Annotated in this window: 102 protein-coding genes (2 of these 102 cut by a window edge); 47 read left to right on the top strand and 55 right to left on the bottom strand. The window is 70.6% G+C overall.

All coding sequences use genetic code 11. The annotated features are described in order from the left end of the window. On the top strand, positions 1-332 hold the 3' portion of the coding sequence (gene cas5e / locus ABZ470_RS22845) for a type I-E CRISPR-associated protein Cas5/CasD (RefSeq protein ID WP_362778440.1). 400 nt of this gene lie to the left of the window's left edge; 332 of the gene's 732 nt are visible here — the last part of the coding sequence; its start codon lies off the left edge, out of view; its stop codon occupies positions 330-332. Then, positions 323-979 (top strand): type I-E CRISPR-associated protein Cas6/Cse3/CasE, encoded by a 657-nt coding sequence (cas6e, locus tag ABZ470_RS22840; RefSeq protein ID WP_362913625.1) that lies wholly within the window; start codon positions 323-325, stop codon positions 977-979. The genes cas5e and cas6e overlap by 10 nt, the downstream gene beginning before the upstream one ends. Positions 980-1060: 81 nt before the next feature. On the opposite strand, the gene ABZ470_RS22835 is transcribed toward cas6e, so the two are convergent. Genes ABZ470_RS22835 through ABZ470_RS22810 form a run of 6 tightly spaced genes read right to left on the bottom strand, consistent with a single transcriptional unit; the run spans position 1061 to position 6532 of the window. Then, positions 1061-1819: an enoyl-CoA hydratase-related protein gene (locus tag ABZ470_RS22835; protein WP_352014379.1), complete on the bottom strand. Its 759-nt coding sequence runs from the start codon at positions 1817-1819 to the stop codon at positions 1061-1063. A gap of 37 nt (positions 1820-1856) precedes the next feature. Then, a complete protein-coding gene (locus ABZ470_RS22830) occupies positions 1857-2351 on the bottom strand; it encodes a hypothetical protein (RefSeq protein WP_362778446.1) in 495 nt (164 codons plus the stop codon). After that, a complete protein-coding gene (locus tag ABZ470_RS22825; protein ID WP_362913623.1) occupies positions 2348-3640 on the bottom strand; it encodes an FAD-dependent oxidoreductase in 1293 nt (430 codons plus the stop codon). Before ABZ470_RS22825 ends, ABZ470_RS22830 begins: the two co-directional genes overlap by 4 nt. Positions 3641-3649: 9 nt before the next feature. Then, positions 3650-3844, bottom strand: a complete 195-nt coding sequence (locus tag ABZ470_RS22820) for a ferredoxin (protein ID WP_352014382.1) — start codon at positions 3842-3844, stop codon at positions 3650-3652. Positions 3845-3865: 21 nt separating this feature from the next. After that, a complete protein-coding gene (locus tag ABZ470_RS22815) occupies positions 3866-5083 on the bottom strand; it encodes an aromatic ring-hydroxylating dioxygenase subunit alpha (RefSeq protein ID WP_352014383.1) in 1218 nt (405 codons plus the stop codon). Between the two features lie 48 nt (positions 5084-5131). Further along, entirely contained in the window at positions 5132-6532 is a 1401-nt protein-coding gene (locus ABZ470_RS22810) for a nucleobase:cation symporter-2 family protein (RefSeq protein WP_352014384.1), read from the bottom strand. A gap of 316 nt (positions 6533-6848) precedes the next feature. Between ABZ470_RS22810 and ABZ470_RS22805 the strand changes: the two genes are divergently transcribed. The 7 genes from ABZ470_RS22805 (at position 6849) to ABZ470_RS22775 (ending at position 13674) form a co-directional block, all read left to right on the top strand. Next, positions 6849-7550: a hypothetical protein gene (locus ABZ470_RS22805; RefSeq protein WP_362913621.1), complete on the top strand. Its 702-nt coding sequence runs from the start codon at positions 6849-6851 to the stop codon at positions 7548-7550. 8 nt (positions 7551-7558) lie between these two features. Next, positions 7559-8506, top strand: coding sequence for a polysaccharide deacetylase (locus ABZ470_RS22800; RefSeq protein ID WP_362913619.1), 948 nt, complete (start codon positions 7559-7561; stop codon positions 8504-8506). Further along, positions 8503-9195, top strand: coding sequence for a GntR family transcriptional regulator (locus ABZ470_RS22795; protein WP_352014387.1), 693 nt, complete (start codon positions 8503-8505; stop codon positions 9193-9195). Before ABZ470_RS22800 ends, ABZ470_RS22795 begins: the two co-directional genes overlap by 4 nt. 87 nt (positions 9196-9282) lie before the next feature. Then, complete coding sequence (locus ABZ470_RS22790) at positions 9283-10521, top strand: DUF1116 domain-containing protein (protein ID WP_352014388.1); 1239 nt, start codon at positions 9283-9285, stop codon at positions 10519-10521. After that, positions 10518-12044, top strand: a complete 1527-nt coding sequence (locus ABZ470_RS22785) for an amidase family protein (protein WP_362913617.1) — start codon at positions 10518-10520, stop codon at positions 12042-12044. Before ABZ470_RS22790 ends, ABZ470_RS22785 begins: the two co-directional genes overlap by 4 nt. Next, the gene (locus ABZ470_RS22780) at positions 12041-12445 is read left to right on the top strand and encodes a DUF2237 domain-containing protein (RefSeq protein ID WP_352014390.1); all 405 of its coding nucleotides are present in this window, start codon (positions 12041-12043) and stop codon (positions 12443-12445) included. The genes ABZ470_RS22785 and ABZ470_RS22780 overlap by 4 nt, the downstream gene beginning before the upstream one ends. Then, positions 12442-13674 (top strand): MFS transporter, encoded by a 1233-nt coding sequence (locus ABZ470_RS22775; protein ID WP_362913615.1) that lies wholly within the window; start codon positions 12442-12444, stop codon positions 13672-13674. The genes ABZ470_RS22780 and ABZ470_RS22775 overlap by 4 nt, the downstream gene beginning before the upstream one ends. 20 nt (positions 13675-13694) lie before the next feature. Here the strand turns inward: ABZ470_RS22775 and ABZ470_RS22770 are convergent, their stop codons facing one another. After that, the gene (locus ABZ470_RS22770; RefSeq protein WP_362913613.1) at positions 13695-14618 is read right to left on the bottom strand and encodes a helix-turn-helix transcriptional regulator; all 924 of its coding nucleotides are present in this window, start codon (positions 14616-14618) and stop codon (positions 13695-13697) included. A 103-nt stretch (positions 14619-14721) separates the two neighbouring features. Here ABZ470_RS22770 and ABZ470_RS22765 point away from each other — a divergent pair, with 103 nt between their 5' ends. From ABZ470_RS22765 to ABZ470_RS22745, 5 genes are all read left to right on the top strand, one after another. Next, positions 14722-16116 carry an MFS transporter gene (locus tag ABZ470_RS22765; RefSeq protein WP_362913611.1) on the top strand — a complete coding sequence of 465 codons (1395 nt, stop codon included), beginning with the start codon at positions 14722-14724 and terminating at the stop codon, positions 16114-16116. Positions 16117-16198: 82 nt separating this feature from the next. Next, positions 16199-16795, top strand: coding sequence for a hypothetical protein (locus tag ABZ470_RS22760; RefSeq protein WP_362913609.1), 597 nt, complete (start codon positions 16199-16201; stop codon positions 16793-16795). A 186-nt stretch (positions 16796-16981) separates the two neighbouring features. Further along, a complete protein-coding gene (locus tag ABZ470_RS22755; protein WP_362913607.1) occupies positions 16982-18061 on the top strand; it encodes an ABC transporter substrate-binding protein in 1080 nt (359 codons plus the stop codon). Continuing rightward, positions 18054-19139, top strand: coding sequence for an iron ABC transporter permease (locus ABZ470_RS22750; RefSeq protein ID WP_362913605.1), 1086 nt, complete (start codon positions 18054-18056; stop codon positions 19137-19139). Before ABZ470_RS22755 ends, ABZ470_RS22750 begins: the two co-directional genes overlap by 8 nt. Beyond that, a complete protein-coding gene (locus tag ABZ470_RS22745; RefSeq protein ID WP_352014395.1) occupies positions 19129-19899 on the top strand; it encodes an ABC transporter ATP-binding protein in 771 nt (256 codons plus the stop codon). The genes ABZ470_RS22750 and ABZ470_RS22745 overlap by 11 nt, the downstream gene beginning before the upstream one ends. 189 nt (positions 19900-20088) lie before the next feature. Here the strand turns inward: ABZ470_RS22745 and ABZ470_RS22740 are convergent, their stop codons facing one another. The 5 genes from ABZ470_RS22740 to ABZ470_RS22720 form a co-directional block, all read right to left on the bottom strand. Beyond that, positions 20089-21918 (bottom strand): caspase family protein, encoded by a 1830-nt coding sequence (locus tag ABZ470_RS22740; RefSeq protein WP_362913603.1) that lies wholly within the window; start codon positions 21916-21918, stop codon positions 20089-20091. Then, entirely contained in the window at positions 21908-22312 is a 405-nt protein-coding gene (locus tag ABZ470_RS22735; protein WP_362913601.1) for a hypothetical protein, read from the bottom strand. The genes ABZ470_RS22740 and ABZ470_RS22735 overlap by 11 nt, the downstream gene beginning before the upstream one ends. A 372-nt stretch (positions 22313-22684) precedes the next feature. Further along, complete coding sequence (locus ABZ470_RS22730) at positions 22685-23143, bottom strand: GNAT family N-acetyltransferase (protein ID WP_352014398.1); 459 nt, start codon at positions 23141-23143, stop codon at positions 22685-22687. A gap of 188 nt (positions 23144-23331) precedes the next feature. Beyond that, positions 23332-23517: a 4-oxalocrotonate tautomerase DmpI gene (gene dmpI / locus ABZ470_RS22725; RefSeq protein ID WP_362913599.1), complete on the bottom strand. Its 186-nt coding sequence runs from the start codon at positions 23515-23517 to the stop codon at positions 23332-23334. Between the two features lie 259 nt (positions 23518-23776). Then, a complete protein-coding gene (locus ABZ470_RS22720; RefSeq protein WP_352014400.1) occupies positions 23777-24172 on the bottom strand; it encodes a helix-turn-helix domain-containing protein in 396 nt (131 codons plus the stop codon). 159 nt (positions 24173-24331) lie between these two features. On the opposite strand from ABZ470_RS22720, the gene ABZ470_RS22715 reads away from it, so the two are divergent. Further along, the gene (locus ABZ470_RS22715; protein ID WP_362913597.1) at positions 24332-25297 is read left to right on the top strand and encodes a zinc-binding dehydrogenase; all 966 of its coding nucleotides are present in this window, start codon (positions 24332-24334) and stop codon (positions 25295-25297) included. Here ABZ470_RS22715 and ABZ470_RS22710 read toward each other — a convergent pair. Then, a complete protein-coding gene (locus ABZ470_RS22710) occupies positions 25281-25484 on the bottom strand; it encodes a hypothetical protein (RefSeq protein WP_362913595.1) in 204 nt (67 codons plus the stop codon). The two genes, ABZ470_RS22715 and ABZ470_RS22710, sit on opposite strands and share 17 nt — an antisense overlap. Before the next feature lie 316 nt (positions 25485-25800). Continuing rightward, entirely contained in the window at positions 25801-26454 is a 654-nt protein-coding gene (locus ABZ470_RS22705; protein WP_362913593.1) for a type 1 glutamine amidotransferase domain-containing protein, read from the bottom strand. Positions 26455-26523: 69 nt separating this feature from the next. Between ABZ470_RS22705 and ABZ470_RS22700 the strand changes: the two genes are divergently transcribed. Continuing rightward, positions 26524-27369, top strand: a complete 846-nt coding sequence (locus ABZ470_RS22700; protein ID WP_362913964.1) for a LysR family transcriptional regulator — start codon at positions 26524-26526, stop codon at positions 27367-27369. A 4-nt stretch (positions 27370-27373) separates the two neighbouring features. Here the strand turns inward: ABZ470_RS22700 and ABZ470_RS22695 are convergent, their stop codons facing one another. Next, a complete protein-coding gene (locus tag ABZ470_RS22695) occupies positions 27374-28573 on the bottom strand; it encodes a hypothetical protein (RefSeq protein ID WP_362913591.1) in 1200 nt (399 codons plus the stop codon). Further along, positions 28573-29094 (bottom strand): SigE family RNA polymerase sigma factor, encoded by a 522-nt coding sequence (locus ABZ470_RS22690; RefSeq protein ID WP_362913589.1) that lies wholly within the window; start codon positions 29092-29094, stop codon positions 28573-28575. Before ABZ470_RS22690 ends, ABZ470_RS22695 begins: the two co-directional genes overlap by 1 nt. Before the next feature lie 827 nt (positions 29095-29921). Here ABZ470_RS22690 and ABZ470_RS22685 point away from each other — a divergent pair. Then, entirely contained in the window at positions 29922-32048 is a 2127-nt protein-coding gene (locus ABZ470_RS22685) for a tetratricopeptide repeat protein (RefSeq protein ID WP_362913587.1), read from the top strand. Positions 32049-32124: 76 nt separating this feature from the next. Here ABZ470_RS22685 and ABZ470_RS22680 read toward each other — a convergent pair whose 3' ends face one another. The 3 genes from ABZ470_RS22680 to ABZ470_RS22670 are packed head-to-tail and all read right to left on the bottom strand — an operon-like array spanning position 32125 to position 34753. Then, a complete protein-coding gene (locus ABZ470_RS22680; protein WP_362913585.1) occupies positions 32125-33057 on the bottom strand; it encodes a carbohydrate kinase family protein in 933 nt (310 codons plus the stop codon). Further along, positions 33054-33614 carry a hypothetical protein gene (locus ABZ470_RS22675; RefSeq protein ID WP_362913583.1) on the bottom strand — a complete coding sequence of 187 codons (561 nt, stop codon included), beginning with the start codon at positions 33612-33614 and terminating at the stop codon, positions 33054-33056. The genes ABZ470_RS22680 and ABZ470_RS22675 overlap by 4 nt, the downstream gene beginning before the upstream one ends. A gap of 11 nt (positions 33615-33625) precedes the next feature. Continuing rightward, positions 33626-34753 (bottom strand): hypothetical protein, encoded by a 1128-nt coding sequence (locus ABZ470_RS22670; RefSeq protein ID WP_362913581.1) that lies wholly within the window; start codon positions 34751-34753, stop codon positions 33626-33628. A 319-nt stretch (positions 34754-35072) separates the two neighbouring features. Here ABZ470_RS22670 and ABZ470_RS22665 point away from each other — a divergent pair, with 319 nt between their 5' ends. Both ABZ470_RS22665 and ABZ470_RS22660 read left to right on the top strand, forming a co-directional pair. Continuing rightward, complete coding sequence (locus tag ABZ470_RS22665; RefSeq protein ID WP_362913579.1) at positions 35073-38159, top strand: tetratricopeptide repeat protein; 3087 nt, start codon at positions 35073-35075, stop codon at positions 38157-38159. 212 nt (positions 38160-38371) lie between these two features. Further along, positions 38372-38641, top strand: a complete 270-nt coding sequence (locus tag ABZ470_RS22660) for a hypothetical protein (protein WP_362913577.1) — start codon at positions 38372-38374, stop codon at positions 38639-38641. Positions 38642-39154: 513 nt separating this feature from the next. Here ABZ470_RS22660 and ABZ470_RS22655 read toward each other — a convergent pair. Next, a complete protein-coding gene (locus tag ABZ470_RS22655) occupies positions 39155-40624 on the bottom strand; it encodes an MFS transporter (RefSeq protein WP_362913575.1) in 1470 nt (489 codons plus the stop codon). 122 nt (positions 40625-40746) lie between these two features. Here ABZ470_RS22655 and ABZ470_RS22650 point away from each other — a divergent pair, with 122 nt between their 5' ends. From ABZ470_RS22650 to ABZ470_RS22640, 3 genes are all read left to right on the top strand, one after another. Further along, complete coding sequence (locus ABZ470_RS22650; protein ID WP_362780192.1) at positions 40747-41322, top strand: helix-turn-helix transcriptional regulator; 576 nt, start codon at positions 40747-40749, stop codon at positions 41320-41322. A gap of 855 nt (positions 41323-42177) precedes the next feature. Next, positions 42178-44223, top strand: coding sequence for an elongation factor G (gene fusA, locus ABZ470_RS22645; protein ID WP_362913573.1), 2046 nt, complete (start codon positions 42178-42180; stop codon positions 44221-44223). A gap of 406 nt (positions 44224-44629) precedes the next feature. Next, positions 44630-47521, top strand: coding sequence for a DUF6493 family protein (locus ABZ470_RS22640; RefSeq protein ID WP_362913571.1), 2892 nt, complete (start codon positions 44630-44632; stop codon positions 47519-47521). A gap of 146 nt (positions 47522-47667) precedes the next feature. On the opposite strand, the gene ABZ470_RS22635 is transcribed toward ABZ470_RS22640, so the two are convergent. Together ABZ470_RS22635 and ABZ470_RS22630 are read right to left on the bottom strand one after the other, a co-directional pair. Next, positions 47668-48909, bottom strand: coding sequence for an MFS transporter (locus tag ABZ470_RS22635; protein WP_362913569.1), 1242 nt, complete (start codon positions 48907-48909; stop codon positions 47668-47670). Beyond that, a complete protein-coding gene (locus ABZ470_RS22630; protein ID WP_362913567.1) occupies positions 48906-49385 on the bottom strand; it encodes a GNAT family N-acetyltransferase in 480 nt (159 codons plus the stop codon). The genes ABZ470_RS22635 and ABZ470_RS22630 overlap by 4 nt, the downstream gene beginning before the upstream one ends. Positions 49386-49411: 26 nt before the next feature. Here ABZ470_RS22630 and ABZ470_RS22625 point away from each other — a divergent pair, with 26 nt between their 5' ends. Further along, entirely contained in the window at positions 49412-50125 is a 714-nt protein-coding gene (locus ABZ470_RS22625) for a CGNR zinc finger domain-containing protein (protein ID WP_362913565.1), read from the top strand. Here ABZ470_RS22625 and ABZ470_RS22620 read toward each other — a convergent pair. The 7 genes from ABZ470_RS22620 to ABZ470_RS22590 form a co-directional block, all read right to left on the bottom strand. Further along, a complete protein-coding gene (locus ABZ470_RS22620) occupies positions 50086-51108 on the bottom strand; it encodes a ParB N-terminal domain-containing protein (protein WP_362913563.1) in 1023 nt (340 codons plus the stop codon). The genes ABZ470_RS22625 and ABZ470_RS22620 overlap by 40 nt on opposite strands. A 919-nt stretch (positions 51109-52027) precedes the next feature. Next, on the bottom strand, positions 52028-54685 hold the full coding sequence (locus ABZ470_RS22615; RefSeq protein WP_362913561.1) for a fumarate reductase/succinate dehydrogenase flavoprotein subunit: 2658 nt from the start codon (positions 54683-54685) through the stop codon (positions 52028-52030). After that, on the bottom strand, positions 54685-55422 hold the full coding sequence (locus ABZ470_RS22610; protein WP_362913559.1) for an ABC transporter ATP-binding protein: 738 nt from the start codon (positions 55420-55422) through the stop codon (positions 54685-54687). The genes ABZ470_RS22615 and ABZ470_RS22610 overlap by 1 nt, the downstream gene beginning before the upstream one ends. Then, on the bottom strand, positions 55419-56276 hold the full coding sequence (locus ABZ470_RS22605; RefSeq protein WP_362913557.1) for an ABC transporter permease: 858 nt from the start codon (positions 56274-56276) through the stop codon (positions 55419-55421). Before ABZ470_RS22605 ends, ABZ470_RS22610 begins: the two co-directional genes overlap by 4 nt. Further along, on the bottom strand, positions 56273-57709 hold the full coding sequence (locus ABZ470_RS22600; RefSeq protein WP_362913555.1) for an ABC transporter substrate-binding protein: 1437 nt from the start codon (positions 57707-57709) through the stop codon (positions 56273-56275). The genes ABZ470_RS22605 and ABZ470_RS22600 overlap by 4 nt, the downstream gene beginning before the upstream one ends. Before the next feature lie 16 nt (positions 57710-57725). Further along, positions 57726-57953: a 4Fe-4S dicluster domain-containing protein gene (locus ABZ470_RS22595; protein WP_352014431.1), complete on the bottom strand. Its 228-nt coding sequence runs from the start codon at positions 57951-57953 to the stop codon at positions 57726-57728. Then, positions 57944-58699, bottom strand: coding sequence for a GntR family transcriptional regulator (locus ABZ470_RS22590; protein WP_352014432.1), 756 nt, complete (start codon positions 58697-58699; stop codon positions 57944-57946). Before ABZ470_RS22590 ends, ABZ470_RS22595 begins: the two co-directional genes overlap by 10 nt. Before the next feature lie 164 nt (positions 58700-58863). Here ABZ470_RS22590 and ABZ470_RS22585 point away from each other — a divergent pair, with 164 nt between their 5' ends. After that, positions 58864-59739 (top strand): class II glutamine amidotransferase, encoded by an 876-nt coding sequence (locus ABZ470_RS22585; RefSeq protein WP_362913553.1) that lies wholly within the window; start codon positions 58864-58866, stop codon positions 59737-59739. A gap of 4 nt (positions 59740-59743) precedes the next feature. Here ABZ470_RS22585 and ABZ470_RS22580 read toward each other — a convergent pair whose 3' ends face one another. After that, positions 59744-60979, bottom strand: a complete 1236-nt coding sequence (locus tag ABZ470_RS22580) for a beta-ketoacyl-ACP synthase II (RefSeq protein ID WP_352014434.1) — start codon at positions 60977-60979, stop codon at positions 59744-59746. Positions 60980-61038: 59 nt separating this feature from the next. Here ABZ470_RS22580 and ABZ470_RS22575 point away from each other — a divergent pair, with 59 nt between their 5' ends. The 3 genes from ABZ470_RS22575 to ABZ470_RS22565 all read left to right on the top strand — a co-directional run bounded on the left by ABZ470_RS22575 (position 61039) and on the right by ABZ470_RS22565 (position 65499). Continuing rightward, a complete protein-coding gene (locus ABZ470_RS22575; RefSeq protein WP_352014435.1) occupies positions 61039-61620 on the top strand; it encodes a TetR/AcrR family transcriptional regulator C-terminal domain-containing protein in 582 nt (193 codons plus the stop codon). 372 nt (positions 61621-61992) lie between these two features. Beyond that, positions 61993-64224, top strand: coding sequence for an NACHT domain-containing protein (locus ABZ470_RS22570; protein ID WP_362913551.1), 2232 nt, complete (start codon positions 61993-61995; stop codon positions 64222-64224). An 18-nt stretch (positions 64225-64242) separates the two neighbouring features. Next, positions 64243-65499, top strand: coding sequence for a M28 family peptidase (locus ABZ470_RS22565; RefSeq protein WP_362913549.1), 1257 nt, complete (start codon positions 64243-64245; stop codon positions 65497-65499). Here the strand turns inward: ABZ470_RS22565 and ABZ470_RS22560 are convergent. Further along, positions 65385-66152, bottom strand: a complete 768-nt coding sequence (locus tag ABZ470_RS22560) for a DUF2306 domain-containing protein (RefSeq protein WP_362913547.1) — start codon at positions 66150-66152, stop codon at positions 65385-65387. The genes ABZ470_RS22565 and ABZ470_RS22560 overlap by 115 nt on opposite strands. Positions 66153-66317: 165 nt before the next feature. Here ABZ470_RS22560 and ABZ470_RS22555 point away from each other — a divergent pair, with 165 nt between their 5' ends. Both ABZ470_RS22555 and ABZ470_RS22550 read left to right on the top strand, forming a co-directional pair. Further along, complete coding sequence (locus ABZ470_RS22555; RefSeq protein WP_362913545.1) at positions 66318-67469, top strand: histidine kinase; 1152 nt, start codon at positions 66318-66320, stop codon at positions 67467-67469. Then, positions 67466-68122: a response regulator transcription factor gene (locus tag ABZ470_RS22550; protein ID WP_362913543.1), complete on the top strand. Its 657-nt coding sequence runs from the start codon at positions 67466-67468 to the stop codon at positions 68120-68122. The genes ABZ470_RS22555 and ABZ470_RS22550 overlap by 4 nt, the downstream gene beginning before the upstream one ends. A gap of 51 nt (positions 68123-68173) precedes the next feature. On the opposite strand, the gene ABZ470_RS22545 is transcribed toward ABZ470_RS22550, so the two are convergent. The 3 genes from ABZ470_RS22545 to ABZ470_RS22535 form a co-directional block, all read right to left on the bottom strand. After that, on the bottom strand, positions 68174-68545 hold the full coding sequence (locus ABZ470_RS22545; RefSeq protein ID WP_362913541.1) for a YciI family protein: 372 nt from the start codon (positions 68543-68545) through the stop codon (positions 68174-68176). Between the two features lie 98 nt (positions 68546-68643). Further along, the gene (locus ABZ470_RS22540; RefSeq protein ID WP_352014442.1) at positions 68644-69432 is read right to left on the bottom strand and encodes an SDR family oxidoreductase; all 789 of its coding nucleotides are present in this window, start codon (positions 69430-69432) and stop codon (positions 68644-68646) included. A 185-nt stretch (positions 69433-69617) separates the two neighbouring features. Beyond that, the gene (locus tag ABZ470_RS22535) at positions 69618-69986 is read right to left on the bottom strand and encodes a YciI family protein (protein ID WP_362913538.1); all 369 of its coding nucleotides are present in this window, start codon (positions 69984-69986) and stop codon (positions 69618-69620) included. 202 nt (positions 69987-70188) lie between these two features. Here ABZ470_RS22535 and ABZ470_RS22530 point away from each other — a divergent pair, with 202 nt between their 5' ends. Both ABZ470_RS22530 and ABZ470_RS22525 read left to right on the top strand, forming a co-directional pair. Further along, the gene (locus ABZ470_RS22530; RefSeq protein WP_362913536.1) at positions 70189-71721 is read left to right on the top strand and encodes an MFS transporter; all 1533 of its coding nucleotides are present in this window, start codon (positions 70189-70191) and stop codon (positions 71719-71721) included. A gap of 223 nt (positions 71722-71944) precedes the next feature. Continuing rightward, positions 71945-72721, top strand: a complete 777-nt coding sequence (locus ABZ470_RS22525) for a DUF2306 domain-containing protein (protein ID WP_362913534.1) — start codon at positions 71945-71947, stop codon at positions 72719-72721. 98 nt (positions 72722-72819) lie between these two features. On the opposite strand, the gene ABZ470_RS22520 is transcribed toward ABZ470_RS22525, so the two are convergent. The 3 genes from ABZ470_RS22520 to ABZ470_RS22510 form a co-directional block, all read right to left on the bottom strand. Continuing rightward, entirely contained in the window at positions 72820-73161 is a 342-nt protein-coding gene (locus ABZ470_RS22520; protein WP_352014446.1) for a VOC family protein, read from the bottom strand. A 132-nt stretch (positions 73162-73293) separates the two neighbouring features. Further along, entirely contained in the window at positions 73294-74214 is a 921-nt protein-coding gene (locus ABZ470_RS22515; RefSeq protein WP_352014447.1) for a TIGR03619 family F420-dependent LLM class oxidoreductase, read from the bottom strand. A gap of 24 nt (positions 74215-74238) precedes the next feature. Continuing rightward, complete coding sequence (locus tag ABZ470_RS22510; RefSeq protein WP_352014448.1) at positions 74239-75555, bottom strand: extracellular solute-binding protein; 1317 nt, start codon at positions 75553-75555, stop codon at positions 74239-74241. A 277-nt stretch (positions 75556-75832) separates the two neighbouring features. On the opposite strand from ABZ470_RS22510, the gene ABZ470_RS22505 reads away from it, so the two are divergent. Then, the gene (locus ABZ470_RS22505) at positions 75833-77014 is read left to right on the top strand and encodes an acyl-CoA dehydrogenase family protein (RefSeq protein WP_362913531.1); all 1182 of its coding nucleotides are present in this window, start codon (positions 75833-75835) and stop codon (positions 77012-77014) included. Positions 77015-77071: 57 nt separating this feature from the next. On the opposite strand, the gene ABZ470_RS22500 is transcribed toward ABZ470_RS22505, so the two are convergent. Then, on the bottom strand, positions 77072-77776 hold the full coding sequence (locus tag ABZ470_RS22500; protein WP_362913529.1) for a DUF2306 domain-containing protein: 705 nt from the start codon (positions 77774-77776) through the stop codon (positions 77072-77074). 323 nt (positions 77777-78099) lie between these two features. On the opposite strand from ABZ470_RS22500, the gene ABZ470_RS22495 reads away from it, so the two are divergent. The 8 genes from ABZ470_RS22495 (at position 78100) to ABZ470_RS22460 (ending at position 87898) form a co-directional block, all read left to right on the top strand. Then, complete coding sequence (locus ABZ470_RS22495) at positions 78100-79575, top strand: FAD-binding monooxygenase (RefSeq protein WP_362913527.1); 1476 nt, start codon at positions 78100-78102, stop codon at positions 79573-79575. Continuing rightward, complete coding sequence (locus tag ABZ470_RS22490; RefSeq protein WP_362913525.1) at positions 79493-80650, top strand: epoxide hydrolase family protein; 1158 nt, start codon at positions 79493-79495, stop codon at positions 80648-80650. Before ABZ470_RS22495 ends, ABZ470_RS22490 begins: the two co-directional genes overlap by 83 nt. Positions 80651-80657: 7 nt before the next feature. Further along, positions 80658-82028, top strand: coding sequence for a condensation domain-containing protein (locus tag ABZ470_RS22485; RefSeq protein ID WP_362913523.1), 1371 nt, complete (start codon positions 80658-80660; stop codon positions 82026-82028). 139 nt (positions 82029-82167) lie between these two features. After that, entirely contained in the window at positions 82168-83406 is a 1239-nt protein-coding gene (locus tag ABZ470_RS22480; protein ID WP_352014454.1) for an acyl-CoA dehydrogenase family protein, read from the top strand. Beyond that, entirely contained in the window at positions 83403-84764 is a 1362-nt protein-coding gene (locus ABZ470_RS22475) for an FAD-dependent oxidoreductase (protein ID WP_362913521.1), read from the top strand. The genes ABZ470_RS22480 and ABZ470_RS22475 overlap by 4 nt, the downstream gene beginning before the upstream one ends. 40 nt (positions 84765-84804) lie before the next feature. Beyond that, on the top strand, positions 84805-86286 hold the full coding sequence (locus ABZ470_RS22470; protein ID WP_362913519.1) for a multicopper oxidase family protein: 1482 nt from the start codon (positions 84805-84807) through the stop codon (positions 86284-86286). A 164-nt stretch (positions 86287-86450) separates the two neighbouring features. Further along, positions 86451-87200: a maleylpyruvate isomerase family mycothiol-dependent enzyme gene (locus ABZ470_RS22465; protein ID WP_362913517.1), complete on the top strand. Its 750-nt coding sequence runs from the start codon at positions 86451-86453 to the stop codon at positions 87198-87200. A gap of 161 nt (positions 87201-87361) precedes the next feature. After that, the gene (locus ABZ470_RS22460) at positions 87362-87898 is read left to right on the top strand and encodes an NUDIX hydrolase family protein (protein ID WP_352014458.1); all 537 of its coding nucleotides are present in this window, start codon (positions 87362-87364) and stop codon (positions 87896-87898) included. A gap of 249 nt (positions 87899-88147) precedes the next feature. Here the strand turns inward: ABZ470_RS22460 and ABZ470_RS22455 are convergent, their stop codons facing one another. Continuing rightward, complete coding sequence (locus ABZ470_RS22455) at positions 88148-88990, bottom strand: M55 family metallopeptidase (RefSeq protein ID WP_352014469.1); 843 nt, start codon at positions 88988-88990, stop codon at positions 88148-88150. Between the two features lie 140 nt (positions 88991-89130). On the opposite strand from ABZ470_RS22455, the gene ABZ470_RS22450 reads away from it, so the two are divergent. After that, entirely contained in the window at positions 89131-90717 is a 1587-nt protein-coding gene (locus tag ABZ470_RS22450) for an FAD-dependent oxidoreductase (RefSeq protein ID WP_362913515.1), read from the top strand. 205 nt (positions 90718-90922) lie between these two features. Here the strand turns inward: ABZ470_RS22450 and ABZ470_RS22445 are convergent, their stop codons facing one another. The 4 genes from ABZ470_RS22445 to ABZ470_RS22430 all read right to left on the bottom strand — a co-directional run bounded on the left by ABZ470_RS22445 (position 90923) and on the right by ABZ470_RS22430 (position 96256). Then, positions 90923-91183 carry a hypothetical protein gene (locus ABZ470_RS22445; RefSeq protein ID WP_362913513.1) on the bottom strand — a complete coding sequence of 87 codons (261 nt, stop codon included), beginning with the start codon at positions 91181-91183 and terminating at the stop codon, positions 90923-90925. A 65-nt stretch (positions 91184-91248) separates the two neighbouring features. Continuing rightward, positions 91249-93393: a hypothetical protein gene (locus ABZ470_RS22440; protein ID WP_362913511.1), complete on the bottom strand. Its 2145-nt coding sequence runs from the start codon at positions 93391-93393 to the stop codon at positions 91249-91251. Further along, a complete protein-coding gene (locus ABZ470_RS22435; protein ID WP_362913509.1) occupies positions 93390-94961 on the bottom strand; it encodes a peroxidase family protein in 1572 nt (523 codons plus the stop codon). The genes ABZ470_RS22440 and ABZ470_RS22435 overlap by 4 nt, the downstream gene beginning before the upstream one ends. After that, a complete protein-coding gene (locus tag ABZ470_RS22430) occupies positions 94958-96256 on the bottom strand; it encodes a cytochrome P450 (protein WP_362913507.1) in 1299 nt (432 codons plus the stop codon). Before ABZ470_RS22430 ends, ABZ470_RS22435 begins: the two co-directional genes overlap by 4 nt. A 261-nt stretch (positions 96257-96517) precedes the next feature. Here ABZ470_RS22430 and ABZ470_RS22425 point away from each other — a divergent pair, with 261 nt between their 5' ends. After that, positions 96518-97471 (top strand): acyl-CoA desaturase, encoded by a 954-nt coding sequence (locus ABZ470_RS22425; RefSeq protein ID WP_362913505.1) that lies wholly within the window; start codon positions 96518-96520, stop codon positions 97469-97471. A gap of 260 nt (positions 97472-97731) precedes the next feature. Next, on the top strand, positions 97732-98775 hold the full coding sequence (gene trpS, locus ABZ470_RS22420) for a tryptophan--tRNA ligase (RefSeq protein ID WP_362913962.1): 1044 nt from the start codon (positions 97732-97734) through the stop codon (positions 98773-98775). A 38-nt stretch (positions 98776-98813) separates the two neighbouring features. On the opposite strand, the gene ABZ470_RS22415 is transcribed toward trpS, so the two are convergent. From ABZ470_RS22415 to ABZ470_RS22400, 4 genes are all read right to left on the bottom strand, one after another. After that, positions 98814-100016, bottom strand: coding sequence for a methyltransferase domain-containing protein (locus ABZ470_RS22415; protein WP_352014476.1), 1203 nt, complete (start codon positions 100014-100016; stop codon positions 98814-98816). Positions 100017-100448: 432 nt separating this feature from the next. Continuing rightward, the gene (locus tag ABZ470_RS22410) at positions 100449-101585 is read right to left on the bottom strand and encodes a hypothetical protein (protein WP_362913502.1); all 1137 of its coding nucleotides are present in this window, start codon (positions 101583-101585) and stop codon (positions 100449-100451) included. Next, entirely contained in the window at positions 101582-102082 is a 501-nt protein-coding gene (locus tag ABZ470_RS22405; protein WP_352014478.1) for a SigE family RNA polymerase sigma factor, read from the bottom strand. Before ABZ470_RS22405 ends, ABZ470_RS22410 begins: the two co-directional genes overlap by 4 nt. Before the next feature lie 61 nt (positions 102083-102143). Next, positions 102144-102626 carry a MarR family transcriptional regulator gene (locus ABZ470_RS22400; RefSeq protein ID WP_362913500.1) on the bottom strand — a complete coding sequence of 161 codons (483 nt, stop codon included), beginning with the start codon at positions 102624-102626 and terminating at the stop codon, positions 102144-102146. Positions 102627-102707: 81 nt separating this feature from the next. On the opposite strand from ABZ470_RS22400, the gene ABZ470_RS22395 reads away from it, so the two are divergent. Beyond that, on the top strand, positions 102708-103124 hold the full coding sequence (locus tag ABZ470_RS22395) for an SRPBCC domain-containing protein (RefSeq protein ID WP_362913498.1): 417 nt from the start codon (positions 102708-102710) through the stop codon (positions 103122-103124). Positions 103125-103223: 99 nt separating this feature from the next. Here ABZ470_RS22395 and ABZ470_RS22390 read toward each other — a convergent pair whose 3' ends face one another. Then, the gene (locus ABZ470_RS22390; protein ID WP_362913496.1) at positions 103224-103910 is read right to left on the bottom strand and encodes a hypothetical protein; all 687 of its coding nucleotides are present in this window, start codon (positions 103908-103910) and stop codon (positions 103224-103226) included. 205 nt (positions 103911-104115) lie between these two features. Between ABZ470_RS22390 and ABZ470_RS22385 the strand changes: the two genes are divergently transcribed. From ABZ470_RS22385 to ABZ470_RS22375, 3 genes are all read left to right on the top strand, one after another. Next, complete coding sequence (locus tag ABZ470_RS22385) at positions 104116-105318, top strand: histidine kinase (RefSeq protein ID WP_362913494.1); 1203 nt, start codon at positions 104116-104118, stop codon at positions 105316-105318. Between the two features lie 13 nt (positions 105319-105331). Continuing rightward, positions 105332-106006 carry a response regulator transcription factor gene (locus ABZ470_RS22380; RefSeq protein ID WP_362913492.1) on the top strand — a complete coding sequence of 225 codons (675 nt, stop codon included), beginning with the start codon at positions 105332-105334 and terminating at the stop codon, positions 106004-106006. Positions 106007-107120: 1114 nt separating this feature from the next. Continuing rightward, the gene (locus ABZ470_RS22375; RefSeq protein ID WP_352014484.1) at positions 107121-107408 is read left to right on the top strand and encodes a carbohydrate-binding protein; all 288 of its coding nucleotides are present in this window, start codon (positions 107121-107123) and stop codon (positions 107406-107408) included. 278 nt (positions 107409-107686) lie between these two features. On the opposite strand, the gene ABZ470_RS22370 is transcribed toward ABZ470_RS22375, so the two are convergent. The 7 genes from ABZ470_RS22370 to ABZ470_RS22340 all read right to left on the bottom strand — a co-directional run. Further along, a complete protein-coding gene (locus tag ABZ470_RS22370; RefSeq protein WP_362913490.1) occupies positions 107687-108562 on the bottom strand; it encodes a hypothetical protein in 876 nt (291 codons plus the stop codon). Further along, entirely contained in the window at positions 108559-109065 is a 507-nt protein-coding gene (locus ABZ470_RS22365) for a SigE family RNA polymerase sigma factor (protein WP_352014486.1), read from the bottom strand. Before ABZ470_RS22365 ends, ABZ470_RS22370 begins: the two co-directional genes overlap by 4 nt. Positions 109066-109655: 590 nt before the next feature. Beyond that, on the bottom strand, positions 109656-111119 hold the full coding sequence (locus tag ABZ470_RS22360) for an FAD-binding protein (protein WP_362913488.1): 1464 nt from the start codon (positions 111117-111119) through the stop codon (positions 109656-109658). A gap of 147 nt (positions 111120-111266) precedes the next feature. Then, complete coding sequence (locus ABZ470_RS22355) at positions 111267-111770, bottom strand: helix-turn-helix domain-containing protein (RefSeq protein ID WP_352014488.1); 504 nt, start codon at positions 111768-111770, stop codon at positions 111267-111269. A gap of 126 nt (positions 111771-111896) precedes the next feature. Continuing rightward, positions 111897-112757 (bottom strand): helix-turn-helix transcriptional regulator, encoded by an 861-nt coding sequence (locus ABZ470_RS22350; RefSeq protein ID WP_362913486.1) that lies wholly within the window; start codon positions 112755-112757, stop codon positions 111897-111899. A gap of 33 nt (positions 112758-112790) precedes the next feature. Beyond that, on the bottom strand, positions 112791-113690 hold the full coding sequence (locus ABZ470_RS22345) for a transporter substrate-binding domain-containing protein (RefSeq protein WP_362913484.1): 900 nt from the start codon (positions 113688-113690) through the stop codon (positions 112791-112793). A gap of 144 nt (positions 113691-113834) precedes the next feature. Continuing rightward, on the bottom strand, positions 113835-114023 hold the final stretch of the coding sequence (locus ABZ470_RS22340) for an amino acid ABC transporter ATP-binding protein (protein WP_362913482.1). 573 nt of this gene lie beyond the right edge of the window; only the last 189 of its 762 coding nucleotides appear in the window; its start codon lies beyond the right edge, outside the window — the gene reads right to left on this strand; the stop codon is at positions 113835-113837.

The raw sequence follows: 114023 nt of genomic DNA, 5'->3' as shown, positions 1-114023 counted from the left end.
TGTCCTTCGGTCGCAAGGCGTATGTCCCCGCCCGCCCGCTCCTTGCTCCCGGGGAGGGACCTGTCGCCCTGGGCGCGGAAGAAGTGCTCAAGAAGTACGGCTGGCTTGAGCCCTCCCCACGAACCCGTGCGTGGATGAAGGGGCAGACGGAGCGCCCAGGGCTGCGCACCATCGTGGAGTGCCCGCCAGGGCTGGCCGGTACGGAGGTCCGTCACGACCAGCCACTCAGCTTCGCCGAGGGCAACAGGCGGTTCGCGTCCCGTGCTGTCCTGATCGGCGAGGTCCCGCTGACCGACGGCATGATCCCTGCGGGAGAAACGCTGTGTTCCTGACCAAACTCACCATCAACCCCCAGTCTTCAGCCTTCCGACGGGACACCTCGGATGTCCACGACATGCACAGGACGGTGATGTCGGCCTATCCCGAGCTGCCACCGACCACCGTCTACCGCAGCACACACGGTGTTCTCTGGCGTGTCGACGAACTCCCCGGGGGGCGGATCGTCCAGTACGTGCAGAGCCAGACCGCCCCGGACTGGAGTCACCTCTCCGAGGGAGTGTTGCTGAGGCCGGCGGAGGTGCGCCCTCTTCAGCCTCTGCTTGAGTCGATCCGGCCGGGCAGGAAGCTCACGTTCCGGCTGATGGCCAATCCGACCCGCTGTGTCCAGCGCAGACGCATCCCCCTCCGGCAGCCCGCCGAGCAGGTCGAATGGCTGGTCGGCAAGGGCGAGCGGCACGGGTTCGTCGTTCCCGTGAACCGTCAGGGCACGCCCGACGTGGTTCCCACCCCCGCTCCCAGGCTGGTCGGGAAGAAGCGGAAGGCGCAGCGCATCATCATCGATCCCGTCCGTTACGACGGTCATCTGGTGGTCACCGATCTCGATGCCTTCACCGCCGCGCTGGTCAACGGTGTCGGGCGTGCCAAGGCGTACGGCTGTGGCCTGCTCAGCCTGGCTCCTGCGCGTTCCATCCCCTCCTGAGGCCGCGGCTTCTGAGGCCGCGGCGCAGGTGATCCAGGCCGGCTCGGATCTGGAAGGCCGTACCGAAGCGACCGGCTGGGGTCAGTCGCCGGTGAATTTTGGGGTTCTGCCCTCCTGGATGGAGGCGAAGCCCTCCCTCAGGTCCTGGGTGCCGAACATCAGTTGGTAGCCGCGGCGTTCCAGGGCTATTCCCGCCTCGAAGGAGGTGTCCAGGCCGAGGCGGACGACCTCCTTGATCTGCCGTACGGCCAGTCTGGGGCGGGAGGCGATCAGGGCGGCCAGTTCCACGGCCCGGTCGATGGCGTTTCCGGCGACCACCTCGGAGACGTAGCCGAGCCGGTGGGCGTCGTCGGCGCTCATCGGGGCGCCGGTGAGCAGGGCGTACATCGCGTTCTGCCGTCCGATGGCCCTGGGCAGGCGCTGGGTGGCGCCGCCGCCGGGGACCAGGCCGATGGTGACCTCGGTCTGGGCGAAGCGCGCGTTCTCCGCGGCGATGACGAAGTCGCACTGGAGGATGAACTCGTTGCCGCCGCCGAAGGCGTCGCCGTTCACGGCGGCGATCACCGGCTTGCCGCTGTACCAGAACGCCTGGTGGGTGTAGGCGCGGATCGCGCCGACCACGTCGCGTCCTGCCTGTTCGCCCAGGTCGGCGCCGACGGCGAAGACGGTGTCGCCGCCGGTCAGGACGATGGCACCGACGTCGTCGTCCTTGTTGAGCTCCTCGACGGCCGCGGCGAGCAGTTCACGTACCTCGGTGTTGAGCGCGTTGCGCACCTCCGGCCGGTTGAGCCGGATGATCGCGACGCCGTCGCGAGGCCTTTCGATCTCGACAACTGCCATGGGTGACTCCTGGCCTTTCCTACGCCCGGCGAGGGCGTCAGTGATGGGACTCGAAGGTGTCCATGTTGGGGTTGTTCCTGAGCTTTCCGAAGATCTCGGAGCCGGTGTTGATCCAGTGCGGCGCCTCGGGCGTTCCGGCCTCTCCGTCGAGGTCGGCGACGCCGATGAAGCAGACCATGAACCAGATCAGTTCGGCGGCGAACATCTCCGGGTGTCGCTGTGGATCGCGTCCGCCGACCCGCCGGGACCACTCGGCCATGGCCGTGTCCAGGTCGATCCGGAAGCCGAGGGTGTCCTCGGGGACGTCGGTGTCGTGGAAGATCACCAGGATCCGGTCCTTGCCGTCCTCGACCGTGTGCCGTACCTCCTCGAAGGTGAAGGCGGGCCAGAAGGGACGGTCGTGGAGGTACTCGTCCTCGGTCGGCGTGTGGGGGGCGCGGCGGTTGGTGCGGTAGCGGTCGCTCAGCAGCGACCACATGCTGTCCCTGATCACCTCGGGCAACGCCCGGTCACCGGTGGATTCGCCGTTCACCGTGCGTACACCTCCTCACTCGTCGTTTCCCCTTCGGGAGAGCCCCCTGCTGGAGAACCCCCGGTCGGTGAACCCCCCGCTGAAGGGGCTTCGGTCAGTTCGGCCTGGATGCGGGCCTTCATCCGCATCACCGCGCGGGGCGCGTTGACGCCCGCCGCGGCGACGATCCGGCCCTCGCGGAGGTAGGTCACGAACGGGTACCCGCCCGCCCCTGCCTCCTCGACGTGGACCTCGTCGTGACCACGGGCGTGGCCGACCATCTGGTACTTGAGGCCGTACTGGTCGGACCAGAAGTAGGGCACGTCCGCGAAGGCGGGCGGCCGCCTGTCCTCCTGGCCGGCCAGCCAGCTCTCCACGGCGTGCCGTGCCTGCGCCGAGGCGTTGCTCCAGTGCTCGACCCGCATCCGGTGCCCGAACAGGGGGTGGCGCCAGTTGGCGACGTCCCCCGCGGCGAGGATGTTGGGCCGCGCGGTGCGCAGCGTCTCGTCACAGCCGAGGCCGTCGGACAGGTCGAGGCCGCAGCCGTCCAGCCAGTCGCAGGAGGTCACCGCGCCGAGCCCGAGGACGACCATGTCGGCCGTGCTCTCCCGCCCGTCGTCGTAGGTCAGCGTGACCGGCCCCCGCGATCCGGCCGACGACAGGGCGGTGACGGTCGTGCCGAGGCGGGTGGTGACGCCGTTGGCGTGGTGCTGTTCCAGGCAGAACCGGCCGAGTTCGGCGCCGAAGACGGCTTCCATGGGCAGTTGTCCCTGCACGATCAGTTCGACCGGCAGTTCGCAGGAGCGCAGGGAGGCGGCCATCTCGCTGCCGACCAGGCCCGCGCCGACGACCACGGTGCGGGGCCGTACGGCCAGCCGTTCCTTGATCCGTTCGGCGTCGGCGAGGGTGCGCAGGCTGTGCACGCCGGGCAGGCCGGCGAACGTCCTGGGCACCCTGGCGTTGGTCCCGGTGCAGACGAACAGGGCGTCGAAGGAGATCCACTCCTCCTTGGAGGCCCGGGTGACGAGGACCCGGTCGGCGTGCGGGTCGAGCCGCGCGCAGACCGCGCCGTCCATGATCCGCGTTCGCGGGCCGTACGGCCGTTGCACGGGCAGCCGGATCGTCTCCGCGGTGACCTTGCCCTGGATGAGTTCCTTGGACAGCGCGGGCCGGGAGTAGGGGGCCGTGCCCTCCTGGCCCCGTACCCAGACGATCCGCCCGGCGAAGCCGCGCCGTTCGAGTTCGGTGACCACGGTGTGGCCGGCGAGGGAGCCGCCGGCCACCACGATGGTCTGTGAGGTGTCGCCCACCACGGTCGATCACTCCTCCAGGGACAGGGCGAGGACCGGGCAGGAGGTGACCGACTGCCGGACCTGGGCCTGGACGGCCGGGTCGTCGGGGATCTCGTCCACGATGTGCAGGTTCAGGTCGTCGTCGATGTCGAAGACCTCGGGGGCGATGCCCATGCACACGCCGTTACCGTCGCACAGGGTTCGGTCGACAGAGATTTTCACGGTGTTTCCTCACTCGGGAGTTCAGCGGGTGGCCGAGGGTTCGGGGGCGCCTTCGACCAGGTCCACGTAGTCCTGGTAGCGCTTCAGCAGCCACTGGTTGAACTGCAGGAGCGACTCCTCCTGGAAGGAGTAGCGGCCGGGACGGCGGAAGCGGGAGCGCATGCCCTTCTGCAGGGAGGCGTCCGAGCTGGCGTCCTGCTGGTGGAAGAGGACGAGGCCGTCCTGGGCGATCTTGTAGAGCTGTTCGAACCGCGGGTGCTTGGTGGACTCCTCCGGGTAGAGGTGGCCGATGCGCAGGTTCATGTGCTCGGGTCCCGCGGGCAGGACGAGGTAGTAGAACAGGCCCTCCGGCACCGCCCCGAAGCCGAGGTTCGGGGGGATCGAGGCGAAGATGACCTGGTTGCGCTCCTTCTCGCCGAGGGTCGGGATGATCGGCAGCAGCGCCTTGGTGGTCGGGTTGAATCCGGCGTCGGCGTGGTAGAAGCCGGTCGGATGGTAGATCGCGCCCTCGTCGGGGCTGATCTCCACGAAGCTGGTCAGCCTGACGTGCGCGAAGTCGTGCAGCATGCCGTGGAGATAGGCGCTGTGGTACGGCTCGATGCCGTTCTCCAGCTGGGACTTCCAGTTCCAGGGGTTGTCGCGCAGTTCGGCCACCGGCATGCTCACCATGTCGCCGATGTGGTAGTTCTCCAGCTCGGCGGTCAGTTTGGTGAGGGTGGGCGCGAGGGGTTTCGCGTTCGGGTCGAGATTGGTGAAGACGAAGCCGTTCCAGATCTCGACCCGGTGCGAGGGGAGGTAGGCCTCTCCCTTGAGGTTCTTGAGGCCGACGGTGTCGTTCATGGAGGGCGCCGCGATGAGGTTGCCGTCCAGCCCGTAGGTCCAGGCGTGGAAGGGACAGCGGAAGAGCCTGCCGGTGTTCCCCGACCCCTCGCACACCAGGTGGGCCCGGTGCGCGCAGATGGGGCTGAGGACCCGGATCTCCATGTCCTTGCCACGGACCATCATCAGGGGCTCGTCGCCCATGTCGACGCGGACGAAGTCGCCGGGCTTCGGGATCTCGTCGACGCGGCCGAGGCACAGCCACTGCCGCATGAAGATGGCCTCCTGCTCGAAGGCGTAGAACTCCGGATCGACGTAGCACTCCCGGGGGAGGTTCCACCCGGTGGCCATGTCGTGGGAGCCGTCCTCGATGACCTTGAGGATTCGCCGGAGGTTCGCTGAGACGGGCGCCTGACCCATGACGTGGTGCTCCTTAGGTACGTGTGTGCTGACGCCGGGGCGTGGGACTCAGGCCGTGCCCTCCTGGGCTTCGGCGAGTTCGGGTGCCTCGGCGGGTGGTTCTTCCCTGCGGGTCTCCCCGCGGACGAACAGGTGGTTGAAGAGCAGGTTGAGCAGCAGTGCCACCAACACGGTGGCCGTGATCGCGCTGCCGAGGATGAACTGGGTGTCCTGGCTGAACTTCTGGTAGATCGTGGGCACCACGACCGGCAGCATGCCGACGCCGAGTGCCACGGCGACGATGAGCAGGTTCTGGTTGCCCTCGTACTCGACCTTCTGGAGCATCTGGATGCCCACGGCCGCCGTCATCGCGAACATCACCAGGCCGGCGCCGCCGATCACGGGTCCGGGCAGGCTGGCGACGAGTTCGCCGAGCTTGGGAATGGCTCCCATGATCACCAGCAGGATTCCGGTGACCGTGATGACGTAGCGGCTCTTGACCTTGGTGAGGCTGATCAGGCCCACGTTCTGGCCGAAGGTGGAGTCCGGTACGGAGTTCATGAACCCGGCCAGCAGGGAGGACAGGCCGTCGGTGGCCAGGCCCCTGGCCATGTCCCTGTCGGTGACCTTCTTGCCGACGGCGTCCCCGATGGCCAGGACGCAGGCGGTCATCTCGCTGAAGACGACCAGCATGGCCACGCACATCGCGATGATTGGAACGATCCGGAACTCCGGCGCGCCGAACTGCAGCGGGGTGGAGAAGCCGAACCACTTGGCCCCGGCGACGGAGGAGAAGTCCGCCAGGCCCATGAACCAGGAGATCACCGCGCCGATGGCGAGTCCGAAGAGCACGGAGACGTTGCGGACGAACCCGCCGAAGATCCGGTTCACCAGGACGATGATCGCCACGACGCCGAAGGCCAGCAGGATGTACCGCACGCTCGCGTAGTCCGCCGCGGCCGGGTCGGAGCCGATGATGAGGTCCGCGCTCACCTTGATCAGCGACAGCCCGATGATCGTGATCACACAACCGGTGACCAGGGACGGGAAGTACCGCAGCACCTTGGAGAACGGTCTGGCGACCAGGATGCCGAAGACGCCGGCGGCGATCATCGAGCCGTACATGGTCGGCAGGCCGTACTCGGAGCCGATCAGGATCATCGGGGTGAGGAAGGTGAACGAGGCCCCCGCGACCACCGGCATCCGGATGCCGAAGAAGCGGGTCAGGCCGACGCTCTGGATGATGGTCGCGATTCCGGCCACCAGAAGGTCGGCGTTGACGATCAGCGCGATGGTGTGGGTGTCGAGTTTGAGCACCGCTCCGAGCACGAGCGGGACGGCCACGCAGCCCGCGTACATGATCAACATGTGCTGCAGGCCGAAGAAGAACAACTGGGGGATGGGCAGGACTTCGTCTACCGGATGGCGGTCCGAAGCCGTTGACTGGGGTGCGCGGACGGTAGGTGACACGACGGTCTCCTGGGCACTGAGTGGAACGCGCCCTGGTCCCTCCGGCGGCGTCGACGTGGCCATGATCCGGAGCTATGGGCAGACGTGTTCGATGCCCGCCGGAGCGGGAATCCTCGCTGGTCCGACGGCCGGGGTGGCCCGTCAGAGCGCCGTTACAGTGGGTATCCGGTTAGCGGTATATGGAGATTAAGCGCGACCTATACCAGTGTCAACGACTTGTTTTCCTACGGACCACTTCTTAGGATTCTGTATACCGTATCCCTAATCGACCCCTCTGAGCGGAGGCACAGTGCAGCCGACCGCCCGGCGGATAGGCATGATCGCCCCGTCTTCCAACACCGTCGTCGAACCCGTCACCGGCGCCCTGCTGGCCGCGAGGAACGACGTCTCGGTCCACTTCACCCGGATCAGGGTGACGAGCATCAGCCTCGATCCGGCCGACACCCGCCAGTTCGACCAGGACGCCTTCACCGACGCCGCCAGACTCCTCGGTGACGCCCGCGTGGACGTCGTCGCCTGGAACGGCACCTCGGGCTCGTGGCTCGGCCCCGGCCGTGACGAACGCCTGTGCCGCGCCATGGAGGAGGTCGCCGGCGTCCCCGCGACCACCTCGACCCTGGCCATGCTCACGGCGCTGCGGGCCTTCGGGTCCGAACGTCCCGGCCTGCTCACGCCGTACACACCGGACGTCGGGGAGGCCATCGCCGTGAACTACGCCGAGCAGGGCCTTCCCGTGCGGGCGGCCCGCCACCTCGGCCGCACCACCAACTACGACTTCGCGCTGATCGGCGACGCCGAGCTCGACGCGGCCTTCGACGGGCTCGCCGCCGCGGGCTGCGACGCGGTCGCGGTGGTGTGCACCAACGTGCGCGCCGCGCACCTGGCCGCCCGCTGGGAGGCCGGGTACGGCGTCCCGGTGGTGGACAGCGTCGCGGCGACCCTGTGGCGGGCCCTCGTCCTGGCCGGGGACACCACTCCGATCACCGGGTACGGCGAGCTGCTCGCCGCCCAGAGATGAGGAAAAGCATGGCCAAGGACATAAAGATCCTCGTGGGGGTCGACGTCGACGCGGTCGCCGGCTGGCTCGGCTCCTACGGCGGCGAGGACTCCCCCAACGACATCCAGCGCGGCGTGTTCGCCGGTGAGGTCGGCACCCCACGCCTGCTCCAGCTCTTCGAGCGGTACGGCCTGCGGACGACCTGGTTCATCCCGGGCCACTCCATCGAGACCTTCCCCACCGAGATGGCGGCCGTCGCCGAGGCGGGGCACGAGATCGGGGCGCACGGCTACTCCCACGAGAACCCCATCGACATGACCCCCGACCAGGAGCGGGACGTGCTCGGCCGCTGCGTCGAGCTGGTCGAACGCCTGTGGGGACGGCCCCCGCGCGGCTACGTCGCCCCCTGGTGGGAGATGAGCCCCAACACCGCGGGCCTGCTCAAGGAGTTCGGCTTCTCCTACGACCACTCGCAGAACTACAACGACTTCCACCCCTTCTACGCCCGGGTCGGCGACGAGTGGACGAAGATCGACTACACCGGACAGGCCACCGACTGGATGAAACCCCTCAAACACGGCACCGAGGTGGACCTCGTCGAGTTCTGCGGCAACTGGTACGTCGACGATCTGCCGCCGATGATGTTCGTCAAGAAGTCCGCCAACAGCCACGGCTTCGTCAGCCCCCGCGACGTCGAGCAGCTGTGGCGCGACCAGTTCGACTGGGTCTACCGTGAGCTGGACTACGCGGTGTTCCCCATGACGCTCCACCCCGACGTCTCCGGACGGCCCCAGGTGCTGATGATGCTGGAACGGCTCTTCGACGACTGGCTCGGCCTTCCCGGGGTCGAGTTCACCACCTTCGACGCGGCGGCCGACGACTTCCGGCGGCGTTATCCTTTCGAGGAGACCGAGCGTCCGGCGCCCGTCGGCGACGGTCCCGGGCCGAGACCGAACACCGGGGAGACGACCCTGTGAGCAGGCAGCCGGACGCGCCGGGTTCTTTCGACATCGACGCCGACTACAAGCCGCTCAGGGACCGCGTCCGCGACGAGCTGCGCCAGCGGATCATCGACGACGTCTACCCCGCGGGCACCCGGCTCGTCGAGACCGAGATCGCGGCCCAGCTCGGCGTCTCCAGGCTTCCGGTGCGCGAGGCCATCCGGGCGCTGGAGACCGAGGGGTTCGTCAGGACGGTCCCCCGCAGGGGCGCGGTCGTCGTCGAGCTGTCCGAGCAGGACGTCGAGGAGCTGTTCGACGTCAGGGAGGCCCTTGAGGTCCTGGCCAGCCAGCAGGCGGCGACCCGGGCGACCAAGGCCGAGCTGCGGCGGGTCCGCAACGCCCTGGCCAGGGGCCGCAAGGCCCTCGACGCCGGAGACCGGGTGGCCCTCGGCGAGGCCAACGAGGCCTTCCACGACGAGATCCTGAAGCTGTCCCACAACGTCCTCCTGCAGACCGTGCTCGAACCCCTCCAGGGACGTCTGCACTGGCTGCTGCGCCAGACCGGCGACCCGCACGACCTGTTCGAGGAGCACTCCGCCTGGTTCGAGGCGATCGCCTCCGGCTCCCCCGACCTGGCCGCCGAGCACGCGCGCAGGCACGCCCGGCTGAACCGGGAGATCGTACGCAAGCTCCTGGCCGAGCGGCACCAGGCCCCCTCCGCCTAGGCCTGTTCGAGAAATCCACACAGCGTTTCCCCCCACGGCGAGCGACCCCGCCGTGCCTTCGCCTTCCCACATATCAGGAGCACCGCCATGTCCGATCCGACCCGGGCGACACTCGACGCCCTGAACGGCACCGACGTCCACCTGCGCCGCGTCTGCAAGGCCCGCGACGCCACCGACCAGGTCGGGCCACGACACTTCCTGCACGCGGGACCGCCGATCGCCCTGGCCGACATCCCCGGGCCCATGCGGGGCGGGATCATCGCGGGCCTGCTCCTGGAGAAGGAGGCCGGGTCCGTCGCCGAGGCCGAGGCGATCATCGACCACGGCGAGGTGAGCATCAGCCCCTGCCACGACGCCGGCGCCGTGGGGGCCATGGCCGGCATCGTCACCCCCGGCACCCCCGTCGTGGTCGCCGAGACCGCCGGCGGGCTGCGGACGTTCTCCCCCCTGAACGAGGGCATCGGCGGGGCCATGCGCTACGGGTCGTACGACGAGGTGACGCTGGCGCGGCTGCGCCGGCTCGGCGACGTGCTCGCCCCCGCCCTCGACGAGGCCGTGGCGAACTCCGAGCCGCTCGACCTGATCGCCCTGGTCGCCGAGGGGCTGCGCCGGGGCGACGACTGCCACAACCGGCTGGTGGCCACCAGCGCGGCCCTGCTGGTCACGCTCACCCCCGGCCTGCTGCGCTCCCGCCTCGACCGGGAGGACCTGGCGGAGGTCGTGGCCTTCGTCGCGGGCAACGGGCACTTCGCGCTGCCCTTCGCGATCTCGGCGGCCAAGGCGGTCACGCTGACCGCGAGCGGCATCGCGGGCAGCCCGATCGTCACGACCATGGCGGGCAACGGGCGGGAGTTCGGCATCCGCGTCAGCGGCCTCGGCGACCGCTGGTTCACCGTGCCCTCGCCGGTCGGCGACCCGGTCCTCGTCGAGGGGGCGACCCTCGACGACGTCACCCCGACCATGGGCGACTCGATGATCGCCGAGACCGCGGGCTTCGGCGCCCTCGCGATGACCGCCGCCCCCGCGATCATGTCCTTCGTCGGCGGCGACATGGCCCTGGCCCAGGGGATCACCCGGCGCATGCGGACCCTGTGCGCCGGGACGAGCGAGCGGTTCCTCATCCCGGCCGAGGACTTCCTGGGCACCCCGCTCGGCATCGACGTGCACCGGGTGCGCGCCCTCGGCGTCGAACCCGTCATCAACAACGGCCTCGCCCACCGGGAGCCGGGACGCGGCCGGGTCGGCGCCGGGATCACCTCGATCCCGATCGAACCGTTCGTCGCGGCCAGCCAGGCGCTCACGGAGGAAACGGAGCGGCGCGGGTGAGCCTCCCTTCCTTCACCTCAGCTGACCTGGAGGCCGTCGCGGGCCGGTGGAACCTCGACCCCGGGCTGGTCGGCAGGCTCGGCCCGGCGATCGACCGGATGCGTGACGCCTACGGCCGCGTCCGGGACCTGGCGGCCGAGGATCGCGCCTCCAAAGCCCCGGAACCGCCGCCCGTCGCGGTCACCCGGGTGCCGCGCGGTCCGGACAACCCGCACGGTGCCTGGCTGTACCGGATCGACGACCCCGAAACGCCGGGAACCGGGCCGCTGGCCGGGCGGACGGTGACCGTCAAGGAGTCCGTCGCGGTGCGCGGGGTGCCGATGACCCTGGGCAGCCGCCTCATGGCCGGGTTCGTCCCCGGCTCGGACTCGGTGGTCGTCGGCCGGATGCGCGACGCCGGGGCGGTGATCGTCGGCACGTCGGTCTGCGAGGACCTGTGTTACTCCGGGTCGAGCTTCACCAGCGCGCACGGCCCGGTGGGCAACCCCTGGGACCCGAGCCGGTCGGCGGGCGGCTCGTCGAGCGGCGCCGCGGTCCTGGTCGCCACCGGGCAGGCCGACTACGGCGTCGGCACCGACCACGGCGGCTCGGTCCGCAACCCCGCCGCCTGGTGCGGCGTCCTCGGACTCAAGCCGACCTATGGGATCGTCGACTACGACGGCGCCATGCCGACCGAGCGCACACTCGACCACATCGGCGTGCTGACCAGGGACGCCGCCGACCTGGTCGCCTTCCTTGAGGCGGCGGCCGTGCCGGGGCCGTACGCCGAGGGGTATGCCGAAGAGGTGGCCGGGCTGCGGGCCGGAGTCCTCACCGAGGGGTTCGGCTGGCCGGGCCGTTCCGACCCGCGCCTGGACGACGTGGTCCGCGGGGCCGCGCGGGCGCTGGAGAAACTGGGGCTGACCGTGTCAGATGTCTCGGTGCCGTTGCACCGGTACGGCAGGGACATCCACCTGCCCATCTCGATCGAGGGCGGCCTGACCACCGTCTTCGAGTCACGGCTGCAGGGCAACAACCACCAGGGGCCCTACCACCCGAACTTCGGGGAGACCTTCGGCCGGGCCGTCGCCGACCGTCCGGAGGACATCCCGGTCGGCGGGGTGCTGGCGCTCGTCGGCGCCACCCTGCTGCGGGACGCCACCCACGGCAAGGTCATGGCCTACGCCCAGCAGTTGCGCCGGAGGCTGCGCGAGCAGGTGGACCGGGCGCTGCGGGAGGTCGACCTCCTCGTCCTGCCGAGTGTCCCGATGCCGCCGCACCCGCTGCCCGCCGACCCCCGCGAGGCCGTGATCGAGACCGACCTCCCCTTCGAGATGCACGACAACAACTGCGTCTTCAACCTCACCGGGCACCCGGCGCTCAGCGTCCCGTGCGGATTCGTCGACGGGCTGCCGGTCGGCATGCTGCTGGTCGGACGGCCCGGCGCCGACGCCCGCCTGGCCCGGGTCGCGGCCGAGTTCGCCGAGCGCGTCTTCCGCTGCCCCGTGCCGCCGCACCACGAAACCACCGGGAGCCAACGATGACCGAGCAGGCACTGAACGTCTTCGGCGAGCCGCTGGAGGCCTGCGGCTTCGACCCGATCACCGGTTACCGCCGCGACGGCCACTGCCACACCGGCCCCGACAACCCCAAGGGGCACACCGTCTGCGCGATCGTCGACGAGGGCTTCATCGCCTTCCAGTCCACGGTGGACAACGACATCGCGACCCCCCGGCCCGACCTGGCCTTCCCCGGGCTGAAACCGGGTGACCACTGGTGCGTGATCGCCGCCAAGTGGTACGAGGCCTACCTGGCCGGTCACGCCTGCCCGGTGAACCTCGCGGCGACCAACGTCAGGGCCCTGGAGGTGATCCCCCGCGAGGTCCTGATGGAGTACGGCGTGGACCTCCGCGCCTCGGACGGACGAACCCCGGACACGCCGTGAGCCGCTGGAACGCGCTACGCGCCTACGCCGCCCTGCCCGCGACCACCGGCCCGTGGTACCTGGCGATCACCCTGCTCGGCCGCATCCCCGCCTCCATGGGCCAGCTCGGCTCGCTGCTGCTGGTCAGCGGGGCGACCGGGTCGCTGGCACTGGGCGGCGCCACCGCCTCGGCCTTCGCGATCGGGCAGGCCACCGGCGGACCGCTCATCGGCAGGTCCGCCGACCGGTACGGCCACCGGCCGACCGGGCTGGTCGCCGCACTGCTGCACGCCGCCGCCCTCGTCCTGCTGGTGGTGTGCGTCGAACAGGACGCGCCCACCTGGGCGGCGCTGGCCTCCGCGGTGGTCGCGGGCTCCGCCGTACCGCAGGTGGGGCCGCTGTCCAGGGCCCGCTGGACCGCGCTGGTCCATCGCGGGAAGCTGTCCCTGAACCGCTTCCCCACCGCGATGAGCTTCGAGGGGACGAGCGACGAGTTCGCCTTCGTCCTCGGCCCCGCCCTGGTCGGCATCATCGCGACGGTCACCTCCCCCCGCACGGCGGTGCTCATGGCGGCGGCGCTCACCGCCACGGCCTGTGTGTCCTTCGCCCTGCACCCGACGGCGACCATGGTCACCCGGCACGAGGATCGGGACGGAGCCGCCACGGCTCCGGTGCGGCGCGTCCCGGTGTTCCTGCTCGCCGCCGGGCTGACCGGTCTGGGCTGCTACTTCGGCTCGGTGCAGGCCGGGGTCACCTGGCGCGCGGTCGACGCGGGCTCGGAGGGGGCCGCCGGGCTGATCTACGCGATCCTCGGGCTGAGCAGCGCCCTGGCCGGGGTCTTCGTCCCGATGCTGCCCGCCTCCTTCCCGCTCGCCCGCAGGCTCCAGGCGGGTTTCGCGCTGCTGGCCGTCCTCAGTCTGCCGCTGGCGATCGTCGGCGGGCTGAACATCGGCGGGCTGTGGCCGCTGGGCCTGCTGATCGTGCTGCCCGGCGTCACCATCGCCCCGATCCTCGTCACGGCCTACACCCAGGCCGAGATGACGGTCCCGGTGCAGCGGATCTCGTGGGTCATGACCGTGCTGACCTCCTCCGTCGTCATCGGTTACGCGATCGGCGCCTTCCTGTCCGGCACCCTCGCCGACCGGTACGGCCCGCTGGCGGCCTTCCTGGTCGCGCTGGGCGCGGCCTGCGTCGGCGTCGCGGCCAGCGGCTTCGGCCGGCGACGCCTGGCGGCCCTGCGCCCTGGGTAGTGACGGCCCCCGCCTCAAGGTCAGCGAGGCTCGGCCGTGGCGAGGCCGGATTCGATCAGGACGCCGGAACGCGCGTGCCGGTGGGCGGGAAGCGAACAGTGCACGGACGGATGGGCGGCCAGATGGGCCAGCCGGCACCGTGACCGCTCCCCCACCGGCGTGTAGACGACCAGCCGGGCCTCGGGCGCGCCCACCACCATGAGCGTGGTGGTGGTCAGTCGTATCTCACCGACCTCCTCGTAGTGGAGCACCTTGACATGCGGGCCTGGTTCGGCGACGTCGTGTGTGCTCCACATGCGGGCGAACGCAGGGCTTTCCACCGACAACCGGTGGACGAACCCCGTCCAGGCGGGTTCGGTCAGATGGCGGCCGAAGGCGGCACGCAGCATGGCCACCATGGGCCTGACCTCGGCGACGGGGTCGACGAACGGGTTACAGCAGGGCGGGCTGGTGAAGTGCTCCCAGATGGCGTTGCGCGACTCGGGCGCCGCGGTCGTGAAGGCGGGGAACAGCCCTCTGAACGTGGTGTTCCATGCGAGGAGGTCGAAGCGGCTGGAGTACACGGCCGCGGCCAGCGGATCGAGCGTGTCGAGGATGAGCTGAACCTGAGGGTCGAGTGTGCCGTGTTCCTCCAAGGGAGGCAGCGCGGGCACACCGGCGAGCCGGTACAGGTGATCCCGCTCGGCGTGGTCCAGGCGGAGCGTGCGGGCGATCGCGTCGAGCACGGCGACACTGGGGTTGATCGGCCGACCTTGTTCCAGCCATGTGTACCAGGTCACCCCCACCCCGGCCAGCAGGGCCACCTCCTCCCGGCGCAGACCGGGCGTGCGACGCCGTATCCCCGGGGCGAGACCCACGTCATCAGGAGTGATGCGATCGCGCCGGCTGCGCAGGAACGTCGCCAGCTCACTGCGGCGCCGGGCCCGGTTGCTCTTCGACGACACCTCTCCATCCTGCCCCGGCCCCGATCCTCGTTGCCAGGTGGTCCCGCTACCAGGATGGGCACGCTCTGCCGCGACACCCGGAGCCCGCCCACGCTCGAAGTCCATGACCACCTCCACCTCACCGTCCTCGGCCAGGGCGGGCAGGACCGGCGGGCTGCTCGCCGTAATCCTCCTCGGCCAGTTCATGGCCATTCTGGACGCCACCATCGTGACCGTCGCGGCCCCGGCCATCCGCGCCGACCTGGGAAGCTCGGGCGCCGAGCTGCAACTCGTCGTGGCCGGTCACACGATCGTGTACGCCATGCTGCTCATCACCGGGGCACGGCTGGGCCGCAGGTTCGGCCATCGGCGGCTGTTCCAGGCCGGACTCGTCCTCTTCACCGTCGCCTCACTCGCCTGCGGGCTGGCGGCGACCACCGCCCAACTGATCGCCTTCCGTCTCTTCCAGGGAGCGGGAGCGGCACTGCTCGTGCCGCAGGTGCTCAGCCTGATCCAGCTCACCCTCGGCGGCGCCGCCCGTGTCAGGGCCTTCAGCGTCTACTCCACGGTGCTCTCCGGCGCGGCGGTCGCCGGCCAGATCCTCGGAGGAGTCCTGACCAGTGCCGACATCGCGGGCACCGGGTGGCGTCCGATCTTCCTGGTGAACGTGCCCATCGGGCTCGTGTTGCTGGCGGCGGGGGCACGGCTGCTGCCTGCCGACCATCCTGACTCCACCACCGGGCTCGATCTTCCCGGCCTGCTGACGCTCTCGCCCGCCGTACTGCTGCTGGTGGCCCCGCTGGTGCTCGGCCACGAACTCGGCCGGCCCGGGTGGGGTTGGGCGATGCTCGCCGGTAGCGCCGTCCTGGCCGTCGCCTTCGTCGCCACCCAGCGCCGCGCGGCGACCCCGCTGGTGCCCGCCCGCGTGCTTCGGGCCCCCGGTCTGGCCCTCTCCGCCGCCTCGATCTTCTCGATGATGGCCGGCTACGCCGGTTTCCTGTTCACCATGGCGCTGTACCTCCACGACGGCCTCGGCCTGTCCCCGCTGCGATCGAGTCTCGCCTTCGTGCTGTCCTCGGTGGGCTTCGGTACGGCCAGCCTGAACTGGCGGCGCGTCCCCGCCCGGTTCCACCACCGCATGGTCCCGGTCGGGCTGACGCTGTCGGCCGCGGGTTACCTCGCGGTGGCCGTCATCGTCGCGCACCTGGGTTCGCCCGGCCCTCTCTACCAGGTCGCCGTCGTGGTGTCCGGCATCGGTATGGGCCTGGCCTTCAGCCCCGCCCTCAACGCGGCGCTGCGTCATGTCGCGCCCGCGGACGCGGCGAACGCGAGCGGAATCATGTCGACGGTCACCCAGCTCGGCCAGGTCGTCGGGGTCTCGGGACTGGGAACCGTGTTCCTGTCCCTTTCGTCCAGATCCGTCGCGACCGCCGCGACCGCCGCGACCGTCGCGAACGTCGGTGTCGCCGCACTGGTGCTGCTGTCCGCGGTGTTCGCCGCCTTCCTGCCCCGCCGGTGACGGACCTTCCACAGGTGTGTCCAGGCCGGCTTCGCTCGGCCGGTGCGGTGGTCTCCGTGGTGGTCTGAGATGATCTGTCGCCATGGGGCCGTTCTCGGCGGTGAGGTGGGTACGCGCGACGGGGTTCGCCGTCACCTGCGCCACCCTGGCCGTGCTCGGTCACCTGCTCGGCGGCGGATCCTTCGACCCGGCGGCGGCCGCCGGCGGCGTCCTGCTGCTGGTGCCGGTCGCGCTGGCGCTCACCGGACGTGAGCGGACCTTCGGCGCCATCCTTCCCGCGACCGGCCTGTCGCAGGTCGTCCTGCACGCCCTGCTCTCCTACGGCGAGCCGCAGGCGGCGGTGGCGCACCACACGACGGGCACACCCCCGGGGCAGATGGGCCACATGGCCACCTCGGCCCTGGGCATGCCGCTGATGCACCTGGCGAGCGTGGTGGCGACCTCGGTGTGGCTGCGCTGGGCCGAGGAGAACCTGTGCGCCCTGGCCAGGCAGCTGGCCGGGCACGTGCTGCGGCGCCTGCTGGTCCTGCTGATCCTGACGCCCCCGCAACCGTACGGCCCGGTCACCGTCCCGGTGGCCGAGGAGATCGGGGCTCCCCGAGCCCGCACCCTGCTGAGACACGCCCTCGTGCGCAGAGGGCCCCCGGGAGCGCGCGCCGCGTCGGTCGCGGCCCTCTGACATCCGGCGACCGCACCGGACGGCCCGTCACGGCCGCCCGGCACGGTCCCGCGCGCCGGCGCGCACCCTTTCCGTACGGCTTCCGCGACCTTCCTCTGCGGCTTCCCGTGTTCCTCCGTACGGCCTCCGTGCCTGCTCAAGGTGCCCCGGCGCGCGCTCTCCCCTCGGCAGAAAGCGCGAACACCCATGTCCTTCGACCGTCTCACCAGACCACTGGCCGCCGTACTCGCGACGGCCCTGACCCTCACCGGCTGCGGCGCCCGGGGCGGAGACCCGGCCGCCGCGAAACCCCGGGTCACCGAGGCCCCCGGCCCCACGGAATACCCGTTGACCCTCGACAACTGCGGCATGCGGATCACCTTCCAGGCTCCGCCACGACGCGTGCTGATCCTCAACGGGACGAGCGTCGGCGAGGCGGAGAGCTTCGTCCTGCTCGGCCTGGAGCGGAACGTCCTGGCCAACGCGCAGAGCTACGGCGTCTCCGACGACCCGTCGATGGTCGGCAGGGTCAGGGCGCTGCCGACCGGCGGGCTGACCATGAACAAGAACTTCGACGTGCCCGCGGAACAGGTGCTCAACCTCAAACCGGACCTGGTCGTCTCCACCTGGTCCGGCGGGTTCGAGGCCAGGAACGGCTTCGCCACCCGCGAGCAGCTCGCCGCCGCCGGGATCACCTCACTCGTCAACCCGGTCAACTGCGCCATGGGCAAACCCGACGCGACACCGGAGGAGAAACTCGCCTACCGGGGCCAGTCCATCGGCTCCACCTTCGAGTTCATCGGCCTGCTCGGCAGGATCTTCGACGTCCAGGAACGGGCGCGGGACCTGGTCGGACAGCTGCGCTCCCGGGTCGAGGCCGTACGGGCGCGGGTCTCCGGCCGCCCCGCCAGGAGGGTGCTCATCGCCTACCCCGGCATGTCCATGATGAACGCCAACGGCCTGCCCGCCGTGATGACCGGGGGCATCTACGACGACGTGATCAGGGCGGCCGGGGGCGTCAACGTCTTCGCCGGTCAGACCGCCGACATGACGCGCACCCTCAGCAGGGAGCAGTTGGCCGTCGCCCCGGTCGACGTCCTGGTCGTCGGCCTGTTCGGCCCCCGGGAGGACGGCGGGCGGGAGGCGGCCAGGCTGTTCGCCGCCTACCCGCAGTGGCCCGCGTCCCGGTCGAGGAGCTACACCGTGGTCTCCGACGGCGCCTACCTCGGCCCGCTCAACGCCTGGGCCGTGGAGAAGATCTCCCGGGTGGTGCACCCCGGTGACTGACCTCGCAACCCCCGCCAAGAGCCGCCCCCACCTGATCTCGGGACCCGCGACCGGGGTGCTGCTCGCCGTACTGGCGGCGGCCCTGGTCGCGGCCCTGGTGCTCGGTGTCTCCGTCGGCTCGGTCACGCTGCCCTTCGGCCAGGTCTGGCAGGTGGTCTGGGCGCATCTGTCCGGCCACGGCGACCAGGCCGACCCGATGCTCGGACAGGTCGTCTGGGAGATCCGTACGCCACGGGCCCTGCTGGCCGCGCTCGCCGGGGCGGGGCTGGCGGTGGCCGGGGTGGCGCTGCAGGCGCTGGTCCGCAACCCGCTCGCCGACCCCTACGTGCTCGGTGTCTCGTCGGCGGCCTCCCTCGGCGCCGTGCTGGTGCCCGCCCTCGGTGGTACGGCGCTGGCCGGGCTGGCCGGTTCACTCGGCGTCACCGGCGCCGCCTTCGTCGCCGCGATGGCCTCGGCGCTGGTGGTCTACGTGCTGGCCCAGCGATCCGGGCAGCTGCTCGACTCCTGGCTGGTGCTGAGCGGCGTCGCCGTCGGATACCTCTGCACGGCGGCCACCACCTTCGTCCAGCTCCAGCTCAACCCGACGGAGCTGCAGGGGATGATGTTCTGGCTGATGGGCAGCGTCGCCGGGGCCTCCTGGGACGACCTCGGGGTGCCCGCCCTGGTCATCGTGGCCTGCGTGGCGTGGCTGCTGACCCAGGCCCGCGCGCTCAACGCCCTGCTGGCCGGGCAGGACGCGGCCGTCGCCGTCGGCGTGCCGGTGGCCGCGCAGCGCGTCGGACTGCTGCTGGTCGGGTCGCTGCTGACCGCGACCGTGGTCAGCGTGGTCGGCGGCATCGGGTTCGTCGGGCTGATGATCCCGCACGGCACCAGGTTCGTCGTGGGAGCCGACCACCGGCGTGTGCTGCCGACGTCCCTGCTGTCGGGGGCGTTGTTCCTGTTGCTGGTCGATCTGGCCGCCAGGGTCGTCGACCGCCCCAACGAACTGCCCGTCGGCGTGTTCACCACCGGGTTCGGCGTGCCGTTCTTCCTGTGGTTGCTGCGCCGCCGTACGAACGGAGGCTCCGATGCGTCTTGACCTGGCCGGGGTCAGCGCGCGCATCGACGCGCGCCCCATCGTCAGCGAGGTCGACCTGACCGCCGAACCCGGGGAGTTCGTCGCGCTGGTCGGCCCGAACGGCAGCGGCAAGTCGACCCTGCTGCGCACCGTCTACCGGTCGCTGCGCCCCTCCGGCGGGGTGGTACGGCTGGACGGCGAGGACCTGTGGGGGATGCGTCCCCGGCAGGCGGCCCGGCGCCGCGCGGTACTGCCCCAGCACGGCCAGGCGGCCGACGGGTTCTCCGCCGAGGAGGTCGTCGCCGTCGGCAGGCACAGCCGCAGGAAACCGCTCGGCAGGGAGACGGCGGCCGACCGCGAGGCGGTCACGACCGCGCTGCGGCGGGTCGGCATGGACTGGGCCGCCGACCGGCTGATGACCACGCTGTCCGGGGGTGAGCGTCAGCGGGTCTTCCTGGCCCGCGCGCTGGCCCAGGAGGCGCCGCTGCTGGTCCTCGACGAACCGACCAACCACCTGGACGTCGGCTCCCAGCTTCTCCTGCTGGACCTGGTCCGTTCCCTCGGCCTGACGCTGCTCGCCGCCCTGCACGACCTCGACCAGGCGGCGGCCTACGCCGACCGGGTCGTGGTGCTCAGGCGGGGCCGCGTCGTGGGACACGGCCGGCCGCTCGACGTGCTGACCCCGGCCTTCATCGAGGAGGTGTTCGGCGTGCGGGCGCACGTCGGCCCCCACCCGCTGACCGGCCGCCCGCACATCGCCGTGGCCTCCCCGGAGAGGTAGGCCCGCCGGGAACCCGTGGGGTCGTCGTCCGGCCGTGACCCCACGGGTTCCCACGGGTTCCCACCGGTTCCCACGATGGCTCCGGCCATGGTCCGGGACGGCTTCGACCACGGCCTTGGTCACGGCTCAGAGCGGTCCGGCGGCCTTGGTCGCCGATCCGGGTGGGGCGGTGGGGTTCGGGGCGGCTTCTCAGCCGGTTCGCCAGAGCCGGATGGTTCTGTCGAGGCCGCCGCTGGCGAGGGTGTGGCCGTCGGGGCTGAACGCCAGTGAGGTGACGCCACCGGTGTGGCCGGTGAGCGGCGGCCCCTTGTGCTTGTGGGTCTTGGTGTCCCACAGCTGGATCCTGCCGTCGCCGGTGCCGACGGCCAGAGTCCTTGCCCTGGGGTGGTAGGCCACCGCGTTGACGGGGTTACCGGTGCGCAGAGGAGGGTCCTCCGGGTGGCCCCCGCCGTTCCCGTTCCACAGCGTGACGTCGCCGGGGCTGTTGCCGAGGGCGATGACCCCCTTGCTGTTCACGGACAGGGTGTTGACCGAGCTGATCCCGTTCACCGTCAGCAGGCCCATCTTCTCGTGGGTCCCCACGTTCCAGAACCGCACGTGGTTGTCACCGTAGGCGGTGAGCAGCACGGTTCCGTCGGTGCCGAAGCGCACGGCGTTCACGACCGCAGGACGGTCGGTGAGGGTCGCGGCGGTGCGCCTGCTCGCCACGGTCCACAGCCGGGCGGAACGGTCGGCTCCCCCGCTGGCCAGGATGTTCCCCCTGGCGTTGAACGCCACCGAGTTCACCGCGCCGGTGTGGCCGGTCAGGACGGCGGTCGTGGTCTCGTTCGCCACGTCCCACAACCGGACGGTGCCGTCGGCTCCCCCGCTGGCCAGGGTCCTCCAGTCGGGGCTGAACGCCACCGCGTTCACCGCGCCCGCGTGCCCTGTCAGTACGGCGACGGCCCCTCCGCTCTCCGGGTTCCACAGCCGGATGCCGCCGTCGGCGCCTCCACTGGCCAGTGTTCTCCCGTCCGGGCTGAACGCCACGGAGTTCACCGCACCCGTGTGACCCGTCAGGACGCTCCTGTCGACCGTCGGGGTCACGCTCAGGCTCGGTGTGTTCGTGGGACGCGGTGTGGCCGCCGTACCGCCGTAGAAGCGTCTGACGACCTCGGCGACGCCGAAGACCGTGGCGACCGCGGCCGCGCCGACACCCGTGGCCAGGACGGCACGGCGCCCGACCCTGAGAGGCGGGGCCTTCCTGAAGGGAGGGACCGGCCGAACGGACGGTGACCTGTCAGCGGCCTGGTTGCGCACGAAGGGGTGGTGGATCGCGGTGTCGGTGCCCCGCTGGTTGGGGGCGGGCAGCCCGCGTCCACGCAGCCGTTGTCTCAGGTGGGAGTAGATGTCGTTCATCGTCAGCCACTCGGGACCGCCGGAGACTCCGGTGCGGACCAGGTCGAGAAGCTCGGCGGTGAAGGAGGTCGGAGTGTCCGCCTGCTGGTCCAGGGAGACGACGTGGGCGGTGTGGTCGCTGGCGGTGAGGGTGTAGGCGCCGTGGATGTCGGTGCTGTCCACGACGGTGCTGGAGAGAGCCTCGATGGCGCGGCCCGAGTAACAGCAGTCCAGGATCACGATCTTCGTCCGGGCGGGGCTGTCCATCAGGACCTCCCTGAGCCGCTCGAACTCCAGGCCGGTGATGTCGGTGTCGGTGAAGTCGGTGTCCTTGAGGATCATGCACAGCTGCCCGCGCCGGGTGATGGTGCCGTGCCCGGCGAAGTAGACCAGCAGCACGCCGGTGGTCTCCTCGGCCACACGTCGTAGGTTCTGCACGAGCCTGCGCATGTCGGTGGGGTCTCGCCAGACCTCGACCTGTTCCTCGGACCAGCCGCACAGTTCGGGATCGGTCAGGACCTCCGACATCCCGCGCAGGCTGTTGGCCACCGCGGGAAGCTGGGGGAAGCGCCGGTCGGAGTATTCGGAGGTACCGATGAGAACGGCCCGCGAGCCCGAACGGTCGTGGATGTCACCCCTCATCGCCGTCCCGCTGGGTCTTCTCCTCGCCGCCGTCCCGCAGGATCTCCTCCTTGCCGTCCCGCAGGATCTCCTCAAGCAGCGACAGCACGGCGGTGTCCCTGACCCGCTGCGCGTTGAGCTCCACGGTCCCCGAGGGAGAGGTCACCGTGATGGTCACATCGGCGCGACGGGTCCGCAGCCATGTGGTCAGGGCCCTGACCAGGGCCATCCCGGCACCGCTCGACCCGAGTGCGACGGCGAGCGTGTCGAGCACCCCGCCCAGTTCGCCCTCGGCCGGGGGACGCCGCACCACGCGAACCCCGCCTGTCAGGGCGCGTTCGGCGGACAACCACCCGCGTAGTTCGGTGAACTCGGTGATCTCGTCGCCACCTGAGACCTGGACCAGGGCATCCATCGGCACCTCTGACCTGTCGGCCCTCCGGCCCGCCGGGCGGAGGGACACTCGACAACGCGCTGAATTATTTCAGGAAACGCCCCGGCCGTGAGGTTGGTTCCGCACAGAGGAAAAAGAGATCGCTTCCATGCGGATCTCCATATTTGCCATTTTCACCGGTATAAATTAAGCCTTTTTCGTCCCGGCTTCCACAGGAGCGGGCGAGGCTCGGCCCATGACCTGCGACGACAAGGGCTGCGAGCGAAATCACGGGGTGCCGTTCCCCTGCGTCACCCCCGACCAGGCGACGACCCCGGGAGAGCGAAAAAGGCTTATTGATATGAAATATCCGGATATCACACTATATAGCGATGGATCGCCCTGGCCCTTCGCTCACCCCTCGGGCAGCGCGAGCAGCACGTGCTCGTGCTCGCCGTACCGGACCGTGTCGACGCGCCGGAAACCGCACCTCTCCAGCAGGCGCACCGAGGCCGTGTTGCCGCCCGACGGGTCGGCGTAGAGCGGGCGGACCCTCTCAAGGGCCAGGAACAGGCTCAGCGCCTCGGTGCCGACGCCCCGGCCCCAGAACGGCCTGCCGAGAACGTAGCCGATGAAACGCCTGTCCTCCGCCCACCAGGAGACGACGTTTCCCGCGGGCTCGCCGTCCACGGTGACCGTCCGCACCAGGACGGTCGGATCGCCCAGGACCCGCGTCCGCCAGTGGCGCATGAAGACCTCACGCTCCCTGGGGGTGAACATCGAGCGCCTGACCGTCTCGGGGTCGTGCTCGTGCTCAAGGAACAGCTCCAGATCGGACTCCACAACGGCCCTCAGCCGCACGCCTGCGCTCACGGCGCCGATTCTCACACCGGCCACCGACATTCCCCCTCCGGGAAAGCGGTCACGACGCGCCGGTGAGAGCGGTCCGGGCTTACGCGTCTCCCCTGCCGCGGAAGGCTCCTCCCCGGAAGGGGGCGGCGCCGTGCCGGGCGATCGAGACGGTGTCCCGGAACGCCCGGCTCGCCGTACGGACCGTGGGCCTACTTGTTGTCCACCACCAACGTGCCCGCGACGCCCCAGCTGTCCGCGGGAACCTCGGTGATCCACACCTGGACGGTCTCCGGCGGCAGGCCGTACGACTCGACGAAGGCGTCGGTGATCCTCCTGACCAGTTCGCGCTTCGGCTCGATGTCCCGCGGACCCTGAAGCACAGTGACGACCGGCATGGCTACTCCCAATGATGTCGGCCCCGGATTTCGGAGCCGACACCAGTTTCCGAACGGCCAGCCGCGGGCGGAAGACGGCACCGAAAGGTGCCATGGGCACCACCGGGTGACCTACCTCCGAACAGGTGACCGCCCAACGGCTTTGTCGCCGGACGTTTTCCTGCCGGGTCGGAGGGGCAGCGAAGACCGGCAGCCCCGTTCACGGGCCTCAGCGGAAATGCGGAAATCGCGCTGAGGATTCAAATGGTCCGTCCGGCTCTCAGCCGATGCCCACCCGCGGCGTTTCCCGGTCGTTGTACTCCTGACGGGCGAGCAGGATCTCCCCGATGTGGCCGTAGGCCCACTCACGCACCACGTCCACCGTCCTGGCGAGGCTGTGGCCCAGGGGGGTCAGCGAGTATTCGACCGTCACCGGGACGGTCGGGTAGACGGTGCGCAGGATCAGACCGTCGGACTCCATGCCACGAAGGGTCTGCGTCAGCATTTTCTGGGAGACGCCCTCGATCCTGGCCCGCAGCTGGGTGAAACGAAGGGTCTCCTCTCCCAGCGAGAGAATCACCAGCATCGTCCACTTGTCGGCGATGCGGTCGAGGATCTCGCGGGTCGGGCAGGCGGACTTCAGCATGTTCCAGCGGGAAGAGGAGCTGTCTGCCATGGCGACATCATAGCCTCGGCCTTTTCGGTTTCCTCCAGGTGCCCTGGCCACCTCGAAGTGCCGACTTCCGGGAGCGGGAAACCGTTTTTAGACTCCGAGACCGGTCGGCGGGTTTCCCGAACTTCGAATGCTCGCCGGATGGAGAAGGAGGAGTTTCACATGAAGGCTCTGGTGCCCACCGGCGACCTGGATTCCCTGGTCCGGTACGACGACGTGGCGGCCCCGTGCCCGAAACCCGACGAGGCGTTGGTCGCGGTTGAGGCGTTCTCGGTCAACCGGGGGGAGTTCTTTCTCCTGGCGAGACCGCGTGAAGGCTGGAGGCCGGGCAAGGACATCGCGGGCACGGTCGTGCGGGCAGCCGACAACGGGACCGGACCGGGTGTCGGAGAACGGGTGGTCGCCCATCCCGCGTCCGCCGGGTGGGCGGAGAAGGCGGCCGTCCCCACCTCCTCGCTCGCCGTACTGCCCGGCTCGATGACAGCCGTGACCGCGGCGGCGCTGCCGCTGGCAGGACTGACCGCCCTGCGCCTGATGCGGCGGATCGGCGGCGTCCTGGGAAAGAGGATTCTGATCACCGGCGCCTCCGGCGGCGTCGGTCACTACTTCGTCGAACTCGCCGCCGCCTCGGGCGCCGAGGTGACGGCTGTCAGTGCCTCGCCGGAACGCGGGCTACGGCTGACCGAACTCGGCGCGGCGGACGTCGTGCACGACGTGGCGGAGGCCACGGGACCGTTCGACGTCGTACTGGAGTCGGTCGGCGGTGACTCGGCTCCCAAGGCACTGTTGAAGACGGCCAAACGGGGGACCTTCATCTGGTTCGGCCAGGCGAGCCGCCAACCCGCCACCTTCAGCTTCTTCGACTTCTTCGCCGGGCCCGAGTCCGCCCGGTTGCACCACTTCCACTACGCCGACAGCGACGTGGCCGATGGAACCGACCTGGCCACTCTGGTCAGGCTGACCGCGACCGGGCGGCTCCATCCCGAGATCGGACGTGAGACGGACTGGGCGGACACCGCCACGGTGCTGGCGGACCTGCGGGACCGGAGAATCCGTGGCAAGGCCGTCCTGCGCGTGAAACCCGCGCCGGCGAGCGGGGCTGACCGCACGGCTACGCACGCGGCCTGAAGTGGCGCACGGTCAGGGCCACGGCGCAGGCGACGGTGACCACCCCCGCGGTGAGCCCGAGCGTGCTGCCCTCACCGCCGTTGGCCATGTTGGAGACCACGTTGACCGTCGCGCTGACCGCGAGGAGCATCCACAGCAGGGCACGCGCGGCCCGAAAACGCCTGCGGGGAACCGGGAAATAGTTCATGCCGAAACCCTAGGAAAACCCCAGGACCTGGGTAATCCGGTCCGCCACCGACCTGGATTGGGGCTGACAGGAAGGCCGGAAGGTGGGGCTGGCACCACCATCCCCACCGAACCGGCCCCGGGTCGAACCACGGCTCGCCCCACCCCCGCTCAGGACCCCGGCTTTCGTCCCGCGTCAGCCTTCACGCGGCCCCCGCTCAGGCTCCCGCCCCGCCCGGCCCCTCCCGGCTTTCGTCCCGCGTCAGCCTCTATCCGGCCCCGTTCAAGCTCTCCGCCCCGCTCGGGCGCCGGCCCCCGTTCGGACGCTCAGGGCCTGTTCACTCCCCGGCCAGTACCCGTACGACCTCCTCGGCCACGCCACGGGCCGAGGCCGGGTTCTGGCCGGTGACCAGGCGGCCGTCCGTGACGACCTGGGCGGCGAAGTCGGCGGCGGGCACGTGCTCGGCCCCCTGCTCGCGCAGCCGCTCGGCCAGCGGGAACGGCACCACCGCGGTCAGCCCGACCGCCTCCTCCTCGCTGCCGGTGAAGGCCGCGACCCGCCTGCCCGCGACCAGCGGCTTCCCGTCGGACAGTTCGAGGTCGACCAGCGCGGCCGGACCGTGGCAGACGGCCGCGACGACACCACCCCGCTCGTGGACCCCCCGGGTCAACCGGCCGATCCCGGGGTCGCCGGGGAAGTCCCACATGGCCCCGTGACCACCCGCGAAGAACACGGCGTCGTACCTCTCCGGCTCCAGGTCCGCCACCCGCACGGTCTCCCCGAGCACGTCGAGGAAACGACGCTGCACCGGGTCGTCGGCGTTCTCGCCGTCACGCGGCGGCACACCCCCGGCCACACTGACCACCTCGACCTCGTGCCCGGCCTCGGTGAAGATCTCCCACGGCTCCGCCGCCTCCGACACGTAGAAACCGGTGCTCCTGCCGGTTTCACCCAGTTCGCCATGGCTGGTGAGGACAATCGCGATACGCATGCCATGATCGTCACCCATCTCCCCGTGGACGACCAATAACGCCTTCCGGGTACTACCATCAGAAATCTGATCTCACTCGACCTGCTGCGTACCTTCCTGGCCGTCCACCGGTCAGGGTCGGTCACCCGCGCCGCCGAGCACCTCGGCCTGTCGCAGCCCGCCGTGACCGCGCAGGTCAGGGCGCTGGAACGGGCACTCGGACAGCCGTTGTTCGAACGGCTGCCCCGAGGCATGGCCCCGACCCCCGCCGCCGACGAACTGGCCGGACGCGTCGCGGCACCGCTCGACGCGCTTGAGGAACTCGACGTCACCGAGGTACCGGAGCGAGCCGTACACCTCGGTGGGCCCGCGGAGCTGATGTCCGTCCTGGCACTGCCCGCGCTGGCCCCCATGGTCGCCGGGGGGCTGCGGCTGCGGGTGACGCTCGGCCTCGCCGACGACCTGCTCACCACGCTCGCCGGGGGCACGCTCGACCTGGTGGTCTCCACCGTACGGCCCCGCAGGGGTACCGCCCTGACGGCCGAGGCGCTGTGCGACGAGGAGTTCGTGCTGGTCGGCGCCCCCGGCTGGGACCTCGACCGGCTTGAGGCGGCTCCCCTGGTCGCCTACGCGGAGAACCTGCCGATCCTGCGCCGTTACTGGCGGGTCGTCTTCGGGACCCGTCTGACGCGCGTGCCCGCCCTGGTCGTCCCGGACCTGCGCGGGGTCCTCGCCGCGGTGGTCGCGGGCGCGGGAGTGACCGTCCTGCCCCGTTACCTGTGTACGGCGGAGCTGACCGGCGGCCTGCTCGTCCCCCTGCTGGAGCCCGAGTTGCCGCCGATCAACACGCTGTTCCTGGTGTCCAGGGTGGGAAGGCTTCACCCCATGGCCGTCGCGGTCCGCGACCACCTGCTACGACGGGGACGTTCCTGGTGACCGGTCACGGAATCCTGGACAGGACGACCACGTGGAGTTCGCCCTTGAGCCGGTAGGACATGATCCGGCCCGTCGGGTCGGTGACGGGGAACTCGCCATTCTCCACCTCCGCCGTGCGCAGGCCCAGGTCGACGATCGTGCCGGTGCTCACGTCGAAGAGCCCGAGCGCCTGCTCGTCCTCCTTGATGTTGCACAGATGGAAACGGTCCTGCCTTGGCGGCTCGGGGATCTGGTAACCGAGGGGCACGTCCTTCTGCTGTGAGCCGTCACGCAACCGGACGAAGCCCTCCTCGTCAGCCGTCACGCCGATGCAGGAGCGCACCCCGCAGGCGTACACCCGGTCCTTCCCGTCGACGGCGGCCGAGTCGACCTTTCCGGTCTCCAGGTTGACCAGCCGGGTGAAGAGGGGCTTGTCGCGCCCGCCGCCGATGCCCGGCGAACCGGCCCACGGCCACGACAGCAGGTGCTGCTTGTCTCCGGCCGGAATCCGCGTCGCCTTCCCCCCGGTCAGGGGAACAGTGAACACCCCGCCGTTCACCGGGGAGAACACAACCTTGCCGTTCGCCACGCCGAAGCCGTCGAACCCCTCCATGTCCTGGTCGGCCACGGGACGGGCCCCCGCACCGTCCAACGACGCGGCCCAGATGTGGGTCTTGCCCTTCGTCGTGTTCCACCAGGCCACTTGACCGTCGCCGACGCTGAAGCCGCCGGAGAACCGCACCACCCCCTGAGGCTCGGGCACGTCCGCGATCTTCCGCGGCTCCCCGCCGGCCAGGGGGTAGGCGTAGATCGTCTCCGGCCGCTCGAAGTCGCGGTCCGCCGCGACCAGCAGCGTCTGGTCGTCGATCAGGGTGATCGGTCGCAGGTCCCGGCCGTTCGGCGCCTTCAGCGGCAGCTTCACCACGGCCTGCGGCCACACCTGCTCGATCGGCTTGGCCTCGATCTTCGTTGAGGTCATCACCTGGGACGACCTCCCGCCCGTGGCGCTGGCCGACGAGGCCCCCGTGTCACCGCTCACGCGCAGCCCGACCACGCCTCCTCCCGCGACCGCGACCACGGCCGCCGTCGCGAGTGCCGCCTGCAGCCGCCGCCTGCGCCGTCGGTACCCGGTCTCCAGCCGGGCCGCCGCCGTACCGGCCAGCCGGGGTGCGTTTCCCGCCGCGTGCCCCAGGGTCTCCTGCAGGCTCCTTTCGAAATCGTTCATCACCACTCCCTCTGCACTGCGCCGATATTTCCCGAAATTTCGTGGCTTTCCGTCCGCATGGCGGAGCGAAGCTTGTCCAACGCCCGTGACGCCTGGCTCCGTACGGTCCCCCGGGAGATCCCCAGGGCCGCCGCGATCTCCGCGTCGTCGAGCCCCTCGTAGTACCGCAGCACCAGCACCACCCGCTGCCTGCGCGGCAGTACGGCCAGCGCCTCCCACATCGCCTGCTCCCCACCGTCGGGCAGCCTGTCGTGGTACCCGTGCTCGGGCGGCTCCCAGCTGAGCACCTCACGGCGCCGCAGCCGCCAGACGGCGACGTGCAGCCTGGCCATGATGGTGCGCACGTAACTCTCCGGATTCTCCTTCGTCAGGAGGCGCGGCCAGGCGGCGCGGAGCTTCAGCAACGCCTCCTGCACCAGATCCGCCGCGTCGTGTGGGTTCCCGGCCAGCACGTAGCCATAGCGCAACAGCGCGTCCCCCCGCTCGGCGACGAACTCCGCGAACCGTGGATCCGCTTCCAATTACCTTCGCCTCCCGTCGTCCTCATCACCACCCAGATGAGAACACCCCCCAAACTGTTGCATCCACGGCGAAATCCATGCGGATCACGCGTGACCTGTCGGCGTCGGCAGGAATCTGTATGACAGGCCTGTCCCGGTCGGCCGGTGCCCCATGGCTCGCAGCCCGAGCTGTGGAGCCGCCTGCCTCCGTGTTCTTCACCGTCCGCAGCCAACATGGCGGTTTCACCGTCGGGGGCCGCGATCCGAATCTTCGGACCTACGTTCGAGTGTGAAACATCACGACTTTATGGTGCGTCTCTCACAGTTCGTACCGGGAGCAGCCGCCCTCCGACGTTTCCCCTTGCGGGAACTCGGGCGTTGGCCCTTTCACGTCGAACGAACCGTCCGCGAACAAGGTGACCGTATTTGCCCACTTCCCTTTTCCCTGGAGTTCCCCAAGTCGTCGAAGCGATCCGTACAACTCCGCCCCCGAATCGATCGCCGAAGTCGAAGCTCCAGGACACGGCTGGGGCGGAGCGCCATCCGGAGCGGGCCAGAGCGTCTCTCCAGAGAGCGGGCAGTGGATTTACGACGCGTTCCCCATTAGCCATACGGTGACCCTATGTACACGGAAGGCCCGGAACAACCACCACACTCAGCATCACCCGGCAAGCCATCACCATAATAATCCTGGATAGGCCAATGAAATAACCATCTCGACCGCTTGACGAATTCAAGAGCAACGATAAAAATGGAAGTTCCGGCCAGATTTCCCCAACCGCAAAGAGATATAACCGCAGTCAAAAATCCCAGGAGCATGAATTATCGCTCACGACGCGAGTAGGGCGATGGGTGAGGACCTCAGAGACCAGGGACACTCCAACGAGCTGGGCGGGACCGTGTTCGGGCCGGCCCTCCAGGCCCGTGACGTTCACGGCGGAATCCATCTGCACCAGACCGCCTCCCCTGAGGCCCCGCTGCTCAAGCCCAACCAGCTCCCGGCCGGGCATCCCATCGTGAATCGCCATGACGAGCTCGCCCTGCTGGACGACATCCGTTCCGGCTCCGGCGGAACAGGGGCTCCCAAGGTCGCGGTGGTCAGCGGCCCGGCGGGCGTCGGCAAGACAGCGATGGCGTTGCACTGGTCGCACCGGGAACACGACTCCTTCCCCGACGGCGGGCTCTTCGCCGACCTGCGGGGACACGCGACCGACAAACCCATCCAGCCGACCGAGGTGCTGGGGTGGTTCATCCGCGCGTTCGGCGTCGAACCCAAGCGCGTCCCCGCCGGACTGGCGGAACGTTCCGCGCTCTACCAGTCGCTGGTGAGCGGACGCCGCCTGGTGGTCATGCTGGACAACGCCATATCGGTCGCACAGGTGACCCCCCTGCTGCCCGCCTCGGCGGAGAGCGTCACGATCGTCACCAGTCGTTGGCGCCTGGCGGGGTTGCTGATGCGCGGCGCCCGAGCCGTACAGCTTGAGCAGCTCAGCCCGAGGTCCTCGATCGAACTCCTCGGACGCACCGTCGGCGGCGAGCGGATACGCGCCGAGCAGGAGTCCGCCGAACGGCTGGTCGAGTTGTGCGCCCGGCTGCCGCTCGCCCTGTGCGTCGCCGCCGCCCGGCTTGCCACCAGGCCTCGCTGGCCCCTGTCCGAGATGGTGCAGGCCCTTACCCACGAACGACGGAGGTTGGCGGAGTTGTCGATCGGCGACGAGGACGAGACGAAGGTCCAGGCGGCATTGGCGCTTTCCTACAACGGGCTCTCCTCCGACGACATCAGGCGGATCTACCGGCGGCTCGGCCTCTTCCCCGGCACCACCTTCGACAGCTGGTCGGCCGCCGCGACGGTCGCGATGCCGCGTGCCCACGTGCGGGAACTGCTGGAGATCCTGATCGATGCCAACCTGCTCGACGACGCGCCCGGCGGCCACTACCGCTTCCACGACCTGATTCGGCTGCACGCCCGGGAGATGGCCGAACGGGACGAGTCCGAGGAGGTCCGCGCGCGGACCGTGCACCGGGCGGTCGACTGGTTCCTGTCCACCGCCACGACCGTGAACCGACTGGTCATGCCCTACCGCAAGGTCAACTTCGACGCGGTCGTCAACGAGCCCGCCGAACCTCTCACCTTCGCTGATCGAGCACAGGCGCTCGACTGGCTCGACGACGAACTCCCCAACCTCAGGGCGGCCATCCAGGTCGCCATGGAGCAGCGGCTTTTCCCCACGGCATGGCAGTTGGTGGACGCGCTGTGGCCGCTGTTCCTCTACCGCGGCCGCCATGACGAACGCCTTGAGATCGACAGGATGGGCCTTGAGGCGGCGCGGGCCTGCGCGGACGCCGAGGCCGAGGCCAAGATGCTGAACCGGACCGGGCTGGCACACCGCGCCCTCGGTGAACTCGACGAAGCCGCGGCCGACTTCCATGCGGCGCTGGAGATCTGGCGCCGGGAGGAGAACCGGTATCGCATATCCGGCAGTACACGCAGGCTGGGACTGATCGAGCTGGACCGAGGCCATATCGAGGAGGCCGTCGTACTGCTCCAGGAGTCACTGAGCCAGTACCGAGCGGCGAAGGAGTCGCGCAAGGTCGCGCTTCTCCTCTGCGACCTCAGTGAGGCACTGATCGAACTGGGGAAGACAGCCGAGGCCGTTGACCACCTCGCGGAGGCCGAGGGCCTGCTTGCCGAGGTGGACGACCCACACAACCGGGCCAGAGCACGCATTCTTCTCGGCAGTGCCAGGGGAGGAGAGATTGGGACGGCCCTGGTCGAGCGGGAGTTGGAGGAGATGAAGAGGATCGGTTCGGCGATCGGCCAGGCGCAGGCCCTTCAGGCGTTGGGTGACCTCGCCCTGCGGGAGCACCGTGAACAGGACGCGCGGACCCTCTACGAGGAGGCCCAGCGCGTCCTGGCACAGAGCGGCAGCCGGAGCAGACAGTTACAGGAACGTCTGTCCCGGCTGGCCAGGTGACCACGCCACGTCAACCGCCCAGACAGAGCGCGCCGTACCGATGCCCAGACAGGCAACGCTACGGCGCGCGACGAGTTCAGCTGTCCCAGCGTCCGACGACAGCGTTGGGCGTGTGGGCGGCGTCAAGGGCTGACAGTTCGTCGAGGGTCAGTGACGCGGTGACCGACGCTGGAGCACCGACCTTCCAGCCCGCGTGCACCACCGCCAGCCGTAATGCCCGAACCGGATCCTCCGCCTCACACCAGAAGTGCAGGAACGTGGCGAACAGTGCGTCGCCCGCCCCGGTGGTGTTGACGACTCCACGAGGCGTGACCGCCTCCACCCGGACGAGCGTTCCCTCCCTGGTGGCCAGCAGCGCCCCCCGGGCGCCCAGACCGACCCCCGCCAACCGGCAGCGCGGGTAGCGGGCGAACAACCGCCGCACCCACACCTCGGGCGGGTCGGGCAGCCGTTCGTCACTGCAGAAGACGACCGTCGCCGCGTCGAGCCACGGCCGGTTGTACTCCCCGTCGAGGTCGGAGACGAGGTGGAGATCCACAGCGATGGGGACGCCGAGCCGGGAGGCGGGTTCGACCAGCTCACGGACGAATTTCGTGTTCGTCAGGACCAGCAGGTCGGCGCCGTGGGCATTCGCCGCAAGCAGGTTCACGGGATAGGGGACGGTGTTCACCGGCGTCAGATGGGGAAGCCCCATCCGGCGGCCGTCCGGACCGACGAGCGCCACCCCCACCGACGACTCGGCCCCCTCGACGATCCCGGGGCCGAGCAGGCCGTTCCTGCCGAGTTCGGCCGCTATGCCGAGGCCGGGCAGGTCACGGCCAAGGACGGTGCACAGGCGGACGTCGTCCCCCAGGGTTCTGAGGATCTGCGCGATGTGCCCGGCCGCCCCGGAGACCCCGGTGGCGATCCACCGGGGAGATGAGGTGGAGGCGTACCGTACCGGGAACTCCGTCACCCCCACCGACATGTAGAGACTGACCGCGCCCGCGACCACGATCCGGCGTGTCACGCCGCCTCCTCTCCCGTACGGACACACGCCCGTCCGGTCGTCTCAAGTGCTTCGATCCGTCCCACGTACCGGCCGAAGAACACCGAGTCCGTGGTCAGGGCGTCGAGCGGCATCCCGGCGGCGCGCCAGCCGTACAGGAAGGAGCCGCAGAGCGCGGGACGCGCGCTTCCTGCGATCGTGACGAGCCGTCCGTCGCGCAGCGCGGCCAGGCAGCCGGGCGGACGCGCGCCGACCGTGACCTCGCAACCCGGGTAGCGGCCGAGGATCTCGCCTCCCGGCTGCGGGGTCACGAGCACGTCGGCCACCTCGTACCAGTCCCGGTCCGCCCGCTCGTCGAGACGGGCCACAACGTGCGTGCCGTCGAAGATCCTGGTGCCTCGGGGCGTGCCGCGCCTGAGGGTTCCTCGGCCGGGGGTGAGGAGCATGACGTGGGTCTCACGGACCGACGTCACCATGAGTGCCGATGTCCCCTGGCGCGGTATGGCAACGCCGCGCCGTTCGACCGTGGGCAGGTGCCCCACCCTGAACAGCTGGGCTGTGACGAACCTGTTGGTCATGGCCGTTCTCCTCACGCGGCGAGCCGGGGAGCCGGCACCGCCGGGGTCACGTGGACGTGCTCGGGCCGTCGTAAGCCCAGTAAGCGGTAGATGAGACGGCGCATGTTCTGGTCGAAACGGCCCGGCTCCGAGGTGATCAGCTCGGTGACCGCCTGGTAGCGGTCGGGCCGCATCTCCTTGGCCGCCCGGTCGAGCTGGGCACGCAGCGAACCACGCCGGGAGACCCGGGGGGCGACGTCCGCCAGCTTGGCGAGACCGGAGGCCGGGTCGACGTCCGCGTTCGGGAACCCGGCCAGCATGACGGGCTTACCGGTGACGGCGCCGTACAGGGTGACCGAGCCGTGGTCGCCGATGATCCAGTCGGCGGCGGCCAGGACCGCGCGCCAGTCGACGTCGGGCGGGATCAGGCTCAGCCCGTTCCTCAGCTCGTCGGCGAGCCAGGCCCGCACCTGCCAGATGCCGTGCCCGAACCAGACGTTGGGGTGGAAGAGCACCGCGACGCGGAACTCCTCGCGCGGCAGTTCGGCCAGCAGGCGCGGCAGCAGGTCGGAGTGCCTGCCGAACAGCGACTGCTGCCCCCAGGTCGAGGTGACCACGACCAGCTTCTGACCCGGACCGACCTTCAGCGCCTGCCGGTAGAGGTCGCGGTGCGGCAGGCTGGCCACCAGCAGGTCGTGGGAGGAGTCGCCGACGACCGCCGCGACGGGAAGCGCCTGCGGGCACGTGCGGGCCAGCCGCCCGAGTTCGATCTCGTGCGGCAGGATGATCGCCGCGGGCAGCACGGCGCCGTCGCGCATCAACCGCTGAGCGTCGAGTCCGTACGGCGCGCGGTCCTCCGCCCTGGCCCCGTCCCTGGCGGGCACCAGCTTGTTGAAACCCGCACCGTGCGGCATGACGGCCAGCGGCGCGTGGATCTCGTGGATCGATCCAAGGCTCGCGGCCAGGGCGAGGTCGAACACCTGGTGTGGGACCTGCGCCCAGGGGAGGGAGGCGCCCCCCAGGCCGCTGATGAACTCATCGACCCCGGCGTTGAAGATGTCCGGAGCCTTGGTGAAGACGACCTGGATCCCCAGGTTCGACTCCAGCAGACGGGCCGTGTCCAGCAGCCGCTGCCCCGCGGTCACGGTGTGGACGGCCACCAGGACCGTCTTGTGGACTCTGCGCGTCGCCCATCGACGGGAATCGAGCCCAACTGCCACCCTGTTCCATTCGACCATTCTCCTGCCCCACCTCTTGGATTCGTCCGGCCTTCGGCAGTGGGCAAAGCCCACTAACCGGAGCGTCACCCCCGAACCTTGCGGAACCCCTTGCGGTCTCCTTGTCGGAACCCTGCGCCGTCTCATAGGACCTCGCTGTGAATGACGTGAGATACAGAAGTGACATCACGGCCCTGGATCCGCTCCAATTTCGATGAAAAAATCTCACGTAGATGCTGACGCCCTAGGAAAAGGGGCTCGAATGGAATTCCGTATTCTCGGTCCAGTCGAGTTATGGTCCAGCGGGCAACGCCACGACCTGGGACAGGCCAAAACACGTCTCGTTTTGGCCATCCTCCTCATGACTCCGGGACGACCGGTAACCGTGGAGTCGCTCGTCCACAAGGTGTGGGGTGACGACCCGCCCCCCAAGGCCAGAGACAGCCTGTACAGCCACGTCGCCCGGCTGAGAGGCTCCCTCAACGGCACCGTTCACCTGCGGCGACATGCCGGGGCCTACCTCCTTGAGACCGACCCGGAGAACATCGACTACCACCGGTTCCTGAGACTCCGCGCACAGGCCAGGGAAAGCGAGACGACCGAACAGGCGCTGCACCTCTACCGCGAGGCGGACGCGCTCCACCGGGGAGAGGCACTGACGGGCCTGACGGGATCATGGGCCGAACAAACCCGGGAGAAAATCGAAGGAGAAGTGCTCGACAGCAGGATCGAACGCATCGAACTCGAAATTCAGCACGGCCAAAAACCCGAAGACAGTGCGGAACTCGTTGAGCTGGTCAACAAATTTCCGTTCCGCGAGAAGCTCGTGGAGCTTCACATGCGGAGGCTCTGCCACGAAGGAAGGCCGACGGAGGCGCTCAACGCCTACAACCGGGCGCGCCAGGAACTCCGTGAACTCGGCACGGAACCCAACCCGGCGTTACAGGAACTGCATCTGCGCGTCCTCAAGAACGACCCCACATTATTGCCCGCGCCCAGAAAAGAGGCTGCTCCGAACACCCTGCCCCGGGACAAGCAGACCTTCACCGGCCGCACCGCGGAGCTGGACCAACTCGTCGGTTTCCAGGCCCGGCGGGACACGGTCACCGTGCTGGCGATCGACGGCATGGCAGGGGTCGGTAAGACGGCACTGGCCGTACATCTGGCGCACCGGCTCACGAGTGACTATCCGGACGGGCAGCTCTACCTCGACCTGCACGGCCACGACGCCCAGAACGACGCGATGGACCCGGCGACCGCCCTTGACCGGCTCCTGCGAGATCTCGGCATTCCCGGCAAGCTCGTGCCGAACGGTCTGGACGGCCGGGCCGCGATGTGGCGGGCCGAGTTGGCCCGCCGCAAGGTGCTCATCCTCCTCGACAACGCCGCCCGGCACGACCAGATCAGCGACCTTCTTCCTGGGACGCCCGGCAGCCTCGTCGTGATCACCAGCAGGCGGCGGCTTGCCGGACTCGACGACGTCCACTCCCTTTCACTGAACGTCCTGCCGCCCGAGGATGGCGCCGTACTCCTGCGTCGCGTCGCCGGTCCAGGGCGTTCCTTCCAGGAAGAAGGAGTCGCCTCGGTCGTACGGCTCTGCGGTCACCTTCCCCTGGCGATTCAACTGGTCGGCAGTCGGCTCAAGAACAGGGCCGCCTGGGACGCGGCCGACATCGCGGAACTGCTCAGCAGGACTCGACGAAGACTTCCAGCCATCAAGGCTGGGAACCGCGAGATCACCGCTGCCTTCGAACTGTCCTTTCACGCTCTTGACGAACGCCTGAAGCAGGCGTTCTGGCGGCTCGGCCTGCACCCCGGCGCGGACCTCACCCCCGAGAGTGCGTCGGCGCTGTTGGACACGAGCCTCGCCGAGACCGAGGAGATCCTCGACGAATTCGTCGATCACCATCTGATCGACGAACCCCGCAAGGGCCGTTACCGATTCCACGATCTCATCCGTGAGTACGCCCTTCTGCTGTCGGACCGCGAACCGGAGGCGTCCCGCACCGAAGTCCTCGGCCGAGCCTTCGACCACTACCTCCTCACAGCGGACGCGGCGGACCGACTCCTCTACCCCTACCGCGCCCGCGACCCGATCGAGGTTCCTGGCTCGTCGCCCAGAGTGGTCGAATTCGACAGCGCCGACCAGGCCTCCACCTGGATGGAAGCCGAGCTGGACAACCTGGTCCTTATCGTCCACCACGGATGGGCGAAACACGCGGCACTGCTCGCACACGTGCTCAGCCGCCATTTGGACCTGTTGAGCCGTTGGGCCGAAGGCGCCGCCCTCCACGAGCGGGCTACGACGATCTACCGAGAGCTGAACGACCGTTCAGGACTGGCCTACGCGCTGGCCGATCTTGGTATGGCCCAATGCCAGACCGGCCAATACGACGAGGCGCTTCTCCACGTGGCCGAGGCTATGGAAATCCAGAGAGCCGCCGGAAATCAACGAGCGATCGGCGAACTTCTCGACCAGAGCGGCGTGGTGCACTGGCAGCGCTCCGAATACGACGTCGCCTTCGGCTACTTCGAGCAGGCGCTCCAGATTCGCAGAACAGTCGGGGATCGTAACGGACAGGCGAACACTCTCAACAACATCGCGGTCATTCATTGGCATAGAGGCGACTACCCTCGTGCCGCCGAACGCATGTGGGAAGCATTCGGCATGTACCAGGAAGACCATGACTTACGTGGCCAGCAGGTCACAATGAACAATATCGGTTACGTCGAGGTGCGATTCGGCCACTACGAGGAGGCGCTGCGCCACTATGAAAAGGCGGCCTCCCTCAACCCGAACCTGGACCCGCGGAACGCGGCCATCCGACTCAACAATCTGGCCTACGTCTACCAGTACATGGGCCGCTATGTCGAGGCATTTGAGTATTACCAAAAATCCCTGGAGGGGCACCGAAGAATCGGTGACCGCTGGTACGAGGCAGAAGTTCTGAACAACATCGGCAGCTATTACATGCGGCTGGGAAAGAACAGCAAGGCGCTCGCCCAATATCAGACGGCCATGAGCATATCAATTGAGACAGCAAATCAGCACCAACACTGCATAGCCCTTCGCGGAATCGGCACAACCCACCTCAAGGCGAGCAGGAACGAAACAGCGATTTTCTTCTACAAGAAATCACTCGAACTGGCGCAGCAGATCGGCGACGTCTACGAAGAGGCATGTGCCCTCGACGAGCTGGGCACCGCGTTCGCCCAGACAGGCGAGCAGGAGCGCTCGAAGGAGCACTGGCGACACGCCCTTGGCCTCTACGAACGCCTAGGGGTCGTCGAAGCCGGACCACTTCGGGCGCGACTCAACCAGCAGGAGACCTCTGTTCAGTCTCACTAAAGCACGAAACACCCAAAAGCCACAATCAACCTATGCACCATTCATGCACCGCAGAACCTAACATACCCTCCCCACCTGGGCGCCCAAGTCTCACCCAGGCATACATGGCAACGAATCGTTTGGATCCAAATCCTGTCATTCCCTCAAGACCATCGGGGTAGGATATGAGAAGAGGTGAGTAAAACTCTATTCACATAATCTAAGGACGGTAAGTGATCATAAGCTTGGCAACGTTTATTGTTGTCACTGCTATGGGCCCTATGAACCACAGCCCGAGCACCACAGAAGCTTCCATTGTCATCAATGCAAGCTCCATGTACTACAGCTCGGACGTCACAGAAGCTCCCCTTGTCTACAAGACAGGCTTCATGCGGTACGGCTCAGACGCCAAAGAAGCTCCCCTTGTCGACGAGACAGGCTTCATGCGGTACGGCTCAGACGCCAAAGAAGTTCCCTATACCATCACCGATAAGGTGATCTAAATAAAGGGGGAGGCGGAATTGCCTCCCCCTTTTTCATGCGCGAGCCGTACACATTCTGCGGCGGCGTTGGGAACGGGCACCGCCGTGCCGATCCATGAAGTCAGCCAGAAGCGACCTGGAACCAGACCGCGCATCCCGTCTGCCGGACGTGCTCCGTTCCCCATCGCCGGGACATCGAGTTCACCCAGCTGAGGCCCCTCCCGCTGAGGCGGTCTTCGTCGGCGGACCGCATCACAGGAACGCCGGCCGTCGAACCTTCGTCGACCACTTCGACGTGAACCAGGCCGGCCCCGAGCCCGACACCAACCGTGATCACTCCGTCCGCGACCCGGGTCACCGTGAACGATCGCGTTTTGTGACGACCTCGCTCACCGGCAGCGTGATCGTTTCCAGGACCTCGTCCGGAAAACGAGCCCCTGGCACGCGCCAAAATCCCTTCCTTCCATCCAGAGGTGATCGGCGGTCGCCTCCAGGCCGAGGCATACATGCGGACCTCGGTCCCCCGCAGACAGGTCAAGCGTCTTGCGGCGTTGTTCGACCCTTTCGTTGCGCGTTCTCTCGGAGTGCCTTCCCTTCCCCGCGGTCTCGATGATCTGGAGGGCGGAGGCCCAGCCAGGGCGACAACGGCTTGGGGGTGGCGAGAGTCGTCAGGAGGACAAGGAGGCCGCAGGCGGTGACGAGCGCCCAGCCGGGACGTGAGGCTTCCGCCAAGTGCGCCGGCGAAACATGGGCGATGAAGGTGCCCGCCGCGGCGACGCCCAGGGCCGAGCCGAGCTGGCGGGCGGTGGAGGTGATGCCTCCGGCGACGCCCGCACGGGCGGGAGGGAGGCCGCTGACGGCCGTGTTGGTGATGGGGGCGTTGGCGAAGCCGAACCCGGCACCGACGAGCAGGTAAGCGAGGGACAGCGACCACAGGTTCGTGTGGTCGCCGATGCCCACGAGGGACAGGCCGCCCGCGACGATGAAGCCACCGGCGAGCAGCAGGGGCAGGCGTGGGCCTGACCGGCCGACCAGTAGCCCGGACAGTGGTGCGAACACGGTCGCGGCGATGGCCATGGGGAGGGTGACGATGCCCGCGGCCACGGGGCTCAGGCCGCGGGAGTGCTGGAGGTAGAGGGTGGTGAGCAGGAGGGTCGCGCTGAGCGCTACGAACACTGCCACCGCGCCGACCACAGCGGCCAGGAAGGATGGCCTGCGGAACAGGGCCGGGGCGACCAGCGGCTCGGTCCTTCGCGACTCGACCAGGCCGAGCGAGGCCGTCCCGGCAGCGACCAGGAGGTAACCGGCGATCACGGTGGGTGAGGTCCACCCGATGTGCGGGCCTTCGATCAGCACGGCGACGGAACCACCCACCACGACGGTCAGCAGCACCTGTCCCGGGACGTCGAGCCGACGTGGCCGTTCCGCCCGCGACTCGGGGACGAAGAGGGCCGTCAGCACCAATGCCATGACGACCACGGGCAGGTTGATCCAGAAGATCGACCTCCAGCCGAGCCCCGACACCAACGCTCCGCCCACGACGGGACCCGCCGCCATGCTCACCCCGAAGACGGCCGCCCACACGCCGATGGCCCGCGCCCGCTCCTTCGGGTCAGTGATCACGTTGACGACGATCGCGAGGGCCACGGGGCTGAGCATCGACCCGCCGACGCCCTGCGCCACCCGTGCCGCGACCAGTACGCCGATTGTCGGGGCGAACGCGCATGCCACCGACGCCGCGCCGAACACGACAAGACCGAGCCGGAAGACCCGCCTGCGCCCGATGCGGTCGGCCAGTGCCCCCGAAGAGATCAAGAGGCTGGCCAGGACGAGTGTGTAGGCGTCGACTGTCCATTCCAGGCCGCGGGTATCGGTATCCAGACCCGCGCCGATCGCCGGTAGGCCGATGTTGACGATCGTCGTGTCCAGACCGACAAGGAACAGGCTCAGGCAGCAGACCGCCAGTACCTTCCAGCGTCCGGGAGGTCGGGGTTCCTCGTCCATGTCGCTCCTTCGGTGGGTGTCAGGCCACCCACTGTCCGGGCACCAGGAGCCGACCGGCCAGAAAATTTGCGGAAATCGCAAAAAACAACCGGACCGCCGCGACCGCCCGACACACTGGAAAGGTGGATGCGGAACTGGAGCAGACGCTCGCCGCCATCGGGCCCCGACTGCGCTCGCTGCGCCGCGATCGCGGCATGACCCTGGAGGAGCTGTCGGCGGCGACCGGTATCTCGGTCAGCAGGTTGTCGAGAATCGAGTCCGGCAAGCGGCGCCCGACGCTCGAACTGCTCATCCCGATCGCGCGGGCGCACCGCGTCGCGCTCGACCAGCTCATCGCCGCCCCTGCGACCGGTGATCCGAGGGTCCACCTGACCCCGCTGCGCCGCCGAGAGGGCAGCGTCCTGATTCCGCTGACCCAGTACCCGGGACGCCTCAAGGTCTTCAAACAGGTGATCGCGCCCTGCCCTCGCAGGCTTGTCACCCATGACGGCTACGAGTGGCTGTTCGTCCTGGCGGGAGAACTGTTGTTGGTTCTCGGGGAGCGAGAGCTGATCCTTCGTCCCGGTGAGGTCGCCGAGTTCGACACGTCCGAGCCGCATTGGTTCGGCCCGAACGGCGACCACTCCGTCGAGATCCTCCACATCTTCGGCAGGAAGGGCCACAAGGCCACCGTACGGGCCCATCCTGTCGACCACTGACTCTCTCCGAGTGCCGGTCCACAAGCCGCACAAGCAATCGCCAAGGCGGCGCGGCGATACCGAAGTTCGGCGTCGCCGAACGGAAGAGCGCCTTCTTCGAGACGTACGGCAGGGTCGCCCCATCGTGGCCGGGCCCACGTCCCGGGTGCTTGAGGCCGAGGCGCCGACCACCTGCCCGCACCTGAGGCACGGAGCACCGTTCGTCTGCACGATCGGCGGTCGCGCTCACCTCGGCGACCTCCGCCGTGCTCAGCGTCTCCGGCTGCCCGGTGATCCAGCCGCGCACCCGGGAGGCGCGCAGCAGCGGCACGCCGGACGCCTTCGCCACCCGCAGCGTGAAGCACGGTGTATCCGTGCCGTCCCAGAGGGCGCAGCATGGCGGTACGCCGTTCGCCGATCGCCCCTTTGCGTCAGGTTCGTACGGCCTCGTGCCGACGCCAGCGGTACACCGTTTCGGCGGTCCCGACCACAATCGCCGGACGCGGGACCGGGATGCTCTACGCCCTACTAGGAAAAACCGGTTTTCCGTCTGAACCGGCTTCAATACACTCGCCACGAACGGCGCACCGGGCGTTGTGACGAGAGAGGGGCCAGTCGTGCGACACAGCACCGCTGCGATCGTCCCCCCGTCACGACACGAGGTGATCCTGGTGTCTTCGTCGTCCCGGTGTCCGCTGCGCGGCTGACACCGGATGACCTCCTGACGACCATCTGATCCCTGTCCGGCGCCGAAGTCGCCGGCCGGGTCTCTCCCGATGCGGTCACCCCGCACGAGGACTCCCCATGGCCCGGTCCCGGGCCGTTTCGTCAGGCGATCGCGCTGTCCTGTCCGGACCCCGAGAAGGGCCGTAGGCCGTGCGTACCGACCAGTTGAACAACGTCCGCAACCTGGGCATCCTCGCCCACGTCGACGCCGGGAAGACCACCGTCACCGAACGGATCCTGTACGTCACCGGCACCACCCACAAACGTGGCGAGGTGCACGACGGGACGACCGTCACCGACTTCGACCCCCAGGAGCGCGATCGCGGGATCACCATCTTCGCCGCGGCGGTGAGCTGCGTCTGGGACGGTCACCGGATCAACCTGCTCGACACCCCGGGCCACGTCGACTTCTCCGACGAGGTGGAGCGCTCGCTGCGGGTGCTCGACGGCGCGATCGCGGTCTTCGACGGCGTCGCGGGAGTCGAACCGCAGAGCGAGGCGGTGTGGCGGCGGGCCGACCGGCACGGGGTGCCGCGGATCGCCTTCGTCAACAAGCTGGACCGCGCCGGGGCCGACCTCGACACGGCCGTCGAGTCGATCCGCGCCCGGCTGCACGGGACCCCGCTGGTGGTCCAGCTGCCGATCGGGCGGGAGGACACGTTCACCGGAGTGGTGGACCTGCCGCGGATGCGGGCGCTGCTCTGGGACGACGACGGCGCGTTCACGGAGGGTCCGGTGCCGGAACCCCTGCTGGAGGAGGCGCTCCGGCGTCGCCGGCTGCTGGAGGAGACGGTGGCCGAACTGCATCCCGTCGCGCTGGAGGAGTTCTGCGCGGAGTCGGCGATCTCCGCGCGGACCCTCACCTCCGTGCTGCGCGACCTGACCCGTACCGGTGAGGGCGTCGTGGTGATGTGCGGATCGGCCTACCGCGACCGGGGGATCGAGCCGCTGCTGGACGCCGCCGTGGCCTACCTGCCCTCCCCGCTGGACGTGCCCGCGGTACGCGGCGTCCAGGACGGCTCGCCGCAGGAGCGCGCCGCCGACCCGGCGGCGCCGTTCTCCGCTCTGGTGTTCAAGGTGAACGCGACCGCCACGGGGCGGCTGACGTATGTGCGTGTGTACTCGGGAACCGTACGGAAGGGGGACACGGTGCTGGACGCGGGCACGGGACGCACCGAGCGGATCGGCCGGATCCTGCGGGTGCGGGCCGACCGGCACACCGAGGTGGACCGGGCGGTGGCCGGGGACATCGTCGCGGTGGTCGGGTTGAAGACGTCCCGCACCGGGACCACCCTGTGCGCGCCCTCGGCTCCGTTGCTCCTCGAACCGCCGGCCGCGACCGACCCGGTGGTCTCCGTCGCGGTCGAGGCGCGCGGGGGCGGCGACGCCGACCGGTTGGCGACGGCTCTGGCGCGGCTGGTCGAGGAGGATCCCTCGCTGACCGTCAGGACCGACGCCGAGACCGGTCAGACGGTGCTCTCCGGGATGGGCGAGCTGCACCTGGAGGTCGCGGTCGAGAAGATCCGTCGCGCCAACGGGCTGGAGGTCGGTGTGGGCCGGCCGCAGGTCGCCCACCGGGAGATGGTCGCCTCGGGGGTGTCCGGGCTGCTGTACCGGCACGTCAAGCAGGACGGGGGCGCCGGTCAGTTCGCCCACGTCGTCCTCGACGTGGGTCCCCTGGAGGCCGGTTTCGAGTTCCACTCGACCGTCACCGGTGGACGGGTTCCCCGGGAGTACGTCCGGGCGGTGGAGGCCGGTTGCCGGGACGCCCTGGCAGACGGCCCTCTCGGCGGTCATCCGGTGACGGGTCTGCGGGTCACGCTGACCGACGGGGCCACCCACCCCAAGGACTCCTCCGAGCTCGCGTTCCGGGCGGCCGGGCGGCTCGCGCTGCGGGAGGCCCTGCGCGCCTGCCGGATGGTGCTGCTGGAACCGGTGGTCGAGGTCACGGTCGTCGTGCCCGGTGAAACCGCGGGCGGGGTGCTCGGCGACCTGGCGGCACGGCGTGGCCGGATCCTGGACACGAGCGCGAGGACGGACACGGTGGTGATCACCGCGGCCGTTCCGCTGGCCGAGGTGTTCGGATACGCGACCCGGCTGCGCGGCCGGACCCGGGGCCGGGGGACCTTCACCACCCGGACCGCGGGCTACGCCCCGGTGCCGGGCGTGGCCTCCGCCGGGGAACCGTCCCGGTAGGACCTGACAACGGCCCCGCCCGCGTCCGCGCGGGCGGGGCCCAGGCGCCCCGTTCGGCGTCGTAACCCGCGTGCGCGGGAGGACCCCGCAGGTGTCCCAGGAGGCCGGGCCACACGACGCCTCACCCGCGTGCGCGCGGGAGGGCCCTTGGGGGGACGGCTTCCACGTGTGCATACGTTTTGTCGGTGACGATCCCTAATGTCCCGCGCATGACAAGTGCGACGTGGGCGTACGGCTACGCCGCGCCTCCCAAGCCGGTTGAGGGCCGTCCGGAACGGCCGGCCTCCGGCTGCGTCGTGTCGAGCGTGTGGGAGACCGAACCGTCGGGAACGCGCCGCACGCCGACTCACCGACGTGGTTTCTCCGGGTGTGCGCGGACCACCAGGATCGTCGTGGAGGGGGCCCGGTGACCGCCTGGCAGGAGGTACGCGGCCTCGTCGTCGCGCGCAGGGTCAAGGCGCTGACGGACCGCGTGGCCGTACTGACCGAGGCCGAGCGGGCCGAAGTGGCTCGTCGGCTGCCGGAGCTCCTGGCGGAGCTGCGGGAGAACGCCGAGCGGAAGACCCGTGAGGACTGGCGGGCCCGCCTCCTGGCCGACTACGGCGCGGAGGACGACTGGCCCTCCTGGTTGCGGTCCTCAGCGCAGACGGCCGCCCGTTCGGCGGGGCGCGACGGGCTCGCCGAGTTCGGGACGCCGCTGCGGATCGTCGGCGCGGGCACGATCTCGGGCCCCGCCGCGGCGGTCGCCTGGCTGGCCCGCCGCGAGTTCGCCCCTCGATGGGCGGCGGCGCCGCCCCCGGCAGAGCTGGTCCGCACGCTGGCCACCCGTCCCGCTGCCTGGCAGGCCGACGTGGCGGCCCGGCTCGCCAGGAGGATCCGTACGGCGGACGACCACGTCATCCCGCTGGCGCTGGCGCTGCTGCGGACGTGTGGCGTCGAGCCGCCCAGGCACGACCCGCTCGTGCTCGCCTGGCTCTCCGCCGGGACGGTTGAGGACGACCCGCTGACGGACACGCTGCTTCCCCGGATCTTCGAGGCGGAGGGGGTGGGCCGCGCCCTGCGAGAGGAGCGGCTGACCCCCGCCCCCACCCTGTGGCTCGCCCGGATCCAGTGGCTCCTCAAGGCCGGGAAGGTCTCACGTGAGGAGTTCCTCGACGGCTGTCTGAGCCGTTTCCTGCGGGGTGGCGACGCCGTTGACCTGCGGTTCTTCGTACGGTTGCACGAACTCCTCGCGCCGGAGCCGCATGAGGCCGCCGCCCGGGCGCGTGACTACCTGCGGCTGTTGCCCACCGCTCCCAGCGCGGTCGCCACGCTGGCGCTCGCCCAGGTCCGCCGTACCGGCCCGCACGACGCGGCCGACGTCGCCGAGGCGATCGACGCGCTGGTCTTCCGGCCCGAGGCGAAGCTGGCCGACGCGGGCCTGCGCTGGCTCGACGAGGAGGTACGGCGGGCGCCCGAGCTGGCCGGGGAGACGGCGTCGGCGCTGGCCACGGCGTTCGCGCACACCTCCTACCAGGTGCAGCGGCGCGCGGCCCGGATCGCCGTCAAGCGCGCCGCCGCGTTCGGGGCCGGGGCCGCGACGATCACCGACGCCGTTTCGTCGCTGCCCACCGACCTCGGCGCGCAGGTGGCGGCGGTGTTCGGTGGCGAGATCGCGGGGGCGGAGACGCCCGAAGCGTTCGCCCCCGCGGCGTTGCCCGCCGTCGAGGAGCCCGGCCCCTTCCCCGCCCCCTCGCTGGACGACCCCCACGGCGGCTGGGTGGAGTGCGAGCGGTGGCTGGCCGCCTTCGTCGGACAGGCCGGGGGTGACCGTACGGCCCTGCGCGAGCGGCTGGCGGCCTTCTCCCCCCTGGACGACGGGACGGGACCGTGGCTCGACGCCTCCTCCTGGATCACCGCCCTCGCCAAGGAGGTCCTCGCCTCCGGGAGCGACCCCGGGGTGCCGGAGCCCACACCGGCCGATCCCCTGGCCGGTACGGGCTTCTCGGTGACGCACGCCGCCACCGACGAGGACGAGTTCCTGCCCAGGGACTGGCGGGATGAGATCTTCCGCCGGGTCGCGGAGCTCGGGGTCTTCGCGCAGAGGCTGCTCATGCCCTCGCCGGACCGGGCCGAACCGCGCTTCGGCCTGAGCCTTCTCCCGGCGAAGTACCGCACGCGGAACCGGTTGCCCGACCCCCGGAACGTCTCGGGGCCGCACATGTTCCTGCTGCGCCGGTTCGCTGAGCTGTACGGCGCGCTGCGGAAGGGCGCGCTGCCGCCCGTTCTGCTGGCGACGCCCACGTCGATGACCGGGCATCTCGCGCCCGACGTGCTGGTCGAACGGCTGGAGGTCTGCGCGGCGGCGGGGGTCGAACCGCTGCCCGCCGACCTGTGGCAGGCGTTGCTGCGGCTGCCGAGGGGGCGCCACGCCGAGGCGGCGGAGCGTGCCACGCGGGTCGGGTCGCGGGCGGCGGAGGCCGTCGCCACTTGGTTGGCCGGGGGCGGCCTGTCCGACCCCGAGACGGGCGTGAAGTGGGGATACGTCAGGAACGCGCGTGAGCGCGTCTTCGACGACGACGAGCTGACGCGCTCCCCGAACATCCGGCTGATACCGGTGCTGCGCGCCGAGCCGACCGGGCACGAACTCGTCGACGAACTGCTCGGCGAGCCGCCGCGGTGGTACCGGGAGGGGCACGGCCAGGCCATGGAGTGGTGGCCCGCGATCCTGCCGTCGCACCGGGAGGTCGTCGCCGTCAACTACCTGCCCCACCTGCTCTACCAGTGGGACCGTCCGGGGGTGTACCCGCCGCATCTCGTGGCCCTGACCCAGGCGGACGGCCCCGCCGGGGAGGCGACCGCGCTCGTCCTGGCCTACTTCCTGGCCGCCGAACGCCCGGAGGCCGTACAGGCGTTGCTGCGGATGGCGGCCAGGGGGGATCTGCCCGGTGCGGCGGTCGGCCGTCAGCTGGCGTACCTCATCCGCCGCGCCTGGTTCGAGACCCGTCCGGTGCTGGCCGCCCTCACCGAGGCCGTCCACCAGGGCGCGCACAGGCAGGTCTGGGAGATCCTCAGGACCATGACGCCGATGCTGTTGCCGGGCAAGGGGGAACGGCCGACCGTCGTCCACTCCGAGCTGGTGGCCCTCACCGCCGACGTGGCGTCCTGGACCGGGGCCAAGGGTGAGATCCCGGAGGTCTCGTCCCACGCGGCGCGGGGCGGCAGAAGCCGTTTCGTCCGTGAGTGCACCCGGCTGCGCGACCTGCTGGCCCCCGAGAAGGCCGGGAAGGCCGGGAAGACCGGGCAAGGGGCCGGCTGATGTACGGAGGTCGCGCCCGGCGTCGCCGTCGCCGAGTCGGTCCCGGCCATGCGCCTGGGACGTGTGCGGCGACGCGTCGGGCCTCCTCGCTCCGGCATGCGCTCACCAACGGCCGGATCCGCCGGTTCCGGCCGCCAGAAAGACCGTCAGTGACCCGAGACCTCGTTCGTGTCCTGCTCTCGTACGGCTTCCGCCGGGCCGTGCCGTCGGGGCCGGTGGCGTCCGGAGGCCGTGGCCGGCAGGGTGACGGCGGTCAGCGCGGACAGCAGCAGCCAGGGCGCCGTGAAGCCGCCGGTCAGGTCCTTGACCAGGCCGAGGGCGGGCGGCGCCAGGACGACGGCGATCTGGTTGGCGGCCATGGCCGCGCCGAGGACGAAGCCCGTCCTGCCCGGGGGCGCCGATTCGGCCACGTGGGCGACCCATGGGCCGTACCAGCCGATTCCGAAGAAGCCGAGCCAGACGAACACCAGGCAGGCCGCCACGGGCGAACGCCCCACCGGGGTGGCCAGCGCCGACATCCCCACGGTCACGGAGGCCACGCAGGTCAGGACGCAGGTGTGACGTCCGGATCGGCCTCGGTCGCTCCAGGCCGCCAGGCAGACGCGACCGGCGACCCCCGCCCCCTGGACCGCCACCAGGGCCAGGGCCGCCGGGCCCGCTTCGAGGGCCGTCACCTCGTGGAGGTACAGCGCGGTCAGGACGCCGATCCCGCTGTGCACCGAGACCAGGCTCATCCCGGAAACAACGGTCCTCACCATGGCCGGTTCGCGGAGCGTCCGTGACCGCGATCCGAGCGAACCGCCCGGAGGACCGGGGAGAGGCCGCGCGGGCGGCCTGCGGTAGAGGGTCACGAAGGCGACGGCGCCCAGCAGCGCGACGAGCGCACCGGCCGTGAGCGCCGCCCGCAGGCCGAGTTCGGCGGCGAGGGCGGGCAGCGTGGCCGCGGCGAGCACGCCGCCCAGCGGCAGGCCCGCCTGGCGGATTCCCATCGCCAGCCCCCGCTGGGACGTGTCGAACCAGGACGCCACCGACTTGCTGCCACCGGGCTGGACGGTGCTGTATCCGGCGCCGACGACCAGCAGGACGAGGAGCAGGGACTCGTACGTCCGCGTCGTGCCGCCCACCCCCAGGCTCACGGCGACGACGCAGGCGCCCGCCCCGACGACCCAGCGCTCGTCGTGGCGGTCCAGCAGCTCCCCGGCGACCAGCAGCCCGACCAGGGGGGCCAGTTGCGCCGCCGAGAGCAGCAGGCCGAGCTGGGCCGTGCTCAGGCCGAGGTCGCGTTGCAGGTGGACGCCCATCGCCCCGATGCCCTGCACGAAGAATCCTGAGGCGGCCTGGGTGAAGGTGGCGACGCCGAGGACGACCCACCGGTACCGCTCCCTCACGGGCGCCAGCACAGCGCGGGGTCGGGATGGTCGAAGAAGCCGAGTTCCCGGTAGAGCGGCTCGCCCTCGCGGGAGCCGTACAGGTCGACCCGGACGGCGTCGCTCTCCCTGAACCAGTCGAGCAGGCCCCGCATGATCGCGCGGCTGTGGCCACGTCGGCGATACGCCGGATCGGTGACGACGCCGATCACGTGTCCGATGCGGCCGTTGCGCGAGTGCGGGCCGGGAAACCACTGCTCGACGGTGCCGATGCCGCAGGCGGCGAGGCCTTCGTGGCCGTCCACGACGAGGATTCGCGCGTCGTCCCGCGTCAGTTTCTCCTTCAGGACCGCGGCGAGGGCCGTCCGCCATTCGTCGCCCGCCGACGAGGGGTTGAAGAAGTCTCCGCCGAGGTCCCCGAACAGCAGCGCCCGCAGGCGGACGAGTTCAGCGATGTCGTCCTGGGACGCCTGGCGCACGCCGGTGTGATGTGTCATACGGACAAGGGTGATGTAATGGTCTTATGCACCTCAACCCTTACGGCGGAGACGCCGTGAACCTCGCCGCGGATCTGGCCAACCGGCGCCCGGCGACCGCCGAGGAGCTCGCGGACCGCTGCGAGGCCGCCGGACTCGTACTGGAACACCCGGTCACACCGCAGGACGTGGACCGCGTCCACGCCGTGCTCGACGCGTGGGAGAAGGTCGTCGACGCCGCCGACGAGCACGAACGCGCCGAACTGGTCAACCGCATGCTGGCCGGGTCCGCCGCCTACCCACGGCTGACCGACCACGCGGGCAGCGGCTGGCACCTGCACTACCGCGACGACCAGCGGTCGCTCGGCGCCGTGCTGTTCGCGCTCATCTCCGTGGGCACCGCGCTGCATCTGGTCGGGCGGGGAATGCACCGGCTCCGGCGGTGCGCCGTGGCCGAGTGCGTCACGGTCTTCGCCGACACCTCCCGTACCGGGCGGCAGCGTTACTGCTCCCAGCGGTGCGCCAACCGTGACGCGGTTCGCCGGCACCGCGCGGGCCGCGCCGCCGAGAGCACCACCGGGGACGCCACCGAGGGCACCGTTGGGAGCGCCACCGAAGGCGCCGCCGAAGGCACCGTTGGGGGCACAACCGAGGACGCCGTCCTACGGGAGCCCGTACGCGTCCCCCTCGACCGGCACGCCCAGGACCGGCGGGAGTCCGGTCAGCTTTCCCGGGGTCTGGGCCGCGCCGTCCGCCGCTGAAGGTTCTCGGCGAACCTCTCCCACACGGCGGCGTTCTCCATGGCCACCTGGCAGACCAGGCCGACGCAGTACTCCGGGACGACGCCGACCAGCCACTCCGAGGACTGGGCGAGCGCGGCGTTGGCGCTGAGCAGACGGAGGAGGTGCCGGCCGCGTTCCGCGGACCGGAGGGAGGGGTCCTTCATCAGGATGTTCAGGGGCGACCTCCGGCGCTGGTCGCGCCCGGGTTCGGACGCCGAAGGCCGGCGCGACCCGGGTGGCGTCCTCTCCGGCGCCCGCGGGCGCAGTGCCCTCGGCAGGGGGTCCTCCCCGCGCCGCAGCCGGTCGCGGACGTCCCGCACCGTGCCCGGTGAGATCCCCACCTGCTGCGCGATCCTCCGCAGGGAGGCCTGCGGCTCCTTGACGATCAGTTCGGCGGCGCGCATCCGGCCGGCGGAGCCGTCCAGCGGGCGTGTCCGGCCGTCACGCCCCAGCCGGGCCTTCGGCTGCGCGTCCTGCGGGAGTACGGTGCGGCGGATGTCCGCCACCTTCCGCGCGGACAGGCCTGAGATCCTGGCTATCGCCCTGTCCGACCAGTGCGGGTGCGAGCGGAGGATACGGGCCGCCGCCGCGACGCGGTCCCCCGTGGAGAGCGGGAGGCCGTGCGCCGTGTTCTCCTTGACGGCCACCACGAAGGCGTCGTGTTCGTCGCCTTCGAAGAACCGCACACGAATGGTCTCCTCACCGCGTACGACCGCCGCCTGTAGCCGGTGCATCCCGTCGATGACCCGCATGGTCTCCCGGTGCACGATCACCGGAGGCAACGTGTCCTCCGCACCGGAGAGCATGCGTATGTGCTGGGCGTTCTCCCCGAGGCGCCGTGGGGAGTCAGCGGGAAGCAGCGAACCGACGGGGACCGTCTCAACCGCGGAAAGCTCGGGCTGATAGCCCTCTCTCGTGTGGGCGCCGTCTGACGACGACGTCTCTCCGGCCTGAACAGCCAATTCTCTTCTCCCTCGGCGAAGGGTGCCCTTTCTCCGTTCCTGGACCAGGTCGTCCGACACGCCGATCACACGTTCCGGTGTCGCGCGCTCCGAAAGAAGGAATGCCCCACCACCGCTTTACCGATATCTCGTTTCCGCGGGCGTCACGGCCGATAAATCGCCGACGGCCGTACTCTTCTCATGGAATACCGCCACAGAGGCGCCGACCGTTCGACGGAGACGGCGACCCGGCCCCCTCAGCGGCGCACCCCGGAAACCTCCGGCACGACGGGCGGAGGAAGAACACGTTCTGAACGAATATCGACACGACCGTTAACGCCCCGCCCGGAGCCCGTTTCGGCCCGACACGGACCGTTCCCTCTTTCAGCGCCCCAGGGCTGCGAAAGACGACCCCCCACTCCCCGAGACATGAAGACCACACGGGCCGACCGGAACAGATTGACCTGGTAAAACATTCACCCTGTTGATATCGCAAAACAATATGTCACCCTCAAGAGTGACTGTCAACTATTGTCAGACAGGTAATCGCGACCTCTGCCGCTTCGATCCTCCCGTCAACCGCTTATTCACACGGACGGTGGCGACGATGCTCCCGCCCCCTCCGTGAAAGGGACTTCTGTCCCGTTCGCGAATCGACACGACGCCCGGCCGGGAAAATACCGCCCACTCGCCGCCCTGTTGACACCCGAACAATGCCGCACGACCCGAAGAGACCACGGTCGTACGGCACCCGCCACCTCCGGAAAGGCCGAGAAGTTCTATGCGCTGAGAACGCCTCACATTTCACCGGTCCGACCGTCTTCGAAACCCGGTGAATTCCCCGCGTGGACCCCGGGTCTCAGATCCCCGCTCCGTCCGTGAGGCAGCCGGAGCACCCCGTCCGGGCCCTTCGCCGAGAGCTCGGGGAGCGGTCAGGCGGTCAGGCGGGCAGGGCCCGGCGGGCGTAGGCGCGGACGTCGGCGTCCGGGTCGGACAGTACGGCCCGCAGCGCCTCGGTCACCTCCGGCCGCGCGCTCCAGGGGGTCAGCGCGAGGACGACGGCCTTGCGCACGTCGAGATTGGGGTCGGTCGCGGCCTCGGTGAGGAGGGGCACCGCGACCTCGGGGTCGGACGCGCCCAGGCAGCGGACCGCCCCCACCCGCACCTGCCAGGCCGCGTCCCCCAGCCCCCGTACGGCCGCCGCCGTCAGCGGGGAGCCGGTGGCGCCGGACGATTCGAGGGCGGCGGCCCTGACGAGCGGGTCGGGGTCGTCGGCGAGCGTCTCCAGGGCGGCGGACGGTTCGCCGACGGTGCCCAGGCCGACGGCCACCCGGACACGGACCTCCCGGGAGGCGTCTCCGGCCGCCTCGGCCACCAGGCCGGACGCGTCGAGGGAGACCAGGCCGCGGATCGCCTCGATGCGCACCCGGTGGTCGGCGTCCCGGATGCCCGCCGCGAAGACCTCGGCGTCCCCCAGCCGCAGGGCGCGCAGCACGTCCAGCGCGCTCGCCCTGACCACGGCGTCCTGGCTGTCCGTCCGGGCGGTCAGGCCCGCGCCGAGCGCGGCGTCGGCGGGCAGCACCTCGACGAGTTCCCGCAGGCCGTTGGCGGCGGCCCGCCGTACCATGCCGTGGTCGTCGGCCAGGGCGGCGACCAGCGCCTGACCGGCGCCGTCGGGCACGGTCTCGGTGAGCACCGCGATGGCCGCCCGGCGCACCTTGGGGTCGGGGTCGGCGAGGTAGGGGGTGAGCCGTTCGACCGGTGGCTGCTCCTCGGCGAGCCGGTGCAGTTCCAGGATGCGGGGCGAGCGGCCGACGGCGGTCCCGGTCGAGCGGGTCTCCACGGCCGTGCGCACCGGGGCGCTGGTGTGGGCGCCGATGAGCACGGGCTCGGCCCGGACCGGCTGGAACTCCTCGACGGGCACGATGTACGGCTCGACGGGACGCTTGACGAACTCCATGGCGCCGTCGGACCGGCGGCGCAGGTTCAGGTGGAACAGCCAGCCCTCGTCGTCGCGTTCCGGCAGGTCGGCGCGGTCGTGGTAGAGGCCCCAGCGGCTCTCGGTGCGCACCAGGGAGGAACGGGCGGCCATCTCGGCGCAGTCGCGGATGAAGTCCACCTCGACGCAGCGCATCAGCTCGTGCGGGGTGTGCGCGCCCATCGCGGCGATCTCCTGGCGCATCCGCTCGAAGGACTCAAGCGCGATCTCCAGCTTGGCGCCGGTCTTGGGCGGGGCGACGTAGTCGTTGACGAAGCGGCGCAGCTTGTACTCCACCTGCGGCTGCGGCGGCCCCTCGGGGTTGCGCAGCGGCCGGTAGACGAGTTCGTGCGCGGCGGCGACCTGGTCCTCGGGGAGCGTCGCGGGGACCCGGTGGTCGGCGGCGGCGTGCGCCCCGGCGAGGTCGCCGAAGACGAAGGCGCCGATCATGTAGTTGTGCGGGACGCACGCCAGGTCTCCGGCGGCGTACAGGCCGGGGACGGTGGTGGCGCCGTTCTCGTCCACCCAGACGCCGGAGGCGGAGTGGCCGCCGCACAGGCCGATCTCGGAGATGTGCATCTCCACGTCGTGGGTGCGGTAGTCGTGGCCCCGCCCGGCGTGGAAGGTGCCCCGGGTCGGCCGTTCCGTCGAGTGCAGGATGGTCTCCAGGGCCGAGACGCTCTCCTCGGGCAGGTGGGTGAGTTTGAGGTAGATGGGGCCGCGGGCGGAGTCGATCTCGGAGGCGACCTCGGCCATCATCTGCCCCGACCAGTAGTCGGAGTCGACGAACCGGTCTCCCTTCCCGTTCACCTGGTACCCGCCGAACGGGTTGGCCACATACGCGCAGGCGGGGCCGTTGTAGTCCTTGATCAACGGGTTGATCTGGAAGCACTCGATGCCGCTCAGCTCGGCCCCGGCGTGGTAGGCCATGGCGTAGCCGTCCCCGGCGTTGGCCGGGTTCTCGTAGGTGCCGTAGAGGTATCCGCTTGCGGGCAGGCCGAGCCGCCCGCAGGCGCCGGTGGCCAGGATGACCGCCCCGGCCCGTACGACGACGAACCTTCCGCTGCGGGTGTCGAACCCGGCGACGCCGACCGCCCTGCCGCCCTCGGTCAGGACGCGCACCGGCATGACCCGGTTCTCGATCCTGACCTTCTCCCTGATGTCGCGGCGGCGCAGCACCCGGTAGAGGACCTTCTTGACGTCCTTGCCCTCGGGCATGGGCAGCACGTAGCTGCCCGAGCGGTGCACCCGGCGGACGGCGTAGTCGCCGTACTCGTCCTTCTCGAACTTCACGCCGTAGCCTTCGAGCCTGCGGACCATGTCGTGGCCACGGGTCGCGGTCTGGTGGACGGTCCGCTGGTTGACGATGCCGTCGTTGGCCCTGGTGATCTCGGCGACGTAGTCCTCGGGGGTGGCCTTGCCGGGGATGACGGCGTTGTTGACCCCGTCCATGCCCATGGCCAGGGCGCCGCTGTGCCGTACGTGGGCCTTCTCCAGCAGCAGCACCCGGGCGCCGCGCTCGGCAGCGGTGATCGCGGCCATCGTGCCCGCGGTGCCGCCGCCGACGACGAGCACCTCGCACACCAGTTCGAGACGGTCCGTGACCGGGGGAATCTCCACTACAGCTCCTTCAGGATGCGTTCGCGCAGGGCCGCCCTGGGCCCGCCCCGCGTCTCCAGGACGGTCTTGACCCCGGTACGGCCGAGCACCGCGACACGGTCGGCCAGCAGCAGCGCCTCGTCCACGTCGTGGGTGACGAAGACGACCGTCGCCGAGGTGTCGCGCAGCACGTCCAGCAGCAGGCGTTGCATGTCGGCCCTGGTCTGGGCGTCCAGGGCGCCGAAGGGTTCGTCCATCAGCACCGCGCGCGGCGCGCCGACCAGGGCGCGGGCCAGCTGCACCCGCTGGCGCATGCCGCCGGACAGCTCCCTGGGCAGCCGCTGCGCGGCCTCGGCCAGGCCGACCCGGTCGATCCACTCGGTGGCGGCCCGCGCCCGCTCCCGCCGGGGGACTCCCCTGATGGCCAGCGGCAGTTCGACGTTGCGCCGTACGGTGCGCCACGGCAGCAGGCCGTCGTCCTGGAAGACCATGGCGCGCTCGGCGCCGGGGCCGGTGACCGGTTCGTCCCCGGCCAGGACACGTCCCTCCCAGGCGGGCAGCAGCCCCGCGAGGGCCCGCAGCAGCGTGGACTTGCCCGAGCCCGAGGCCCCGACGACCACCATGACCTCGCCGGGCGCGACGTCGAGGACGACGTCGCGCAGCACGGCCGTCCCGCCGTAGCCGAACCCGGCCCCGTCGAGCCGGAACGAAAGCCCGGTACGGCCCGCGCCCACGGTGATCCCGCTGGTGAGTGTCACGTCCCGCTCCCTTCCCCACGCGGCAGCCAGCGGGTGACGCGTCTGCCGACCAGTTCGACGACGGATGAGGTCAGCCAGCCCAGGGCGCCGATGGTGACCATCCCGACGATCACCCCGGGGTAGTCGACGATCGTGTAGGCGTGCCAGGTCCGGTAGCCGACCCCGAACTCACCGGAGATCATCTCCGCGGAGATCACGCAGATCCACGCCACCCCCATGCCGACCGAGAGGCCGCCGAAGACGCCGGGCAGGGTGCCGGGCAGCACGACGTTCCACAGCACGTGGCGACGGCTCCCGCCGAGCGTCCTGACCGCGTCCTCCCACAGCGTGGGCAGCGCCCGTACGGCGTGCCGGGTGCTGACCATGACGGGGAAGAAGGCGGCGGTGAAGGTGATGAACACGATGCCCTGCTCGTCGGTGGGGAACAGCAGGATCGCGATGGGCACCAGGGCGATGGCGGGGATGGGCCGTACGGCCTCAAGGAGCGGCAGCAGCACGTCGCCCGCGCGGCGGGAGCGGGCGATCAGCACGCCGACGGTGATCCCGGCGACGGCGGCCAGCGCGAAGCCGGTGAGGATGCGGATGAGGCTCTGCAGCAGGTCGAGGTAGTACAGCCGGGTCGTGAGCTGGGTGGCGAAGCGCGCGGCGACCTCACCGGGCCCCGGCAGCCGGTCGAACCTCAGCCACAGCCGGGCGTCGGTCGCGGTGAGCGCCTGCCAGAGCCCGGCCGCCACCAGCAGGCAGCCGATCCTGGTCGCCCACCGCACGGCCGGGTGACCCTGGGAGTGCCTGCGCCGTACGGCGGGGCGGGTCACCGGGCGGTCCTGGACGCTCTGGCGCGCGGGGCCGGTCACCGGGACGCCCTGAGGACGGCCTTGAGGGCGTCGTCGTAGGTGACGGCCTCGGTGCCGGGGTGGGCGTCGCGGTAGGCCCTGGCGCCGTCCTCGGTGGTGAAGGGCAGGAACTCGGCGTTCCTCCCGCCGTCGGGGTCCCTGACCCAGACGGCCCGGTCGGCGAACCAGCGGGTCCCGGTGGCCGTGTCGGGGACGTAGGCGGCGCGGACCTTCGCGGTGCCCGCCCCGGCGATCTGCCGCAGCAGGCAGGTGGGCGTCGCGGCGGGCCGGGTGGTGTCCTGGCCGGACAGCCACAGCTCGGAGGCGGTCGCCGGGTCCTTGACGGGGACGTCGCAGACGGGGTCGGTGCCGGTGATCGCGGCGGGGTTGACGGTCGAGGCGAGGTCGGTCTCGTAGGCCGGGCCGTACGCCCTGCGGAGGTAGGTGTCGTTGACGAACGTCGTGACGTCCACCCCGGAGAAGCCGTCGCCGATGCGTCTGAGGTAGGGCACGTCGTGCTCGTGGGCGGCCTTGAGTGGCGGCTTCAGGGTGGCGTCGAAGGTGGAGATGCCGTTGGGGCCGTTGTAGAGGTAGACGACCTCGGGGGGAAGTCCCGTCTGGCCGGCCACGGTCAGCGCGGCCTGGAGCGGGTGTTCGTGCAGGTAGCGGGTGGCGTCGAGCTGCGCCTTGAGGAAGGCGTCCACGACCTCGGGGTGCTCCTTGGCGTAGGCCTGGCGCAGCACGACGCCGTGGAAGGTCGGCACGTCCAGGGCGGCGCCGTCGTAGAGCAGGCGCGCCTTGTCCTGGAAGACCAGCAGGCCGGGCCAGGCGACGAACTGGGCGTAGCCCTGGACTCCGCCTGACTCCAGCGCCGAGGCGCCGACCGGGGGTTGCTGGTTGACGGTCTCCACGCCGGTCGCCGGGTCGATGCCCGCCTTCTCCAGCGCCTGGACCAGGGTGCCGTGTCCGGCGGAGCCGACGCTCGCGGAGATCTTCCTTCCCTTGAGGTCGGCCAGCGTCCTGGCGGGCGAGTCCTTGGCGACGACGACCATGTTGAGCGCGCCGCGCAGGTTGTAGCCGGTGATGGAGACCAGTTCGGTGCGGGCCGAGGGGGTCTGCTGGGTGCGGGAGGCGTTGATCAGCAGCGGGTAGTCGCCCATCGAGCCGATGTCGATCTTCCCGGCCACCATCTTGGCGGTGATCGGGGCGCCGGTGTCGTGGTCCTGCCACTCGACGGTGTAACGGTCGCCGAGCCTCTTCTCCAGGTAGCCGAGCGAGCGCAGCAGCGTCCCGGCGGTCACGGTGTTGATCGTCTTCGACTGGTAGCCGACGACGAGGTGGATTTTCCCGTCCCCGGAGGAGCCGGAGCCGTCGGAGCCACCGGCACCGGCGACCGAGCAGCCGGAGAGCAGGAGCGTCAGGGCGGCCAGCGCCGCCGTACGGAGAGGTCTCATCTGACGGTCAGGTCCTTCAGCGCAGCAGGTAGGGGATGTTGATGGTGACCGCGTCCACGGGACAGCGGGCGGCGCAGGGGCCGCAGTACCAGCACTCGTCGACGTACATGTAGGCCTTGCCGGTCTCGTCGCTGATGGCGAGGGAGTCCAGCGGGCAGGCCTCGACGCAGAGCGTGCAGCCGTCGATGCACAGGGATTCGTCGATGGTCACCGGGACCTCGACGCGCTGGTTGATCAGGGGCATGTGTCCTCCTCCCGGCCGCGGTGCAGGTGGCCGCGCATGGTCAGGCGGTCCCCGCGGAAGCGGACGTACTCCAGGTCGACGGGGCGTCCGTCCGACAGGTGGGTGAGCCGCTCGATCATGAGCAGGGCGGCTCCGCGTGGGGCGTCGAGCACGGCGGCGGTGTGGGCGTCGGCGTTGACGGCCTCCATGGTCAGCTCCGCCGTACCGAGGGGCTGGCCGGTGACGCGTTCGAGCAGCACGAAGATGTCGTTGCCTTCGAGGTCGGCGTCGAACAGCGGTTCGCCGACGTCGCGGACGAGGTAGGTCAGGTCGAGGGAGAGCGGCAGGCCGTTGAGGCTGCGCAGCCGTTCGAGGTAGACGACCTGTTCCCCGGCGGCGAGGCCGAGCCTGCGTCCGACGGCGGCGGGCGGGGCGATGAGGCTCATCGTGCGGACCTCGTTGGTGACCCGGCCGTGCTCGTGGAGGGTCTCGGCGAGGCCGAGGAGCCGGTGCAGGTCGTGGGGGTACTTCTCGGCGGCGACCGTGGTGCCGACGCCGGGGCAGCGTTCGACGAGCCCCTCACCGCGCAGCAGGTCCAGGGCCTCGCGGATGGCGTTGCGCGAGGTCCCGAACTCGCGGGCGAGCGCGGCTTCGAGCGGGAGCCGCCCGGCGCCGTACCCGCCGTGCACGATCTCCCGCCGCAGCAGGTCGGCCACCTGTCTGGCCCGGTCGGCCCTGCTCCGGGACGCCACCGTTGCCGCTCTCACGCGGCCGTCGGACTGTCTCACAGGAAAAGCCTATTAAATGAGTAGGGAAAATGGCATAACGGTCGGATTGCGCCACCCAGGGCACTTCCCCACCTGGACTTTCACCGCCGACAGGGCAAGATCTGCCACGCCCGGGGAAGGTCTCCTGAGAGAAGGGGGGCGGGATGTGCCGTCTGTTCGGGATGACCAGCGCGCCACAACGGGCCCGCGCCACGTTCTGGCTGCTCGACGCCCCCGACAGCCTCAGCGTCCAGGGGCACCGCGACCCCGACGGCACCGGTCTCGGCTACTTCGAGGAGGACGGCGAGCCGCGGGTGCGCAAGGAGCCCGTCGCCGCCTACGCCGACCGGCGCTTCGCCGAGGAGGCCAGGACCGTGCGCTCGGCCACCTTCGTGGCCCACATCAGGTTCGCCTCGACCGGCGGCCTCGACGTCCGCAACACCCACCCCTTCGAGCAGGACGGACGGCTGTTCGCGCACAACGGGGTCGTCGAGGGCCTCGACCTGCTCGACGAGCACCTCGGCGACGCGCGCTCACTGGTCAAGGGGGAGACCGACTCGGAACGGGTGTTCGCCCTGGTCACCAAGGAGATCAGGGCGAACGGCGGGGACGTGGCCGCCGGGCTCGGCCGGGCCGCGCGGTGGATCGCCGGACACCTGCCGCTGTACGCGCTCAACCTCGTCCTCGCCACCCCCGGCGGGCTGTGGGCGCTGCGCTACCCGGACACCCACGAGCTGTACGTGCTCGAACGCGCCCCCGGCGGCAGGCACGGCGACCGGCACCTCGACCACACGGGAACCGGCGGGCGCATCCGGGTGCACTCCGGCGACCTGTCGCGGGCGCCCGCGCTCGTCGTGGCCAGCGAGCGGATGGACGACAACCCCGGCTGGCGGCTGATGGAGCCCGGCGAACTCCTGCACAACGGCCCCGATCTGGGCCTCGTCCGTACGACGCTGCTGACCGATCCCCCGGCGCACCCGCTGACCCTGGCCGATCTGCGCCCCGACGCCGCCGCCTCCCAGCGCGCCGGGGTCCGCTGACCGGTCAGGGAGCGGTGAAGAGCAGGGAGACGTTCTGGCCGCCGAACCCGAAGGAGTTGCACACCGCCGCGCCGAGGTGCTGCTTGCGGGGCTCACCGCTGACGACCTCAAGCTCGACCTCGGGGTCCTTGCTGTCGAGGTTGAGGGTGGGTGGGATGACGCTGTTGGCGACCGACAGCAGGGTGACGATGGCCTCGACCGCACCGGCCGCGCCGACGAGGTGGCCGAGGCTGGACTTGGGCGCGGTGAGGACGACGTCGTTCCCGAGCGCCCGCTGGATCGCGGCCGCCTCGCCCACGTCTCCCACGACGGTGGACGTCGCGTGGCAGTTGACGTGGTCGACGTCCTCCGGCCGGAGCCCGGCGGAGGAGACGGCCCTGAGGATCGCCTGGGTCTGGCCCGCGCCCGTCGGGTCGGGGCCGGTGATGTGATGGGCGTCCGAGGTGATGCCGAAGCCCGCCAACCGGCCGATCGGGCGGGCGCCCCGCGCGGCCGCGAAGTCCGCCCGCTCCAGGACCATGACACCGGCGCCCTCGCCGAGCACGAAGCCGTCACGGTCGACGTCGAACGGCCGTGAGGCGCGCTCGGGGGCGTCGTTGCGCTTCGACAGCGTGCGAACCTGGGCGAAACCGGCGATGGTCAACGGCGTGATGGCGGCCTCCGTGCCACCGGCGATGACGACGTCGGCCTCTCCGGACCGGATGAGCCTGGCGGCGAACGCGAGGGCCTCGGCACCCGACGCGCACGCGGAGACGGGTGTGTACACGCCGGCTCTGGCGCCGTACTCCAGGCTGATCCAGGCGGCCGGGCCGTTCGGCATCAGCATGGGGACGGCGAGCGGGGCGATCCGCTGGGGCCCCTTCTCCTCTATCAGGTCGTCCTGCTCCAGGAGGGTGCCGATGCCCGCGATGCCGGTGCCGACCACCACCGCGAGACGGTCGGGATCGACCTCGGGCATGGCGGCGTCGGCCCAGGCCTGCCGCGCGGCGACGAGTACGGCCTGCTGGCAGCGGTCCATCCGCCGGGCCGTGACGCGGGGCAGCACCTCGTCGGGGGAGACGGCCATCGGGGCGGCGATCCGCACCGGCAGGTCGTCGGCGTGGGCGAAGGGCGCCACGAGGTCGTCGATCCGCCGGATGCCGGAGCGCCCGGCGAGGAGCCCCTCCCACAGTGAGTCGACGTCCCCACCGAGAGGCGTGGTCGCCCCGAGACCGGTGACGACGACGTCCTGAACGCTCATGCTGATCCCCTCGATGTTCCGGCTTGCTCCCGCATAGTTGTATCGCATACAAATACAGCATGCCCACGAGCGACCCTCCCCGGAGCCGGGGCCGACGCACCCGCGCGCAGCTTCTCGACCAGGCCGTGGCGCTCTTCGCCGAGCACCCCTTCGGCTCGGTGAGCGTGGCCGAGATCGCGGCGGCGGCCGGCGCGCACCCGAACCAGATCACCTACTACTTCGGGTCCAAGGACGCCCTGTTCGTCCACGCGGCGTTCCTGATGCTGCTCCGCGACGCCGAACGGCTGGAGCCGGTCGGGCACCGGCAGCGCACGCCCAGGGCGTTCCGTGAGGCGATGGCCCGCACCGCGCTGGCGCTGCCCGCCGTACCGGTCGCCGTGCAGGCCATGTCGACGACGCGGCTCAGGCCCGAGCTGCGGCCGGTGGCGCAGCACAACCTCACCCTGCTGTTCCGGCTGGCGGAGCGCTACCTCACCGTGGTGCTCGACCGCCACGGCTGGGTCGTCGACCGTCCCGCCGCCGTCGAGGCGCGCACCTTCTGGAGCGCCGTCCTCGGGGCCCGGCTGATCTCGGAGTCCGGTTTCGGCGGTCGCTCAAGCGACATCGACCTCGCCGGGGTTCTGACGGTCCACGAGAAGTAGAGGCCCCACCATTCCCACAAAACCCGATATTTCCGGATTATCGGGAAAAATGACACTCGCCGGAGTGGGCGCCGCGAATCCCCGGACGCGGAAACCCGCACGGACCCGGCGGCACCGCGGAAAGACACCCACCCCGTCCGCCGACCAGGCGAAACCCCCAGCACGCCCGGGAAGGCCGCCACAAATCCACGACCGGCCAGGACAGAACGGGAAAAACTCCTTGAATCAGGGTTGGCCACCTGATTCCATTAGCGGCAGATTCCGTACGGGGCCGGCCAAGGAGTGGGAATGGTCCCCAAAAGGCGATCGTGGGCCAGAAGGATCTTCATAGCGGTCTTCTCCCTGGTGTGCGGGTCCGCCGTCCTCATCTCAGTGTTGATCTTCTTCGTCAGGCAGGACCAGGCGGCCGGGTGGGGCGCCGTCCTGGGAGTGCTCACGGCGGCGGCCGGCCTGCTCCTGTCGCAGCTCGAACGTTTCTTCGGGCCTCGGGCCGGTGGCTCCTCGCCGAAGTCCGAGGCGGACGCGCTGCTCAAGGTCGCCGACCAGCTGGCCGTGGCGGTGCGTGAGCAGTGGGAGGCGGAGGCGGCCCTGCGCAGGCTCAACGACCCCTGGCCGCTGAACGTCAGCTGGACCAAGGAGGAGGAGCTCACCGACCCCATCTACGCGCTGCCCGCCGCCAGGGCCGGGAACGCGCGGGCCGCCCGCGCCGACGTGCCCCTGGACGGCGACCTCGCCCGGGTCGCCGACTTCTTCGAGAGCCTGCCCGGCGGACGGCTGGTGATCCTCGGGCCGCTCGGCTCCGGCAAGTCGGTCCTGGCCCTGACCCTCCTGCTCGAACTGCTGGAACGCCGCGTGCCCGGGCGGCCCGTCCCGGTCCTGATCCCGCTGAACAGGTGGAACCCGGCCGAGATCCCGCTGGAGGAGTGGCTGGCCGACCAGCTGGCGACGAACTACCAGCTCGGCTCGCCCCGGCACCGGGACGCGCGGGAACTCGCCAGGCGCCTGTTGCACGACAACCTGGTCCTGCCGATCCTGGACGGCCTGGACGAACTCGCCGAACCCACCCGGCCCCAGGCGATCACCGACGTCAACGGCTGGCTGGGACGGGACCGCCAGATCGTCCTGACGAGCAGGACGAACGAGTACCGCGCCGCCGTACTGGCCGGCGACGCCGTCACCCGTGGGGCGGCCGTCGTGCTGCAGCCCCTCGGCTGCGCGAGGGTCGAGGAGTACCTCAGGGGGGCGACGGCCAGGCCCCGCGTGCGCCGCTGGGACCCGGTGTTCGCCGAGATGCGGGACAACCCCGACGGGCCGGTCGCCACGGCGCTGCGCACGCCGCTCATGGTGACGCTGGCGCGCGCGATCTACGGTGACCGGCCGGGGGACGCGGCGGTCCTGCTCCAGCCGCGTCTCGCCACGGCCGGCCTGGTCGAGGAGCACCTGCTCGGCGAGCTCGTCCGGGCCGCCTACCCCGACGAACGGCGTGGCCCGCAGGCCGGCGACGTCCAGGTCTGGCTGACCTTCCTGGCCCGCAACCTGAGCGGCAGGGACCGGCCGGACATCGCGTGGTGGCACCTGGAGACCGCGGCCCCCGCGGCCGTCGTGCACGCCCCGGCCGCCGTCGTCGGGGCGTGTGTCGTGGGCTTCGTCTTCGGCCCCGTCGCCGCCGTCGTCTTCGCCGTCGCCGTGCTCCTCCTGGCGGGCGACCGCCGTACCGAACGGTGGAGCCTTGAGGGGATCCTGAAGGGGCCGATGAACGCCTGGCTGCGCGGGCTGCGGGAGTCCGGGACGCGGGGCGGCCTCCTCACCCCCCTCATCGGCCTGAACGAGAAGACGCCCCTCGAACGGAGGCTGGCGCTGGGCGCGGGCCGCGTCCTGGGCATGGTGACGGGGCTGGTCCAGGGGTTCGTGGTCTACCAGACGGGCGGCCTGTACCGGGCGGTCGCCGAGGGGGTCGGCCTCGGCCTCGCGGTCGGTCTCGCCGACGGATACCTGACCATCTCGACCCGGTCCGAGCCGAGCGAGGTCAGGTTCGCCTCCCGCCGGGGAGCCGTGGCGTTCGTCCGCCACGTCGCCATCGGGTGTGTCACCGGCGTCGGGGTCGGGGTGACGGCCTGGGCGATCTCGGCGTCGTGGTTCGGCGTGCTCGTCGGCATCCTGGTCGGCCTCGCGTTCGGGGTGATCGACGGGCTGAACATCTGGCTGGACGTGTCGACCGACGTCACCCTCGCGCTGAGCCCGCGCTCGACCCGGCGCGCCGAACGGCTCGCGGCCCTCGCCCGCAGCCTCACGCTGTTCACCACGATCGGCGTCACCACGGGCATCGCCTACACGTTCGCCTACGGCGTCCGGGCGGCCGTGCTCCCGGCGACCGTCTTCGGGCTCGGGTACGCGCTCGCCGACCACCTCATGGGGCTGACGACGTCGGTGTGGGGCCGCTACGCGGTGGCGAAGGCGTGGCTCGCCCTGCTGGGCAGGGTGCCGTGGCGGTTCATGGACTTCCTGGACGACACCCACCGGCGCGGTCTCCTGCGCCGGGTGGGAGCCGTCTACCAGTTCCGCCATGTGAGGTTCCAGGAGTACCTCCTGACGTGGCACAACTAGAGACGGGTGAGACGGGCCATGACGGCTGACCGGTTACCGGACGGATGGCGACGGCGGACCTGCGACGAGGTGATCCGCGCCTACGCCGGAATCGCCCGGCTTCCCACCTCTCCCGGGGAGAAGCGGGTGGCCGCCGCGCTCGCGGAACGGCTGCGCGGCCTCGGTTACCGGGCCGGTGTCGAGCCGGTGCGCGCGACCAGCTCCTACGCGCTGCCGATCGGCCTGCTCAGCGCCGCCGGACTCGCCGCGGGCCTCCTCTCCCGGTACGGCGTCCCTTCACACGGCGGTGGCTCGTACGGCGGCGCGCGGAGGGCGGCGGCCCGCTGGGGCGCCGCGGTGGTCGCGGCGGCGGCGTCGGCGGCCATCGCCGACGACGTCGCGGGAGGCGCCCGCTGGTTCCGCCGGGTCGCGCTCCCCCACCGGCGCGCCCACAACGTCGTGGCGTACGGCGGCGACCCGACGGCGACCCGGACGGTGGTCGTCCTCGCCCACCACGACGCCGCCCCGTCGGGAGTGATCTTCGACCAGCGGGTGCTCCGCTGGGTCGCCCGCCGCTTCCCCGCCGTCATCGCCGCCGCCAAGGAGAACCCGCCGACCTGGTGGCCGGTCATCCTGGGACCTGCCCTGGTCGCCGTGGGCGCCGCGAGCGGCGACCGCAGGCTCGGCGGCCTGGGAACGGCGATCACGGCGGCCAACCTGGCGTTCCTTGCCGACATCGGCCGCAGGCCCGCCGTGCCGGGGGCCAACGACAACCTCTCCGGGGTGGCCGCGCTGGTCTGCGTTGCGCGGGCGCTCCAGCGGGAGCCGGTCTCCGGGCTGCGGGTCGTCCTGCTGTCCGCCGGTGCCGAGGAGGCCCTGCAGGAGGGCATCCGCGGGTTCGCCCGCAGGCACTTCCCCGACCTCGGCCCCGGCACCTGCTTCGTCAACCTCGAAAGCGTCGGCTCGGGAAGGCTCGCCCTGCTCGAAGGTGAGGGGCCCGTGCTGATGCGCGACTACCCCGAGCCGTTCCGCCGGTTCGTCGCGGAGTGCGCGCGCGACATCGGGGTGCCGCTCCTGCGGGGACTGCGTTCGCGCAACAGCACCGACAGCGAGGTCCCCCGGCGGCACGGGTACCCCGTCGCCACGATCGTCTCGCTCGACCACGACAAGCTCATCACCCACTACCACCTCGACTCCGACGTCCCCGACAACGTCGACCTGGACAGCGTGGTCTCCGCCGCCGAACTGGCCGAGGCCGTCATCCGCAGGCTGGCCCGCGAGGAACCGGCCCCCTGAGGAACGGCCCGGCGTCCGCGGCTCCGCCGCAGCAGGGCCTCGGCGAACAGCAGGTTCGGCACCCAGCTCAGGAAGGAGTCGGCCAGATAGGAGCGGTCGAAGGCGGTGACCTCGTCCACGCCGAACGCGGTCTGGAGCGGAACGAGGACAAGCGGCCACGCCCTGAGCATCACCGCGGCGTACGTCAGCGCGAACGCCCGTGTCGCCCAGCGGCGGTGCGCGGCGACGTCACCGCGCCTGATCGCCCGGTAGGCAGCCACGGCGAAGGTCGTCCACAGTACGGCCAGCGTCCCGAAGCCCGCCGTTCCCACCGGACCGGCCATGTTGGCCGGAGCCATCACCAGTCCCGCCACCCCGGCCACGATCATGGCGACGATCACGACCCGCCCGCAGAGCCGGTGGAACCCGGGAAAGCGGGTGCGCAGCCGTACGACGAACTGGGTGGGTGAGACCAGCAGCGCCAGGCCGCCGAAGCAGATGTGCACGTACAGGGCCGCCTGCGCCCAGCCCGGCTGATCGACGTAGGTGGCCGCGATCCCGACGTCGCTCCGCGCGAGGTGCCGCAGCGTGTCCGTCAGGTACGGCAGCGGCGCGTACACCGCGATTCCCACCGCGGTGAGGACGACCCACCACAGTCCGACTGTTCTTCTCATGAACGCCCCCATCGTCGATCGACCGTCCGTAACGGCCTTCCACGGCCGTCCACAACGTAGGTTCGTCCCGGTACGGCGGTCGCCCCCCTGCCGAGGGAAGTGCGTCTCCCTCATCAGAGGGAGACCGGTTGACCCGTTTGCCCGGGTTCGGGGAAAGATGGGGCCATGCGTTTGACCGGCGGCTTCCGCCGTACCCGGCCCGCCGGGGCCGACCGCTGGCTGGCGGGAGCACTGGCCGCCGGGTCCGCCGTCGCGAGCCTGCTGGCCGCCGCGGGGCCGCCCTACCGGGAGGCCGACCTTCCCGGGCTCGCCCTGATCACGGCCGCCTCGCTGGCCCTGCTGTGGCGGCAGGTCTTCCCGCTGCCGGTGGTCGCCGTCGTCTCGGCGCTGCTGATCGTCAACGAGGCGGCGGGATACGCGGTGACCGTCGTGCAGTGGCCTGCCTGGATCGCACTGTTCACCTGCTTCTCCCTGTACCGCGACTGGCCGCACAGGCTGGTGGCCGCCCTGTCCGGCGGGCTGGCGGTCCTCGGGTACGTGGTGTTCGACCGTGGCCAGGTGAGCCCGCTCGAACTGTCGGGGATCACCATGTGCTTCCTGATCTCGACCATCGGGGGTGACGCCGCGCTGAGCCGCCGCGCGTACGCCGCGGCGGCCGAGGCGCGGGCCGTGAGTGAGGCGCGGGAGCGGGTGGCGCTCGCCGAACGGGTCCTGCTCCAGGAACGCGCCCGGCTGGCCGGGGAACTGCACGACGCCCTCGGCCACGCCGTCAACGTGATGGTCATGCAGGCCGGGGTCGGCAGGCGGGTCTTCGCGGAGAACCCGGACTTCGGCCACGAGGCGCTCGGGCACATCGAGACCCTCGGCCGGGGCGCGCTCGACGAACTCGACCGTCTGTTACGTGTCCTCGACCCGGCCGCCGACGGCTCGGGGCACACGAACGTCGACCCCACGACGGCCGACCTCGCCGACCTCGCCGGGCGGGTGCGCGCCGCCGGGCGGGAGGTCGAACTCAACACCGGCGAGGTCGAGCTCCCGGCCAGCGGGGCGCGGGCGGTCTACCGGATCACCCAGGAGGCGGTGACCAACGCGCTGCGGCACACCTCCCGCGGACGTATCCGGATCGACCTGACGCAGACCGGGGACCGGGTGCTGCTTGAGGTGACCAACGAGGGGGACGACTTCCCCGAGCCGGTGCCGGGACGCGGCCTGGTCAACATGCGGGAACGGGCCCGGCTTGAGGGCGGCGACCTGGAGGCGGGCCCCGTCGCGGGCGGCTTCGGCGTCCGGGTGGTCCTGCCGGTGGCGCGGCCATGATCAAGGTGTTCCTCGCCGACGACGACGCGCTGGTCAGGGGTGGTCTGCGAGCCCTGCTCGGCGCCGAGAAGGACATCGTCGTCGTGGGAGAGGCGGCCAACGGGACGCAGGCCGTACACGGGGTCAGGGCGAGCAGGCCGGACGTCGTGCTGATGGACGTGCGGATGCCCGGCCACGACGGGGTCCGCGCCACCCGGGAGATCACCTCCTGGCCCCGGCCGAGGCCCCGGGTGCTGGTGCTCACCACCTTCGACCTCGACGAGATCGTGGACGACGCCATCGCGGCGGGGGCCGACGGCTTCCTGCTCAAGCGGGCGACCCCGGAGCAGGTGGTCGAGGGCATCCGCACGGTCGCGGGCGGGGACGCACTCGTCGCGCCCTCGGTGACCCGCAGGCTGCTTGAGACGCTCGCCGCCCGGCGCGGCACCGGCGGCCGGGACGCCGCCCTCGCGGCTCAGCTGACCGAACGCGAGGCCGACGTACTGCGCGCCCTCGCCGAGGGCCTGTCGAACATCGAGATCGCCCGGTCGATGCACGTCTCCCTGGAGACCGTGAAGACCCACATCAAACACATCCTGTACAAACTACGCGTACGCGACCGCACCCAGGCGGTCGTCTGGGCCTACCGCACCGGCTTCGCCGACAGAAGGTGAGCCCGTTCCCACCCGCCCCGAGCCGGGTGGGAACGGGTCACGGGAAGGTGCTCAGAGGTTGGCGCCGGCGGAGAACAGGATCGGGCGGACCTCGACGGCCAGGCCGTCGATCTTCGCGTCCGGGATCAGCGCGGCGACCTCGTAGGCGCGGTCCTTGCTCTCGCACTCGACGATGTAGTAACCGCCGATGCCCAGCTCACTCACCACGACCGGGCCTTCCTTGACGACGGTGGTGCCGTCGGCGACGCTGACCACCGCGCTGTTGGACGTGTCACCGAGCGCGTGCGTCGAGACGAACTCCCCGGACTCCTTGATCGTCTCCTGGAAGGTGCCGTGACCGCTCATGATCTCGTTGAGTTCGGCCTCGGACAGCTTCTCCATGACCGCGGGGCTGGTGTGCATGATCAGCATGAACTTCGACATATGACTCGCTCCTCCGATTGGGCTTTCGATGTCTTCCATGGAGAGGTCGGAGCCGGGCGCGGGGTTTTGACATCCCGGCGCCGACGAGTTCGGAAGGGTCAGCTGTGGTACTCGCCACCGTTGACGTCGAGGCAGTGCCCGGTGATCGCACGGGCCATGTCGGAGGCCAGGAAGATCACCGCGTCGGCCACCTCCTCGGGCTCCTGGAGCCTGCGGCGGTCGATCGAGCTCGTCATCTCGTCGTAGACCGTCGTCGGGGGGACACCGCGGGCGGTGGCGATCTCCTCGACGAACGCCTTCACCGTGTCGATCAGGATCGGCCCCGGGGCGACGCTGTTGACGCGCACCCCCTGCGGGCCGAGTTCGGTGGAGAGCATCTGGGCGAGCGCGAGCAGCCCTGCCTTGGCCATCTTGTAGGAGCCGCAGCGCTCGATGGAGTGCCGCAGGACCGAGGAGTTGACCATCACGACGGAGCCCCGGTTCTCGACCAGCGTCGGCGCGAGCAGCCTGACCAGCCGCAACGCCGCGTAGACGTTGATCTCGAACCCCTCGCGGACCTCGTCGAGACCGACCTCGACCATCGTCAGGTGCCGCGGCGCGGCGAAGGCGTTGTGGATGAGCGTGTCCACCCGCCCGTAGGTCTCAAGCGCCGCCAGCACCAGGCTCTCGGTCTCCGCCTCGTCGGTCAGGTCGGCCGGTACGACCAGCGCCCGGCGGCCGAGTTGCTTGACCTCGTCGGCCACCACCTCAAGGCGGGACGCGGTGCGCGCGGCCAGCACCAGGTCCGCTCCCGCGCGGGCGCACCGTACGGCCAGCTCCCGCCCGAGGCCGGGGCCGACTCCGGCGACCAGGACCACCTTTCCCGGCAGCAGTTCAGGGACGTTCACGGTTCCACCTCCGGTCGAGGACCCGGGAAACGGGCCCTTCCTCGATGTTCGCGATTCCTTTCCCGGCCACGGGACCGGGTTCTCCCGGCCTCGCGTCCAAGATTTCCGACCCCCGTGAAAAGACCTCCCGCCGAAGCGGAAACACGCCTTTCCCGATGCTCTGACGCGGTGCGGAAAGGCGTTTCTCAGACACCCGCGCCCACCGAGAAGGCGATCGGCCGGACCTCTATGCCCAGTCCCTCGATTCCCGTGTCCGGGATCATCGCGGCGATGGCGTGCGCGCGTTCCCTGCTCTCGCACTCCACGACGTAGCAGCCGACGAGGTGGTCGGCGCGTTCGGCGTGCAGGCCGCCGGTGACCCAGGTCAGTCCGTCACGGACCTGGACGACGGCGCCGTGCGAGAGGTCCCCGAGCGTGATCCTGCCGAGGAGTTCCCCGCTGGCGCCGATCTCCTCGACGAACCGGTGACGGCCCTCGTGCACGTCGGCACGGACCCGTTCCGGCAGGCCGTTCCAGACGCCGGGGTTCTCGTAGATCGCCAGCAGGTACTTCACGTCTTCGCTCCTAGCGTTCGCGCCGGTTCCGTAGACATGTCGGAGCGGACGTCCCGTTCTTGTCATCCAGCCGCGGAACCCGGCAAATCTCTCGAAGGAGGACGTCGAGATCCTCGAACCGGCTCCGATCTGTCCATGAGGGGTGCCTTCGGCACCGTCCTCACCAACCGCCATCCGACCGGACGAGGAGTGACAAGCCCCCATGCATGACGAGACGACGAAGGAGGCACCGCCCAGGGCCGGACGCAGGGAGTGGACCGGGCTCGCGGTGCTGGCCCTGCCCACCCTGCTGGTCGCGCTGGACATCGGTGTCCTGTTCCTCGCGGTGCCCCACCTCAGCGCCGACCTGGGGACCAGCAGTGTCGAACAGCTGTGGATCGCCGACGTGTACGGCTTCCTCCTGGCCGGGTTCCTCATCACCATGGGCACCCTCGGCGACCGCGTCGGCCGCAGGAGACTGCTGCTCATCGGCGGTGCCGCCTTCGGCCTGGCCTCCATACTGGCCGCCTACTCCGGCAGCCCCGGCATGCTCATCGCCGCCCGCGCCCTGCTCGGCGTCGCGGGCGCGACCCTCATGCCCTCGACCCTGGCCCTGATCAGCAACATGTTCGCCGACGCCGGGCAGCGTGGCCTGGCCATCTCGCTGTGGGCCGCCTGCCAGTTCGGCGGCGCCGCGCTCGGCCCCGTCATCGGCGGCGTCCTGCTCGAACACTTCTGGTGGGGTTCGGTCTTCCTGCTCGGCGTCCCCGTCATGGCGCTGCTGCTGGTGCTGGCGCCGCTCCTGCTGCCCGAGTACCGCAACCCGGACGCCGGGCGCCTCGACCTCGTCAGCGTCGCCCTGTCGCTGGCGACCGTGCTGCCCCTGGTCTACGGGGTCAAGGAACTGGCCGTCGGCGACGGCACCGCGCCCGCCGTACCCCTCGCCGCGCTCGCCACCGGCCTGCTCCTCGGGTTCGTCTTCGTACGGCGCCAGCTCAGCCTTGAGCGTCCCCTGCTCGACCTGCGGCTGTTCGCCGAACGCTCCTTCGGCGTCGTCCTGGTGACGATGCTGCTCGGCGGCGCGATGATCGCCGGGACGGGGCTGCTGGTCAGCCAGTACCTCCAGTCGGTGCTCGGCCTGTCCCCGGCGACGGCGGCCCTGTGGTACGCGCCCATGGGCCTGGCGCTGGCCGCGGGAGCCGTGCTCTCACCCGCCCTGGTCCGCAGGATGCGGCCGGGGACGGCCATCGCGGGCGGCCTGGCGCTGTCCGCCGCCGGGTTCGCGCTCGTCGCCCTGACCGGCGGCTCCGGTGGCCCCGGCGGGCTGGCCCTGGCCGTACTCGGCATCGCGGTCATCGCGCTCGGCGACGGCCCGCTGGTCTCGCTGGGGACGGGCCTGGTCGTCGGCTCCGTGCCGCCAGGGCGGGCGGGTTCGGCCGCCTCGATCTCCGAGACCAGCCTGCACTTCGGCGGAACGCTCGGCATGGCCCTCATGGGCACGGTCGGCGCCGCCGTCTACCGCTCGCACATCGCGGGCGCGCTGCCCGCCGGGCTCGGTGACCAGGCGGGACAGGCCGGGGAGACCCTCGCCGGGGCCGTCTCGGTGGCCTCGGGGCTGCCCGCGGAACCCGCGGCCCGGTTGCTGGCCGTCTCGCGGGAGGCCTTCACCGCCGGACTCAACGCCGTCGGCGCCATCGGCGTCGTCGTCTTCGTCTGCCTGGCCGCCCTCACGGCGGCCACCCTGCGCCGCCCCTGACCCGAAAATCGACCTGTTTCCTGAGAACACAACTCCGCATTTTCAGAGAAACGCCGTCCCGATCCCGGTGGGACCATCGAGGCGCGACATTCCCACGCCGTGTTCGAACGCCGATGAGGCGTTTTTCGGCGCGCATTCGTGAACGGCCTCGGAGGGATTCACGCCCCGGCCGAAAAACGCCGTCCGCGTCCCCCGCCGAGATCTTCCAGAGAGGGAGTCGACTGTGACGCAATCACCGGAGAAGGCATTCGACGTCCGCGACGCGCCGGACGAGATGGCCGAGCTCGACCGGAGGCTGACCGAACGGGCGAGGCGGATCTCGCCCAGGCCCCGGTGGTGGCGAAGGCCGTGGATGATCCCGCTGGTCATCCTGGTCGGGGTGTTCCTGACCTACATCTGGGGCCCCTACATCAGGCTGGACCCGCGCACCGCGACCGTGCACCTGGTCCAGAGCATCCCCCTGCACTACGTGCTGGTCGTCACCCACATCGTGACCGCCAGCGTCGCGATGGCCACGGCCTGCCTGCAGGTGTGGCCGTTGATCCGCAGACGGTACCCGGCCGTGCACCGGATCAGCGGGCGGCTGTTCGTCTTCGCGGGCGCCGTCCCCACCTCGATCGTCGCCATCGTCCTGATGCGCATCCGCAACGACCGCGACGGCGGCGTACAACCCGGCAGCTCGGGCCTGTACATCACGGCCGCCCTGTGGCTGGTCATCACGCTCGTCGGCTACCGGATGGGACGCAAGCACCGGTGGGCCGAACACCGCCGCTGGATGACCTACAGCTTCGCGCTGTCGCTGACGAACATCTACAGCAGGCCCATCGCGATCTACGTGTCGAGCATCCCCGGCGCCAACATGAACCTGTGCTTCGAGCTGATCGGCTGGCTGCCGTTCATCGTGCATCTCGGCATCGCCCAGTGGTGGCTCGACCGGACCTCCGGGCTGCCGTGGGGAGGCCGTCGCAGGCCCAGGCGCGCCGTACCGTCACAGAGCTGAGCCGCCGTAAAGCCGCCGTCACGGAGGTGGGCCTCCGCCGGCGGGACCTCGGGCCGGGCGCGCATGGCCCGCCCTGCCCGAGGTCCACGTCCACCGCGTTACTTCTGCTGCATGATCTGGACGTAGTTGCCGTCGGGGTCGACCAGCGTGCCGATCCACCCGTGGTCGTTCTCGCTCAGCTCGGACAGCCACGTCACCCCCAGCCCGTTGAGCCGCTCGGCGGTCTCCACGGCGTTCTCGACGTTGAAGTTGAGAATGTGCCTGCCGGGTTCTGAGTTCTTCTCCGCGACGTCTTCACGCTGGTCGCAGAACAGGGCGACGTCGCCGAAGAACAGGGCGGGTCCCTCGGTCCTGGGGTTGAACGCCTGGACGTACCACTCGCGAAGCCGCTCGGCGTCAGCCGTACCCAGCAGAATGCCGGCGAAGCTCTGTGCGGACATGTCTCCTCCTCAGTGCGGCCCCCTGTGGGCCCCTCTACCTGTGGGTCGGAGCCGTGGACCGTTCTTTGACATCCGGCGCGGAAAAAACCGGGCCCCGGGAAGAACGCCCCGGAACCCGGTCAGGAGAACGGCTCAGAAGCCGGCGTCCGTCACCGCCTCGAACACCTCAAGGGCCCGGTCGAGCAGCTCCTCCCCGCCCTTCGCCGAGGGCACCAGGTCGAGCAGGATCTCGGTCGCCCCGGCCTCCGCCAGCGCCGCCACGTCCTCGACCACCTGCCCGATCGACCCCTGGAACGGCCTGCGCCCGGCGGGGGCGGGCGTCTCGGACAGCACGACGGCGGCCCTGGGGACGAGCTCCAGCGCGGCGGCGTCCCTGCCGTGTTCCACGGCCCGCTGCCTGATCCTGTCCCACAGCTCGGCGACCACGGGCGCGGGCAGCCCCGAGGGCAGCCACCCGTCGGCCTTGCGGGCGGCCCGCTCCACGGCCCTGACGGAACGGCCGCCCAGCAGCACCGGGATCCGCCCGGCCGGTTTCGGGGCGACCAGGGCGCCCTCGACGCTGAGCCGTGAGTCCCGGTACGAGACCGGATCACGCCCCCAGAAGGCGCGGCAGGCGTCGAGGGTCTCGTCGAGGGTACGGCCCCGCGCCGCGAAGTCGGCCTCCATCCCCCGGTACTCGTCGGAGGACCAGCCGCTGCCGAACCCGGCGACCACCCGCCCCCCGCTGGCCCGGTCCAGCGTCGCCAGCGCCCGCGCCAGGTGCAGCGAACGGTACAGCGGTGCCACCAGGACGCCGGTGCCGAGCCGTACGGTGTCGGTCACCGCGGCGGCGAGGGTGAGGACGGTCAGCGCGTCCGCGCACTCCCGGTAGTGGTCGATCCACGGCAGCCCCGGCACGCCGTTCATGCCCTCGGCCGGTTCGAGCGGGAAGAGCACCCGTTCGTAGACCCAGAGGCTGGAGTAACCGGCGCTCTCCGCTCCCCTCGCGATCCTCGCGACGTCGAAGCGCAGGTCGAAGCCGCTGCTCTGCGGCAGTCCCAAGCCGAACCTCACGGTGTTCCCTCCGGTCGTCAGAAGTCAGTGCACGCGGTAGCTGCCGGGGTCCCTGCCCGGTCCCCGGTGCGCGTTGTAGTCGTCGATGAGCCGCTGCCCCTCGGCGTTGGCCTGGGCGAAACGGGCGACCGGGTCGGCGCCGGACAGCAGCACGTCGTGCATGGCGTAGGTCATCACGTCCTGGAGTCTGGGCAGCTCCCCCACCAGGGCGCCCAGCGCAGCGGGCGAGTCGTCCGAGCCTTCGAGCTGGTCGACGGCCACCTTCCGGTGCGGGTTCTCCTCGAACCAGCCCTGCTCCTGGAGGAGTTCGACGGCGGAGTAGGTGATCGGCATGTAGTTGGTGCGCCGGTGCCTGTCGATCGCGTTGGCCGGGTTGTTGAGGTACTGCAGGAAGGCCAGCGCGCCGTCCCTGACCTCCTCGTCGAGGCCGTCGGCCAGGAAGATCCCGTCCCCGCCGAGCACGTTGCCCACGTAGGGCACGTCGTCGTTGTACGGCAGGCGGCTCGCCCTGACGACGAACCCCCGGTCCTTTCCGACCTGCACCAGCCGGGGCGCGTCGACCGAGGAGGTGAACATGAAGGCCACCTGCTGTTCGGCGAACACCCCGAAGCTGCCGACCCAGTCCATCCGGGTGCCGGTGTAGTGGTAGTGGCCGTCCCGGTGCAGGCGCCGCCACCAGTCGACGAAGGCCATCATCTCCTCGGAGTCGAGGTGGGCGGTGTCGGCGACGCCCGCCCTGCCGTTGTCCCGGTTGACGAGGTGGCCGCCCTGCGCGGCGACGGCCTGCATGAACATCCAGCCGTGGTTGCACCAGGTGATCGCGTGCGCGGGCGGGTCGGGCAGCTTGGCCAGGGCCCGGCAGGCGGCGTCGATCCCCGCCCAGGTCCGCGGCACCTCGGTGATGCCCGCCGCCTCAAGGAGCGTCATGTTGGCGTACAGCAGGGTCGTCGAGGACAGCGGGGACAGGCCGGTGCGCCCGTCGGGGGCGGTGAAGTAGTGGCGGGCGTGGGAGAGCACGTCGTGGTCGACGACCGGCTCCCCGAGGATCTCCGTACGGCCTCCGATGGCGTCGGCGACCGAGGTGTACAGCGGTGAGCCGTCGTTGCGCACCATGTCGAAGGCGACCTGGCTCGACGTCGAGTAGTACTGGCCAAGAGTGGGGATGACGCCCCGTTCGACCGCGCGGGCGATCTCCAGGGGCATCCGCACGTAGTCGTGCTCGTGCAGCCTGACCTCGTAGCCGGGGTGCGCCTCGTTGAAGCCTCTGATCGCGTCCCTGGTGCTGTCCAGGAAACGCGGGGTCTTGTAGTAGTGCAGCCACGCGTCGATGACGATCCTCATCCGGCGTGCTCCCTCATCTCTGGGTGGTCCCTTGGCGGATGATTCCGCGCGCGACCCCGTGGCAGAGGTTTTCCCGGGATGGCCGGAATCGCGGGGAAAACAAACTCGAAGCCAATGATGCGGGCCGTTCCCCGAAAAGGCATCTTCCTGGTTGCGGCGTTTGTTCTCTCATGCGAACGGTGTGGGAGGTGGGCAATCAGGGAGATGCGTCACGGTGAATGCGACTGTCAGGGTCAACGTGCACCGAAACCTGCCGCATTTTTCCCGAGGAGGACCGATGGAAATCACCGAGGCGCCGTCGAGGGAGGAGCTCGTCCGCCGGGCGTCCGAACTGGTGCCCCTGCTCCAGAAGAACGCCCTGTGGGCCGAGGAGAACAGGCGTCTGCCCGAGGAGTCGATCGAGGCGCTGACCGAGGCGGGCATCCTGAAGATGCGCGTCCCCACCAGGTACGGCGGCTACGAGTCCGGCATGGGCACCGTGGTCGAGGTGCTCGCCGAACTGGCCAGGGGGGACGGCTCGCACTCCTGGACCGTCGCGGTCTGGGCGATCAGCACCTGGATGGTCGGGCTGTTCCCCGACGAGGTGCAGGACGAGGTCTTCTCGACCCCCGACGTCCGGGTCAGCGGCATCCTGAGCCCGACGGCGGTCGCCGTACCCGTCGAGGACGGTGTGGTGCTCAACGGCAAGTGGTCGTTCAACACCGGCTCGCAGCAGAGCCACTGGAACACCAACGCCGCGGTCCTGGCCACCGCAGACGGCGGCTACGAACCGATCATGGTCGCGATCCCGCTGCCCGACCTGCGGATCATCGACGACTGGCACACCTCGGGGCTGCGCGGCTCGGGCAGCGTCACCACCGTCGCCCATGACCTGTTCATCCCGCGGGAGCGGGTGCTGGCCATGGGGCCGGTGCTCCAGGGCCGGATCTCCTCGAAGCTGAACGCCGACTCCCCGATCTTCCGCGCGCCGTTCATGCCGACCGCCTGCACCACCGTCGGCGCCACGGCGCTGGGCCTGGCCAGGGCCGCCAGGGACGCCTTCTTCGAGCGTCTGCCCGGCCGGAAGATCAGCTACACGAACTACGACAGCCAGAAGGACGCCCCGCTCACCCACCTCCAGGTCGCCGAGGCCGTCACGAAGATCGACGAGGCCGAGTTCCACGCCTTCCGCGCGGCCCGCCTGGTGGACACCAAGGGGCCGACCGGCGAGCCGTGGACGCTTGAGGAGCGGGCCCGTGTCCGGCTCGACCTGGGGGCGGTCTGCCGGCGGGCCAAGGAGGCGGTGGACATCCTCAACACCGCCAGCGGCGGCTCCTCCGTCTACACCTCGGTCCCGATCCAGCGCATCGAGCGTGACGTGCAGACCCTCAACCTGCACGCCATCATGCACCCCAACACCAACCTCGAACTGTACGGCCGGGTCCTGTGCGGCCTTGAGCCCAACACGGTCTACCTCTGAACCGCCGAAGGGGTCCTCACGGGAGATCTCCCGTGAGGACCCCTGACGCGGACGGCCCTACCGTCCGGCGGGGACACGCCTCCTGGGGGTGGTCCGCTCAAGCCACAGGTAGGCCGCGACGAGGCTGACCACCCAGCCCATCCACGAGGAGATGTCGAAGAAGACCGCCACGTCGATGCCGTTGCCCGGGATGGCGAACTGGCTGATCACCCGGCCCCACGAGGTGCCCATGGCCAGCGCGAAGCTGTAGACCATCCAGCGCCGGTGGTCCACGTAACGGCGCTGCCGCGCGGCCCGCAGCCCGGCCAGCGACGTCGCGATCCACAGCACCGCCATCGTCGCCAGCCCCAGCTTGCCCATCGGCGCGGTCGAGTACGGCAGCAGCACCAGCGACAGCAGCGAGGCCGGCAGCGCCCCGGCGAAGACGTAGACCCGCCCGGAGATCCGGTGCAGGCCGGGACGGTGACGCCGTACCCACGGCAGCAACTGGACGAAGACCGTCACCAGCGCCACGTTGCCCGCGACGACGTGCGCCACGACCACCGGGTAGTGCAGGGCGAAGCCCGGGTCGATACGGGTGCGCGACAGGACCGGGTCGAAGCTCAGGTAGCGCGGCAGCGCGTAGATCAGGTTGAACACGACGAGCGCGCCGAGCCCGTACAGCCACGGGCTGCGCCACCACGGCCACGGGGAACGTCGCGTGAGGCCCCCCTCCCTGTCCTCCAGCCCGTCGACCAGGGTCCCTTCGGATTTCTTCGTCACTGCTTTTCCACCTTTTCCTAGGCGGCCCCGCCCAGGGCCGAAAACGTCGTCCGGGGGAGAGAAAGATCGCGGCTGAAGGCGCCAATGGGAGTTTCACGTCCGCTCCCCGGAAAACGCATCTCCCGTATTGCCATGTTCGTCGGCGACACCTGGAAAGCGATGACCCGGAGCAATTCAGAAGATGTCTCACCCGTGTCACCGGTGCGACCATGCAGTGGCGGAGAGGGCGCACGGGAATCCACTGGGAAATCCATTTCGGTTGTCCCTTCCGCGTGCCCGGCCGTACCCAGGCCACGGAGTCGAACTTGTGAGGTGAACCCCTGATGGCCGATGGAGCGGGAACCCGCGCGGTGGTGCTCGGCGGGAGCATGGCGGGCCTGCTGGCCGCCCGGGTGCTCTCCGAACGGTTCACCGAGGTGCTGCTCGTCGATCGTGACCGGCTGACCGGGGTGGCCACCTACCGGCCGGGTGTCCCGCACGGGCGGCACGCCCACGGCCTGGTCGCCAGGGGCCACCAGATCCTGGAGGAGCACTTCCCCGGCCTCACCGGGAACCTGGTCGCGGCGGGCGTACGGCCCGGCGACTTCAACGGCGACATCCGCTGGCTGTTCAACGGCCGGCGGATCGCCCCGTCCCACTCGGGGCTGGGGTGCGTCCCCGCGACCAGGCCGGTGCTGGAGAACCAGGTGCGCCTGCGGGTCCAGGCCATCCCCAACGTGCGCTTCGTCGAGGGCCACGACGTCCTCGGCCTTGAGACGACGGCCGACCGGAGCCGGGTGACCGGCGCGCGGGTGCAGCGGCACGACGGCGGCGCCCCGGCGGAGACCCTCGACGCCGACCTGGTGCTCGACACCACGGGCCGGGGGTCGCGCACCCCGCTGTGGCTTGAGGAGCTGGGCTACGGACGTCCCGAGGAGGAGCGCATCAAGATAGACCTGGCCTACACGACCAGGCACTACCGGCTGCGCGCCGACCCGTTCGGCGGCGACCTGGCGATCATCCCGGCCGCCACCCCGCGGACCCCGCGCGGGGCGTTCTTCTTCCCCATCTCCGGAGGCGAGGGCCTGGTCGAGCTCTCGCTCACCGGCATCCTCGGCGACCACCCGCCGACCGACCCCGACGGCTTCCTCGACTTCGCCAGGTCCCTGCCCATCCCGGACATCCACGAGTCGATCAAGGACGCCGAACCGCTCGACGACCCGGTGACGTTCAAGTATCCGGCCAGCGTGCGGCGGCACTACGAACGGCTGGCCGACTTCCCCTCCGGCCTGCTCGTCATGGGCGACGCGGTGTGCACGTTCAACCCGGTCTACGCCCAGGGCATGACGGTCTCCGCGCTGGGGTCCCTCGTCCTGCGGCGCCACCTGGAGCGGGGGACGGAACCGGACGCCAGGGCGTTCTTCAGGGACCTCTCCCGGGAGATCGACTCCCCGTGGGAACTGGCCGCCGGGTCGGACCTGGGCTACGCCGGGGTGCGGGGGAAGCGCTCGGCGAAGGTCAGGTTCGTCAACGCGTACGTGGCCAGGCTCCAGGACGCCGCCGTCAACGACCCCACCCTCGCCAACGCCTTCATCAGGGTCGCCGGGCTCGTCGACCCGCCCGCCTCCCTCATGCTGCCCCGCCACGTCGTCCGGGTGCTGCGCGGGTCACGGCGATCCCCGGCCGCGCACGGAAACCATGACTCCAGCCCCTCCGCACCGACCGAAAGGCCCTTCGATGCGTCCCTTCCGAGTCGAGTTCCCCCAGGCGGACATCGACGACCTGAACCGGAGACTGGCCGGGACCCGCTGGCCCGGTGAACCGCCGAGCGCCGGGTGGGAACGCGGCGTCCCCCCGGACTACCTCAGGGAGCTGGCCGAGTACTGGCGCACCGGTTTCGACTGGCGGGCGGCGCAGGAGCGCCTGAACCGCTTCCCCCAGTTCGTCACCGAGATCGACGGCGTCGACGTGCACTTCCTGCACGCCCGCTCCCCGCGGAGCACGGCCGTACCGCTGGTCATCACGCACGGCTGGCCCGGCTCCTACGCCGAGTTCCTCGACGTGGTCGGGCCGCTGACCGACCCGGCGAGCCACGGCGGCGACCCGGCCGACGCCTTCCACGTCGTGGTCCCCTCCATCCCGGGGTACGGCTTCTCCGGCCACCCGGGCGAGCCGGGGTGGTCGACCCGCAGGGTCGCGCGGGCGTGGGCGGAGCTGATGCGGCGCCTGGGCTACGGCCGTTACCTCACGCAGGGCGGCGACTGGGGCATGCCGATCTCCCTGGAGGTCGGGCTGGCCGACCCGGACCACGTGCTGGGCGTCCACGTCAACATGTTCGCCGCGTTCCCGCCGCAGGACCCGGCCGAGTGGGGCGAGCTGAGCGAGTCCGACCTGGCGCGCCTCGACTTCGCGGCGCGTTTCGAGCAGGACGGGGCGGGCTGGCGGTTCATCCAGTCCACCAGGCCGCAGACGCTGGCGTACGCGCTGACCGACTCCCCCGCCGGACAACTCGCCTGGATCGTGGAGAAGTACAAGGAGTGGACCGACTCGGCGAAGTCGCCCGAGGACGCCGTCGAACGCGACCACCTGCTGACCATCGCCTCGATCTACTGGCTGACCGCATCCGCCGGGTCGAGTGCCCAGCTCTACTACGAGTCCAACCACCTGACCGCCGACTTCCTGCGGACCTGGGGCGGCCCCTGGCCGTTGCGGGCCCCCGTCGGGGTCGCGGTCTTCCCCTCCGACGTGGTGCTTCCGGTGCGCTCGTTCGCCGAACGGGTGCTGCCGACGCTGTCGCACTGGTCGGAGTTCGACCGGGGCGGGCACTTCGCGGCCATGGAGCAGCCGGGACTGTTCGTCGAGGACGTGCGGGCCTTCGCCCGCCCGCTGCGGTGAGGACGCCATGACCACTTCGGACACCGTCACCGGAACCATCGCGCCGCTCTCCCTCAACCAGGAGTTCGTCTGCGTCTTCGACCAGGGGGACGACTGCGGCCCGTTCGGCCCGCGCTACCACCTCGTCCACGGCTGGCGGGTACGCGGCGGCGTGGACGAGGAGACCCTGCGGGGCGCCCTCGCCGACGTCGTCGTCAGGCACGAGGCGCTGCGCACCCTCATCGTCAGGAGGGACGGCTCCCGCCACCAGGAGATCCTGCCGCCCTGCCCGGTCGAGCTGGAGGTCAGGGACCTGTCGGGAACCGCCCCCGAACGGCGGGACGCGGTGGCCGACGACCTGCTCGACGAGGTCGAGGCGTCCACGATCGAGTCGGGGACGCTGCCACACCTGCGGGCCGTACTGGGCCGGTTCGACGACCAGGACGCGATCCTGGTGATCATCACGCACCACACGGCGACCGACGGGTGGTCCATGCGGCTGATCATCAGGGACGTCGCCCGGTACTACGCGGCGCGGCGCGAGGGCGTCCCCGCCGCGCTGCCCGAGACGCGCCCCTACCGGGAGTACGCGCGCTGGCAGCTGGCCTCCGCGCAGGAGGGGGGCGCGGAGGCCGACCACGCCTACTGGCGGGAGAACCTGCGCGGCGCGGAGATCTTCACGGTGCGCACCGACCGGCCCCGGTCGGCCGAGGCCGGGCAGGAGACGTCGGTGCATCGTTTCCTGATCGGCGCCGAGACGATCTCCCGGGCGACGGCCCTGGCCAGGGCGGCGCGCGGCACGCTCTTCATGGTGCTGCTGTCCGCCTTCTACCTGCTCGAACACCGGGAGACCGGCCGTACGGACATCACCGTGCCCACCTTCACCCCCGGCCGGGGCCGGGAACGGGACGGGTTCGGGGACATGGTCGGCTCCTGCTTCAACTTCCTGCCGCTGCGGACCGACCTGGCGGCCTGCCGTACCTTCCGCCAGGTCGTCGAACGGACCAGGACGACCTGCCTTGAGGGGTACTCGCACGACATCCCGACCCTGCGGATCTTCGGGCAGGCGCCCGAACTGATGCGGCCCGCCATGGAGGCCGACCGGGCGCCCTGGGTCTTCCAGGTCTTCCCGTTCCCGTTCGTGCTCGACGGCGAGGTGATCGGCGACCTGGAGTACACGGAGGTACGGCTGCGCCTGCTCGACCAGTCCGTCGGCTCCGACGTGCCCGACGGCGCGCTGTGGACCCTGAACCTCCACCCGACCGGCGAGATCGTGGGCAGCGTCCAGTACAAGAACGCCCTGTACGACCACGACACGATCGCGGGCCTGGTCGCCGAGTACGGCCGCCTGCTCACCGAGGCCGTCGCCGCCCCGGACGCCCCGCTCCCCCGGGACTGACCCGGAAGGAACCGCCGCCCCGGAACCCGACATCCGGAACCGGAACCGGCGCCCCGGAACCCGAAGCCCCAGGGCCGAGACCCCTCCAGGACCCGCCGCCCCCGGACCGAGATCCCAGAACGGAAGGAGCCGATCAGCGATGACGGCCGTCACGAACGCCCCGGGACAGGGCTTCCCGGCTCCGCCCGAGCCCGGCCTCACCCCGAACGAGGTGCTGGCCAGGGCCGAGGCGATCGCGCCCACGCTGGTCGGCCTCCAGGCGGAGACCGAGCAGCGCACCCACTACTCCCGGCGGACGCACGAGGAGTTCGCCAGGGCCGGTTTCCACCGCATCCTGGTGCCCCGCCGCTACGGCGGCTACGAGTTCGGGATCGACACCTTCATGCGGGTGGTGACGACGCTCGCCCGTGGCTGCCCCTCGACGGCCTGGATGTACTGCCTGGGCGCCACCCACGCCATCGCCGCCGCCACGCTCTTCGGCGAGGAGGCGCAGGCCGAGATCTTCCGGGACGGCGACTTCGTCTGCCCGGCGACGATCGTGCCCAGCGGCTCCGCCGTACCGGCCGCCGACGGGGGGTGGGTGCTCAACGGCACCTGGAACTACTGCTCGGGCGCGCCGTACGCGACGCACTTCATCGGTCACGCCCTGGCCCAGACCGGCGACGGGCCACCCGCGCCCATGCTGTTCATCGCCCCACGTGACCAGTGGCGCCTCGTCGACGACTGGGGGCGGCAGCTCGGCCTCAAGGGCAGCGGGTCGCACAGCGTCACCATGGAGAACGGCCGCATCCCGGCCTCCTTCGCGCTGCCCGGCACGCACCTGAGCGAGGCGACCGTCGCCGGCGGGACCCCGGGCCGCGAGCTGCACGGCAACCCCCAGTACGGCGGCGGCCCGCTCAGCTACATGGTCCTGGAGATCGCGTCGCTGGCCGTCGGCATCGCCCAGGGCGCCCTCGACGTCTACGGCGAGCTGATGCGGTCGAGGAAAACGCTGCTGCCGCCCGTCGTCGGCCGCGCCGAGGACCCCGACTACCAGTTCTGGTACGCCGAGGCCGCCGGAATGATCGCCGCGGCCGAGGCCGGGGTGCAGGGCGCGATCAGGCAGTGGCAGGAACTGTGCGCGCTCGGCCCCGAGGCGTTCACCAGGGAACAGGACCTGCGGATCACCACGATCTGCCGCCACACGATCCGGCTGTGCTGGACGGCGGTGGAGAGCTACCTGTTCCCGACGGCCGGGTCCAGCTCGGTCCGCCAGGGCGAACGCCTCGAACGGGTGTGGCGGGACATGTCCATGCTGCACAGCCACGCCGGGTTCGCGGTCTTCCTGCCGACCGTGGCGAACCGCGAGTTCACCCGCGTCCACTTCACCGCGCCATGACCGCTCCTGAGGCCCGCCTCGCTCGCCGGGGCGAGGCGGGCTACGCGGAGGCGACACGGGTCTTCAACCTGGCCGCGCCCGCCGAACCCGCCGTCGCGGCGACGGTGCGCGACGTCGCGGGGATCAGGGCCGCGCTCGCCCACGCCGTTGCGGAGAACCTGCGGGTCCGGGTGCACTCGACCGGCCACGGCTCGGCCACCGCCCGCCCGATGGGCGAGGCGCTGCTGCTCAGGACCGAACTGTCCGGCGGCGTCGAGATCGACTCCGCGGCCCGCGTCGCCCGGGTGCCCGCGGGGACGCGCTGGGGTCAGGTCGTCGAGGCCGCCGAACCGTACGGCCTGGCCGCCCCGCACGGCTCCTCCCCGCTCGTCGGCGTCGTCGGCTACCTGCTGCGCGGCGGGGTGAGCCTCTACGGACGGCACACCGGGCTGGCCGCCAACTCCGTCAGGGCGGTCGAACTGGTCACCGCGGACGGCGAACCGCGCAGGGCCGACGCCTCCTCCGATCCCGAGCTGCTGTGGGCGCTGCGCGGCGGCGGGGGCGGGTTCGGCGTCGTCACCGCCGTCGAGTTCGACCTGTTCCCCCTGGAACGGGTGGTCACCGGCGCCGCGTACTGGCCCGCCGTACACGCCGAGCGGCTGCTGCCGCTGTGGCTGGGCTGGACGCGCAAGGCGCCGCGTGAGGCGACCACGACGCTGCGGCTGATGAACCTGCCGCCGCTGCCCGAGGTCCCGGAGCCGTTGCGTGGGCGGAGCGTGCTCTGCGTCGACGGCGTCGTGCTCGGCGGCCCCGGGGACGAGGCGGTCGCCGAGGACCTCCTCGGCCCGCTGCGCGCGCTCGCCCCGCCGATCCTCGACACCTGGGGTACGGCCCCGCCCCGCCAGGTGACGCTGACCCACATGGACCCCACCGAGCCGTTCCCCATCTTCGGCGACCACATGCTGCTGGACGACCTGCCCGAGGAGGCGGCCGGGGAGTTCCTGCGGATCGCCGGGCCGGGGTCGCCGCTGACCAACGCCGAACTGCGCCAGCTCGGCGGGGCGCTGGCCGTACCGGAACGGGAGGGCGGGGCGCTCGACCGCCTCGACGCGAGCTTCGCCTACATGGGCGGGGGCGTGCCCTTCGGCGACCTCACCCCGGAGGCCCTCGTCGGCCACTGCGCGCGGACGCGGGCCGTACTACGGCCGTGGGACACCGGCCTGACCGCGCCCTCGTTCGTGGAGAGCCTCTCCCAGCCCCAGCGCCACCTGAGTCCCGAGCGGGTCGAGGCCGTCGACCGGGTCAGGGCCAGGGTCGATCCCACCGGGCTGTTCCGCGACGACATCGCCCCCGGTGCGACGGCCCACAGCAATCCGTGAGACGCCCGGGTGGAACCGGTATGACCCGATTGGGGAGAAAATGCTGAACAGACGACGCCTGCTGACGGCCGGAGGCCTCACGCTCGGCGGCATGGTCGGCGGGACACTGCTGTTGCCCAGGCAGGAGGCCTCCCCCGCCATGGCCGACGCGGGCCTCGACCCCCACCGGCGGACGCACATGACCCACGGCGCGACGCCCACCCGGGGCTCGGACCCGGCACCGTTCCGGGTGCGGATGCCCGTGCCCCGCGTGCTCACCCCGGTCGCCTCCTACCGCGACGTGGACGTCTACCACCAGGACATCCGCGCCTCCCGGGTGGAGATGCTGCCCGGCGTGCGCACCGAGGTCCTCGGGTACGGCGGCGCCTTCGTCGGCCCGACCCTGCGCGTCAGGCAGGGGCGGCGGGTCGTCGTGCGCTACCGCAACGGCCTCGACCGGGCCGTCAACACCCACCTGCACGGCGGGCACGTCGCGGCCGACAGCGACGGTTATCCGATGGACCTCATCGAACCCGGCCGGTCACGGTTCTACGAGTACCCGAACGCCCAGCCGGGGGCGACGCTCTGGTACCACGACCACACCCACCACATGGAGGCCGAACACGTCTACCGGGGCATGCACGGCTTCTACCTGGTCGAGGGCCGGGACGAGAGGCGCCTGCGGCTGCCCTCCAGGGACCACGACGTGCCGATCATGCTCACCGACGCCCACTTCGCCCCCGACGGCTCCCTGATCTACGCCCCCGAGGACACGCCGAACCGCACGACGCTGCTGGCCAACGGACGGCCGCGGCCGTACTTCCCGGTGGCGGCGCGCAAATACCGGTTCCGGCTGCTCAACGTGTCCAACTTCCGGACCTTCCACCTGAGCCTCGACCGTGACATGACGATGACGCAGATCGGCTCGGACGGCGGCCTGCTGCCCGCCCCGGTGCGGCGGGAGGTCGTGGTGCTCTCCCCCGGCGAACGGGCCGAGGTGGTCGTCGACTTCGGCCCCCGCAGGGTCGGCGAACAGGTCGTGCTGAACGACGTCAGCGGCCCGGTCCTGCGCTTCGACGTGGTCACCAGGGCCGCCGACGACAGCCGGGTACCCGACGTGCTGCGCCCCCTGCCGCCGCTGCCCGCCCTCGGCAGCGGACGGACAGACCGGGAGATCACCCTCAAGGTGGACATGGTCCGCGGTGCCGCCTACATCAACGGCCAGGTCTTCGACCCCAACCGGGTGGACGTCCGCGTCAGACGGGGAAGCACGGAGATCTGGCGCGTCACCAACCTCGACACCGACGTGTCCCTCGACCACAACCTTCACCTGCACCTGGTGCAGTTCAGGATCCTGGACCGCGACGGCGCCCCGCCGCTGCCCGGCGAGTCGGGGCTGAAGGACACCGTCCTGGTGCCCGCGGGCGCCTCGGTCAGAATCCAGGTCACCTTCGGCGACTTCCTCGGCCGCTACCTCTACCACTGCCACATGCTCGAACACTCGGTCGGCGGAATGATGGCGCAGATGGAGATCGTCCCCTGACCCCGTTCCCCGCCGAAGCCATGCTGAAAACCCACCGAAAGCCATGTCTAAGGCCGTCGGCGGCCACCACCAGGAGCCTGCCGGATGCCCGCTCCCGGAACCGATGAGGGTTCTGGGTCACCGCGACAACCTTCCCGACCTCCAGAACTGATGAGGACCCTGCCATGAGCGACCTGAGGGACGTGATCGACGACCTGCACGCCGAGGCCGAGGAACTCGACCGGACGGTCGTCGATCTCGACGCCGACGGGTGGGCGACGCCGACCGCCGTACCCGGCTGGACGGTCGGGCACCAGATCGCCCACCTCGCCGCCCTCTACCGGCTGATCGGCCTGGCGGCCTCGGACCCGGTGGCGTTCACCGCGCTGACCACGCAGCCCAGGTTCGACCTGGAGGCGAGGCTGCGCGCGTCGCTGTCCGGCTACCTGCTCGAACCGCCGGGGGCGCTGTTCCCCCGCTGGCACACCGAACGCGAGAACACCGCCACCGTCCTCGCCGCCCTCCCGCCGGACCGTACGGTGCCGTGGCTGGGCGGCCCGCTGGAGGCCGCCGCGCTCGCGGGCGCCGCGATGACCGAGTTGTTCCGCCACGACCAGGACATCGCGGACGCGCTCGGGCTGAGCAGGAAGCGGACGGACCGGGTCAGGCACGCGATCGAGTTCGGGCTGCTGCCCGAAAGCGCCCGCTACCGCCCCACCGGCTGGGCCCCGCCCGGCCCCGGCCTGCACGTGTTCCTCACCGCCCCCTCGGGAGCCCTGTGGGACTACGGCCCCACCGAGTCCCGGCAGAAGATCGTCGGCGCTGCCGAGGACTTCTGCCTGCTGGTGACCGGGCACGGAGCACAGGCCTCCGACCTCCTCGCCAGCGGCCCCGAGGCGAGACGATGGCTCGCCGACGCCCAGGGACACCCCTGAACCCCCTCCGAACGCCTCCTGCGCATCAGCCGTACCCCCTTGGACACATCCCGTACGCCCTACCAGCCTCGGACATGTCCCACATGACCTGGGCATATCCGGTTCGCCACGCCCCAGGGCGCCTGCGTGTCCACGCGCTGACCGCGAAGTACGATCGACCAATGACCGAAATGACCGATACCGCGCCCGGATGGCTCTCTCCCGACGAGCTTGAGGCCGCTCGCGCCCGGATGCCGATCCTCTACGTCGACGCCGTCCCCGTCCGGGTGGACGACACGGGGGTGGTCACGCACGTCGGCCTGCTGCTGCGCATCGGCGCCGACGGCACGGTCAGCCGTGCCCTCGTCTCCGGTCGTGTGCTCCTGCACGAACGGGTCCGCGACGCGCTCATGCGCCACCTGGAGAAGGACCTCGGCCCGGTGGCGCTGCCGCGCGTACCCGCCTCACCGCAGCCCTTCACGATCGCCGAGTACTTCCCGACGCCGGGTGTCACGCCCTACCACGACCCCCGGCAGCACGCGGTCTCCCTCGCCTACGTCGTCCCGGTGGCCGGAGACTGCCGCCCCAGGCAGGACGCCCTGGACCTGGTCTGGTTCACCCCCGAGGAGGCGGCCTCCCCCCTGGTCCAACAGGAGATGCAGGGCGGCCACGGCACCCTCCTCAAGCAGGCCCTGGCCCACGTGGGCCGCCTGTCCTAAGGCTCAGACGCCCGGCGCCGGAGCTCTCCCGATGCCGTGTGTGAGGCGCGTCGGTGCTTTCCCGACGCCAGGTGTGAGGAGTGTCCGGCTTGGGCGCGTCGGTGTCTGGACTGAGGAGTGAGGGAGCGAAGCGGACGAACGACGAGGGAAGACACCGACTCAGGGCGCCCAAGCCCGCGCCGCCGAAGGCGGCGCAAAGAAGCACAACCCGCGCCGCCGCAGGCGGCGCAAAAAGGCGCAGCGCAAAAGTCACCTGTCGAACAAGATCGAGCGCGCCCTCGCCGTGGCCGCGGCGAGTTGGTAGCAGACGTTGACGACCCCCAGCACCTCACGGGGGCTGGACAGGCCGCCGGCGACCGTACGGTCGCCGGTGCGGGTCATCCCGGGGATCATCGCGCCCTGTTCCGCCGCCGCCGCGCTCGGCATGTCGATCTCCAGGTGTAGTTCGTCGGGCACCTGGATGGTCGGCAGTTCCCCGGCCTTCTCGACCGTCTCGGCCGCGGCCGCCCTGATGCGCTCGCGCGCCACGGTCGGCGAGAGGCTGTCCGCGGCGAAGTAGCCGTGCGCGGCCTTCACCTCGACGGTCCGCGCGCCGGGCAGCCGGTCCCTGATGGTGGCGCAGATGACGTCGTCACCGGTGACGAGCCCGACCGGCACACCGACCGCGGCGGCCCGCAGCGCGTTGACCTCGGCCTCGGAGACGACGAGACCGTTGAGGCGGACCTCGGTGAAGTACGAGGAGTAGGTGTGCGCGAGCACGCCCGGTTCACCGGCCGCCGCGTGGTAGCCGAGGAAGAGCGCCACGTCGTGTTCCTCGCTGATCCCCTCGGCCATGCAGTCGAGTTTGGGGGAGCCGAAGATGAGCCTGGCCCTGGGGTCGAGATCCTCGTGGATGAGGTTGTCCATGGTGCCGTGACTGTCGTTGACCAGGACGCTCTCCGCACCGGCGTCGAAGGCGCCCGCGATGGCGGCGTTGGCCTCGGCGGTCATCAGGCGCTGCGCGGCGGGGTAGCCGTGTCCGCCCCTGACCACCTGGTCCATGGTCGCGATCCCGGCGACGCCCTCCATGTCGATGGACACATAGACCCTCATGTTCAGGACTCCTCACGCTCCACGGACGACACCGTCCAGCCTCACCGCGAACGCCTCCGAGGGATACGTTCCGCCCGCCAAGCCGTACGGCTCTCATTTGGAGATGACTCCGTTGCTCCTTCGCGTGATGGATGTTCCGGGTGGTCTTGACGTTCTCCCCAGTAGGTGAGATTACTGACAGCGATATTACTGTCGCTTTACGTGAACACAGGGGGTGTGAAGCTCTGAACACCAACAAACCGCCGGTCCTGGGTACGGCGACGCCCGAAGAGCTGATCGAGGCGGGAGCCCCGAGACCGAGTCACGAACTGCGAGTCCCCGCCGCCCTGGTCGCGACCGCCGAGCACGGCCTGACCTCAGGCGGCACGCCGCGCAAGCGGGTGCTGGTCATCGGCGGCGGGATGGCCGGCCTCGTCGCCGCCTACGAGCTGATGCGCCAGGGGCACGATCCCGTCGTCCTGGAGGCCCAGCAGCGGGTCGGCGGACGGGTCCTCACCCTGCGGGACTTCGCCCCCGGTCTGTACGCCGAGGCCGGAGCGATGCGCATCCCGCGCGTGCACGACCTCACCCTGGCCTACTGCGAGCGGTTCGGGCTCACCCTGCGGCCTTTCGTGATGGGAAATCCGAACACCCTCGCCTACATCCAGGGCGTCAGGACCACCGTCAGGGAGCTGAACGAGAACCCCGGCATCATCGACTTCGAGCTCGCCGAGCACGAGCGTGGCCGCACCTACGAAGACCTGTGGCGCACCGCCACCCAGGAGATCCACGACCTGTACGCCCAGGAGGGCGAGGCCGCGCTCGACCGCATCTGCGCCGAGTACGACCGCTACTCCATCCGCGGGTTCCTGCGCGAGCGCGGCTTCTCCGAGGGCGCCATCGAGCTGTACGGCGTCATGAGCTTCAGGGAGTCCAACCTGAACGCGGCGATCATCGAGCAGTTCCGCGAGATCATCGGCCGGGCGTTCGAGGACATGCAGGAGATCGAGGGCGGCACGGACCTGCTGCCGACGGCCTTCTACCGGGAGCTGAGGAACCACATCCGGTTCGGCCACGAGGTCACCGCCATCGAGCAGGACGACCACTCGGTCACCCTGCACGTCAGGACGGCCTCCGGCAGGACGACGCTCACCGGTGACTACGCCATCTGCACGATCCCGTTCTCGGTGCTGCGTGATGTGGAGGTCAGGCCCGCCTTCTCGCGCCGCAAGCAGCGCGCCATCCGCGAGCTGAACTACAACGCCTCCACCAAGATCCTCTTCCAGGTGCGGCGGCCGTTCTGGGAGCGGACGGACGGCATCGTCGGCGGCACCACGGTCACCGACCTGCCGATCCGCCGCATCTGCTACCCCTCGCACAACGCCCGCGACGAGGAGCGTTCGGTCCTGCTGGCCAGCTACACCTGGGGACAGGACGCCCTGAGGTGGGGCGCGATGTCGCCGCAGAAGCGGGTCGAGCAGGCGCTTGAGGACGTCGCCAAGATCCACCCCGAGATCCACGACCACATCGAGTTCGGCGTGACGCACGCCTGGTACGACGACCCCTACGCGGCGGGGGCCTTCGCCCTGTTCGAGCCGCACCAGCAGACGAGTCTGCACGACGCGATCATCGCCCCCGAGGGTCGCGTGCACTTCGCCGGTGAGCACTGCTCGCTGTGGCACGCCTGGATCGAAGGAGCCCTGGAGTCCGGGCTCAAGGCGGCCCAGGCCATCCACGAGGCGTCCTGACCCCGGCGCCCGGCGTCTCTCCCCCGGCGCCGGGCGCCGTACCAAACGCCTCGCCCCACGTCCGGCCTTCACCGCCGTACCAGACACCTCCCACGGCGCCAGACGTTTCTCACCAGGCCGAACCCCCACCGCCACGCCGTACCAAACACCTCGCCCCGCGCCCGGCCTTCACCGCCTACCGAGCCCCCACCGCCGCTTCGGGCGGTCAGCCGCCGAGTCGTTCGGCGTAGCGGCTCAGTCTGACCTCCGCCTCCGTCAGGTCGGCCGCGGCCACCGCGCACGCGTCGAGGTGGGCCCGTACCGACTCGCGCAGCCACGGTGGTGCCGCACCGCCCTCCTCAAGCTCCGCCTCGATCCTGCGCAGGCGCTCGGCGCAGTCGGCGAGTCTTCGGACGTCGGAGCGCAGCAGTTCGACCCGCGCGGCGATCCGCTGCGGCGCATCCGGTTTGTCGGGGGAAGAAGGCATTCGTTCCTCCGGTTCTCCGGTCCCGGGGCGGTCGGGCCGCCTCCGGTTCTCCGGTTTCAGGGCGGTCAGACCGTCCGCACCGGGACGCACGCCTCCTGGAGCGTCCGCCTGGTGATCGTGGACAGGCACAGCAACGGACGGGCGCCGTCGAGTCCCAGCTCACGCAGCCGCCCCGTCAGCGGGTTGGCCGAGCGCCCGACGACCAGCCGTACCCGGGGGGCGAGATGCACCCGGCCGAGGCCCCGGGTCCGCACGCACGAGCGCAACGTCGCCCCCTCGTGACGCGCGTAGGCGACCAGGTCGCGGTCGCTCGCGGGCACCCACGGGCCGAGGGAGCCGGTCAGGGTGAGGACCCGGTCGGTGAGCTCCCCCACCGTGACCCGCACCGCCCCGCCGGTCAGGTCGAACTCGACCGGCATGACGTACGGCTCGCCGCCCCACAGCCGGGGCGCGACCGCGCGGACGACGGCGGTGTCCACCACGGAACCGGCCAGGAAGCTGCCCGAACGCCGCCGGTCGGCGCCACGCGGCAGGTCGGGCCAGACCCGGATCGACCGCGAACGCCACGGGTCGGGTACCACGACCCCCAGATGGGCCTCGTGGTACTCGCCCAGGCTGGTCCGCCGGTTCCACGAGGCGTGCACCGCGACCAGGGCACGCCCCCCGACCCGTACGGCGGGCCCGAGCCCGGTGCTCACGAGCAGGGCGGCCGTGGCGGCCGGGTCCGCGGCGAAGTAGGCGGTCAGGGAGCCGCCGTCCTGGCATCTGACCGGCAGTTCGACCGACCCGTCCCGCGTCTCGGCCAGGTAGGTGGGCACGGTCAGGAACGGGAACCCCTCCGGGCGGGGAGCCCGGTCGAACAGCTGGTAGGCCTGCGACCGCACGACCCGCCCCCGGTAGGGGGCCAGTTCGGTGTCGATCCGCTCCCGCGCCTCGGGCAGGTCGTCGGCCAGGTTCGCGATGTAGTGCTCCATGCTGTGGCAGCGCGGGAAGAGGTGGGTCGGGTCGAAGTAGTCGACGACGTACCAGTCGGGGTGCAGGTCGAAGCACGTGCCCGCGCCCTGCCCGTCGAGGGTGGGGATGATGTCGTGCTGGTTGGTGACGCTGGCGACCCGGACACGTGGGTCGGCGGGCCGTTTGAAGTCGATGGGCGCGCCGACGGACACGACGTGGGTGACGGTGTGACGGGCGCAGAACGCGGCGTCCTGGACGAGGTTCATGACGGCCGCGCCGCCCGCGCTGTGCCCGATGAGCGCCAGTTCCTCACCGCGCGGCACGCCGTAGTCCTCCACCGCTCTGATCAGGGCCCGGCTGTAGGGACTGCTGTCGAGTACGGCGCTGCTGAAGGCGCCGAGCAGGTCCTGGGGCGAGTTGTCGTCCGGCAGCCCGACCCGCATGCCGGGCGCCTGGACGACGTGACGCGTCGTCCCCTCGTCGTCCTCGACGCTCTGGATGAGCACCCGGCCCGTCGTGCCGAGCAGGCCGATGTTGCGCAGGAAGCCGAGCAGCGAGCCCCGCTGGCTCAGCCGTACGGACTCGACGGTGGCCAGGTCGACGCGGCGGGCGGCTCCCTCGCCGGTGTCGAGGACCGCGACGGCCCTGTTGCCGAGGCCGGTGATCGGGTCGGCGGACGCGAAGCCCCGTCCCGTCGCGATCAGCCAGGCGGCCTCGTCGTTGAACGGGTTCTCGTCCAGCAGGGCCCGCAGGGCGAGCACCTCACCGAAGATCGGCGCGAGCGTGCTGAGCGTGCGCACCGCGCCGCGGTCCTTGAACAGGGCCCGCAGCGCGCGTACCGCCTCAAGGTCGCGGTCCGCCGCCGCGGCCTCGACGAGCCTGGTCAGCATGGGGTCGTCGCGCAGTTCGGGATGCTCGACGGCGGCGGCCGCGATGCGCAGCCGCAGTGAGGTGGCCAGGACGCGGACGGTGAGGCTCTCCGCGCCGCCCAGCACGCCGAGCCTGGCGGCCAGACTTCCGAGCGGCCCGCCCGTGAAGGCGTAGCCGAGCCCCTGAACGTTGGTGACGGCGCGCAGCAGCGCGCGTTCCGCCCGGTAGGCGACGGCGGGCGCGCGGACCACGGCGCCCGGCGCGGCGCTCTCGGTGAGCGCGGTCGTGGCGTGCGTCGACACCTCGTGGATCGTGACGCCGATGTCCACGAGTTCGCAGGCCGCGGCCCGCAGCAGCGCGGCGTGGTCGCGGCTCCGCCCGCTCATCTCCCCACCTCACGGCCCATGCTGACGTAGCGGGGGCGTGGTTCCTCCGGGATGTTGCGGTTGAGCACGTCGGACAGCGTCCCGGTGGTCGCGATGATCCGCAGGCCGAGCGGGGAGAAGGTCGCGGCGTTGAACACCCTCGGCGCCAGCAGCGGATTGGTGAGCGCCTGGGAGAAGGCGTCGATGGCGATGATCTTCGTCAGCAGCGGCGGCAGGATGGCCTCCGAGGAGGCGTGCTCCTCGGCGAACAGCCCGACGTACAGGTCGACGTCGTCGACACCGCCGTACAGCTCGCGCAGCGCCTCGACGACCCGCCGGTCGCCGGTGATCTGCTCGAACCGCCGCACCCTGGGGAACCGGCAGTGTTCTCGGTAGGCGTTGTAGGGGGCCAGGCCGAGGGCGCGTGACTCGGCGACGCTGGCCACGTCCACCTCCCGCAGGCCGGGATCGGTGTTGAACAGGCCGATCCGGCCCGCGCGCTGCCGGGAGGCGTCCTCGAAGAGCCTGCCGATCCCGGGGCCGGGGATCAGCTCGGCGCCGAACAGGGTCCGCGCCAGCGGGAGGTCGGCGTCACCGACCGAGAGCCGGGAGGGGATGAGCCCGTGCCAGCGGTAGACGAGGTTGAACTCGACCGAGGCCCAGTTCTCCCGCTGCCAGGGCGCGTGGGCCAGTCGCGCCGACAGCCGGGAGTCGAGGGTGAAGCGGAAGTGGTAGGGCGTGATGTGGTTGACGTACTCCTCGACGACCAGCTTGATGAGCAGCACGATGAGGATGTTCCTGGTCGTCTGGAACAGCCGTTCGTCGTCCCAGCGCGGGTTCTGCTCGGCCAGCAGGGCGGCCACCCTGTTGTGCTCGCGCAGGAACAGCACCGTGAGCATCGTGAACCCGACCTGGATGTTGCCCCGGTCGCTGCCGACGGCGAACAGGGTGTCACGCCGTGCGGCGTCGACCTCCGCGAGGCGGACCACCTTCAGCGGGGCGAACTCCGGCTTGATCTCGCCGCCCTCGCACAGGTACGGCGGGAACTCCCCGTCCTCGATGATCTGGCTCTTCAGCCGCCCGCCCTCGAAGGACCGTAACACCGCGGTCGCCTCCGGGGTCAGGCCGTAGAGCTGGTTGAGGTCGATGTGGTGGTTGGAGGTGTTCCTGCGCGGGTCACGCGGCACGTTGCTGTCGCCGCGCAGGAAGCCGTCGGTGAACCACTGGGCGAAGTAGGCGAACAGCACGGTCGAACGGGGGCAGGGGATCATGGCGTCGCCCCGGGCGAACAGGTCGGCGGCCCGTTCGGGGGACGGCCTGCGGCTGTCGTCGGCCGTGACCGGCGGCAGGTGCCTGCCGCTGTAGGTGCGGTCGGTCAGCGAGGTCCACGAGGTGTAGTCGGCCATGGCGCTGAGCGGCTCTGGCCGGGGCGGCATCTCGCGGATCGCGTGGTCGATCAGCGTGGCGTTGAGGCGACGTTGCACGGGAGGCATGGCCTGGGCCGCCTCCCACAGGGCGCGCCCCCTGGTCAAGGCGAGGAAGCGTAACCGGTTCGAGGCCCCGTCGGTGGCGATGCCACGCGCTCTCATCCGGCGTCTCCCAGGGCCAGCACGAACCTGTCCGGGAAGATGCCGTGCGCGCGGACGACCTCCCCCTCCGGCCCCGGCAGCCGCCGCACCCCCGGCCGCAGCAGCAGCCGCCGTACGGCCTCGCAGATGATCACCTTCGCGGGGGTCACGCCGAGGCAGGCGTGGTGGCCGTGACCGAAGAACAGCCGGTGGTGGGCGGGCCGGTCGGTACGGAACTCCTCCGGCGCCTCGACCACGTCGGCGTCGAACATCGCCGAGGCGGGCGCGGCCAGCACGAACGTCCCCGCCGGGATCACCGTACGGCGCGGCGTGCCCGCGGCCAGGACGTGGTCGCGCACGCACACCCGGGCCAGCAGCTTGAAGAACGGGTTGAACCGCAGCGCCTCCCAGACGTAGGAGTCGAACCGCGCCGGGTCCGGCTCCGCCGCCGCCTCGACCGCCTGGCCGTACACCTCGGGGCGCAGCATGAGCTGCTCGACCGCCTCGACCATGGCGCCGGGGCCGCTCTCGACGAACCCCAGGGGCAGCCCGGCCATGTTGATCACGACCCGCTCGTCGTCGAACCTGGTGCCCGGGGGCAGCACGGTGCCGACGAGCCTGGCGAAGACGTCGTCGGGCAGGTCGAGCCCGGCCCGCAGCGCGGCCCTGCGCTCGGCGAGCCTGCCGTGCAGGTGGGCGGTCAGCTCGGAGCCCGCGGCGACGGCCGCCGCCTGGATCTCCGGGTCGCCCTGGAAGTTGGCGAAGCCGTCCACGATGACGGCCCTCGTCCAGCGTGACAGGGTCGCCGGGTCGGGGCCGGGCAGGCCGAAGTACTCGGCGCAGACCCCGAGGGCGACGTGCCGGAACAGCTCGTGGACCGCCTCGACCCGGCCTTGGGGCCAGGCGGCGTCCAGCGCCTCGTCGGCCAGCCGCCCTGCCGTGTCGCGCACCCGGGCCGCGTCCTCCTGGGGGAGCATGACCCGCATCAGCCCCTTGTCACGCCAGTTCATCGGGGTGGCGTCCCTGGAGAGCATGAAGGGCGCGCCGAGCGCGGCCTCAAGGCGCGGCCCGAAGGAGCGCACCGTGAAGACCTCCTCGTTGGAGAGCACCTCCACGACGTCGGCGTATCTCGTCACCACCGTGAAGGCCGGGGTGACGAGGACCGGCCTGTGCTCGCGCAGCTCCGCGAGGAAGTCACGCCAGTCGGTACGCAACCACCGCAGGACGAGGGCGAGCGCGGACACCGGATCGTCGGCCAGGGTCTCGTCGTATCTCCTCAGGTGGTCACCGGTGGTCGTCTGGTCGACAGCGCCCATGTCCTGGCCCCTTCTCCCCCGGTCTCCCCGGATTTCCCCGGGGCTTTCCGGAGTCTCTCCGGACCCCTGGAAAGCCGGAGCGAACACGGGTCGTCACATCGGGTGGCCACAACAATTTAGGAGGGTCGCGAGGGATTCACCGATGGCTACTCTATGGAGTGTTTTGCTGCCTCTAAGTGATTATCATGTCACTTTCGGGCGACTGCCACGGCGCCGGAATACGGACGTTCAATAAGCCCCATCCGACCGCAGGGAGAAAACGTGGCCCCGTCGCCCGACTCACGCCCCGACCAGCGGACGGCGGAGACGGTCACGGTCCCCACCGGCCGCAGGGCCGCCTACCTCGTCGTCCTCGTGGTGCTTCCCGTGGTGCTCCTGGCGCTGGCCGTACCGGCCGCGTGGGGGTGGGGGGTCGGGCCGCGCGACCTGGTCATCGCGGTCGTGATGTACTTCGTCAACATCTTCGGCATCGCCATCGGCTACCACCGGCTGTTCACCCACCGCTCCTTCCGGTGCCGCAGGCCGCTGCGGATCGCGCTGATGCTGGCCGGCGGCATGGCCGTCGAGGGGCCGGTCACGCTGTGGGCCGCCGAGCACCGCCGTCACCACAAGTACGCCGACCGCGAGGGCGACCCGCACTCCCCGTGGCGGTACGGCGAGAGCGGCCTGGCGTTGCTGCGCGGCATGGCCCACGCCCACGTCGGCTGGTTCTACACCGCGCGCCGCCGGTCGAGCCGGTCGCACTGGGTGCCCGACCTGCTGGCCGACCCCGACGTCCGGCGTTTCGACGCCGCCTACCCGGCCGTCGTGGCGTTGTCGTTCGCGTTGCCCACGGTCGTCGGAGGGCTGTGGTCGATGTCATGGCAGGGGGCGTTGAGCGCGCTGTTCTGGGGCGGCCTGGTCCGCTACGCCGTGGTGCACCACGTCACGTGGTCGGTGAACTCCGTCTCCCACACCTTCGGGGACCGTCCGTTCGCGACCAGGGACCGCTCGTCGAACGTCCGCTGGGTGGCGATGCTGACCCTCGGCGAGGGCTGGCACAACTGGCACCACGCCGAACCCACCTGTGCCAGGCACGGGGTCCTCAGGGGACAACTCGACCCGAGCGCCCGCCTGATCCGCTGGTTCGAACTGGCCAACTGGGCCGACGACGTCCACTGGCCCAACCCCCACCGCCTCACCGCCCACCGCCTCCCCCACCGGTCAGACGGCTAGGTCCCGGACGGTGGTTATCATGGGGGTGTGTACTCTTCCTCATGTCTGAGCTGGTGGCGCTCCTCGTAGGAGCGGCACCTCTCGCGCATGACCGGGCCGTTCGGATGAACGGCCCTTTCGTGTTCCTGGACCAGGGCTCGTGTCGTCCCGACGGCTCGACCGACCCACCAGGAGACCTCATGAGCACCGTCCAGACCACGACCCCTTCCACCGCAACGCCGGAAGCACCTGGAACGCCCGACGCGCCCGACGCCCTCGGCATGTCCGCCGCGCAGGCCCGCAGCGCCGTACTGGAGGAGTTGATCCTCAAGGACCCGGGGCGGTTCCGGGTGCTGACGGGCGACCGTCCGACCGGGCGGCTGCACCTCGGGCACTACTTCGGCACGCTGCACAACCGGGTGCGGCTGCAGAACCTCGGGGTGGAGATGTTCGTGATCATCCCCGACTACCAGGTCCTGACCGACCGTGACGTGGCGGACAACCTGACCGAGTACGTCGAGGAACTGGTGCTGGACTATCTCGCCATCGGCATCGACCCGGCGCGCAGCACGATCTTCACCCACAGCGCCGTCCCCGCGCTCAACCAGCTGATGCTGCCCTTCCTGAGCCTCGTCTCCGTCTCCGAGCTCAACCGCAACCCCACGGTCAAGGACGAGATCGCCCACTCGCGCCAGTCGTCCGTCAACGGCCTGATGTTCACCTATCCCGTCCACCAGGCCGCCGACATCCTCTCCTGCAAGGCCAACCTGGTCCCGGTCGGCCAGGACCAGCTTCCCCACCTGGAGCTCACCCGGACCGTCGCCCGCCGTTTCAACGACCGGTACGGCGACGGCACCGCGGTGTTCCCCCAGCCCGAGGCGCTGCTGTCGAACGCCCCGCTCCTGCTGGGGACGGACGGCACCAAGATGAGCAAGAGCCGGGGCAACGCCATCGCCCTGTCCGCCGACGCCGACGCGACCGCCCGCCTGATCAGGGGGGCCAGGACCGACGCCGAGCGGCACATCACCTACGACCCGGTCGCCCGCCCCGAGGTGTCCTCCCTCGTCCTGCTGGCGGCCCTGTGCCTGGACCGCTCTCCGCTGCGGGTGGCCGAGGAGATCGGTTCCGCGGGGGCCGCCGCGCTGAAGAGGACCGTGACCGAGGCGGTCAACGAGTATCTGGCGCCGATCAGGGCCCGCCGGGCCGAGTACGCCCGGGACCGCGCCCACCTCCGCAAGGTGCTGCGCGAGGGCAACGAGCGGACCAGGGCCGTGGCCGACGCCACCCTCGCCGAGGTACGCGCCGCCATGAACAGCCACTACTGACTGCCCCGCCCTGACGGGACACCGGGATCGGTGTCCCGTCAGCCGCCCGCCTCAGCCGGCGCGGCCTCGGACCGGGGCAGGAGGACGGCGGGCTCCCGGAACCACACCTCCTGGCGGCCGTCCGCGGTGACCGTCAGCCCGAACTCCTCGTGCCGCGGCCGTCCCTGCTCCGTCCACCACCGGTGGGCGGCCTCGACCTCGTCCCACAGGTCGCGCGGCCCGCCCTGGAAGACCCGCGACTCCAGTGAGTACTCCTCGTCGAAGAACACCGCGGCCCAGGACGGGCCGTCCAGGCCGTACAGCCACATGGTCCGGTTGCCGGACCGGGTGCGGCCGTGGGCGTGGACGCACCCGGGAACCAGCAGGCCGGCCACGAAGTCGAAGACCGCGTAGCCGGAGTCGTCCATGACCTCGTCCACCGGCAGGTCGGTGAACGACCGGCGGGTGTCCCCCGGCCACTCGTCGCCGGGGACGTAGTCGGCCCGGGTGACCCGGCGGTCACGCTGGGACCGCAGATGCATGAACCGTGCGGCGCTGGAGAAACGCCCTCCCGCGCTGCCGTCGTCGTTGACGACCAGCCGCACCAGCGGGTTCTGCCCGGTGTAGTGGGTGCCCCACGGCATCACCAGCACCCCACCCGGCCTGGTCTGCTCGATCCACGCGCGCGGAACCTCACGCACCCCCGCCGTCACGAGAACCCGGTCGTACGGCGCGTGCTCCGGGCTGCCGAGCAGGCCGTCCCCGACGACGATCTCGGGGTGCCAGCCCGCGGCGGCCAGTGACCTGCGCGCGGTGTCGGCCACCTCCTCGTCGATCTCGACCGACACCACGTTCCTCTCGCCCAGCCGGGCCGACAGCAGGGCGGCGCACCAGCCGGTGCCGGTGCCGATCTCCAGGACCTTCGCGCCCTCGAACACCAGGAGTTCGGCGAACATGGAGAACACCGCGGTCGGCATCGAACTGGAGCTGGTGGCCAGCACGCCGTGACGAAGACCGAGGTGGGTGCCGTCGTCCCACTGGGTGACGATGGGCACGTCGGCGTTGGCCCAGTGCCACCACCCGTCGGGGTCGTGGATCCTGGAGACGGCCGTGTGCCCCTCCTCGGTCGAGGGCCACATCACCTCGGGCAGGAAGAGATGCCGGGGAACCACCTCGAAGGCGGCTCCCCAGTCGGGGGTCAGCACGCCCGACTTCCGCAACATGTCACGCAGTGCCCGCCGGTCCTGGTGCGAGGTCGTCATTTCTTCCGGCCCCGATGAGCGTCACCGTCCAGCCGTGAAGGCATCACCCCGAGAATGCGAGGCTCACACCTTTCCTTACGGTCTCCCATTTGCTCCTCTTCCCGTGTCCCGCCCCCGAAACAGAGCACTCGCACCCAGCGTAGGGACAGGTCACGACGGTGACACATGGATTCCCAGGAAAGGTTTACGTCGCTTTTCTTCCCGCCGTTTCGGGGCCCTGGACACAGGAAGTCCATTGAGGATGGAATTTACCTTGTTTTCCACGGCAACCCGGAAATCATGGTGGCTTATGGTTCTTTTTGGTGCCGTTCCTCGACCTCTCGGGTGGGTGTCGGCGCGGCTTCCCGCCTGCCGGATCTCGCCGGGTTCGCACCGAGTACGGCAGGACGGCCGCCCCCGTTGACCGCCCTGCCGTACGGCTGCCCTGTGTCTCTAGCGCGTGGGGCCGTGGTCCTCGCGCCAGAGCTCCGTGCCGTCCCTGCCGTAGCCGACGAGCTCGAAGCCCTCGGCGTAGATGTCGTCGGTGCGCCGTTGCGTTCCGGCGAACATCCGGAAGTCGCCGGCCTGCCACGGTTCCGGCCTGGTGTCGGCGGTCACCGTCGTACCGTCCCGGAGGACCAGCGCGACGCGGGCGGTCCCGGCGCCGGTGATGCCGAACCAGCGGTCCTCGTGCTCCCGCAGCTCCGCCTTCATGGGCCTGCCGCCCATGTCGGTCAGCGGCTCTCCCGGCGAGAGGGTGTTCATGGCGACGGCCCGTCCTCCCAGCTTCCAGATCAGTGACCTGTCGGGCGTCTCGTAGAGGCCCACGACGAGGCCGCCGGGCATCTCCACGGTCGAGCCGACCGGCTTCGCGTCGGTCTCGGGGAACACCGGGGGCTGCCGCTCGATCCTTTTGACCGTCCTGCCCAAGCCGTCCAGGAACTCGAAGGCGGTAACCGGTTCGTCCGCGGAAACGGTCACGGTCCAGATGGCCTGGGGGGCGCCCTGCGGCGTCCGCAGCGTGCCGGTGACCCGCCCGCCTCCCTCGCGTACGGCCACGACCCGGGCGATCCCGGCCTGGGCGGTGCCGTAGTGCAGGACCTTTCCCGTGACGGGGGGCGGGAACGACTCCGTGGAGCCCTGGTCCGTCGCCTCCGCGCCGTCGATCACCGGCCCCTCGCCGCAGAACTCCGTTCCCCCTCCGGTCCTGGAGGTGTACTTCCGGCAGAAGACGGTGGCACCGTTCCTCGCCCTGGCGTACCAGAGCGAGAGGGGACGGCCCTCCGAGGGGTTGTCGATCGTCAGGCGCTTCCCGACGGGGTCCGGGTTCCTGAGCGGGTCCTCGAAGGCCGTGGGGGTCGCGGTGACGACGGCGGCGATGTCGCCTCTCCCGGTGTCGCGGGTGACCGTCACCGCGACCGGCACGGCGACCGCGACGACGCAGACGCCCGCCACCAGCGCATGCCTGCGCGTACGGCGGCGCCGCGACCGGAGCACCACCTCGGCGGAGAACCTCGCCGGGGCCTGCGGCGCACGCGTGGCGGCGGTTCCGAGCGCCGAGCGCAGACGGGATTCCAACCGGTCGGTCATGCGGGGCTCCCGTTGATCGCTGAGGGGCTGGGCAGGACGGAACGGAGCCTGGCCAGGCCGAGTGAGGCGTGGCTGCGTACCGTCCCCCGGGAGACGCCGAGCACGTCGGCGATCTCCGTGTCGGACAGGTCCTCGTAGTAACGCAGCACCAGTACGGCCCGCTGCTTGCGCGGCAGGGTGGCGAGTGCCTGCCACAGCCCCTCGTCGCTGTCGGACGGCGGGCTGTCGAAACGCGCCGTCTCGGGCAGCGCCCAGCCCGGCGCCTCACGCCTGCGCACCCGCCAGATGCTGACGTGCAGCCTGGCCATGATCATCTTGACGTACGGCTCGGGAGCCTGTTTCCGTCGTACCCGTGGCCAGGCCTGGTGCAGCCGGATCAACGCCTCCTGCGTGAGGTCGGCGGCGTCGTGCGGATTGCCGCTGAGCAGATAGCCGTAGCGCAGCAGGGCATCAGCGCGTTCCGCCACGAACTCCTCGAAGCGGGAATCGTCTTCCACCGGCCCCTGCCTTTCCTCGTCCCGTCACGGGATAGACGGCCGAGGAGGCCGAACTGTTGAATCAGCCCTTCCGGTCGTGGGCCTGCCAAGCCCGCTGGGAACGGGTGATGTGCCCGAGGGCGGCCTTGAAGATCCGGTAGTCGTCGTCTCCCAGCTCCTGGCGGTGCCGCCGTTCGATCCGGGCCAGGATGGCGCGGGCCTTGTCGATCTCGTCCAGACCGGTCTCGGTGGGGACGACGAGCTTCGCGCGCCGATCGGCCGGGTCGGCCTCCCTGCGCACGTAGCCGAGCCGCTCCAGCTCGTCGACGATGACCCCGACGATCTGCTTGTGCTGCCCGGACCGCTGCGCGAGCTCGGTCGCCCGCACGCCCGAGGCGGGCAGCACCGCCAGCACCGTGCCGTGTCGTGGCCGCATCTGGGGGTGGCCCTGCTCGGCGAGCCGGGCGAACAGCTCCTCCTGCAGCGCCCGACCCAGCTGCCCGACCAACATCCCCAAGTCCGGCTCCTCGGCGGTGGCGTCCATCTCGACTCCCAAGTTATTCACGATCATTGACTATCACTGATCATTACTATACCTTGAGATCAGTTGATCCCCAACCTCCGGCACAGACGAAGGAGTCCCACCATGAGCACCGCCGGCTTCGACTACACCATCACCCGGACCCTCGACGCCCCGGCCGACAGGGTGTGGGCCGCCTGGACCGTCGCCGACGAATACGCCGTGTGGGCCAGTGCCGAGGAAGTCGTCCTGGACGTCCGGCCCGGTGGCGCCTGGAGCTCGGTCATGGTCATCCCCGGCGGCGCCCGCGTCCCGCTGACGGGCGGCTACGTCGAGGTCGTGGAGAACAAGCGCCTGGTGATGGGCATGAACGTGCCCGGCCGCGACGAGCCCGTCCTGATGACTCTCGACCTGACCGCCGACGGCGAGCGCACCCAGATCAGCCTCTCCCAGACCTTCGACACCGCGGAGGACCGCGACCAGGCCGAGCAGGGCAGCAACTTCCTGCTCGACAGCCTGACCACCCATCTCTCCGCGGCCTGACCACGACGCACGGGAACCCACCGCCGAAAGGCGATCGGGCCGGTGGGTTCCCGCCCGGCTCCAAGACCGTCAAAGTACGAGGCGCCAAGCGGATCGTGGTCACGCACCGGCCCGCTCGCGCCGCAGTACGCGCACGCCGGCGACCGCGAGCGGCAGGAACATCAGGGTGAAGACCGTGCCCGCCACATATGTCAGGTGGATCGGGATGAACATCATTCCGACGAAGGCCGCGACGTAGACCACGGTGAGCCACCATCCGGCCACGCCCGCTCGGGCGAGCCCCACGCTGAGGGCCAGCAGGCCGAGGAAGGCGAAGATCTCCGTGCCGCTCCACAGCGGCATGAACGCGGCCTTGTCCACGGCGTCGGACAGGCGCACCGCGGCGTCCATCTCAAGCTGCCGGCCCAGGATCATGCGCCACCAGTCGTCCCGCACGGCGCCGGACACGTTCAGCATGCTCACCGCGGCGGCCAGCGCCCCGGCCACCGTGAGCAGGCGGCCCCTGCGCCCGCGCACCAGTCCGGGCACGGCCAGCGCGCCCAGCGCGCCCACGAGCAGTCCGTAGTGCAGCAGGATCGCCGACAGCTCGGTCAGGAAGAAGTCGCGGGCCAGTGCGGTGACGTAGTCGGCGGTCGAGTCGGAGCTCTGCGGCGGGCAGGTCATCATCCCGGCGAACACCAGCACGGGCCCGGCGACCAGCGCGACGCCACCGGCCGGCCGCAGGAACCGGGCCGTAGGCTCCGCGACGCGGGCCTCGGTCTCCGGGGATGGGGTGAGGGGGGTCATCTCTTACCTCCTGGTGCTTTTCTTGGCGGGCCTCACCCTCTCGCCGGGACGGGGACCGGCGGATCAGCCATCGCGCACCGTGACGGGTCCCCTTCGGGGCGGACCCGCCCACGGCCGGGTCCGCTGTTCGACGGATGCCCCGAGCTGCCAGGGTCCGTCGTTTGGCGGAGTCGGCGGGCGGCGAGCGTGGTTACGATCGGTGGTCATGACGATGAGCCGGCTGAGGAACGTACGCCTCATCCCGATGGTGTTCGGACCTCTGGTCGCCGCACTGGCCGTGGCGGAGGTCCGGCTGGACGACTTCTTCGACGCGACCTCCACGGCCGTCTGGGTCTCGGGCGTGGTGATGGGCGTCGGCCTGGTACCTGCGGCCTGGTGGCCGCTGGCGGGCACGGTCGTCGCAGCCGCCTGCCTGCCGGTGGGCATGGTGGTGTTCGGCGCGCCCGGGGTCAGCGGCGCGACGATGCTCGGGTTGCTCGGGGCGGTCGCCTGGGCGGGCTGGCGCGAGCCACGGTGGCGTTCGGTCGTGGCGCTGTGCGTCGCGGGTGCGTCCTTCGCCGGTACCGCCGCCGTCACGGCTTCACCGTGGGAGCTGCTGTTCGTGCCCTTGATCCTGCTGCCGGGCTGGTCCATGGGGCTGCTGGCGCGGCGCAACGGCGAGCGGGCCGTCAAGCTGGCCGAGCTCGCGGCCGCCCTCGACGCCCAGAGCGAGGTCGTCGCCAAGGCCGCCGTCGTGCAGGAGCGTACGCACATCGCCCGGGAGGTGCACGACGCGGTCGCGCACTCGGTCAGCGTGATGACCCTGCAACTCGGCGCGCTGCGCAGACTGCTCGCCGACCGCCCTGCCGAGCAGGAGGTCGTGGCCGGGCTGGAGCGTCTCGGGCGGCAGACCGTCGAGGAGATGCGCGGCCTGGTGGGCATCCTGCGCGAACGCGTCGACGGCGAGCCGCTCGCCCTCATGCCGTCGCTGGCCCGGCTCGACGAGTTGATCGCCGACGTACGCGCCGCGGGGCTGGCCGTCACCCTCGACGCCCCCTCCGACCTGCCCCGGTTGCCGCCGGTGCTGGACGTCACCGCGTACCGGGTGCTCCAGGAGGCGTTGACCAACGTGTTGCAGCACGCGGGCGGAGCGCCTGCTTCGGTCGCCATCGGTTACACCGGCCGGGCGCTCACCATGGAAGTGCACAACGCCCCCGCTCCCGTCCCTTCGGGGAGCGGGACGCGGGCCAGGACGGCGAAGGCCCGCGACAGCCTCGCTCCCGCCACCCCGCCCAACGGGAGGCGGACCGGCCACGGCCTGGTCGGCATGCGGGAACGGCTGGCGATGGTCCAGGGCAGTCTGCACACCGGCCCGGAGCCGGACGGCGGCTTCGCCGTACGCGCCCGGTTCCCTCTCCCCCGAGTCTGACAAGGACGGCACGATGCCGATCACCGTGGCCCTCGTCGACGACGAGGCGATGATCCGTACCGGCCTGCGGCTGGTGCTCAGCGGCGAGCCCGACATCGAGGTCGTCGGCGAGGCGTCCGACGGGGCCGAGGCCCTCGAACTCGTCGCGCGCACCCGTCCGGACGTCGTGCTCATCGACGTGCGCATGCCGCGCATGAACGGGTTGGAGGCGTCCCACCGGCTCGTCCGCGACCACCCGGACAGCAAGGTCATCGTGCTGACGACCTTCGACGAGGACGAGTACGTCACCGCGGCGCTGCGTGCCGGGGTGAGCGGTTTCCTGCTGAAGGTCGCGCCGCCCGAGCAACTGGTCACCGCGCTGAGGACGGTCGCGGCCGGCGACGGGCTGCTCGATCCGGCCGTCACGCTGCGGGTGATCGCCGCGTTCGCCGACTGGCCCGCCTCCGCGAGGGACACGGGCCGGCCGAGCGAGCTCGACACGCTCACCGGCCGCGAGACGGACGTGCTGAAGCTGCTCGCGCGAGGGCTGACCAACATCCAGATCGCCGGCAGGCTCCACCTGGGCGAGGCCACCGTCAAGACCCACCTGTCCCGGATCCTGATGAAGCTCGGCCTGACCACGCGTGTGCAGGCGGCGGTCTACGCCTACGAGAGCGGACTGGTTCGCCCCGGCGAACAGCGCGACTGACCGAGGCCACCCACGCGAACCCGAGAGTGGTGCGGACGCGTACGGCGGCTCGCCACCCGGCTGCCGGGCTCCTCGTCACCGTGTCCTGGACCGCGGTGCTCCAGAACCGCCTTGATCGATCGTTTGGGACGAGGCTCGCGTCCATGAGGGGGCATAACCCCGGGACTCGGGGCGAGGACGGCCGGGCGGGGTGGCCGGGCCTGGTGGAGTGGTCTGGTTTTGGGCGTGGCAGTGGAGGCGTTCCAGCTTCTCTGAAATTGAATTCGAATGGATTCAAACGACTCCCGGTCCGGATAAAAATCTATTTTCGATCGCGATCTTGGCCGTTTCGTACACCATGGTGTATATCTATGTACTGCCATTCTTCACCTGCATCCCCTTTACCCCCCCGTGACATGTTGGGCACGTCACGGGCCTTCCACCAGGAGAGCGACATGAAGAAAGCAGTCGATCCGACCATCGTGAGCACACCGGCCGCCACGTCGTCCGCGATATGCGGAATGTTTTCAGAAAAGCATGAAAATCGCGCCGGCAACCTCAGAAACAATGGCGGAGAAGGCTCTATCACCACACGGTCCCGCAACGGGGCCGAGCAACCCGCCGTCGGAGTCCGCGGAAACATCGGGAAAGCGAGCGCTCCCGGCGCACGGAGAATCTCCCGGTCGGGGAACCGCTCCGTCAGGAGACCCATCGGCACCCAGTGGACCCTCGCCTAGGACGACCGCCGGGTAGAAGGCCTGGTAAGCCGGTCACCGTACCCCACAGGATGGCGGTGACCGGCGTTCGTGTGAGGGGGGTCATGCGCGCGTGAGAGTGGGCAAACGGTATGGCCGCGAACGTGAGTGTTCGAGGGCCGCCGGAACGCTCGGCGCGGCCGGGCGGACGCGGGACCCGTGAGGCGGTGAGGGTTGACGCGACCGCTGTGACCAGCGTGAACGGCGTATCCCGCCGGACGGGAGCCGGTCGGGCGCCGTCGGCCGTGCGCCGCACGGGACAGGCGATCGTGACGATGCGCGAACCATACAACGGGGATATGCAAAAGCGATGGCTCCTCATACCCCCGGGGCCCAGGGCAGTGTGGGGACGCTCGCTCTCCCCTCTCCCGAGGAGTCACATGAAACCAGACCGCGTGCCCTCCGCCGTCGCGACATTCGCGATGGTCTCCGTGGGCGTCATCCTGTACGGCGTGGCCGCTGCCCTGGCCGCTCCCGTCGGGGGTTCACGCCCGGCGCGCATCACCAATCCGGGTGTCGTGTGGCCGTTATGGTCGGCCTCACGTAACTACACGGCCGGCGATCTGGTCACCTGCGACGGCTGCACCTACAAGTGCGTCCAGGCCCATTCGTCGGCGGACGGTGGTGATCCGTCGACCACCCCCGCTCTGTGGCGGCTCATCACCTGATGACGCCCCGCCCGACCTCAGCACGGGCGGCTCGTGGATGAGCGTCACAGCCATGGGGTGAAGGCGGACGACCGGGCTTCCCGACCCGGCCGCCGCCTCCACCCCTCCCGTCCGGGCGGCCAACGGACCGGCTCCGCTGGTTCGCCGAAGACGCTCACCGGGGTGCCCTCCCCGGTGAGCGTCCAGGTATGACCGCCGGGGCCACCAGGACGGCGGTGGAGTACGGGCCTGAGGCCGGCGGCCGCCGCCCCCGCGGCTCTGGCGGCCACCCGATGCCGTCAGTCGCCGCCGCTCCCCACCGGCCCGAACGCGACGTTCCTCTCCTGCCGCAGGACCTTCCCGTCGGCCCCGTACGCCGTCACCGTGACGGGCGGCGAGTCCAGGACCACGGCCCCCGCCTTCCCGGAGCCCTCAGGGTCACGTACCGGCCTCCCGATGATCCGTACGATGAAGAACCCGTTGGCGATCCGCGCGGACGTGCGCCGCCCGTCCGCCCAGTCGACCTCGACCCGCCGCACGGCGTCGCTGACCCGCCCGGTGACGACCCGGTACACGTCGTCCTTCTGGATCCGCTGCTCGCCGACCGCGGACGAATGCGTGTGGCTGGTGTACGCGTCCACCCGCAGGTCGCCGGAGAACCCGGCCAGGTCCCCGGGCGGCTGGAACCCCCAGTAGGTGAAGACCGCGCGCTCGGCCATGTCCTTCTGATCGGTCGGCGTGCAGAGCACGAAACCGGCGACACTGCCCACCAGGGCGGTGGTCCCTCCCTTGTCCCGGTACTCCACCAGCACCCGGAAGTCGTCAACCGCCCCGTGCTCGGTGATCCGCCGGTTCCCGTCCATGTTGTGCACGGGCCCGCCCTGGGGCATGCACTCGCGTACGAACCGCAACTGCTCGGGGGTGTTGTCCGGCAGGGCCGCCACATTGGCCCCGGTGTTCGGGCCGGAGGTGTCCGGGAAGGGCAGGACCACTGCCGCCACCACGGTGGCGGCCACCGTGGCGGTCACGGTCACCGCCATGAGCCCGGCGACCGACCACGTCCGGCGCCGACGCCGGGCGAGAGCCCGCGTGGCGTAGGCCAGCGGGTCCACGGGGACGGCCTCGTCGGCCATCAGGCGCAGTTCTTCGGCGATCCGCCGTTCGTCGATGGTCACTGCAGGCCCTCCAGGATGACGGTCTCGCCGACCAGTTCGCGCAGGCGGGCGACGGCTTGATGGGTCTGGCTGCGTACGGTGCCCACCGAGCAGCCCATGATCTTGGCGACCTCGGACTCCGGGAGGTCCTCGTAGTAGCGCAGCACCAGCACCGCCCGTTTGCGCGCGGGCAGGACCCGTAACGCCTCGGCCAGCGTGACGCGGGTCTCCACCTCGGAGGTGCGGTCGGCCACACCGTGATCGGGAGGCGCTTCGAGCACCCGTTCACGGCCCCAGCGTGGGCTGCGCCACCGCCCGACCTGTTCGTGGTACATGACCCGGCGCACGTACGCCTCCGGGTTGGCTCGGATGCGCCGCCAGTGGGCGGCCGTCTTGGCCAGCGCCGTCTGCAGCAGGTCCTCGGCGGCGTGCCGGTCGTTGGTCAGGACGTAGGCGAGCCTGATCAGGCTGTCGGATCGGCCGGCGACGAACTCGGTGAAGTCGCGCTGATGGTCAGGGTGCAAGGGCTCTCCTCGTGTCTCGCACCCTTAGATGGAGGAGAGCTCACGGATCTATGGCGCGCGTCGGCCGGCACCGCCGATGCCCTGGAGGCGGAAGCCGGTAAGCGCCCCTGTGCGAACCGACCGTCAGGGCCACGTGGGAGGGGCGGCTCGCGCGAGCCGTCGTCCATGACGATACCGGCTCGATGGCCTGCCGTTCGGCGTCGGTGGCACCGCACACGCCCCGGAACACGCGGAGGCGGGGGTCGACCAGGATGGCGGCCCCGCCCCTGGGCGCGGGCGGGATCAGGACGTTCCATGCCCCCGGCTGTGGCCTGTTTCTCGGCGCCGCCTGCGAGGCGGTGTGGTGCCGGTCGATGACGGCGGCTCCCGCATCGGATCGACCGTGCGTACCGCGGCCTGCCGGGCGCGCGTCCACGGGATCCGCACGGCCGGGGCCGTCGGCCGCTCACTCCTCGACCGGGTTCACGGGGGCCGACGAACTGGGGCCCCGCGCTGGGTGCCCGAGCGACCGTGGGCCGTACATCGGCCTGTTCTTCGAGGCCCTGGACCTGCCCGGGTCCCGCTCTTCGCGGAGCGGGACGCGGACGTGGTCAGAAGATCCCCGGGCCGGGGGTCAGGATGTGGTCGGGGTCGTACTTCGCCTTGCGGCGCACCAGGTCCGCCCACCGGTCGCCGTACTGGGCGCGCCAGTCGGCCCTGGTGAAGTCCTGGGAGCCGATGGGGTAGCGGGTCCCGCCGATCGCCCGCGCCTTGGCGTGCAGACGGCGGTTGCGCTCCAGCATCTCGGCGGTGAAGGCCGCGTCGGGGCCGGGCGCGGGAGAGGAGGTGAGGATGTCGAACAGGTAGACGTACTCGCTGTCGCCCGGCGGAACCCGGAAGAACGGCCTGGTCAGCTTGGCCCGCCGCTGCGGGAACAGGAAGCCGATGCCGGTCGGGGGGCCGTAGTCGCGGGCGGTGAGCGACGGCATGACCTCCGAGACGTAGGCCTCGGCCGACTCCCCGGGAAGCATGACGTCGAACCACGGCTTGATCAGGTCGTCCCAGGCGCACTGTCGCTGCCACAGCTCGATGACCGGGTCGTAGCGCTTCACCCACCCCAGGTAGGTGCTGTTCTCGATCTCCGCGGAGGCCGGGGAGACGCTCAGGTCACGCAGCAGGCGCTGGTCGTTGGGCGGGGTGTCGGCGTCGTGGAAGACGACCACGTTGAGCTGGCAGGTGATGTTCGTGCCGTCGGGTACGGACATCAGCAGGTAGGAGCCGTCGACCTCGTTCCTGTCCAGCAGGATGTGCAGGTCGTCCCAGGCCCTCGCCACCTCGGTGACCGGGTAGCGGATCATGTAGTTGCGCGCCAGCGAGCGGGAGGGCACCAGGTCGAGCGTGGCGCGGGTGATCACGCCGCACTGGCCGAGACCGCCGAGCATCACCTCGAACAGGTCCCGCTCGCGGTCCATCGAGCACCGGTGCAGGCGGCCGTCGCCGGTGACGACCTCAAGCTCGCGGACGTGGTCGATCTGCACACCGAAGTTGTTCTGCGCGGGGACGCCGCCGACCGAGAGCGTTCCACCGACCGAGAGCCCGACGTAGGTGGTGAACAGCGGGGGCGTCAGACCGCGGGGCGCGGCGGCGTCGGCCGCCTCCCGCCACAGTGCGCCGGAGCCCACGGTGATGGAGTCGGGGCCGATCGAGTGGATGGCGGACAGCGACCGGTTCTCGATGATGAGACCGTCGGTGAGCCCCTGCCCGTGGGTCGAGTGCCCCTGGCCGCGGGTGGAGACCGGGATGCGGTGCTCGCGGCAGAAGCGGACCATTTTCTGGATGTCGCGGACGGACCCGGGCCGAAGCACCGCGCGGGGTAGGCGCTTCACGATCCTGCCGAGGTCACGGCCGTCGGCCTGACGGGTGGCGAGATCGGTGAGCAGGACGCCGTCCAGGTGAGGGATGCGCTGGAGTCCACCGGAGCCGGGACCGGTCGCCCACGCCCGCTCCACAGGATCGAAGCCGACAATGAGGGCGCTCGCACCGAGCGTGCCGAGGAATCGTCGTCGTGTAACCACGTTTGAGACGCTAGTGATCAAGCTATATGGGGACAACGCGCCTTTCGTGACATTGCGCATCGCGCGTCCGCGTGTACAACCGTTTTCCGGGGATCGGGACGCCTCGAAACCGACCTCAACCCTCGGGGTTCGGGACCGGGACCGGCCTCAGGAGGCCTTGAGACCGTGCCGGTAGGCCCGGGGCGAGCAGCCGTACGTCTGCCTGAAGACCCTGCTGAAGTAGGAGGAGTCGGCGAACCCCCACTGCGCGCCCACCTCGCCGACGGCCCTGCCGCCGAGCCGGGGGTCGGACAGGTCCTTCCTGCAACGTTCCAGACGGCGCTGCCTGATCCAGCGGGCGACCGAGACGCCCTGCCGGGCGAACAGCTTGTAGAGGTAGCTGGTGGAGATGTGGTGCGCCGAGGCCACCGACTCCGGTGACAGGCCCGGGTCACCCAGGTTGTCGTCGATGTAGGCACGGATCCTGGGCATCAGGCCGTCACGAGGACCCTCGTTGGGACCGGCTTCGACGAAGCCGGCGGCGGTGTGCCGTACGGCGTCCTTCAACCGCTCGACGGTCGCGGAGTCCGCCGCCAGGTGTCCGGGCAGCCTGAGCACCAGCATCCCGGCGTCCTCGGCGGAGACGTACGTCACCGACATCGTCTCGCCCATCAGGAACCGACGCCCCTGTCCGTCTCGCCGATGTGTCCGCCGGTCGTCACCCCACGAGTCACACGGACCTCCTCAACACTGGGATTTCTCCCACATTAAGGAGGTGTTCACCTGCGGGAACAGGCACTAGGTACGGCCAGGCTGGTACTTTTCCCGGATTTCCTTACGGAAGTCCCCCGGCGTCACCCCGGCCTCCCGCTTGAAGAACCGGCCGAAGTAGGAGGCGTCGTCGAAGGCGAGCGCGCGGGCGATCTGCGCGACCGACAGGTCGCTCTGCACCAGCAGCCGCTTGGCCTCAAGCGTGAGCGCGTCCCTGATCACCTCACCCGGACTGCGTCCCGTCGCCTCCTTGACCGTCTCCGCCAGGTGCCCCGAGGTGACGCCGAGCTGTTCCGCGTAGGCCCGGACGGAACGGACGTCGATCACGTGCTTGGCGACCAGCCGGGTGAAGGCCCGCGCCAGTATCGAGGAGCGCGTGACGGCCCCTCCGCCGTTGCCCGCCTCAAGCAGACGTCCGCTGGTGACCAGCAGGATCTGCAGGTACGACTGGAGCATCGAGGCGAACCCGGCGCCCCGCCCCCGGTACTCCTCGCACATCAGACCCAGCAACCGCGCCATGCCCTCCGCCTCCACGCCGGAAAGGCGCAGTTCGGCACGTTCGCTGAGACCGTGGAAGAAGGGCGGCTCCTCCTGCCACAGCAGGAACTCCTCGGTGAACAGCACCAGCGTGCCCTGCATGGGCACCTCGTACGTCCAGTGGTGGACCTGGCCCGGCGCGATGAAGTACATCGTGTCGGGCCGGATCGGGGACGACCTGAAGTCGACGGTGTGGGTGCCGCTTCCCGCGCTCACGTAGAGGATCTCGTAGAACACGTGACGGTGCGGGAAGGCGGCCCGCGACCACGACCCCATCTCGTCGAAGGTACCGACGGCGAAGGGCGAGAGTCCCATCGGTACCGGCACCTCGATCTCATGCATCGGCAACATCCGGCTCACCCCCTCTGCGTGTGGAACCCGGCCCTAGGACGTGGCGAGGTTGATTCCGGGCTCGTCGATGGGCTTGAGGCCGTACCCGTCGAGGATCCTGTCGAGCGTGCCGTCCGCCTTGAGCTCCTTCAGCGCGGCCAGCAGGGCGTCGGCGAAGGCCTTGTCCTTCTTCGCGACGAACATGCCGACGTAGGTCGGCGCGAAGCCCTCGGCCACGATCGCCACCGGCGAGCCCTGGCTGATGGCGTACTTGGCGGTCTCGGCGACCAGCACCTCCACGTCCACCCGGCCCGAGCGCAGCGCCAGGTCGGCGTCCTGGGCCGTGGGGAACTCGACCGCCTCCGCGGCGGGCCTGCCACCGTCGGCGCACTTCTTCGAGGCGTCCTTGACCACCTGCACGTCGGTCGTGCCGCGGATCGCGGCGACCTTCTTGCCGCAGACGTCGTCGAGTGACTTGATCGTCGCCGCCTTGTCCTTGCTGGTCACCAGGACCTGCGAGGACTGCATGTAGTCGACGAAGTAGCCGATCTGCTGGCGTTCGAGCGTGTCGGAGATGCCGTCGTCGGCCATGTCGTACCGCCCGCCCGCGACGCCCGGCAGCAGCGCCTCCCAGGCCACGTTCTGGATCTTGTACTCCAGGCCGAGCTTGGCGGCGACCGCCTTGCCGACCTCCGGGGTGATGCCCCCGGTGATGTTGTTGGCCGAGTCGGTCAGCAGGTAGGGCAGGTTCGGCAGGGTCGTGCCGACGTTGATGACCCCCGCCTGCTTGATCCGGTCGGGCACCAGCGCCGCCGCGCCGGACGCCGCCGGGGCCTCCGACGCTCCCGGGGCGGGCGCGGCCGAGGACGGGGACGCCTCCGGCGTCGAGGTGCCGCACCCGGCGAGTACGGCCACGGCCGCGATCAGGACACAACCACGGGTGATGACTGACATGTCACTCCTTGCTCTGCGAACTCATGCCGGGCTGTGCTTCGCAGCCCGTGGGGGGTGGCTCGGGGACCTTGCTTCGGGCGCCTCGGGCTCCGGGCTCTTGGGACCCGGGGCTCGGCGTCGAGGGCTTCGAGGTGTCGCCGGCCCTTACAGGACGCGGGCCAGGAACGACGCCGTCCGCTCCGACGAGGGCGAACGCAGTACCTGCTGTGCCGGGCCCTGCTCCTCGACGACACCGCCGTGGAGGAACACCACGGTGTCCCCCACCTCCTGCGCGAACCCCACCTCGTGCGTGACGACGAGCATGGTCATGCCCTGACCGGCCAGGTCGCGCAT

This window comes from Streptosporangium sp. NPDC020072 (genome assembly GCF_040631445.1).
In the GTDB taxonomy this organism is placed as follows: Bacteria; Actinomycetota; Actinomycetes; order Streptosporangiales; family Streptosporangiaceae; genus Streptosporangium.
The sequence above is the reverse complement of the archived record's forward strand: the minus strand, read 5'-3'. Positions and strand labels throughout refer to the sequence as shown.

Excerpts from the sequence above, each read along its gene's own strand:
- ABZ470_RS22835 (WP_352014379.1), bottom strand. The coding sequence starts at position 1,819 with ATGGCAGTTGTCGAGATCGAAAGGCCTCGCGACGGCGTCGCGATCATC.
- ABZ470_RS22815 (WP_352014383.1), bottom strand. The coding sequence starts at position 5,083 with ATGGGTCAGGCGCCCGTCTCAGCGAACCTCCGGCGAATCCTCAAGGTC.
- ABZ470_RS22805 (WP_362913621.1), top strand. The coding sequence starts at position 6,849 with ATGATCGCCCCGTCTTCCAACACCGTCGTCGAACCCGTCACCGGCGCC.
- ABZ470_RS22800 (WP_362913619.1), top strand. The coding sequence starts at position 7,559 with ATGGCCAAGGACATAAAGATCCTCGTGGGGGTCGACGTCGACGCGGTC.
- ABZ470_RS22790 (WP_352014388.1), top strand. The coding sequence starts at position 9,283 with ATGTCCGATCCGACCCGGGCGACACTCGACGCCCTGAACGGCACCGAC.
- ABZ470_RS22780 (WP_352014390.1), top strand. The coding sequence starts at position 12,041 with ATGACCGAGCAGGCACTGAACGTCTTCGGCGAGCCGCTGGAGGCCTGC.
- ABZ470_RS22765 (WP_362913611.1), top strand. The coding sequence starts at position 14,722 with ATGACCACCTCCACCTCACCGTCCTCGGCCAGGGCGGGCAGGACCGGC.
- ABZ470_RS22760 (WP_362913609.1), top strand. The coding sequence starts at position 16,199 with ATGGGGCCGTTCTCGGCGGTGAGGTGGGTACGCGCGACGGGGTTCGCC.
- ABZ470_RS22755 (WP_362913607.1), top strand. The coding sequence starts at position 16,982 with ATGTCCTTCGACCGTCTCACCAGACCACTGGCCGCCGTACTCGCGACG.
- ABZ470_RS22745 (WP_352014395.1), top strand. The coding sequence starts at position 19,129 with ATGCGTCTTGACCTGGCCGGGGTCAGCGCGCGCATCGACGCGCGCCCC.
- ABZ470_RS22740 (WP_362913603.1), bottom strand. The coding sequence starts at position 21,918 with ATGAGGGGTGACATCCACGACCGTTCGGGCTCGCGGGCCGTTCTCATC.
- ABZ470_RS22735 (WP_362913601.1), bottom strand. The coding sequence starts at position 22,312 with ATGGATGCCCTGGTCCAGGTCTCAGGTGGCGACGAGATCACCGAGTTC.
- dmpI (WP_362913599.1), bottom strand. The coding sequence starts at position 23,517 with ATGCCGGTCGTCACTGTGCTTCAGGGTCCGCGGGACATCGAGCCGAAG.
- ABZ470_RS22720 (WP_352014400.1), bottom strand. The coding sequence starts at position 24,172 with ATGGCAGACAGCTCCTCTTCCCGCTGGAACATGCTGAAGTCCGCCTGC.
- ABZ470_RS22715 (WP_362913597.1), top strand. The coding sequence starts at position 24,332 with ATGAAGGCTCTGGTGCCCACCGGCGACCTGGATTCCCTGGTCCGGTAC.
- ABZ470_RS22710 (WP_362913595.1), bottom strand. The coding sequence starts at position 25,484 with ATGAACTATTTCCCGGTTCCCCGCAGGCGTTTTCGGGCCGCGCGTGCC.
- ABZ470_RS22705 (WP_362913593.1), bottom strand. The coding sequence starts at position 26,454 with ATGCGTATCGCGATTGTCCTCACCAGCCATGGCGAACTGGGTGAAACC.
- ABZ470_RS22695 (WP_362913591.1), bottom strand. The coding sequence starts at position 28,573 with ATGAACGATTTCGAAAGGAGCCTGCAGGAGACCCTGGGGCACGCGGCG.
- ABZ470_RS22685 (WP_362913587.1), top strand. The coding sequence starts at position 29,922 with ATGGGTGAGGACCTCAGAGACCAGGGACACTCCAACGAGCTGGGCGGG.
- ABZ470_RS22675 (WP_362913583.1), bottom strand. The coding sequence starts at position 33,614 with ATGACCAACAGGTTCGTCACAGCCCAGCTGTTCAGGGTGGGGCACCTG.
- ABZ470_RS22665 (WP_362913579.1), top strand. The coding sequence starts at position 35,073 with ATGGAATTCCGTATTCTCGGTCCAGTCGAGTTATGGTCCAGCGGGCAA.
- ABZ470_RS22655 (WP_362913575.1), bottom strand. The coding sequence starts at position 40,624 with ATGGACGAGGAACCCCGACCTCCCGGACGCTGGAAGGTACTGGCGGTC.
- ABZ470_RS22630 (WP_362913567.1), bottom strand. The coding sequence starts at position 49,385 with ATGACACATCACACCGGCGTGCGCCAGGCGTCCCAGGACGACATCGCT.
- ABZ470_RS22625 (WP_362913565.1), top strand. The coding sequence starts at position 49,412 with ATGCACCTCAACCCTTACGGCGGAGACGCCGTGAACCTCGCCGCGGAT.
- ABZ470_RS22600 (WP_362913555.1), bottom strand. The coding sequence starts at position 57,709 with ATGAGACCTCTCCGTACGGCGGCGCTGGCCGCCCTGACGCTCCTGCTC.
- ABZ470_RS22595 (WP_352014431.1), bottom strand. The coding sequence starts at position 57,953 with ATGCCCCTGATCAACCAGCGCGTCGAGGTCCCGGTGACCATCGACGAA.
- ABZ470_RS22585 (WP_362913553.1), top strand. The coding sequence starts at position 58,864 with ATGTGCCGTCTGTTCGGGATGACCAGCGCGCCACAACGGGCCCGCGCC.
- ABZ470_RS22580 (WP_352014434.1), bottom strand. The coding sequence starts at position 60,979 with ATGAGCGTTCAGGACGTCGTCGTCACCGGTCTCGGGGCGACCACGCCT.
- ABZ470_RS22575 (WP_352014435.1), top strand. The coding sequence starts at position 61,039 with ATGCCCACGAGCGACCCTCCCCGGAGCCGGGGCCGACGCACCCGCGCG.
- ABZ470_RS22565 (WP_362913549.1), top strand. The coding sequence starts at position 64,243 with ATGACGGCTGACCGGTTACCGGACGGATGGCGACGGCGGACCTGCGAC.
- ABZ470_RS22560 (WP_362913547.1), bottom strand. The coding sequence starts at position 66,152 with ATGAGAAGAACAGTCGGACTGTGGTGGGTCGTCCTCACCGCGGTGGGA.
- ABZ470_RS22555 (WP_362913545.1), top strand. The coding sequence starts at position 66,318 with ATGCGTTTGACCGGCGGCTTCCGCCGTACCCGGCCCGCCGGGGCCGAC.
- ABZ470_RS22550 (WP_362913543.1), top strand. The coding sequence starts at position 67,466 with ATGATCAAGGTGTTCCTCGCCGACGACGACGCGCTGGTCAGGGGTGGT.
- ABZ470_RS22545 (WP_362913541.1), bottom strand. The coding sequence starts at position 68,545 with ATGTCGAAGTTCATGCTGATCATGCACACCAGCCCCGCGGTCATGGAG.
- ABZ470_RS22530 (WP_362913536.1), top strand. The coding sequence starts at position 70,189 with ATGCATGACGAGACGACGAAGGAGGCACCGCCCAGGGCCGGACGCAGG.
- ABZ470_RS22520 (WP_352014446.1), bottom strand. The coding sequence starts at position 73,161 with ATGTCCGCACAGAGCTTCGCCGGCATTCTGCTGGGTACGGCTGACGCC.
- ABZ470_RS22510 (WP_352014448.1), bottom strand. The coding sequence starts at position 75,555 with ATGAGGATCGTCATCGACGCGTGGCTGCACTACTACAAGACCCCGCGT.
- ABZ470_RS22505 (WP_362913531.1), top strand. The coding sequence starts at position 75,833 with ATGGAAATCACCGAGGCGCCGTCGAGGGAGGAGCTCGTCCGCCGGGCG.
- ABZ470_RS22495 (WP_362913527.1), top strand. The coding sequence starts at position 78,100 with ATGGCCGATGGAGCGGGAACCCGCGCGGTGGTGCTCGGCGGGAGCATG.
- ABZ470_RS22490 (WP_362913525.1), top strand. The coding sequence starts at position 79,493 with ATGCGTCCCTTCCGAGTCGAGTTCCCCCAGGCGGACATCGACGACCTG.
- ABZ470_RS22485 (WP_362913523.1), top strand. The coding sequence starts at position 80,658 with ATGACCACTTCGGACACCGTCACCGGAACCATCGCGCCGCTCTCCCTC.
- ABZ470_RS22480 (WP_352014454.1), top strand. The coding sequence starts at position 82,168 with ATGACGGCCGTCACGAACGCCCCGGGACAGGGCTTCCCGGCTCCGCCC.
- ABZ470_RS22475 (WP_362913521.1), top strand. The coding sequence starts at position 83,403 with ATGACCGCTCCTGAGGCCCGCCTCGCTCGCCGGGGCGAGGCGGGCTAC.
- ABZ470_RS22470 (WP_362913519.1), top strand. The coding sequence starts at position 84,805 with ATGCTGAACAGACGACGCCTGCTGACGGCCGGAGGCCTCACGCTCGGC.
- ABZ470_RS22465 (WP_362913517.1), top strand. The coding sequence starts at position 86,451 with ATGAGCGACCTGAGGGACGTGATCGACGACCTGCACGCCGAGGCCGAG.
- ABZ470_RS22460 (WP_352014458.1), top strand. The coding sequence starts at position 87,362 with ATGACCGAAATGACCGATACCGCGCCCGGATGGCTCTCTCCCGACGAG.
- ABZ470_RS22455 (WP_352014469.1), bottom strand. The coding sequence starts at position 88,990 with ATGAGGGTCTATGTGTCCATCGACATGGAGGGCGTCGCCGGGATCGCG.
- ABZ470_RS22445 (WP_362913513.1), bottom strand. The coding sequence starts at position 91,183 with ATGCCTTCTTCCCCCGACAAACCGGATGCGCCGCAGCGGATCGCCGCG.
- ABZ470_RS22440 (WP_362913511.1), bottom strand. The coding sequence starts at position 93,393 with ATGAGCGGGCGGAGCCGCGACCACGCCGCGCTGCTGCGGGCCGCGGCC.
- ABZ470_RS22435 (WP_362913509.1), bottom strand. The coding sequence starts at position 94,961 with ATGAGAGCGCGTGGCATCGCCACCGACGGGGCCTCGAACCGGTTACGC.
- ABZ470_RS22430 (WP_362913507.1), bottom strand. The coding sequence starts at position 96,256 with ATGGGCGCTGTCGACCAGACGACCACCGGTGACCACCTGAGGAGATAC.
- trpS (WP_362913962.1), top strand. The coding sequence starts at position 97,732 with ATGTCCGCCGCGCAGGCCCGCAGCGCCGTACTGGAGGAGTTGATCCTC.
- ABZ470_RS22415 (WP_352014476.1), bottom strand. The coding sequence starts at position 100,016 with ATGACGACCTCGCACCAGGACCGGCGGGCACTGCGTGACATGTTGCGG.
- ABZ470_RS22410 (WP_362913502.1), bottom strand. The coding sequence starts at position 101,585 with ATGACCGACCGGTTGGAATCCCGTCTGCGCTCGGCGCTCGGAACCGCC.
- ABZ470_RS22395 (WP_362913498.1), top strand. The coding sequence starts at position 102,708 with ATGAGCACCGCCGGCTTCGACTACACCATCACCCGGACCCTCGACGCC.
- ABZ470_RS22390 (WP_362913496.1), bottom strand. The coding sequence starts at position 103,910 with ATGACCCCCCTCACCCCATCCCCGGAGACCGAGGCCCGCGTCGCGGAG.
- ABZ470_RS22385 (WP_362913494.1), top strand. The coding sequence starts at position 104,116 with ATGACGATGAGCCGGCTGAGGAACGTACGCCTCATCCCGATGGTGTTC.
- ABZ470_RS22380 (WP_362913492.1), top strand. The coding sequence starts at position 105,332 with ATGCCGATCACCGTGGCCCTCGTCGACGACGAGGCGATGATCCGTACC.
- ABZ470_RS22375 (WP_352014484.1), top strand. The coding sequence starts at position 107,121 with ATGAAACCAGACCGCGTGCCCTCCGCCGTCGCGACATTCGCGATGGTC.
- ABZ470_RS22355 (WP_352014488.1), bottom strand. The coding sequence starts at position 111,770 with ATGGGCGAGACGATGTCGGTGACGTACGTCTCCGCCGAGGACGCCGGG.
- ABZ470_RS22350 (WP_362913486.1), bottom strand. The coding sequence starts at position 112,757 with ATGTTGCCGATGCATGAGATCGAGGTGCCGGTACCGATGGGACTCTCG.
- ABZ470_RS22345 (WP_362913484.1), bottom strand. The coding sequence starts at position 113,690 with ATGTCAGTCATCACCCGTGGTTGTGTCCTGATCGCGGCCGTGGCCGTA.